This window comes from uncultured Bacteroides sp., assembly GCF_937912035.1.
GTDB lineage: Bacteria > Bacteroidota > Bacteroidia > Bacteroidales > Bacteroidaceae > Phocaeicola.
In genome coordinates this window covers 1-86,641 of sequence record NZ_CALDPF010000033.1, presented here as the reverse complement: position 1 = coordinate 86,641, position 86,641 = coordinate 1, and the positions used below count along the sequence as shown (strand labels likewise).

At 40.4% G+C, this 86,641-nt stretch carries 56 protein-coding genes, 1 tRNA gene and 1 pseudogene; 14 read left to right on the top strand and 44 right to left on the bottom strand.

Annotated features, from left to right (window positions below; all coding sequences use genetic code 11):
* The 4 genes from Q0486_RS08435 to Q0486_RS08420 form a co-directional block, all read right to left on the bottom strand.
* Positions 1-970, bottom strand: a 970-nt coding sequence (locus Q0486_RS08435) for a phosphoenolpyruvate carboxykinase (ATP) (protein ID WP_299232044.1), incomplete at its 3' end; no start/stop codon positions are given.
* Between the two features lie 220 nt (positions 971-1,190).
* Positions 1,191-3,896 carry a prolyl oligopeptidase family serine peptidase gene (locus Q0486_RS08430; protein WP_299232042.1) on the bottom strand — a complete coding sequence of 902 codons (2,706 nt, stop codon included), beginning with the start codon at positions 3,894-3,896 and terminating at the stop codon, positions 1,191-1,193.
* A gap of 178 nt (positions 3,897-4,074) precedes the next feature.
* Entirely contained in the window at positions 4,075-5,079 is a 1,005-nt protein-coding gene (locus Q0486_RS08425) for a 2-oxoacid:ferredoxin oxidoreductase subunit beta (RefSeq protein ID WP_299232040.1), read from the bottom strand.
* A 12-nt stretch (positions 5,080-5,091) separates the two neighbouring features.
* On the bottom strand, positions 5,092-6,936 hold the full coding sequence (locus Q0486_RS08420; protein WP_299232038.1) for a 2-oxoacid:acceptor oxidoreductase subunit alpha: 1,845 nt from the start codon (positions 6,934-6,936) through the stop codon (positions 5,092-5,094).
* A 126-nt stretch (positions 6,937-7,062) separates the two neighbouring features.
* On the opposite strand from Q0486_RS08420, the gene Q0486_RS08415 reads away from it, so the two are divergent.
* A tRNA-Arg gene (locus Q0486_RS08415) sits at positions 7,063-7,134 on the top strand.
* A 55-nt stretch (positions 7,135-7,189) separates the two neighbouring features.
* On the opposite strand, the gene kbl is transcribed toward Q0486_RS08415, so the two are convergent.
* The 7 genes from kbl to Q0486_RS08380 all read right to left on the bottom strand — a co-directional run bounded on the left by kbl (position 7,190) and on the right by Q0486_RS08380 (position 17,682).
* Positions 7,190-8,380 carry a glycine C-acetyltransferase gene (kbl, locus tag Q0486_RS08410; RefSeq protein ID WP_299232036.1) on the bottom strand — a complete coding sequence of 397 codons (1,191 nt, stop codon included), beginning with the start codon at positions 8,378-8,380 and terminating at the stop codon, positions 7,190-7,192.
* A 30-nt stretch (positions 8,381-8,410) separates the two neighbouring features.
* Positions 8,411-9,436, bottom strand: coding sequence for an L-threonine 3-dehydrogenase (gene tdh, locus Q0486_RS08405; RefSeq protein WP_299232034.1), 1,026 nt, complete (start codon positions 9,434-9,436; stop codon positions 8,411-8,413).
* A gap of 105 nt (positions 9,437-9,541) precedes the next feature.
* Complete coding sequence (gene secDF, locus Q0486_RS08400) at positions 9,542-12,508, bottom strand: protein translocase subunit SecDF (RefSeq protein WP_299232033.1); 2,967 nt, start codon at positions 12,506-12,508, stop codon at positions 9,542-9,544.
* Between the two features lie 450 nt (positions 12,509-12,958).
* Positions 12,959-15,052 (bottom strand): M3 family metallopeptidase, encoded by a 2,094-nt coding sequence (locus tag Q0486_RS08395; RefSeq protein WP_299232032.1) that lies wholly within the window; start codon positions 15,050-15,052, stop codon positions 12,959-12,961.
* Positions 15,053-15,069: 17 nt separating this feature from the next.
* Positions 15,070-16,140, bottom strand: coding sequence for an endonuclease/exonuclease/phosphatase family protein (locus Q0486_RS08390; RefSeq protein ID WP_299232031.1), 1,071 nt, complete (start codon positions 16,138-16,140; stop codon positions 15,070-15,072).
* Positions 16,137-17,030: a rhomboid family intramembrane serine protease gene (locus Q0486_RS08385; protein ID WP_299232029.1), complete on the bottom strand. Its 894-nt coding sequence runs from the start codon at positions 17,028-17,030 to the stop codon at positions 16,137-16,139. The genes Q0486_RS08390 and Q0486_RS08385 overlap by 4 nt, the downstream gene beginning before the upstream one ends.
* A complete protein-coding gene (locus Q0486_RS08380) occupies positions 17,005-17,682 on the bottom strand; it encodes a rhomboid family intramembrane serine protease (RefSeq protein ID WP_299232027.1) in 678 nt (225 codons plus the stop codon). The genes Q0486_RS08385 and Q0486_RS08380 overlap by 26 nt, the downstream gene beginning before the upstream one ends.
* Before the next feature lie 246 nt (positions 17,683-17,928).
* On the opposite strand from Q0486_RS08380, the gene Q0486_RS08375 reads away from it, so the two are divergent.
* Positions 17,929-18,828, top strand: coding sequence for a D-isomer specific 2-hydroxyacid dehydrogenase family protein (locus Q0486_RS08375; protein WP_299232025.1), 900 nt, complete (start codon positions 17,929-17,931; stop codon positions 18,826-18,828).
* Positions 18,829-18,936: 108 nt separating this feature from the next.
* Here Q0486_RS08375 and Q0486_RS08370 read toward each other — a convergent pair whose 3' ends face one another.
* The 18 genes from Q0486_RS08370 to Q0486_RS08285 form a co-directional block, all read right to left on the bottom strand.
* Positions 18,937-21,429 (bottom strand): GH116 family glycosyl-hydrolase, encoded by a 2,493-nt coding sequence (locus Q0486_RS08370; protein WP_299232046.1) that lies wholly within the window; start codon positions 21,427-21,429, stop codon positions 18,937-18,939.
* Between the two features lie 164 nt (positions 21,430-21,593).
* A complete protein-coding gene (locus Q0486_RS08365; protein WP_299232023.1) occupies positions 21,594-22,337 on the bottom strand; it encodes an SGNH/GDSL hydrolase family protein in 744 nt (247 codons plus the stop codon).
* Between the two features lie 76 nt (positions 22,338-22,413).
* The gene (locus Q0486_RS08360) at positions 22,414-24,765 is read right to left on the bottom strand and encodes a DUF5703 domain-containing protein (RefSeq protein WP_299232021.1); all 2,352 of its coding nucleotides are present in this window, start codon (positions 24,763-24,765) and stop codon (positions 22,414-22,416) included.
* Positions 24,766-24,792: 27 nt separating this feature from the next.
* A complete protein-coding gene (locus tag Q0486_RS08355; RefSeq protein ID WP_299232019.1) occupies positions 24,793-26,424 on the bottom strand; it encodes a glycoside hydrolase family 43 protein in 1,632 nt (543 codons plus the stop codon).
* Between the two features lie 48 nt (positions 26,425-26,472).
* Entirely contained in the window at positions 26,473-29,319 is a 2,847-nt protein-coding gene (locus Q0486_RS08350) for an alginate lyase family protein (protein WP_299232017.1), read from the bottom strand.
* Positions 29,320-29,330: 11 nt separating this feature from the next.
* A complete protein-coding gene (locus Q0486_RS08345) occupies positions 29,331-30,530 on the bottom strand; it encodes a glycoside hydrolase family 88 protein (RefSeq protein WP_299232014.1) in 1,200 nt (399 codons plus the stop codon).
* A 99-nt stretch (positions 30,531-30,629) separates the two neighbouring features.
* Positions 30,630-31,157 carry a hypothetical protein gene (locus Q0486_RS08340; protein ID WP_299232012.1) on the bottom strand — a complete coding sequence of 176 codons (528 nt, stop codon included), beginning with the start codon at positions 31,155-31,157 and terminating at the stop codon, positions 30,630-30,632.
* Positions 31,158-31,207: 50 nt separating this feature from the next.
* Positions 31,208-32,887: a RagB/SusD family nutrient uptake outer membrane protein gene (locus tag Q0486_RS08335; protein WP_299232011.1), complete on the bottom strand. Its 1,680-nt coding sequence runs from the start codon at positions 32,885-32,887 to the stop codon at positions 31,208-31,210.
* An 11-nt stretch (positions 32,888-32,898) separates the two neighbouring features.
* Positions 32,899-36,066, bottom strand: coding sequence for a TonB-dependent receptor (locus Q0486_RS08330; protein ID WP_299232010.1), 3,168 nt, complete (start codon positions 36,064-36,066; stop codon positions 32,899-32,901).
* 338 nt (positions 36,067-36,404) lie between these two features.
* Positions 36,405-39,911: a glycosyl hydrolase gene (locus Q0486_RS08325; RefSeq protein ID WP_299232009.1), complete on the bottom strand. Its 3,507-nt coding sequence runs from the start codon at positions 39,909-39,911 to the stop codon at positions 36,405-36,407.
* A gap of 146 nt (positions 39,912-40,057) precedes the next feature.
* Entirely contained in the window at positions 40,058-44,056 is a 3,999-nt protein-coding gene (locus Q0486_RS08320) for a hybrid sensor histidine kinase/response regulator transcription factor (protein WP_299232008.1), read from the bottom strand.
* Positions 44,057-44,245: 189 nt separating this feature from the next.
* Positions 44,246-46,642 carry a glycoside hydrolase family 95 protein gene (locus Q0486_RS08315; protein WP_299232006.1) on the bottom strand — a complete coding sequence of 799 codons (2,397 nt, stop codon included), beginning with the start codon at positions 46,640-46,642 and terminating at the stop codon, positions 44,246-44,248.
* An 18-nt stretch (positions 46,643-46,660) separates the two neighbouring features.
* Complete coding sequence (locus tag Q0486_RS08310) at positions 46,661-47,911, bottom strand: uroporphyrinogen decarboxylase family protein (protein WP_299232004.1); 1,251 nt, start codon at positions 47,909-47,911, stop codon at positions 46,661-46,663.
* 14 nt (positions 47,912-47,925) lie between these two features.
* On the bottom strand, positions 47,926-48,951 hold the full coding sequence (locus tag Q0486_RS08305; RefSeq protein ID WP_299232002.1) for an L-rhamnose/proton symporter RhaT: 1,026 nt from the start codon (positions 48,949-48,951) through the stop codon (positions 47,926-47,928).
* Positions 48,952-48,957: 6 nt separating this feature from the next.
* Positions 48,958-49,647, bottom strand: coding sequence for a vitamin B12 dependent-methionine synthase activation domain-containing protein (locus Q0486_RS08300; RefSeq protein ID WP_299232000.1), 690 nt, complete (start codon positions 49,645-49,647; stop codon positions 48,958-48,960).
* A complete protein-coding gene (locus tag Q0486_RS08295; protein WP_299231998.1) occupies positions 49,640-50,641 on the bottom strand; it encodes a uroporphyrinogen decarboxylase family protein in 1,002 nt (333 codons plus the stop codon). The genes Q0486_RS08300 and Q0486_RS08295 overlap by 8 nt, the downstream gene beginning before the upstream one ends.
* Before the next feature lie 2 nt (positions 50,642-50,643).
* Entirely contained in the window at positions 50,644-51,312 is a 669-nt protein-coding gene (locus Q0486_RS08290) for a corrinoid protein (protein ID WP_299231997.1), read from the bottom strand.
* Positions 51,313-51,350: 38 nt separating this feature from the next.
* Complete coding sequence (locus tag Q0486_RS08285; protein WP_299231995.1) at positions 51,351-51,674, bottom strand: L-rhamnose mutarotase; 324 nt, start codon at positions 51,672-51,674, stop codon at positions 51,351-51,353.
* A 315-nt stretch (positions 51,675-51,989) separates the two neighbouring features.
* Here Q0486_RS08285 and Q0486_RS08280 point away from each other — a divergent pair, with 315 nt between their 5' ends.
* Positions 51,990-52,730: an AraC family transcriptional regulator gene (locus tag Q0486_RS08280; RefSeq protein ID WP_299231993.1), complete on the top strand. Its 741-nt coding sequence runs from the start codon at positions 51,990-51,992 to the stop codon at positions 52,728-52,730.
* A gap of 89 nt (positions 52,731-52,819) precedes the next feature.
* Here the strand turns inward: Q0486_RS08280 and Q0486_RS08275 are convergent, their stop codons facing one another.
* The 4 genes from Q0486_RS08275 to dapB are packed head-to-tail and all read right to left on the bottom strand — an operon-like array spanning position 52,820 to position 56,574.
* Positions 52,820-53,455, bottom strand: coding sequence for a WbqC family protein (locus Q0486_RS08275; protein WP_299231991.1), 636 nt, complete (start codon positions 53,453-53,455; stop codon positions 52,820-52,822).
* A 9-nt stretch (positions 53,456-53,464) separates the two neighbouring features.
* Positions 53,465-54,373, bottom strand: a complete 909-nt coding sequence (gene lepB / locus Q0486_RS08270) for a signal peptidase I (protein WP_299231990.1) — start codon at positions 54,371-54,373, stop codon at positions 53,465-53,467.
* A gap of 4 nt (positions 54,374-54,377) precedes the next feature.
* Positions 54,378-55,802, bottom strand: coding sequence for a signal peptidase I (lepB, locus tag Q0486_RS08265; protein WP_299231988.1), 1,425 nt, complete (start codon positions 55,800-55,802; stop codon positions 54,378-54,380).
* Positions 55,803-55,818: 16 nt separating this feature from the next.
* On the bottom strand, positions 55,819-56,574 hold the full coding sequence (gene dapB / locus Q0486_RS08260) for a 4-hydroxy-tetrahydrodipicolinate reductase (protein ID WP_299231986.1): 756 nt from the start codon (positions 56,572-56,574) through the stop codon (positions 55,819-55,821).
* Between the two features lie 81 nt (positions 56,575-56,655).
* Between dapB and Q0486_RS08255 the strand changes: the two genes are divergently transcribed.
* Complete coding sequence (locus Q0486_RS08255; RefSeq protein ID WP_299231984.1) at positions 56,656-57,921, top strand: DUF2851 family protein; 1,266 nt, start codon at positions 56,656-56,658, stop codon at positions 57,919-57,921.
* Here the strand turns inward: Q0486_RS08255 and Q0486_RS08250 are convergent.
* Positions 57,914-58,855: a tRNA-dihydrouridine synthase family protein gene (locus Q0486_RS08250; RefSeq protein ID WP_299231982.1), complete on the bottom strand. Its 942-nt coding sequence runs from the start codon at positions 58,853-58,855 to the stop codon at positions 57,914-57,916. The two genes, Q0486_RS08255 and Q0486_RS08250, sit on opposite strands and share 8 nt — an antisense overlap.
* A 93-nt stretch (positions 58,856-58,948) precedes the next feature.
* On the opposite strand from Q0486_RS08250, the gene Q0486_RS08245 reads away from it, so the two are divergent.
* Together Q0486_RS08245 and dprA are read left to right on the top strand one after the other, a co-directional pair.
* Positions 58,949-59,353 (top strand): acyl-CoA thioesterase, encoded by a 405-nt coding sequence (locus Q0486_RS08245; protein WP_299231981.1) that lies wholly within the window; start codon positions 58,949-58,951, stop codon positions 59,351-59,353.
* 7 nt (positions 59,354-59,360) lie between these two features.
* A complete protein-coding gene (gene dprA / locus Q0486_RS08240; protein ID WP_299231980.1) occupies positions 59,361-60,476 on the top strand; it encodes a DNA-processing protein DprA in 1,116 nt (371 codons plus the stop codon).
* Between the two features lie 268 nt (positions 60,477-60,744).
* Here the strand turns inward: dprA and Q0486_RS08235 are convergent, their stop codons facing one another.
* The 7 genes from Q0486_RS08235 to Q0486_RS08205 form a co-directional block, all read right to left on the bottom strand.
* A complete protein-coding gene (locus Q0486_RS08235) occupies positions 60,745-61,500 on the bottom strand; it encodes a succinate dehydrogenase/fumarate reductase iron-sulfur subunit (protein ID WP_299231978.1) in 756 nt (251 codons plus the stop codon).
* 48 nt (positions 61,501-61,548) lie between these two features.
* Positions 61,549-63,531, bottom strand: coding sequence for a fumarate reductase/succinate dehydrogenase flavoprotein subunit (locus Q0486_RS08230; RefSeq protein ID WP_204392579.1), 1,983 nt, complete (start codon positions 63,529-63,531; stop codon positions 61,549-61,551).
* 33 nt (positions 63,532-63,564) lie between these two features.
* Complete coding sequence (locus tag Q0486_RS08225) at positions 63,565-64,254, bottom strand: succinate dehydrogenase/fumarate reductase cytochrome b subunit (protein WP_299231976.1); 690 nt, start codon at positions 64,252-64,254, stop codon at positions 63,565-63,567.
* Positions 64,255-64,388: 134 nt separating this feature from the next.
* Positions 64,389-65,951 (bottom strand): S41 family peptidase, encoded by a 1,563-nt coding sequence (locus Q0486_RS08220; RefSeq protein ID WP_299231975.1) that lies wholly within the window; start codon positions 65,949-65,951, stop codon positions 64,389-64,391.
* A gap of 14 nt (positions 65,952-65,965) precedes the next feature.
* Positions 65,966-66,418, bottom strand: a complete 453-nt coding sequence (gene coaD / locus Q0486_RS08215) for a pantetheine-phosphate adenylyltransferase (protein ID WP_299231974.1) — start codon at positions 66,416-66,418, stop codon at positions 65,966-65,968.
* A gap of 5 nt (positions 66,419-66,423) precedes the next feature.
* Positions 66,424-68,364: a DNA topoisomerase IV subunit B gene (locus Q0486_RS08210; RefSeq protein ID WP_154044723.1), complete on the bottom strand. Its 1,941-nt coding sequence runs from the start codon at positions 68,362-68,364 to the stop codon at positions 66,424-66,426.
* A 13-nt stretch (positions 68,365-68,377) separates the two neighbouring features.
* On the bottom strand, positions 68,378-69,511 hold the full coding sequence (locus tag Q0486_RS08205; protein WP_299231971.1) for an N-acetyltransferase: 1,134 nt from the start codon (positions 69,509-69,511) through the stop codon (positions 68,378-68,380).
* Between the two features lie 360 nt (positions 69,512-69,871).
* Between Q0486_RS08205 and Q0486_RS08200 the strand changes: the two genes are divergently transcribed.
* Positions 69,872-71,980 (top strand): HRDC domain-containing protein, encoded by a 2,109-nt coding sequence (locus Q0486_RS08200; RefSeq protein WP_299231969.1) that lies wholly within the window; start codon positions 69,872-69,874, stop codon positions 71,978-71,980.
* Between the two features lie 184 nt (positions 71,981-72,164).
* Positions 72,165-73,730, top strand: a complete 1,566-nt coding sequence (locus tag Q0486_RS08195; protein WP_299231967.1) for a glycoside hydrolase — start codon at positions 72,165-72,167, stop codon at positions 73,728-73,730.
* 78 nt (positions 73,731-73,808) lie between these two features.
* Here the strand turns inward: Q0486_RS08195 and Q0486_RS08190 are convergent, their stop codons facing one another.
* On the bottom strand, positions 73,809-74,342 hold the full coding sequence (locus tag Q0486_RS08190) for a hypothetical protein (protein WP_299231965.1): 534 nt from the start codon (positions 74,340-74,342) through the stop codon (positions 73,809-73,811).
* A gap of 241 nt (positions 74,343-74,583) precedes the next feature.
* Between Q0486_RS08190 and Q0486_RS08185 the strand changes: the two genes are divergently transcribed.
* Complete coding sequence (locus Q0486_RS08185; protein WP_299231963.1) at positions 74,584-77,031, top strand: DUF4982 domain-containing protein; 2,448 nt, start codon at positions 74,584-74,586, stop codon at positions 77,029-77,031.
* Positions 77,032-77,096: 65 nt separating this feature from the next.
* Here the strand turns inward: Q0486_RS08185 and Q0486_RS08180 are convergent, their stop codons facing one another.
* Complete coding sequence (locus Q0486_RS08180; RefSeq protein ID WP_299231961.1) at positions 77,097-78,011, bottom strand: helix-turn-helix domain-containing protein; 915 nt, start codon at positions 78,009-78,011, stop codon at positions 77,097-77,099.
* 171 nt (positions 78,012-78,182) lie between these two features.
* Between Q0486_RS08180 and Q0486_RS08175 the strand changes: the two genes are divergently transcribed.
* From Q0486_RS08175 to Q0486_RS08165, 3 genes are read left to right on the top strand one after another with little or no spacing between them, the layout of a single operon-like run.
* Positions 78,183-79,256, top strand: coding sequence for an efflux RND transporter periplasmic adaptor subunit (locus Q0486_RS08175; protein ID WP_299231959.1), 1,074 nt, complete (start codon positions 78,183-78,185; stop codon positions 79,254-79,256).
* Positions 79,257-79,276: 20 nt separating this feature from the next.
* Entirely contained in the window at positions 79,277-82,393 is a 3,117-nt protein-coding gene (locus Q0486_RS08170; RefSeq protein WP_299231957.1) for an efflux RND transporter permease subunit, read from the top strand.
* Positions 82,394-82,417: 24 nt separating this feature from the next.
* Positions 82,418-83,767 carry a TolC family protein gene (locus tag Q0486_RS08165; RefSeq protein WP_299231955.1) on the top strand — a complete coding sequence of 450 codons (1,350 nt, stop codon included), beginning with the start codon at positions 82,418-82,420 and terminating at the stop codon, positions 83,765-83,767.
* A 186-nt stretch (positions 83,768-83,953) separates the two neighbouring features.
* Here Q0486_RS08165 and Q0486_RS08160 read toward each other — a convergent pair whose 3' ends face one another.
* A complete protein-coding gene (locus Q0486_RS08160) occupies positions 83,954-85,015 on the bottom strand; it encodes a DUF3810 domain-containing protein (RefSeq protein WP_299231953.1) in 1,062 nt (353 codons plus the stop codon).
* Positions 85,016-85,131: 116 nt separating this feature from the next.
* Here Q0486_RS08160 and Q0486_RS08155 point away from each other — a divergent pair, with 116 nt between their 5' ends.
* Both Q0486_RS08155 and Q0486_RS08150 read left to right on the top strand, forming a co-directional pair.
* Entirely contained in the window at positions 85,132-86,364 is a 1,233-nt protein-coding gene (locus Q0486_RS08155; protein ID WP_299231951.1) for a spore maturation protein, read from the top strand.
* 111 nt (positions 86,365-86,475) lie between these two features.
* Positions 86,476-86,641 (top strand): annotated as a pseudogene (locus Q0486_RS08150) (rRNA maturation factor); the annotation flags it as partial.

Sequence of the window (86,641 nt, the reverse complement as noted above, 5' to 3'; positions counted from 1 at the left end):
TTACGCTCTTATCAGCGAAGTTAATCTTACCTTCTGCATCAACTGTAACGTTTTCCAACAAAGCGTTGCGACGGATAGCCTTGTAGATATCTGGTTCTGATTCCTTATCCAAGTTGATAACCTTAGCGTAGCAACCACCTTCGTAGTTGAATACACCTTCTTCGTCCCAACCGTGTTCGTCGTCACCGATCAACAAACGCTTAGGATCTGTAGACAAAGTAGTCTTACCTGTACCAGACAAACCGAAGAAGATAGCAGAGTCAGTACCTTCCATGTTTGTATTAGCAGAACAGTGCATAGAAGCGATACCCTTCAATGGGTTCAAGTAGTTCATGATAGAGAACATACCCTTCTTCATTTCACCACCGTACCAAGTATTCAAAATAACTTGTTCGTTAGTCTTCAAGTTGAACACAGTTGCAGTTTCTGAGTTCAAGCCCAATTCCTGATAGTTGTCAACCTTAGCCTTAGAAGCGTTGAAGCAAACGAAATCAGGTTCACCATAAGCTTCCAATTCTTCAGCTGTCGGACGGATGAACATGTTAGTCACGAAGTGTGCCTGCCATGCTACTTCCATGATGAAACGTACCTTCAAACGAGTTGCTTCGTTCGCACCACAGAAAGTATCAACTACGAACAACTTCTTGCCGCTCAACTGCTTAACAGCCTTAGCCTTCAAATCAGCCCAAGCTTCTTCAGAACATGGCTTGTTGTCGTTCTTATATTCTTCAGAAGTCCACCATACAGTGTCCTTGCTAGCTTCGTTGTACACGAAGAACTTATCTTTAGGAGAACGACCTGTATAGATACCAGTCATTACATTAACAGCACCAAGTTCAGTTTCCTGACCTACTTCAAAACCTTCCAAACCAGCCTTTGTTTCTTCAGCGAACAATACTTCGTAAGAAGGGTTGTGGAGTACTTCCACAGCACCGGTAATACCGTACTTGCTTAAATCTAAATTTGCCATTTTGATAAATGATTAATTGGGTTATAATTGTTTTTATTTTTCCTCTTTCAAACACCCTAAACAAGGCAAATAAGCCTTTACCTTGTTCAAGGCGTTACAAAAATAGTATTTTATTTTAAAACAAACGAAGTTATTGGTAAAATATTTCCTTGTTAACGAAATATTTAAATTTGTATAACAAATATGCTATTTACACTTTGCAAAAACCCCTTTATTTGTCTTAATAGCCTAATTCGTATGGCTGCTTCACCGCCGGCACCCCTTCTTTCATCCATTTCGGCATCGGTTCTCCCTTCAAGAAATGGTCGAAGAACTGCTTCATGCGAATTTGGAAGTCGAGCTTGTTCGGAGTCTTGGTCGGCCAATGTGGCTCACCTGTATAGTTCAGCATCCATGCCGGCTTGCCCAAACGCTTCAAGGCTACGAAATACTCGATACCTTGATACCATGGCACATGACCGTCCTGGTCGTTGTGCATAATCAGAATCGGAGTTTCCACCTTATCCATCAAGAACAATGGAGAATTTTCGTAGTAACGGCGTGGATCAGTCCACGGAGTAGCACCCAAACGGCTTTGTGTATGTTCATACTGGAAAGAACGTGCTAAACCAGAGCCCCAACGGATACCACCATAAGCACTGAACATGTTCACCACCGGAGCACCCGATTCGATAGCTGCAAACAAACGGGTACGAGTCGCCAAATAGGCTACTTGATAGCCGCCCCAACTATGTCCTTGTGCACCGATGCGCTTTTCATCTACATAACCACGGGAAAGCACTGCCTGAATACCTGGCATCACACAATTGTAGCAACTTTCGCCCGGATATCCATCGCGATAGCGATTGTCCGGATTGAAGACAATGTAACCATTGCTCAAATACATACGATAGTCAATGGTAGAACGATGAGGTTCCGGCATACGGTATTCATTCAAAGTTTCTGCATTGCGTTCGTAGAAGTTCACAATCATCGGATATTTCTTGTTCGGATCGAAGTTAGCCGGCTTGTAGATGACGCCTTCTATCTTCTTTCCGTCCAATGAAATCCAAGAAATCAATTCAGTAGTACCCCAAATGAATGCATCCTGCTGACGGATACCTTGTGTCAACTGAACACTTTTCTTGAAGTTGCCATCGGTTGACCATACATCTGGAAAGACTTCGAAGTTCTCACGGCTATAAATATACTTATCGTCATTCTTAGCCTTCATGACATTGCCATAATTGAAAGCACCTCCTGCCAACAAAGCCGGAGTTGAAGGAGCCACCAAACGGGCACGATAGATACCGGTACTCTTGTCCACTTCATTGAAACCGGTCAGCAACATCGGTTGTTTCAAATCAATATCTACTTGTTCTCTGTCGAGGACAATACGGCGGTAAGTCACTTGCTTTTGACGACCGTCTTTGGTGAGTTTCACCGGTGCCTTCTTACCTTCCGGATCGAACGACCAGATATCGTAACGGTCGTAGATCAACAAGGCTCCATCATCCTTGGTCCAACCAGCCATGCCGTGAGGCGACGGATAGTTAGGCACGTCATTGTCTTCATCCCAAGCCGGGAATGTCTGCGGAGTAGTCAACCGAATCTTACGATTGTCTGCCAAGTTGATGGTATACCAACAGCTGTCTGTCGCATTGTAGGTTCCGACATACTTACCAGCTGGTGATAAGCGATAGCCTGCATAATCGGCTTTTGCAATCAATGTACGCTCACCAGTGGACAAGGATACCTTATAATAATCGGAACGGGTACGGCCTTCCCACATAGAAGAGAGCGAGTATGGTTTCGAAGTAGAAACGATGGCCCAATCGCCCATGCCCTTCACTGGCAATTGTGCATCCGGCAATTCCACATCGGCAATCTGTACCAGTTTCTGATCGTTCAATTGATAAACGGCTGCATAACTCTTCTTCAAGTCACGCTTTACATTGAAGTGCTGAACGGTGTATTGTACCGGTTCGTCCCAATTCCATACTTGAACGTTCGGACGGTTAGCATCCAAGACGGTAGAATCCTTACGCAATGGAGCCGGAGCTGTACCCAGGAACAAACGGGTAGCATCGTCCGAGAAACTCAAACGTTGGTTCGGACTTACGACCCAACCTTCTGGCAAACCAGCAGTTGTAGGACTGACCAATTCACGAGCTTCACCAGCATTTTCTGACATCCACAAAGCCATGGTGTAGTCCTTTTGCTTCTTGTCATCGGTATAGAGGAAAGCCAACTTGCTACCTGTCTTATCAAAAGTAGGTTGCACAAACACCCCCTTACCTTCTTTGACCAATACGGGTTGAGTCGCTTCCGGAGTCCAAACATACATACCCGGCTTCTTGCCATCTTTGTCTTCCGTGGTCACGAAATAGAGAGCCGCCTTTTCCTTAGCAAATCCGTAAACCGAAGCCGAAGGAAGCAACACTTTCTGAGTGCCGTCTAAAGAAACAACCACCAACGAAGAATCCTTGCGGGTACGTTGGTAAGCCAACCACTCCCCTTCTTCTGCCAATTTATATCCTTTCAACGAGTCAATGGTCCATTCGGTACCGTTCTTCAAGTTACGGATGATAAGTTCATCCATCGGCATCTTATCCTTCTTGGTTTTCTTCAACTTCAATTCGTCCACCAAAGCATCGGCCGGTACTTTCTTTACCAACGCATAAGCAGCCGATGACGAGAACTTCACCTCCGAAGCCGGAGAATAGGTATATACCGCCTTACCATCTACCGACAAAAGTTGTACTTCCGAATCTCCCTTCCACGGAGTAAACATAGCTGCCGCCCATTGTCCATCATTGGAAATGGTACGAGTAGTAATGCGCTTCCAGTCCTGCAAATCTTGCGGAGTCATGGCTTTCTGCGCTTTCATTGTCAGGAATGGCATTGCTGCCAGCAATACTATTCCTACTAATCTTACACTTTTCATCTTATTTGTTATTCTAATTAGTCACAATTATCGACAAAAATAGGCAAAAGAAAATTACGGACAAATTAAATTTAGAAATATACGACGATGTTTTTTAAAAAGACCATTATGTTTTAAAAAAAGACCGCCGTCTTTTTAAAAAAGATGGCGGCCCATATTGAGATACTCTCTACGAGGCTTATTTCACTTCCCAAGTATCGTTGGTCAACAACAATTCATCAAAGTTGTGGTATTTCTTCTTTTCCGACACTTCTTCTATTTGTGCATATACTGCATCATCGTAAGTTGGAGCTTCCACATCACGAATCACACCGAGCGCAATCGGAAAATCAGGACCTTGCATTAAAGCCAACTTCAACTGAAGGGTATTGTCTTCGCAGTGTGCATCATGAACCAGGATATCCTTTTCAGTAATACCGTTTTCACCTAATTTTACCACCTTCAAACCGAAACCTTCCTGCATCAAGCCGAGCTCCTTGTTTTCACCGAAGAGCATTGGCTTGCCATGTTCCAAATAGATAGCGTTCTTGGCACGGCCTTCCTTGGTATATACCGATTCGTGAGTTCCATGATTGAAAATCACACAGTTCTGAAGGATTTCGCAAACCGAAGCACCCTTATGGTTATAAGCAGCTTTCAATATATCGACTGTACCGGCAGCATCAGTCGCTACGGAACGGGCAAAGAAATGGCCACGAGCACCGAAGCACAATTCAGCCGGACAGAACGGATCTTCCACTGTACCGTAAGGAGACGACTTGCTGACAAAACCACGTGGAGAAGTCGGTGAGTACTGTCCCTTGGTCAAACCATAGATACGGTTGTTCAACAGAATCATGTTCAAGTTGATGTTACGACGGTTGGCATGAATGAAGTGATTACCACCGATAGCGAGACCATCGCCATCGCCCGACACCTGCCATACGGTCAAATTCGGATTGGCCACTTTACATCCAGCAGCAATCGCAGCTGAACGACCATGGATGGTGTTCATGCCATACGTATTCATATAGTGAGGCAAACGGCTGGAGCATCCGATACCCGAAATAACGGCAATATCCCATGGAGCCACACCGATTTCTGCCATCGCCTTGTGCAGTGAAGCCAAGAAGAAGTGGTCACCGCAACCCGGACACCAACGAGGTTGTCCTTTCTTATAGTCTTTTGCTGTAAATTCGCACATAACTTTTCTTTTTTATTTGTTCAAGATTTCGGTGAATGCAGCCACAAGTTCATTAACCACGAATGGCTGACCCTTTACTTCATTATATTGAGATGGTACAAAACCATCAATCTTCATACGCAAGTAACCTGCAAACTGACCCATGTTCTGTTCGGCTACCACTACCTTCGGATACTTCTTCAATACTTCTTCCGTATTCTTTGGCAACGGATTGATGTACTTGAAGTGCGCCAAAGCCACCTTCTTGCCAGCCGCACGCATTTCGTCCATGGTTGCATGGAGATGTCCGTATGTACCACCGAAGCCCACGATGAGCAATTCAGCATCGTCCTTGTCACCTTCTACCACTACATCTGGTACCTTTATATTATCAATCTTCTGCTGACGGAGTTGAGTCATCAAGTGATGGTTTTCTGGATTAGTTGAGATAGCACCAGTTGCATTATCCTTTTCCAAACCGCCAAGAATGTGTGTAAAACCTTCTGTTCCCGGGATAGCCCAATAACGTACCCCCTCTTCGTTACGCTGATATGGAGTCCATGTTCCCTTCAACTCTGCTGGAACGAACGGAGGCTGGATAGCCGGATAATCTGCCAATTTTGGTAGTTTCCAAGCGGCTGAACCATTAGCAACGAATGCATCAGTTAAGAGAACAACTGGAGTCATGTGCTCGAGCGCCATCTTTGAAGCTTCGTAAGCAGCATCGAAACAATCAGTCGGTGAAGTCGCTGCCAATACTGGCATCGGGCTTTCTCCGTTACGACCAAACAACACTTGCAACAAGTCGGTCTGTTCACTCTTGGTAGGAAGACCGGTAGCTGGACCACCGCGCTGAACATCGAGCACCACTAACGGAAGCTCCATAATTACTGCCAAGTTCATGGCTTCCGACTTCAAACAGATACCTGGACCTGAAGTAGAAGTAACCGCCAAAGCACCTGCGTAAGAAGCACCGACAGCCGAAGCACATCCTGCGATTTCGTCTTCACACTGAACTGTCACCACGCCTAAAGACTTGTGCTTAGAGAGTTCGTGAAGCACATCGGTAGCCGGAGTAATCGGATAAGAACCCAAATAAAGCTTCAAACCAGCCTTTTCAGCAGCAGCAATGAAACCGTAGGCAGTAGCCTTGTTACCAGTAATATCCATGTACTTACCCGGATTCACAGTTTTACTTTCGATTCTGTATGTATGAGCCACACTAGAGTGGGTATTGTGACCATAGTCATAACCAGCATGAATCACCTTAATATTCGCTTCTGCAATGGCCGGCTTCTTTGCAAACTTTTCGCGGAGGAAGTTTTCGGCAATGGTCAAGTCGCGATTAAACAACCAGCACACCAAACCGAGTGCAAACATGTTACGACATTTCAGCATTGACTTGTTGTCCATGCCCGAATCAGCCAAACAGTCCTTCACCATCTGAGAAATAGGAGCCGCAATCACATCGTTCTTGATACCCATTTCTTCAATCGGATTGTCAGTCTTAAAAGCCGCCTTTTCCAAATCTGACTTTTGGAAACAGTCTGTATCAATAATAATACAAGCTGTAGATTTCGCAAACTTATATTGAGTCTTAAGTGCTGCCGCATTCATTGCAACCAACACATCACATGCATCACCTGGAGTGAACACCTTTTCTGCACCGATATGTACTTGAAAACCGGATACCCCAGTCAACGAACCTTGCGGAGCACGGATATCTGCCGGATAATCTGGGAATGTACTAATGTCATTCCCCACTGTAGCAGAGATAGTCGAAAAGAGATTTCCGGCCAACTGCATACCATCACCTGAGTCGCCTGAGAATCGTACCACTACCTGGTCTAATTCCTTGACAATCATTTCTTCTGCCATATGATTTCTATTTTAAAACATTTATTCTACAATTTGCAACAAATTAAGTAAAGTTCCATGAAACGACAAAATATTATTGGCAGAAACGATAAAAAAGATTACCTTTGCGTCCGCCTATTTTGGGATGCCCTTGTAGTTCAACGGATAGAATAGAAGTTTCCTAAACTTTAGATAGGGGTTCGATTCCCCTCGGGGGTACATAAAAAAGGGATGGTTTTCACCATCCCTTTCCTTATTATATAAGTAGGTTTTCTTACTTAATAACGCCCAATTCCTTACCCACCTTGATAAAGGCTGCAATTGCCTTATCCAAATGTTCCTGTTCGTGAGCAGCAGAAAGCTGTACACGAATACGAGCCTGTCCCTTCGGAACTACCGGATAATAGAAACCTGTTACATAGATACCTTCTTCCTGCATCTTGGCAGCAAAGTCCTGAGACAACTTCGCATCGTACAACATCACAGCGCAGATAGCACTCTGAGTCGGCTTGATATCAAAGCCTGCAGCCAACATCTTTTCACGGAAGTAAGTCACGTTATGCATCAACTTGTCATGCAAAGCATTGCTTTCCTTCAAGATCTTGAACATTTCGATACTTGCACCTACGATAGCCGGAGCTACTGAGTTAGAGAACAAGTAAGGACGTGAACGCTGACGGAGCATATCAATGATTTCCTTGCGACCTGTAGTGAAACCACCCATTGCACCACCGAATGCCTTACCCAATGTACCAGTGAAGATATCTACACGACCGTATACATCGTATTGTTCAGCTACACCGTGACCTGTTGCACCTACTACACCGGCAGAGTGAGATTCGTCAACCATTACCAAAGCATCGTACTTTTCAGCCAAGTCACAAATCTTGTCCATCGGAGCTACGTTACCGTCCATAGAGAATACACCGTCAGTAACGATAATACGATGACGTTGAGCCTGAGCTTCCTGCAAGCACTTTTCCAATTCAGCCATATCTGCATTGGCATAACGATAACGCTTAGCCTTACACAAACGTACACCATCAATGATTGAAGCGTGGTTCAATGCATCCGAGATGATAGCATCTTCTTCAGTGAACAATGGTTCGAATACACCACCATTCGCATCGAAACAAGCAGCATAAAGGATAGTATCTTCAGTCTTGAAGTAATCAGAGATAGCTGCTTCGAGCTGCTTATGCAAGTCCTGAGTACCGCAGATGAAACGTACAGAAGACATACCATAACCATGAGAATCCATAGCTGCCTTCGCTGCTTCAATCAAACGCTTGTTGTCTGCCAAACCCAAATAGTTGTTGGCACAGAAGTTCAATACACCCTGACCGGCATTTACCTTGATATCAGCACTCTGAGGAGTAGTGATAATACGTTCGTTCTTGTACAAACCAGCAGCCTTGATATTTTCGAGTTCCTGCGCAAGGAACTGTTGCATTTTACCGTACATATATTCTTTTATCTTTTTTTCTAATTAATATTATTCCCAATCCAAGATAACCTTACCGCACTGACCTGATTCCATTACATCGAAACCTTTCTGGAATTCAGCAATCGGGAAGTGGTGAGTGATAACCGGTGTCAAATCCAAACCAGAAATCAACATCTGCTGCATCTTGTACCAAGTTTCCCACATTTCACGACCATAGATACCCTTGATAGTCAACGCCTTGAAAATAATTTCACTCCAGTCTACAGTAGTTGTCGGAGGCAAGATACCTAACTGAGCAATCTTTGAACCATTGTACATGTTAGCAACCATGTCACGGAAAGCGATCGGAGAACCAGACATTTCCAAACCTACGTCGAAACCACGCATACCGAGTTGTTCCATAGCACCGGCAACTGTTTCACCCTTAGCCGCATTAACAGTTACAGTAGCACCCATCTTCTTAGCGATATCCAAACGATAGTCGCTCAAGTCGGTTACTACTACATTCTTTGCACCTGCAAAACGAGCGATAGCTGTAGCCATCGTACCAATCAAACCTGCACCAGTAATCAATACGTCTTCACCCAAGAGTGGGAAAGAAAGAGCAGTATGAGTTGCATTACCGAACGGGTCCATGATAGCAGCCATATCGTCAGAGATACGGTCGTCCAACTTCACCACGTTTGATTCTGGAATACAGAGGTATTCAGCGAAGGCACCATCACGATTTACACCGACACCAATACTGTTTTCACAGATGTGCTGCAAACCACGACGGCAGTTACGGCAATGACCACAAGCGATGTGACCTTCACCTGTTACACGGTCGCCTACCTGGATATTACGGACACCCGGACCTACTTCGGCAACAATACCTACATATTCATGACCAATTGTCATCGGAGTCTTGATTGTCTTCTGGCTCCACTCGTCCCACTTGTAGATGTGCAAGTCGGTACCACAAATAGCAGTCTTCTTAATCTTGATAAGAACGTCGTTCACACCCACTTTTGGAACAGGAACTTCTTCCATCCAAATACCCTTCTGGGCTTCTTTCTTTACTAAAGCTTTCATGTTCTGTTATTTAATACGTTGAAACTTTTCTTTCTTTCAATACAAGGAACAAATATACAAAAAAAAGAGGGCTTCCCAACTGGAAGCCCTCTTTTTTTATTTTAATTACTTATTTTCTTCAGGCAACTTGCTACCCAATGTCAAATAAGCTACTGGAGCAGCAAAGAACAATGAACCGAGTGTGCCGATTACAACACCGAGAATCATCGCAAATGCGAAGCTACGGATGCTGTCACCACCAAGAACAAAGATACACAACAATACAACCAATGTACTTACAGAAGTATTGATAGTACGAGCCAAAGTAGTATTCAACGATTCATTGAACAACTGGAAGCGGTCACGCTTCGGATACAAAGTGCGGAATTCACGGATACGGTCGAATACTACCACCTTATCGTTGATAGAGTAACCGATAGCTGTCAAGATAGCACCGATGAATGTTTGGTCGATTTCCAAAGAGAACGGAGCCCATGTGTGACACAATGAGTAAGCACCGATAATCAAAGTTACTTCCACAACCAATGATGCAGTTGCACCCAAGCTAAACGCAATGTTACGGAAACGCAACAAGATGTAAGCACCAATTGCAATCAAAGCGAACAATACAGACCAAATAGCTGATCTTGTAATATCGTCAGCGATACTTGGACCTACCTTCTGTGAACTGATGATAGAACCACCTGTACGGTTATCACGGTCGATGAATACTTCCAAAGTAGTACCTTCACCCAACAAGTTACCTTCCTTCAATGATTCATAGATAAATGCTTCTACTTCAGAGTCGATAGTAGCCGATTCTTCATTGATACGGTAGTTAGTAGTGATACGGATAGTCTTCTTATCTGTACCCAAAGCGATAGCCTGAACGTTATCTTCAGTAATCTTAGTCTTCAAGAGGTCACGAACTGTTTCCGGTTCCACTTGCTTTTCGAACTGAACCACGAAGTTACGACCACCTGTAAAGTCGATACTCTGAGCCAAACCACGAACAAAGAACGATACCACACAGATTGCGATGATTGCACCGAACACTGTGAATGACTTCTTGGCAGAACCCATGAAGTTATAAGCAGGGTTCTTCATCAAATTCTTCGAAAGGTTAGTAGTGAAAGTCAAGTTCAACCACTTATCCTTGTTCATGAAGTATTCATAAACTACGCGAGTCAAGAATACAGCTGTAAAGAACGAGCAGAGGATACCGATAATCAAAGTAGTAGCAAAACCACGGATAGGACCTGTACCGAAGTAGAACAAGATGATACCAGTGATAATAGATGTCAAGTTAGAGTCGAAGATAGCAGAGAATGCGTTAGAATAACCATCAGCCAAAGCAGCCTTAGTAGTCTTACCTGCTCTCAATTCTTCTTTAGTACGTTCGTAAATCAACACGTTAGCATCCACAGCCATACCAAGTGACAATACCATACCGGCAATACCTGACATAGTAAGCGCAGCGTGGAACGAAGTAAGAATACCAAGTGTGAAGAAGAAGTTTACGAACAATGCAAGGTTGGCAATCATACCTGGGATGAAGCCGTACATTGCACACATGTAAACCATAAGAACAATCAAGGCAACGATGAATGACATGATACCCTGGTTGATAGATTCCTGACCAAGAGAAGGACCTACGATATCTTCCTGTACGATACGGGCAGGAGCCGGCATCTTACCTGTTTTCAATACGTTAGCCAAGTCTTTTGTCTGCTCAGGAGTGAAGTTACCAGTGATTTCTGAATTACCACCTGCAATTTCACCATTAGAACGTGGAGCACTGTATACATATCCATCCAATACGATAGCAATCTCGCGTCCTGTATTCTGTTTAGTCAACACAGCCCAACGACGAGAGCCCTCTGTATTCATTGACATTGTTACACATGGTCTGTTATACTGGTCGTATGAATCACGTGCATCAGTAACAACATCACCTTCAAGTGGAGCGCGTCCGTTACGCTGAGTAGATTTGATAGCATAAAGCTCAAAGATACGGCCAGTCTTGTCCATATCAGTAGCCTTAACACCCCACATAAGCTTCAGATCACGAGGAAGGATGTTCTTCACTTCCTTCATGTTCAGTACCTTATTAATCTGGATAGTGTCATTATAGTCAGCATAACCTACGATACAGCCAACACCACTCTGGTTCAACTGAAGAACTGACAACAAAGGATGTTCTTTCTTCAACTGTTCCATATCGACCTTAGTTTCTGCTTTTTCGCCTTTCAAAGCAGCAGTAAGGCTATCTTTAGCAGATACAGCAGCTGTAGCTTCCTCTTTAACTTCTACAGAATCAGCAGATTCAGCTACATAAAGGATGTCACGTGCACGGCTGTCAGCAGATGCAAGGATAGGCACGATTTCAGAAGCCTCGTATGTTTCCCAGAACTCAAGATTTGCAGAACCCTGGAGAAGTTTTCTCACACGTTCAGGTTCCTTGATACCAGGAAGCTCAACCATGATACGTCCCATCTTGCCTTCAAGTGTCTGGATATTAGGCTGAACCACACCGAAACGGTCGATACGAGTACGCAATACGTTATATGAGTTCTCTACAGCAGCCTTAACTTCTTCACGAAGAGCAGCTTCAACCTCTGCGTCAGTGCTACGTGTATTTACCTTATCTTTCAACTGCTGAGTTGCGAAGATTTCAGCCAATTTGCCGTCAGGAGCCTGTTTTTTATACTCTCTTACGAACAATGTGATAAAATCTTCCTGACTGGTAATCTGCTGTTTTGCAGCTTCTGCTACAGCAGCGTTGAAAGCCTCGTCCGGCTTATTGTCAGCAAGTGTTCTTACTACGTCTGGAACAGATACTTCAAGAATGACGTTCATACCACCCTTAAGGTCAAGACCCAAACCAATCTCCATCTCACGGCAGTCTTTCAGCGAGTAAACTCCCAACCATACCTTTTCATTCTGCATAGAATCAAGGTAATGCGCCGCACCCTTCGGATCCTGTTCTGCAAGTTTCATGTGATGACGAGTCACGAACGAGAACGAAAGATAAAAGGCACATGCAAGAGTCAAAAGTACTGCAAAGACTTTTACAAATCCTTTGTTTTGCATGATAGTTTAATTTATTTTATTTTACTTTTTAATTAGATACGTTTTTTCAAGGTTGCAAATATAGCTTTTTTTTCTGTTTATAGCTGAAAGAATGCTGATATTTTGATAAATATGAACAAAAAAGGTCACAAAAACGTTATTTTACAGATTTATTGTAGCATACCATATAACTATTTTACCCACTAAATAACTTAATTTCACGGGTATACAAAGTTATAAACTTCATTTCATTATTTCTAAATACATATTGCATACATATATATACAACCTATATATATGTAAATACAGTCTTTGTTTTTATAAATATAAGTTGTATTTAGAGATTATGTAAGTAAAAATACATTTTTATATAAACAGGATTTCCAAAATACAAAAACGCCCGGCAGAGATTTTCATCCACCGGGCGTCGTATATTTATTTAATTGTTATATAAACTATCAAACTGAAGTCTTACTTCAGACCTCTGTTTTTCAGCATAGGCTCAATGCTTGGTTCCTGTCCGCGGAATGTCACATAAAGTTTCATAGGATCGTCTGAGCCTCCTTTTTCAAGGATATTCTTGCGGAAGGCCGTAGCAGTAGCCTGATCAAACAAACCTTTTTCCTCGAATGCGCTGAAAGCATCAGCGTCAAGTCTTTCTGCCCACAGATAAGCATAATATCCTGCAGCATAACCGCCGATGATATGGTTGAAGTAAGTTGCACGATAACGTGGAGCAATCTGAGAGATCAATCCAAGTTTATCCATAACCTGCTTCTCGTATGCCATCACGTCGAGTCCTTCTGTCGAAGTGAGGAGATGAAGTTCCATATCAAGTATAGCAGCGGCAAGAAGTTCGGTAGTCATAAATCCGCTGTTGAACAATGCCTGATTTTCAATCTTGGCGATTAATTCGTCAGAGATAGTTTCTCTTGTCTGATAATGTTTTGCATAAACCTTCATTACCTCAGGAGCAACAGTCCAGTGCTCCATAATCTGAGAAGGAAGTTCCACGAAATCGCGTGCAACAGATGTTCCTGATACTCCATAGTACTTACACTGCGAAAGCATTCCGTGAAGAGCGTGTCCGAACTCGTGGAACATAGTGCGAGCCTCATCTATCGACAACAGTGAAGGAACATCACCTACAGGTTTTGTAAAGCTTCCTACATTATAGATTATAGGACGTACACCTTCTTTCTGTTCGCGGAAATTGCTCATCCATGCACCACTTCTCTTGCTTGCACGTGGCATGAAGTCTGAATAGAACACTCCAAGGAATGAACCGTCGGCATCGTTCACGATGAAAGTTTCTACATCCTTATTATATACAGAGATAGAATCAACCTTGGTAAGAGTAATTCCGTACAGTTTGTTCACTACATAGAACAATCCGCTTCTTACGTCTTCAAGGCTGAAATATGGTTTAATCTCATCCTCATTCAGATTATATTTTTCCTGACGGAGCTTTTCAGCATAATACCACCAGTCCCATGCTTCAAGCTTCTCTCCTTTTCCTTCCTTATCCATAATCTTCTGCAGTTCGGCAGCCTCAACCTTGGCATTTTTAATAGAATATTTCCAAAGTTCATTCAAGAAGCTCATCACGTTTTCAGGAGTCTTTGCCATATTATCCTGAAGAACGTACTGTGCATAGTTGTCGAATCCCATCAGTTTAGCCTTTTCCAGACGGAGAGTAAGAATTTGCTTCAATACTTCCTTGTTGTCATTTGCATCACCGTTGTTACCCATGTTTGTGTATGCAAGATAGATCTTCTTTCTCAACTCACGGTTCTGGGCGTACTGCAGGAACGGAGTTCTGCTTGAAGCCTGAAGAGTGAAAAGCCACTTTCCTTCCATTCCGTTAGCCTTAGCCTCGGTAGCCGCACCTGCTATTACTGATTCAGGAAGACCTGCAAGATCAGCTTCATTGTCGATAACCAACTTGAAAGCATTATTCTCCGCCAATACATGATTGCCGAACTCTATTGACAGAGTTGATAACTTGCTGTTTATCTCACGCAGTTTCTCCTGACTTTCCGCATCAAGCGATGCACCTGACGATACGAATCTCTTATAGTATTTGTCAAGCAGATAGTGTTGTTCTGTAGTAAGCTGGATTTCACCGTTAGCTTCCTGCTCATGAACGGCAGCCACACGCTGATAAAGATCCATGTTCAGATAAATATTGTCATTATGAGAAGACAATACAGGAGCCATCTTTGCCTCCAAGGCCATAAGTCCGTCGTTGGTATCAGCCTCTGTAAGGGCATAGAACACTCCGGCAACTCTCGACAGGATTTCGCCACTGTTATCCAGTGCTACTATGGTATTTTCGAATGTAGGTTTTGCAGGATTTTCCACAATAGCCTTAATTTCGGCATTCTGTTGTTCGATACCTTTCAGGAAAGCCGGTTCATAATGTTCCAACTTAATGTTGTTGAAATCTGGAGTTCCGTACGGAGTCTGGAACTCTGTCATAAACGGATTTACCGTATCCGCCTGTTTCTGGCCGCATGCACACACCATGCCGCCCAAAGCCAAAGCCATCATTACTTGTTTCATATATCTAAGTTATTAAGTTATTCCTTTATCTCCAATCTGCACTTCAACGGATAATGATCCGAAGCGTCTATCGAATCGTCCACACGACAATCAAGCACTCTGTAAGCATCTCCCACCATGATATGGTCAATCCTGAAATACAGAAAATTTCTGTTATATGTTATTCCGGGACCATTACCAGCCTCTTTATAAGCATCCTGCAGTCTTTCACCGATTTTATTATGTACATACGAAACCGGAGTATCATTAAAATCACCACAAACTATCATATACGGAGAATACTCCTTTTCTATGTACCCCGAAATGACATCAGCCTGCGGTCCGCGTATAGACATAGCATCAGCCAGTTTCTTCAACAGATATTTACTTCCGCTCTTCACCTTATCTTCATCAGGAGACTTTAACATATCCGTATACACCTCCTTGTCGTGCGCATCCAGTTTATTTGATTCCAGATGATTGACAATCACAGGTATGTTATACTCCTTATATTTAACAGAGAATACTGCACTTCCATTACTCTTGCTAACAACATTTATTCCTTCAATCAGCTTTACAGGATATTTAGAATAACATGCCATGGAATTTCCGTTCACTGTGTGCGTTCTCATGTAAGGATAAACTTTCAATAGAGAATTCTTTATTGCCGAATCATGCAAAGGATATTCCTGAAGACAAACTATATCCGCTCCACTTTCCTTGATATAATCCAATATCGGATTTATCTTGCTCCCGTCGGCAGATTTCTGTGTCTGCATCTGCATCACATTGTAAGTCAACACATCCAGAGTTACTCCTCCTGAACTTTCAGAAGAAAAATTTATTGGACTATACGACATCAGAGAGTTCCACCCCAAAAGGAAGAAAACAATCGGGACAACAACCAGTCTCCATTTGGCAAATGCCCAAAACACGATAAAGCAAAGATTGAGGATTATAAAAATAGGAATGAAAAGACCTGCACATGCCAACACTGGATGCTGTACAGGAGAAATCATGGGACTATAGGCACATATCAGAAAACCTGCACCTACAATAATATTGATAATAAGAAAAAAGAACTTGAATGTATTCCTAATGAATCTCATCTTCTGCTTGCATCAAAAAGTTTCTTCTTCTCATCCTCCGACAAACTACCGTAACCGGATTTTCTCAGTTTCTCAAGTATACGGTTTATCTCGTCCTCATTGGCCTTCTTACGCTCATTATAATCATACTGCTGCTGATGTTTGCCATAATGTACCTTCATCTTTGGTTTACGTTTAGGCAACCTGAATCCACGGGCGAAAAAGTCAATAACAGCATTAATCCATTTTGTAGCATCAGTACCTCTTGCCAGTCCCATAGAAAACCAGAAACCTGCTGCCGCACCACCCAAATGAGCAATATGTCCGCCGGCATTGCTGGAAGTCATGAAAAGCAAATCTAAGATAACCATAAACAAAGCCACGTATTTAAGTCTTACTGTACCTATAAACATAAACTGTACCGGGAATTCAGGCTCTCTGACTGCAGTAGCAACAACTATAGCAAGCACCGATGCGGATGCCCCAACCATAACGGCACTAATCCTTGCCATTTCGAAATATGGAAATACATTATAAGATATGATATATAGCATTCCTCCACAAAGCCCACCGAGTATATAAAGCCCTCTGAGATGTTTCGATGAGAAATAATTCAGGAAGAGATTACCGAACCAATAAAGCCACAGCATATTGAACAGAATATGCAGCAGACCACCGTGCATAAACTGATATGTAATTATAGACCATGGCTGCATGATGAAAGTAGGCACCCATGCATGAAGGCTCAGAGCCTCAGCAATAGGATTATATGGTACATTGAACAGCATAAGGAATACGCTTATCAGTTCAACGAACACAAAGACAAGACAGTTTATAAGTATAAGCCGTCCTACAATGTTTCTTCCAAAGAAATTATTCTTCAAATCAGTAAATAGTCTGTCCGTTACCATTTTTCTTCCTCCAGTACAAAATTAGAATCAAACCGAAGAGCATACCTCCAAGATGTGCGAAGTGTGCCACATTATCATTTGCCGACACTCCCAGGAAAAGTTCTACTACAGCATAGAATATCACAAAGAACTTGGCCTTTATAGGAAAAGGAAGTGGGAATACAAACATCTGACTGTTCGGGAAGAGCATACCGAACGCAAGCAAAATACCATAAACGGCTCCAGAAGCACCAACAGTACGCATCATGTTCAGATATTCTCCCATAGGGATTATACCGTAAGGTGTCTGTACGTTATCATAATTAGAATATACAGTGAGATATTCGACCAACTGCACAAGTTCCTGAATTAATCCGGCACCTATACCGCATACCATATAATAAATGAGAAATCTTTTTGGTCCCCACACCTGCTCAAGCACACGTCCAAACATCCAGAGGGCAAACATATTGAAGAATATATGAGTGAAACCGCCGTGCATAAACATATATGTCACAAGCTGCCCCATATTGAAATCGGAAGCCATAAAGAAGTGCAGACTCAGAATTTTTTCGGCATCAATACCGTATCTTTCTGCCACAATCGCACCAAAAAAGCACAACACATTGATAATAAGCAGATTTTTCGTTATCGGTGGAATGTTATTATTCATACTCTAAACAATTAATTTATAAATATACAGAATCTCACCATCTGTGTGAAAATTACTTGCAAAAGTAACATTATATTCCTTTATAATGAAAAGTGTTATAGTTTTTTACATATTTGGATAGAAACTTTACTATGTTATATAATCATACTATCAATAATATTGAGTTAACGAATTAAAAAGACAAAATCAGCATCTGTTTTCTAAATAAAAGAACTAATTTCGCATAAACTACAACTTATGACAAATATGAAATTCAGAAAAATAGTGGCAGTCGACGAGACACTGCTGAACAATAATGCAATAGAACGTCTACAAACATTAGGAGAAAAAGTAGAAGTATATCATGATTTCCCTACAGAGGAGTCAGAAGTAATTAGTCGTATTGGAGATGCCGACTGTCTGCTGGTATCATTCCGTACCCAAATCAGAAGTACGGTCCTTGACGCCTGTCCCAACATCCGATATATAGGAATGTGCTGCACATTGTATAATCCGGAAAGCTGCAATGTAGATGTCATCGAAGCACGACGCAGAGGTATAACCGTTACCGGAGTGAAAGACTATGGCGACGAAGGTGTAGTGGAATATGTTATAAGCGAGCTGGTACGTCTTCTTCACGGATTTGGTCCACACCGTTGGGAAAAGGAAAGTACTGAACTTACCGGAAGGAAGGTCGGTATCATCGGTCTGGGTAAAACAGGCAGTATGATATCTGAAGCGTTGAAAATATTCGGAGCAGACATCCGCTATTACAGCAGAACACGCAAGCCTGATGCAGAGATGAAAGGCATCAAATACCAGCCATTAGACCTTCTGCTTTCTGAAGCAGAGATTATATGCACCTGTTTACCTCGCAACAACTATCTTTTGGGAGAACATGAATTCAAGATAATGGGCAACGGAAAGATATTGGTCAATACCTCTGTCGGACCTACTTTCGACAAAGAAGCACTAAAACAATGGCTTGATAAGTGTCCTTCCAGCTACTATCTGTGCGATGCCACAGGCATGGGAAATCTGGCTGAAGAACTTGCACATATTCCAAATGTACTTTATACGCCATATATCTCAGGAAAATCAATTCAAAGCATCGAGCGCCTTTCACAAAAGGCTTTGGCGAATATGGAGGATTTTATGAAGAATTGAATCACTCAATAAAATAATAAAGGAGAAATGGTTTATCACCATTCTCCTTATTTGACACGTATCAGCCATAAATAAAATCTGCAATGGATAATATTTCATTTCATGCGATTATTCAATATCAAATGTTCTGCCCTCTGAATCTTTTAAAGTTACATCTACATTATTGATTTTTTCATCACCTATAAAAATTCTATTGATATTTATACAACCTTTACACACATCAATTCTGATATTATCGGTACCAACGGAGCAAGTACCCCAGGCATATCCATTACTCCAGAAATACGTACCTGGAGTTGAAGTTATACGGAATGTTTTATCTACAGCAGAGTAATTAAAATCACTTAAAGCAATAATTGCAGCCCAACTGGCCATCGACCGTGCATAATGATGTCCACATTCCGGTTCACTGAAAGGATTGCGTTTGGCTCCGTCATGCCTGTCTCTTATAGAACGGATACACATCAAGGCCTCATCATTCATATCTTCGTATAACATACTCACTGCAGCACAATATTCAAACCCGGTCATTACTTCGGCAAAATAAGGGAAAGGAACCTGCAAACGTCCCTTAGGCCAGGAAGCCATCAACAATCCAGACTCATTCCCCATCACATAAGATCTCATATTGTTAAAATGTCGGCTGAAATCCTCCACATAATTATACTTCATAATACTTTTCAACGTAGTACGTATATGTTCCTTATCAGCCAAATATCCCAATCCGCAAATATGTGCCATATATTGCCCGACTAACTGATCTACCAAACAACCTTTTCCTAACTGGAATCTAGGTATCTTGGCATTCGGCTTGTCCATATCTATAAATTCGAATGATTTCGGATCTGTAATCCTGTGTTCATAATACTCTCCATTGAACAAATTCCTGTCAATCCACTTGGAGCCTTTTCTATATAATGACACACACTTCTTCTCGAAATCCTTATCCTTTACAGCAGCAGCCATTTTACTTGCCGCTTTCAACGCTCCCAAATACCAGAATCCCATTTGCGGATTAGGACCAAAATAGTTCACATCCATTGTATTATGCTGCGAACCTTCCATAACACCATCCTGATTAGCATCCCAACCTTTTTCAATCCAAGCGTAGCCCAATACTTTTTTTATTTGTTCCCAGTTATTTTCCAGAAAATCATCATCACCCGAAAGCTGCCAGTCTCTATAGAATTTCATTATACAGCCCATTTGGCCGTCAGCCGCAGCCGCATTACCTTTTGAAGCTTCAGTCAAAGGAAGTTCAGCCCTGAAATTCATCAAGCCGTTTTCTTTAGTAGAATAATTGAATTCAACATCCCTCATTGTTTTTGCCAGTTCTCCAAACAGGAAAGGAGTAGCCATTTCATAATTCCACACGTGTGTACACGAACCTTTACATGAACCGAACCTGTCCATTACACCTTCCCAACCCATCAAATGACCACTAGGAATACGAAAAACAGTTTGCGAACGCAGTGTTGCCAGGTTGAACAAAGCAGCTTCCTTTACAACATCAGGATACGAACTTTCAAGCAGACTATTGACAAAAAGCAATGTTTCTTTCTCCAAAGAAGAAAGCTGCGGAACAACTCTCACTGCAGTATTCCAGGCATCAGGATATTGTTTGCTATAATAATTACCGACAACAGTTTTTGACCAAGCCTTTCTATTTGGGAAATTCCATGTAATGAAAAAAGAGAATGTTCTGGTTTTATAAGGCTCAATAATCTTCTTTACAGCCATTGATGCCATAGGATCCTCATCATTACTCTCAGACAATTCCGTCAATTCCCCATCCGCACTGAAATCATCCCAAAAACTCAAAATGCTATTGCTCCAACTATCAGGTTTCGATGACGTTCTATAAGTGACATTCCCGGTATCCTGTGTAGTCAATGCCATGGTTCCATACGCAGGGTCATTCTTGTCAACACCTTCAGAATAGAAATATATACCCTTTAATCCATTTTCTGATTTATATATATTCTTATTGTCTTTACAGCCTACAGGAATATAATCTCCCTTCCAATCGGATGTGAATTTACTTCCGTCTTTTCCAATAAAATTACGGATAGATCCGCATATAGAAACCTCTAAAGGTTCTGAAGTCTTGTTTGTCACTTGATACGATAATATAGCAATAGGAATACCACTCGCATCCGCATCGCCAGGAATCAAAGGATTAAATCCCTTGATTTTAACATCAACAGGCAACGTATCATCCGACAAGTTAACCTGTCCGAAAGGATAAGCCGCATCAAATGTAGCATTTGAGAATCTAGGCAATCCATGATGATTTACAGGGCGACCTTCATAATGAAGATATTCATGGTCATAAAGAGGTCCCGCCAACAAAGTAGTTGCGGCATTCCCCGACTTTGTCTTTGTATATATTGCAAAAAACGGTGCATTATTACCGGTTGTGACCGTACTGTATTTTTTGGCAGGAACATTCATGATTTCCCAATCACGTAACTCTCCCCTACCACCCAAGGATACAGTTCCTGTACCTATACCTCCAAGCGGTAAGGCAATTTGATACAAATGTTGCAGATCGTACTTTTTTAAGACAGGCCATGCATTAGGAATCCATTCAGCCAACATTGAGTTACTACTGACATACAAAAATAAAAAAAATAGAAAATACTGCTTTATTCTCATAATATTAATTCTTAAGAGATATAAGTAATAAGGTCATTTCATAACTCAAATTTATAAAAAAAATTACTCCAGACTATAGTTACTTTTGAAATCTTATAATTAACGATTTATTTAAACAATTCATCCGTACATTTTAACCAAAGTTCAGCCATTTTACCTTGGCCTGCAGGTGTTGGATGTATTCCGTCCCAAATCCAATATGTGCTGTTTTCTCCTGACTTCATTTGTAGATTATTAAATAACTCATAATAAGAAACAAATACAGCATTATAATCATTAGCTATTTTTTCTATAATCTTTCCACATTCACATATAAGATTGAGGCGTTTATCATAGTCAGGGGCAGATGATAACTTACCTGTTTTTGCGACAAAAGGAGCACCTAAAACCAACTTCAAATTAGAATTAGATTCATAAGCTCTCTTAATTATAGACCTATACTTTTGTTCCCATTCTGCCGTATCAAACTCACCTCCAACTTTAATAATCTTATCTATGTCATTTGTACCTATGAGGATAGACAATACATCCGGTTGTAATGAAATCACATCATTTTCCCATCGTTTCTCAAGATCATCTAATGTATTACCACTAATTCCTCTATTAAAAAACTCATAATTCTTATCAGGATATTTACTTTGGTAATAGACCGCACATAGGTACATGTAGCCATTTCCATAGATATGATTCATATCCAACAGGTTACGTTCTGAAGAAGGAACCCCAGTTTTTCTTGGTCTTCCCCAATTACCATCAGTTATTGAATCACCAATAAATAATATACGTAATCCATTAGCATAAGAAAAAGAATAAAATAACAAAAGCAGTATTATAAATCGTAAACGTCTCATATCTAATAATTTTAAATCTGAATAAAGTAAATCTATTAATATAAAAATATCGAATTTTTACCAATATAAAACTTTATCACTCTAACATATTCTTCATATCCTTTAATCTTTCTTTAGGGGTTACCTTCAGATTCTTCACTTCACCATCTTTCAGTTCTCCCTCTACAATTGTATTATAAGGAGCATGCAATTTGAATACCACATTCCATTCCTTTGGCCATGCCGGAAACAAATAGATTTTCTCTCCATCTGTCTGCATAAGCATTTCCTGCAGTCCAATCATACCGGAACCACCCCAATTATGATCAGGAACCCAGTCATGTCCTGGTCCCCAGAATGTAGGAAAGCGCCTTGGTGAATCCTTAAGTTTCTTTATTGTACGCTTTTCAGCCTCATTAGTCAATCCCATTCGGGCACAGAAAATAGCATCCTGATGCCAGCTTAGATTAGGACAATCCTTCTGCATACCTGTCTCAGCACCATACTTCCAAGTATTTATCGCAATATCCAGTCCTGGTTTTCCTATTCCATATATACCCCAAGGATAGACTGGATACAGATGAGACATCTCATGATTCTGTCTTCTATGCCATACAACAGCCGGAGCAATGATTTTATGCCCGTCCTTTTCCATAAGTGGAATATCCGGAATTCTTTTCTGAAGTTCTTTCCAATAGTTTCTTCTTTCCGGAGTCAGATAATGTTCAGGCAATTCCAACAGGCGTCCTAAGACAGAATGTAAAGCTGCCACTGTAGAACTTGCATTGTATGCAACCTTATATGTTTCCGCTCCGGAACCCGGATATATCACTAACTTCCCATTACCATCAAAAGGCTGCAATGTTCTGTTCAATGCTTCTTGCTGATAATGCAGGAAAAAGAAATCCAGACAACTGTCAATCAACGGTATATATCTGGAAATATCATCACCGTTAAAACGCTGCTTATCCATTGCCATCATACAGAATTCAAGCGATGTATCCCATAGATATTCCAACCATTTATTATACTCCACTCCAACAGGATAGTTTGAAGGTCTGTCCCAACCATATTCTGAAGCAACCGGAAGTCCAAACATTTCCATCTGTTCAGTAAAACTTGCTCCTCCATGTCCCCAATAAACTTTTGTCCTCAGCTCTGCATTTTTCAGTGCATTAAGATAAAAGTCCAATTGAGAGGCCATCATATCAAAATCACCTGATTTTAGCATTGGCCAATAAAGCAGTCTTTGGTTTTGAGCTGTAAAAGTCACACCTCCCCAATCTCTGTGATCCGGAGTAGCCTCATATTTTTCACTTACATAACAAGGATCGAAAGTAAACAGACCGCCATTGAATTTTGTCGGGAAACGTCCGTAAGCATTACATCCCATCTGATATCTGAATACATTATAGTTCCTTCCTACCTGCCATGCTTCCGGACATTTGTCCTTATCATCTGTATTAATGGCAATGTAACTGCGTTTAAAGAAATCATTCCACCATTTACGGCTTTTCTTTTCGCAATCCTTATCAGCAGGAAGAGTCTGTTTTATATTCATCAAATCATTAACAAAGTTCTCAGCTGAATCAGTATTTTCAGCATGTAAGATCACTTTTACACTGTAATTCTTATTCTCCTTTTTGGATTGTAGCTTCCATCCCTTATAAGGAGTTATTGCATATTCACCCATAGTAGTTCCGTCAGAATACATATTATCAGCAAACATACATCCGCCAAACGTCAGTCCTTGCAAAGGATTCCACATCTCGTTTTTTACTCCATCAAGTCCTTGCTGCCTGACAGTCATATCAAAAATAGTCCAGTCTTTATTCCTGTGATAAAACAAAACCTGGTTATCCTCAAATCGGACACTATCTCTCAATATAACCGGAGTGTATGGAGAATTCACATAAGCACGACTGGAATTATACTCCAGATCCGTAGTCCATTTATGTTCCTTATATTTCCAGTTTTCATACACAGCCTCTGCCATAACAGGACGTGAACATTCCACGTCAATATGTACAACAGGGTTGAAAACATCGACCCATACTTTCAACTCAACTTCCAATGATGAGTTTTTGGCCCATATAGATACATATCCTTCATCCAAATGGAGTTCCTGTCTGAACTCTCCATTTTCAAAAGGTGACGGACTAAAGTTTAATCTTACTCTACCCAATTTAGGGAAGACTCCATTTTCCTCAAAAGCTCCACTCTTACTAAGGTAAAGCATTAATTCACCGTTCTCAACCCATACATTTGTACCGATATCACCTCCCCCGCAAGGCATTGATTCACTTGAGTTCTTACTCATACTGTTCCATACCACATTATATTGGGATATGTCGAAGTCATTTATAGAACTATTTGCTATCTTACTATACGAAATGTAAGGTGTACAAATGAACACAATAACAAATAATAACCTTAGAAAATATTTCATACAATTTATTTACTAAAAGCGTTACAGTCACTTACCATAATATTCAAAATAATCGAATGAAGCCACATTCTTGCTTTCCTGACCATTGCCACTGGCATACATTCCCAAATAAATCCCGGAAAATCCTCCTGCTGTATTTCTATTAAGAATTCTTCCATTAACTTTGTCAGCTAAAACAACCCAGTCTTTCTCATCACTCTCTTTATAACGGAATTTCAAATCCTGCCCTTCAGCAGATATCTCCAACAACAAGTCTGAGGAATTTATCGTTTGTTGGTTTAGAACTCTTTCCTTTCCCCCTTTGCACTCTGTCAGTTTTATAACTTTATCTCCATTGGAAGACTTGGAAAGTTCCATTCTATAATGAAATTTAGGAGCCTGATAAATAACCATACCCGCTGTTTCATTCTCTTCTTTGGGAGAAAATTTCATTAAAGTTCGGGATACAAAGTTCATGTGCTGTTGCCTTCTACCAACAAAAGCCGGATTCAGTTCTTCCGTAATACGCTCCTTCTTCAAACGAAGAGACAAAAAACCTTTAGGTTTATCCAAATCCCAAAAGTCACCTCTTGGAATTCGCAAGAAATTCCATTGTAGCCCTAACAGCTGGGTATCAAAATTATCTATAGTCGGAGTCGATGCAAATTTATATTCCGGCAAATTAGGAGCTTCGTGAGTTAGAGCTACATGACCAACTCCTGGTGCACATACCGGCCAGCCATCTTCCCATGTCATTGGTACCAAGAATGTCTCACGAGCTAAATTAAAATAGACTCCACCATAAGGACGGCATCCAAGAGTAACCATCCACCATTCTCCATTCTGAGTCTCAACCATATCTGCATGTCCTATACACTGTATAGGATAATCACGTCCTAAATGACGATTAGTCAGAATAGGATTCTTCTTATGATGTTCATATTCAGACTTTATATCTTTAGATTTAAAGACGGATACAGCGTGATTTATACCTGTACCTCCTTCAGCTATTAAAAGATAATAATAACCGTCTTTTTTGTATAAATGAGGAGCCTCTGCATTATGTGCAAAATTAAGAGCTCCACCAGAAGATAGAATAATGCTTTTGTCTCCTATAAGCTGCATTGTATTCAAATCCAATTCCTGAAGCCATATTTCACGATGGTTTTTATACTTTTCTCCTTTATCAGGTCGCTTATTCCCTACATAATAGACTTTACCGTCATCATCGAAAAACAAGCTCGGATCTATACCTGGAGCATCATTAAGGAAATAAGGTTCCGACCATGGTCCTGCAGGATTGGTAGCCTTTACTATAAAATTTCCCCTTTTACTCCTATCCTTTACGGCAACTGCCGTATTAATAACATAAAACGTTCCTTTATGGTAACGAATAGTTGGTGCATATACCCCCTCAGAATAGGCAATAGAATCTAAAGCTATTTGTGACGGTCTGTCCAATACATGGCCTATCTGTTCCCAATTTACAAGATCTTTACTATGAAAGATTGGAATCCCAGGAAAAGAATCAAAAGAGGAGGTAACCAAGTAATAATCTTCTCCAACTCTGCATATACTTGGGTCTGGATAATAACCTGGGATTATAGGATTATTATATAATGTTTGTGCCTTTAGTGCAAAAGAGAAAAAACACAAAACAATAAGACAAAAGCTTCTCATAAATATAAAATTATGGTTAAACATTAATTTAAAATAGACAATAGTTCATTACTTTACTGATATTAACAGTCTCATATCTAAATTCATTGAAGGCTTATTTTTTACAGCCTTAAGAATATATACCCCCTCATTTTTTTTCTGTGGTTTCCTCTGTTCGGCTGATTCAATTTCGAAGTAAGCCCCAGAAGGAGACTGAATAGTAACCTCTACATGTTTACCATTTTTCTCAAGTATTGCAGTTCTACGATTCTTTAACGTAACTTTTGCATCTGTTACTCCTCTCCACGAAATTTCTTTTACTTTTTTATTAAGCTTGTAAGAGTCATTGATTATAACTGTCTTATCAGTTTTATTCATAGTCAATGTTCTGGTCATATTATCACAATATGGACTATATACATCTGTCAAGTCAATTTCCGCAATCGAAACCGGCTTATTCATAACAGATTTGGAAAAATGTGATTTACCATAAATATTCTGTTCTGCATCGTCTATCATTGGAACATTATGACTCTGAGTCTGTGTTCTGAAATACTGCCACCTTTCTCCATTCATATCAAAGAAATCAGGAAGGTAGTAGTTGTCGCTTCCCAAATCGTAGAACCATTTTTCGCCTAAAGCAAAATACTCGAATGCACCAAGATCAAGATGTCCATGATTCACCTGATTATAACCAGCCTTAATTGACGCGAAAACAGCATTCTCTGACCAGTCTGTACGCATAGTGGCCACCTCTACCGGTCCTCTGAAATAACAGTCTGTGGATATAGGAGTTACTTTTTGAGGAGCTTGATAGAATAATACATCAAAAACAGAAGCCTTTTTTCCTGTCAAACTAAGCAAAGCATGTTCTCTACCTGCCAAAACAGCATCATTATTCTGTTGAGCCATCCATAAAATAAGTCCATTAGGATTGTTCTTCGAATCAGGATAACAATCTGCATAACTTATAAGATTGCCATTCGGAGCAGTCATATACCAGTTATAATAGAATGTTTTGTCAAATCCCTCAAAATCAGACAATCCATAGTCATGTCCTATCGCATTCTGTAATACTTCCAAGCCAAGTACAGCATGTGAAGTTGCAAATCCCCAATATCCGGGTCCCTCAGGATAAGCACCATCAGGAGCATATTCATTCATTGCCAGTGACATGGATTCAATCGCTTTTGGCACTATATACTTTGCATAAAAGTCAGAATCCTCATCATCTTTTGCAATAGCCAATGCCCCTGTCATCATTCCTGAATTACATACAATATTCCAGTTATGACGCACGTATGTAAACCATCCGTATGGTGCACCATCGTAAGCCCCCATTCCAGGCAAAAGCCCATTCTTGATTATAGAGTTCCTAATGTTCTTCCTTTCTTTGAATGTAAGTGCATCATAGAAAATATCATATCCAAAAGCTACAGCCATGGTAGCTTCAGCCGCACCTAAAAAATGCTGCCAGTCCCATAGTACCACATTATTACATAGATATTTTATTATATCGATAGCCTTATTTTTATATAAAAAATTACCTGTATAATGATAAGCAAAACCAAGGCATAATAATTCATCCTGACAACGTCTGGTATTTGACTGTACCGGATTATCTATATACTTGTCTGCATTTTCAATAACTTCACGTATATATTTTTGCAAAAGAGTATCTTTTCTAGAGCTTTCCCTGACATTCTGCATCTGTTCCTTAGTCACCAGAAGTCGTGGATGTTCTTCTGATATTGACTTAAAAAGTTCATCTGCATTAACATGAACTTCAGGTGTCTTCTTCCATGGATTCTCTGGCGTAAGCCATACATAAAGTTTTTCGTAACCTTCAGCATCCAATACAGGTGGCATCAATGTAGGGAAAGTCCACGCAAAATGATGACGTCTGTAAATTACCGGTTGTTTTCCTCTAGTATAAGCTGCATAATTATCATAACCATATACCTTACTCATAGCCTCAAACAAATTATAAGGCCAACCACCTTCAACGGGTTTATTGACTTTTTTACAATGAGGCCATTTATCCGGATTTATGGAATAATACAAGAGATAATCAAGTGCTTTCTTTATACTGGCACCGTCAAAATCCATTTCAAATAGATTCTCGCCAGTTTCATTATAAATAACCCATGCTGATGCTGTTATAGGGGCCAAAGAAAAATATGTATACCACAAACCATTCTCACCACGTACTATTTCTTCCGGCATAGAGCCATCCTTAGCTATCTTTTTACTTATATCAGATTTTATTAAATTACAATTATAAGTAATCTCATCTTTGTCATCCAAGAAAGAGGCTGAAAGAAGCGAGGCGTAACGTCCCCAGTCTGCCCAGTTGTTTTTTCTATGCCGAATGCTGTCTCCTGCTTTCTTATATACATTTTCTGTCCATTTCCTGAATAAATCTTTATCTTTCTCTTCCCATAGAGTTTCATTTTTCATCAGTAATGCAGCATTCATAAGTCCGGCTCCTGAATATGCCATAACCAATGAGCCATCAAATTCAGAGAAAAGTTTATTCTTTCTTGCCCATGCATTAAGCAATTCACTTGCCTTTAAAGCATACTTTTTTTCTCCATTCAAACGATACATCAATGCACATACATACGCATTGAAAGCATCTGTCTGCAAACTTTTAGAATTTTGTACATGAGCTAAGGAATCAATATACCTTCCTGGTATCATAAAATCTGCCAAAGCATGAGAAGAGGCTTTCAATGCCTTCTCAGCCTCCTCATGCAATTGATTATATCCCTTAACAATCAGACTGTCGTTCGACTTCAGCTGACGCATTACCCGGAATAACTGAATATCCGAATACATACCTTGCGCAATAATACTACTTGAAAACGTACAGCATAAAAACAATAACAGACAGAATATTTTACCTCTTTTCATAACATTCAATTTTAATTACCAGACTTCATTCTCTTATACCTCAACAATGCCTCTACAAAATAATAGTCAGCATAAGTTAACGGTACATCAACTTCAGACTTATGAGGAAGAGAACCAACACTATGTTTAAGTATAAACCCACCCAATTCACCTTTTTTTGCAAGATATTCAGAACTGCAAAGTGTCATAATCTGTTTCTCAACAACTTGCATATATTTTTCCGACAAATCCTGTGGTACATATTGCGACAATTCAAGCAATGCAGAACAAATAACAGCTGCAGCAGACGCATCACGAAGTGAATTTGGGATTTCAGGATCACAGAAATCCCAATAAGGGATATAATCTGCAGGCATCTTTGGATGATTTAGTAAATAAGATGCAACCTTTTCCGCCTGTCTTTTATACCTTTCAAAACCGGTCATTCTGTACATCATTGTATATCCATACAATGCCCAAGCCTGTCCTCTTGACCATTCACTCTCGTCAGAACATCCCTGCCATGTCTGTTTTACATGAGGTTTGCCTGTAATCGTATCGTATGACACCACATGATAACAACTCATATTATCTCTGAAATGGTTTTCCATTGTCTTGTCAGCATGGCTGATTGCAATCTTTATATAAGTACTGTCGTTCGTCATCTGCGTAGCAGCACAAAGCATCTCCAAGTTCATCATATTATCTATGATAACAGGATACTGCCACCTGTCCGCATTAAAATCCCATGAACGAATCAAACCTACTTTAGGATTATATCTCTTAGACAATGATTTTGAAGCTTCTATTATTATGTCCCTATATTTTTTCTGTGGCTCCATCCTGTATGCATTGCCAAACGGGCAGTATATCATGAAACCGACATCATGATTGTCTGTCGTAAATTTCTGATCTTCAACCCTCTGTGATAATTTTATTGCGTAATCTTTAATCATATTATTTTCCCCCGATTCATAAAGATACCACAACGTTCCAGGTACAAAGCCACTTGTCCACCACGCCGATGTTGCCATAACCACAGTATCATTCTCGTATGTTTTTGGCAAGCTATTATTGTATTGCAACGCTTTGGAAGCAAGTTTCTCATATTGTTCTTCTGCAATATCAATTGTACTATTTACGAGACTATGTATGTCACCATTTACATTACCAGTTGTACAAGAAGTTGATAATATTAGAAAAATAAGATTATAAACTAAAATTTTTCTCATAAATAAAGAATCAAAGCTCACCATATCAAATTAGAACCTTATCCTAATAAAAAGGTTCTAACTTGATATATGGTATTTTTACTCATTAAAACAAATCTGTTATTTTATTTCAACAGTTACATAATAGTTTTCAGTAAATGCCCTAACCTCATATTCTTCGGTTTTTATTATAGTTGTAGAGCTTACATCTGTAGCAACAATTGTCTTGTTCGGATCGAACGTCAATACACGTAAGAAGCCTTTCTGACCATTTAAAGCCTTAATATACACATTCTGAGAACCTCCAACAGCATTAGGCCAAATCATTTTATATGCACCGTCTGAGCCTGGAGTTAACGTATTGCCATTACTATCTACTACTACATAATCCTCGCCACATACCAATTGAGGATCCGAGTTAGGGACAGTAGATGTATAATAATAAACCTCAGGACTATATGGCCTATTAAAAACGCTGAAAAAGTATGTAGGTATTGCAATTATACTACCTTGTTGAACTGTATACTTTAATTCATTTCCACCTGGAAAACTTTCATTTCCTAAACCATAATAATAAATATGTTCCATTTCGGGATTATCATTTCCCCATTCATCATTACATGAAGTGAACATACCTAATAAAGCCAAAAAGCTAAATAATTTTATTACAATTGTTTTCATAAGTCCTATTCATTAAATTATTTCCAACCCGGATTCTGTTCTATACGTCCTTCAGAAGAAGAAATTTCGAAAGTAGGTATAGGATACAAATAATCCTTATTAACATCAAAGCTACGTGAAGAAGCTTCTTCTATCACATACATTTCACCTTGATCATATACTTTAACACCTTTATAAAATCCATTTTCGTCAGTCAAACGATCCTTTATATTATCACGAGGTATAGTACAACCTGTATCTTCATAATTGTAGATAAGCCCGACAACCGCCTGTGGTAAAACTTTCTCAGCAGTTTTCCAACGAATTATATCATCATAGTGTAACCCTTCATTAATAAATTCTATCATTCGTTCACGACGAATTTCCTCAAGCATATTAAGTTGGTTAGATGTAACAAAATCATTTGTCAGTCTAACATTAAACCCTACACGATTCCTTAAACGATTTATCGTATCATCTAATTTATCATCCGTTATACTTCCATTATATTCATATAGTGCTTCTGCATAAGAAACCAAAACTTCAGCAAAACGAATAATAATACAATCACAATCACGCAACAAATCAGCCTCTTTTCTGATATAACCTTTTTTTATCGCATACCCAAAACCTGAAACTTCATCTGTTTTAAAAGGTCTATATGGAGATAAAAAGTTATTACCAATCTCTTCACTACCCTGTTCACCAGGAAGACGTAATGTCAAGCACACTCTTGGGTCACGATTACCAAGAGCATCCATAATTTTCAATTCAGGATAAACTCTATATAAAGTTTTATTTTTGGGTAAACCATCAATATATAAAAAATTATCCAACATACTCCTTGTCACATAAGTATCAGTAACCTTTCTATTATTTTTAAAAGAAGGATATTGATAAATTTTAACAAAGACACTTTCCAGATTTCCTGAACCTTCTCCTGCATATTGGAATAAATTTGTAAAATCAGGATATAAATCATGTTTTGGATTATTATAAATCATAATCTCAGCAGCGTCAATAGCCTTCTTTAAATGTTCTTTATAATCACCCCCAACTGTCTGATGATACTTTTTATGTGTTCCTTCATACAAACCAATTCTAACAATCATCGCAAGAGCTGCAGATTTTGAGACTCTGCCCCAGTCTGATTCACTCTTCAATTCATCAATCTCAGGAAGCCAAGTATAAGCAAATTCCAAGTCTTTATAACATTGTTGAATAACTACTTCTCTTGAATCACGTCCTTTGGTGATTTCAGGGTCTGAAGTCGTGTTAAAAAATTTCAGAATCAAAGGCACATCACCATATTTTTTCACCAAATCAAAATAATGGTAAGCACGAAAGAAACAAGCCTCTGCTATCCAACGGTTTATTATATCCTCATCAACAGGAGTGTTAACAGCTTTAGTAATTATATTGTTACACACAGCAATTTTATTGTACGGACTAGACCAGTCAGAGGACTTTCCAGGAATTGTCCAGTTACCACTGGATGTTGCATTTTGACTTGTACCCACTAACTCATCAGAACGGAAATCAGCCTCAGTTCTATCAAAGCCAGGTAGGTCTGCATATAATTTATTACATGCATTTCGCAAATCAGTCTCAGATTTCCAATATCCGGCATCAGTCAAATCTGTTTCTGGAAATCTATCCAGATCACATGATCCTAATAAAGGAAGTAATACAAATAATAAAATAATATTTCTAATCATATTCTTAAATTTTAAAAGGTTATATTAAATCCTAAACTCCAGCTTCTAAAGAACGGATACTGGTTTCCCATACTTGATTTATTTTTGGATTCAGGATCAAAAATTGAAAGCATATTAGAATGTTCCCAAACATCTTCGCCTGTCACATAAATCCTTAACTGATTAAGGTATTTACTTACATGTGGAATGGTATATCCCAAAGTAATATTCTTTAACCTGCAATATGCTCCATTCTGAATCCAACGATCACTAGGTTTCCAGTTAAAGTCATTATTCTTATAAGCATATATACGAGGAAAATAAGCATCAGGATTATCAGGCGTCCAATAATCACGATGAATTGTAAATGGCAATCTACTATCAAAAGAAAATGGAATCAAGTATCCCAAATCTACCAAAACGGAACGTTGACCTACACCTTGGAACATCATTGAGAAATCAAATCCTTTCCACTGGGCAGACAAATTTACTCCATACAGATAATGTGGTGTATCACTACCCAAATTAACCAAATCACCAGGATTTTCAGGTGTAGCATCACCGACTCCAATCACATGATCCGGATTGCCTTGTACAACATATTTAATATCTCCACCGTCAATTTTTCCATCATTGAAAGATTCATAACCTGGATTAGCCTCTTTATATTGTAAATATTCATCACGACTACTCCAGAAGCCATCTGTCTTATATCCCCAAATAGTATTAATAGGATATCCTTCCAATAATTGTACCAGACCTTCACCAACGACATTCGCACCATCATATTCTAGAAGTTTATTATCGCTATCCGAAATATTGAAACTTACTTGATAACTGAAATCCTTAATCTTGTCTTTCCAACCAATATTAAAGTCCCAACCCCAAGTTTTCAGTCGACCGACATTTAATTTAGGGACACCAACACCTATCTGACTTGGTAACTGTAAATTAGACAACATATCATTATTATATTTCCAATAATAATCAAAACTTCCTGTCAGTCTATTATTAAAGAATCCCCAATCTAAACCTATGTTTGTGGTTTCTATGATTTCCCATGTTTTATCAATAGAGGCCAAAGTTGACTGATAATAAAACTTTTCAGATAAATAATTTCCACTATTCAGCATAGGAATATAATCATACAAACCAAGTACGGCACCATTTCCTAACTGTCCCCATGAGGCTCTAATTTTCAGGTTATCAACAAAATCCAGACCAAACCATGATTCCTCACTTAAACGCCATGCAGCAGAGACTGAAGGGAAAGCTCTCCAACGACGTTCAGGAGCCAAACGAGAACTACCATCGTAACGAACATTCATCTCCAACAAATATCTATCTTTGAAGCTATAATTTATACGACCAAAATAAGACATCATTGCCCAAGGAGATATATTATCAGATATTACTGTATTGGAAGCCAGTGAAGTGTCGTAAGCATTAAATGTAAAGAAATCATTTGAATTCATGTCAGTTGCTGTAGCAGACATTTGATTTTTCTTGTAATTCTCATAAGAAGTACCTCCTAACAATGAAAAGTCATGTTTTCCATCCAACTCAAACGTATAATTAATGGTTGCCTCAAACAAATCATGAAAATCATTATATCTTTCTCTCTGTAAAGAATTCGGATTATTCAATTGATTACGGATTCCATTTCCAAAACGATCATACCAAACAATAGTTCTTTTCAATATGTCTCTTGAATAATATCCCGCTCTTCTTGAAGCATTTAAATTTATACGTAAACCTTTTACGAGATCTTTGATGGTCAAACCAATCTTACCTCTGTATGAAGTTAATGTAGATTCATCGTATCCTCCATTTTGCATAACATCTACTGGATTCATAGGGGTTACCAAATCTCCATTAAAAATACTACCGCTTTCATCGCCTTCCGGCACATAAACCGGTTGTCTTGAACGGTTGGTAAAAGCTGCAGACAATACAGTCTCAGAACCAACTGATGGTTGTTCGGTAGTAGAAGATTGATATTGAAAATCAAGACCCAAATCAACATATTTATTCATCCTTGTATTCATATTAAGATGAATATTATACCTTTCATTACCATCTGGACCATATTTCAAAAGACCATCTTTCGTATAGAAATTACCGGAAAGGCTATAATTGGTTGATTTACTTCCACCGCGCACTGACACGGAATGACTTTGCTGCAATGTAACATCTTTTATAGACTCATCAACCCAATTTGTGGAGCCAAAATAATCCCATCGTCCATTACTTAACGGACGATAATTAAAATTAGGATTACCAGTCCATGATGACTTTTCTGCAGTCCACTCTGTATTTCCTTGAGCATTCAGACGACTCTGGTCAATAAAAAACTGATCCTCCCATGCTGGTAATCGCTCAGGTAAGTTTCCAGGAGTTAAAAATGAAACATACCCATTATAAGAAACTACTGGCTTCCCTTCTACACCTTTTTTGGTTGTTATCAAAATAACACCCGCTGCTGCTCTGGCACCATATATCGCACAAGAAGCTGCATCTTTCAATACAGATATAGATTCTATGTCATTAGGATTAAGCATATTCATATCACCCTCAACACCATCAATAAGAACTAGGGTTGATGTTGAATTTACAGAAGAATAACCACGAATCTGCAAACCAGATGTTTCACCACCAGGCTTTCCTCCGCCTCTAGTAATAGTAACTCCTGGTAATTCACCCTGCAATGCTGACATTATATTACTTGAAGCTTTTGTAGATATTTGTTCACCGTCTATTGCAGAGACCGAACCTGATAAGTTCACTTTCTTTTGTACACCATAACCAACAACTACGACTTCATCCAATGTTTCACTATCCTCTAACATTCTAACATTGATGACATTATTTGCACCAACTGTGATAATCTGTTCTTTATATCCTATATAAGTAAATTTCAATTTATCACCATTCGATGCTTCAATAAAATAATTACCATCAACATCCGAAATAGTTCCACCTGATTGATTTACAATAGAAATGTTTACACCTATTAAAGGGTTACCATTAGAGTCAGTCACTCGTCCTGTAATTTTCCGGTCTTGATTAATACTTAGATTATCACTCAAGCCTGTTACCGCGAAAACCTCAATACCGGGATTGAGACATGTCAGCAAACCTGCTGCAATAAGAGGAGTAATCCTCCTAAATTTCCCTTTTAAATAAAAGTCATGTTTCATAATATTATTAATTAATAAAAGAATAATAGATTATCAAAAATGTTAACATGAAAACCTAGGATTTAATTTCACTACAACAAAAATACAGCAAGACATATATAAAGTAACGTCGATTAATTTATATCATAGTAGAATATCATCTCGTATACAAATCGCACATATATCTTAGACAAAAACTACATATCCGGAATTTATTCCCCAAACAATTATTATATTACTACCTAATATTGATTTCAGACATCACTGAAATAAAAAAACTGTGTCAGTCCATTTATAACCGACACAGTTTAATAAACACATCTGAATAAAATATTAATCTTTAGAGCCTTAATTAAGAATCAGTCTTTATACTCGATATAAACATCACCTAATATTCCAGACTCAGTATATTTCACATACGGAGTAGGTATGGTTTCATAATGGTTTGCGGCTGTATTGTATACAACTAATTCAATCTTATTCTCACCACTGACCACATAGTCTGATATATCAAATTCCCATTCGGGAGAAACTCTTACGCCTACATCTTTACCATTAACGGACAGTTTTACGGAAGAGGATACATCTGACAGTTTAAGAATTATCCTTTCATTGCCATTATTATTCAGGTCAACCTTCTGAATATATTTTATTCCTCCGGAGTAATTTCGTAATCCGTCCGTTTTACCCCAATCTCCGGTTTCAATAAGACCAATACCGGTTATCTGTTTAAGCTCTGTAGTAATGGTTGCTCCCCCTTTAAATCCAAAATCATGTTTCACACGGATCAACACATTAGAAGGAGATGTTTTGTCTTCTTTTAATGAAACACAAATGTTTCCATCTTTTATTTTCGTCTTTACTGGTTCTCCATCAACCCATACCTTAGATTCACCATTAATTCCTACCGAAAATTCTTTTAGACCGGGAGCAGACTCAAAACGATACCAGCCATATTTATAATCTTCCGGATATGGATCGAATGGTAATATGGAAGAATCGTTATACCAGCACAGTGTCAACCTGTCTGATACTGATGCTCCGAATTTTTCATTATTACGGATAAAGAAATAAGTGACACACGGAGTATCATAATAAAGCACTACCCTGTTTATTCCTTTATTAAGGAATACATTATTTTCTGTTGTTACTTTGTTACCATTTACAAAACACTTGGAAGGTTTCACTTTACCTGTAAGAATAGTATATTCACCGGTATAAGGTGCTTTCACAGTAGTGTACAAATAATAATTATGTCCTGCCTTCTCTTCTGTTCTTCTGGTGTTCGTTGATTCGCGCTTGAGATTTCCCAATCTTATTACTTCCGGATTCATCTCCATCTTCAAGCCATGATAACCTTGATGGCCTGCATCACCATATACACCCCATTTGCGTGAATACTCATAAGGTTTCCATCCGGCAGGTGCGTATTGCATTTGCGACAGATATTCATCTGTCAATATCTCATCGGTAGCACCGCTGGACATAAATTCCATACCATAAGTATAGATCACTTCACTCCATTCACTGTCATTAACATTTTTCAGATCAAGACTCTTTTGGTCTGTCAACAGATATTGATAATGACGTATTTCGGGCAATATCTTCTCATTTGTTCCCGGATAATGGAAATCACCAAAACGATTATCCAGAACAGGCAATATCTCGCACTCCCACTCGTTCTTCAATTTTACGGTACGAATTATATTCCCGGATTCTTTATAAACAGGAGCGTCACTTTCAGGAGTAAATACAATTATCTGAAAAGATGATTTGCCATACGGCATTCTTACGATTGTTCCGTTTTCTGTTTGTTCCGTATCAGACAGCCGATACTTCTTTCCATCCAATACATCCCATAGTTCAACGTCACCTTTCTCACGGAAGAAACATTTTTCCCCTTTTTCGACATTATAGACTCCATATATTTCAAGGTTGTCTATCTTACGGTGATTGATATATGGCATAAGTTTATTCTTTGCGTCAATGACACGGAAGTCTCTTGCAAATTTTCCATCAAGAATGCACAATAGAGAGTCAGTAGAATCCGTTGAATAATAATTATCTCCTGAAGTCATCTGTGACACCAGACCGCCTACATAAGAAGAATCTTTGCCGTATGCATCAGTCGCTTCAGGTAATGAACCTATATTTATCAATATCCCGTCTTTTTGGGAGAATTCTATAAGCTTACACAAAGACGAATCCTTAATTGCCGACATTGAAGGTATGATTATGGCTTTATAGGACTCACCCGCAATTTTAAGTTCACCATTATCTATGACAGCATTCTGAAGTGAACTATAATCTATATAGTCAAAATCTATTCCATTACTGTAAAGTTTCTCGCCGGCTTTAAATGCTATATCCGATGATGTGTTCATATAGCCTGACACTTTAGGCTCGACAGGATATAATATTCCTACATCACACTGGTGATATCCCTGAGAAAACAGATAGCTTAATCTTTCCGTTATTTCGAGATTCTTATCCATAGTTTCCCAATAAGGCATCCGGAAGTGATTGCATGGAGGAGCCCATTCCCACATCGAGCCGGGAGTGGCATAATAAAGTCCGTGAAGGCTTAGCAGATTATATCCCATGGCATAATTGGCATATATTGCGTCCATAAGAGCGGCAGAAGTGGTTCCCCAACCGCTTGAATAGAAACCCTCAAGCCATACTCGCGGACGTTCGTAAAGATGGGCTATGGAAGCTGCAACCTTAGCCTTGATTATATTTTTACCAAGACGGGGTTGGTCAGAGCCAGGACCCTGGTTCCAGCGCTGGGTACGGAAATAGTCTCCAAACTCGTCTACCTGTCTTCCACGGCCTCCATGGTCGCAACCGTAAATCAGATTCCGCTCCGCATGCCAATTATATACAGGTATGAAGAAATTTTCTTCAGACAAAGATGTAAAAACATCATTATAATCCATACGTATCTTTGAAGTTATTTTTCCTATATCCATTTTTAGGGCTGCAAGATATGGACGTATATCATATCCCTTACGCTTGAGGAACTCCCTGGAGAACCTTTCATCCCATGCAATTCCCTTCAAATTAAAATTCAACTCATCTGAAAAAAAGAAATTCAGATTTCCCTTTGATGTCTCAGGAAACTTATCTTCAAAACGCTGGAAAAAACATCTTACATACTCCTTGCCGGAAAGTGGATGCATAGGATTGTATGACCGCTCTTGCGACACTGAATATGTTGCGACAACAGTCCATTCTTTGACATTACTATTCCACTTCAGAACTGACGAGGACACATGCCCTGTAAGATCTACAAACTCCTCAGGATTGTCTTTCCTGAAAGCAACTACGGAGACAAGATTATCTTTTATTGTCATTGACAGACTACCATTAGTGACATCATATTTTTCTATTACCAGTTGCGAAGCTGTTATATCGGGATGTAACGAACGAACCTCATCAAGGGCATAACCCTGACCAATGCCCAAAGTATAATCACTGACAGATACTGTCATATTGCGTTTGGCAGCCTCTTCCATGAACCATCCAAACAGACTCCACCACTCTTCCGAGAACTGTACCGGTTGCGATTTCAGACTGCTACCCCAAAAGTATCCTTTTCTGTCATCTGTATGGGAATAGTTTATCTGAAGACTGGAAATCTTCTTCTTTGACAACTCGTCAAGTTGCCATGAAAGGCGCTCTTTAGTAAGAGTATCAGCCTGCCACCAATAGAATGGTACTTCACCATAACCTTCAGGAGGAGTCTGGAATTTCTCATACAAGTCATTTACTCCGTTGCGTTCCGGATAACCTTTTTTCGCATTAACACTGAAAAATGGTAATGCGGATAATAGTAATAAATTTATTGCCTTAAAATTTCTCATAATTAAATTGATATATGCTTGTATAAACTATGCAATAATAATAAAATACCAACATAAACTAATATGCAATAATTTAAATGAAATCCAGAAGTTATATAATAGACAATTATAACATATATTTTATACAAAAAGCACATATAATCGAACTATGCTTTTGTAGTTTTCTTTTTTCTATAATTAACCGGCGTTTCCCCATACATATCCTTAAATGCCTGACTAAATATCCTTGAAGAATTAAATCCCAACTTATATGCAATATCAGAAATCAGCATATCTTCATTATTGACCAGATAATATTCAGCCTTCTTCAATTTTATATTAAGAATGAATTCTTTGGCTGTCATTCCGGTAACTTCCTTGATTTTTGAATACAGTTTAGCTCTGCTCATTGCCAATTCCTTGGACAGTTCATCTATTCCAAATTCAGGATTATCCAGATTATTGTCAATTATTGTCTCTGCTTTCTTTACAAACTGCATGTCACTCTCATTAGTAGCCACTATTCTGGAATCATAATTACCACTGGTCATATACTTATTTTGTAGTATTTTCCTATTATTAATAAGACTATTACACTTCATTATGAGAGAATTTACCTTGAAAGGTTTGGTGATATAATCATCCGCACCATTCTGGAAACCAGCAATATAATTCTCTTCCATATCCAATGCCGTAAGCAAGACAAACGGAATGTGACATGTTTCATAATTTCGTTTTACCATTGAACAGAACTCTATACCTGAGACATTGCCCAACATAACGTCAGACAATATGATATCCGGAACGCAAGATTTAAGCAAAGCCAAAGCCTCATCCACATCAGAGGAATAATGGACATTATAAATCGGTTTGAATGCTGAAATCAGAAGATTCAACATTTCTTCATTATCCTCTACTATCAGAATAGTATAGTCTTTTATATCTTCATCATCACCCGTATGCTTTAAATCTACCTGCTCTGAGACGACACTAAAAGAATCACTAATATCATCTTCTTTGTTCTCCAGCTGGTGTATATGTCCGTATCCTTCTTTAAATTCTAATGTAAATGTACAACCTCCTGATATATTGTTTTTCACAGAAACCATTCCGTCATGTTGTTCCATTACATCCTTTACATAAGACAGGCCTATACCAAATCCTTCATTAGTTCCACCTTCGTCAGCCTGATAGAAACGCTCAAAAATCTTATCTATCTTATCCGAAGGTATTCCCGTGCCTGTATCTGAAACATCAATGAATACTTTCTTCTGACGAGAACGACACGAAACACAAATACTACCTCCTGTCGGAGTATACTTGAAAGCGTTAGACAATAAGTTGGAAAGTACTTTCTTAAATTCTTCCTTATCAACGAACAATAAAATTTCCTGAGACTCTTTTATCAAATCAAAGGATATACCTGAAAGACGTGCTTTATCACGGAATGAATCCATTACATCTTCCAGTATGGGAATAATATTATATTGAGAAATCTTCAGATCTTTATTGGAGTATTCTTTTTTCCTGAAATTTAATATTTCTTTTATCAGCAGATGTAATGTATCGGCATTCTTATATATCCGGTTTATGCTTTGCTTCAGATTGCCATTCAAATCCTTGTAGTCTCTAACCAACATTTCTATCTGTGCCATAATCAAACTCACAGGAGTGAGAAGTTCATGCGATAAATTTATATAGAATTTTATACGTTCATTATTTATACTTTCAATTCTATTTTTTTCTATCTGTTCATATTTAAGCTCAAGTCTAAGCCTTCTTTTAGAGTCGTATATTCTAAAAGAAAAGAATATTATAGTAGCTATAATAACAATATAAATGATTATTGCCCATATTGTTGCATAAAAAGGTGGATGAACAATAATAGGTAAACTTATCATTTCCGACTGTTCAGAAGTATCATATTCAGCTTTTACTCTTAACACATATTTTCCAGGAGTAATATTCGTATAATGTATATTATTTTTGTCGCTTAAACTCCAAGTCTTATCAAAACCTTCAAGCATATATACTATACGTTCATTACCCGATTTCAAGAAATCAAGATTCGAAACCTCAACATCAAAACTGCGATAACCACTCTTCAAATTTACCTCAGATATATATGGCAATGCTTCGCTGATAATACCTTTTTCTGACGGTATAATTTCTTCAGAATCAACAAATAATCTTGAGAAAATCAGTCTGTCAGAGACTGAAACTTTAGCAATATCATGATAATTAAACATTATTCCACCATTTAGTGTACCTACCATGATATTATAGTTATCATCAACATAATAGCCGCATCCTTCGTTTATAACCCTATCCATAGCAAAACGTTCATTACTCAAATGAGTAAAAGTTCTACTTTCTATATTAAGGAAGGTAATCCCCTGGCTGGTTAAAATAGAAAGCTGGCCATCAGGCATTTCCTGAATATTCAATGCATGCTCTAATGTTATATCATCAGAAGAATCAACAAACTTTTCAAACTTTTTGGTCGTTTCATTATACAAATACAATCCCCTACCTGATGTTATAGCCCAAATACGTTCCTTACTATCTTCAATAATATTATAAACCCTCGTTGCCTGCTCTAATTCATTAATAGGAAGAAGTTCATCATGAGACAGAGTTTTACCGGAATTCAAATCAAATTCAAGAATCTTTGCACTTAGAAAACTTATCCACAACCGATGTCTACTGTCAATAGTCATTACTGAAGGAGTAGATGTGGACAGTTGTAAATCAGAAAGGAAAGGTTTGTAGGCATGTCTGATGATATCATAACATACAAAACCTTTATTTGTTGCAACATAAAGATTATTTTCAGAATAAGCCATGTCCAAGATAAGATTACCAAACGAGATTTCTCCTTCCAAAGCAATCTTCTCTTCTGTTACAATCCTTTTCTTAACATCATAAACATATATACCGGAATAATATGTCCTACAGTAAATCTTACCATTCACTGTATCATAGGCAAAAGAAGCTATACTTCCATTTCCTGGTATATCTATCTTTGACAACAGACCATTTGATTTATCATATTTATATAACCCTCTTGACGATGATATCAGTAATTCATTTTTGTTAACAGGACAAATCTTGTTTATTGTAAAATATTTATCGACATTGTCATTTATATTGATATTTGTAAATATCTGGTCCATTGGATTAAAATAGTCGACACCTCCAATAAAAGAACCTATCCATATTGTACCCTGGGCGTCACAGAAAATTGAAACAATAGAATTATGCGATAACGAAACAGAAGATTTATCCGGTGCATAATTAACGAAAGTTTCAGTATCTCTGGAAAACATGCTTAAACCTTTATTAGATCCAATCCACATATTGCCATATTTATCCTGAGTAACACAACGTATATTATTAGAAAATATAGTTTTAGGATTGTACTTATCTGTCATGAAATGTTTTACGACATTCGAATCATTCAGAACATATAATCCATTATTACCTGTTGAAATCCACAACAATGAATTATTGTCTTCAAAAATATGTTTTATTTCTAAATCAGATAAAACCACCTGTACATTCTTATCTTTATCAATTTTATACAGATTTCTCTCAGAACCGACATAAACATTTCCTTTTCTATCAGCATATACAGATGTTACCACAGTCTCATTCTGACCCTTTTTATCTATTTGTTTATATAATTCCAGTTTGTCCGTAGACTTATTATAAAACAGTACATCAAATCCACGGCAAGCCCACAAAGTATCATTACAGAAATTAATTGCCATGATATCCTTACCTAAGGATTTGAATGTTTCAAAACGTTGATTGAACGAAACAAGTTCTTCGTCGCTTAAGAAATATATATGTTCTTTATTATCAGTACATAATAACCTAGTACGTTCAAATCCTCTTTTCCCTTCATCCGTATTCATTAAAAGAGGCCTGATTTCATTACCATTATATACATTAAGTCCGTGGCGTGTAGCAAACCACATTTGCCCAAGATTGTCACTAATTATCGACATTACAGATACTTGTGAGAGTCCTTCTTTTACTCCCAGATGTCTAAAATTAATATTTTGAGCAAACAATACACATTGTAGAAATATACAGAATATAACGAATAATATTCCCCTTTTTTTATATTCCTGAAGGTCCATATTTTTACAGTTCTTCATATATTGAATTTTTCATTAATCAATTCAAAGTCATAACATTCCATGCAATTACGCATGAAACAATATGCAATATTAATAAAAATATCAATACACTGAAGCTTTTAAATATTAAACCGTTATTATCTAAAAAAATAATTCTTATTGCCGCAGAAAAACACGACAATAAGAATTAAAGGAACTATAAAGATTCTATTTATCATCAATAGATAAATGATAAACCTTTCCCTTTATAGTTTTAAACTCTATAATATCATTTCCTATTTTCTTGAAATCAATGTATTTTTCATCATTGTCTTTCAAGACAAAAGATCCGATATTATAATAATTGATTCTACAAACTTCTCCACTTCTGGAATTTATTTCTATATCTATTGCCTTATTGTTTTCCCATTCAACAGAAACTTCAAAATTTCCTCTGGCCACTAAACCTGAATATTTACCTTTACTCCATGCCGAAGGCAATGCCGGCAGAATTGATATATATCCCTCATGACTTTGAAGAAGCATTTCTGCCACACCAGCCGTACCACCAAAGTTACTGTCTATCTGGAACGGTGGACATAGTCCCCAAAGATTCTCCATAACTCCTTTCTTTAACAAAGTTTGATAACAATCATAAGAGGCATCTCCATCTTTCAGTCGTGCCCATGCATTCATTCTGTGGGCTACAGGCCAACCTACCCAAATGCTGGAAATATTACCTCGCCCCTTCAACGCTACACGGGCAGCCTCAAGCCATTCCGGAGTGGTTCCATTGATTAGAGTACCAGGATACAACAAACATAAGTGTGAGATGTGTCTGTGGTGTGGATCACCGATACTTCCGTATGTGGTTTCTTCACGATACTCTTTCAACTGTCCCGATTCTCCAATTAAAACAGGATCCAGTTTCTCCATCTGTCCTTTTACTGTTTTAAGGAAAGGAGAACGTTTCCTTAAGATGCTTGCAGCATTAAGAAAATCATTGAAATTTTCCCATATCATACCTTGATCGAACGTACAACCCTTTGTCTGATAATGTACTCCTTTATGTTGATTCTCTGGAGAAGAAGACGGATCAGCCAAAAGATGTCCTTCTCCATCCGGTTTTAAAGTCTTTGACAAGAACTTTGCCATTCCTTCCAAAGCTGGATATACATGTTCCTCAAGTATGGATCTATCGCGAGTAAAATCATAGTAATCCCAATACAACTTAGTGGTGAATCCACCGGTTCCTGGCCCGGAATGTCCACCCGGAGCACTTATGCTATATGCAGTAGCTCCAGTACCGATAGTCCAACCATTTCCTCCTTTTTCTCTACTCAATGCATCAGGATTATTCTTCTTGATATAATCAATAGCTTTCTGTTCGGCAGCTTTCCTATAAGTCTCATTATAGCAGACAAACGGAGTAAACAATTCAGCTAAATTTGTATTAAACACAGGCCAATAATTCATTTGTACATTTATGTTATGCCAATATCCTCCTGACCACGGACTATAATCATACTGTGTCCATCCTCCCTGAAGGTTAGGTGGCAAAGAACCGTAGCGTGAAGTGGAAATCAACATATAGCGTCCAAACTGGAAATAGAGCTCCTCAAGATATGCACTATGTTCCCCTTGCTTGTATTTTTCTAACAACATATCTGTTGGTATATCAGGGATATTATCTGTGAGTGACAAGTCAACCCTGTTGAAGAAATATTGATAATCCGATATATGTTCTTTTTTCAGATTGTCATAACCCTTCTCAGCTGCAGCAGAAATACGCTTTGTCACAGCATCATGCGGATGTGGATTACCCTTACACTTATCAACACCATTTGACAGGAATACTTTTTCTTCCAACTGATAGGATGTTCCGGCGGTCAAAAATATAACAGCACTATCTGCCTTACTTACACGGATACTTCCATTATCACCATTTTCATCATTAAATGTTTCCAGTTTTCCTCCGTAGTTTATTACTTTTAGCTGTGCCTCGTAATCCAGATCAAAAAACTCCATGTTACCTGAAAGAGTAATCAGATTCCCTTCTGCATTCACTTTTCCGGTACGATTATCTCCAACTCGTCCTGGATTAAGATAAGGAATCATCGGACGAACATTAAATGAAAGACCGCCTGATTTATCCGATTTTAACTTTATCGCAATAACATTCGAAGGATAATTGGCAAAATACTCTCGTGAATATTTCACTCCTCTATATTCATAGCTTACAGTAGAGACTGCATCATTAAGAGAAAGAGTACGTTTATAGTTTTTTGTCTGATTATGATAAAAATCCAGATATATTTCCGCAAAATTGGTAAATCCTCCCCCACCATAACATCCTCTGTTTGCTAGTGTCTTTTCAGACAACTGTATTCTCTCTGTGTCAGTCCTGCCAAATATATTTGCCCCCATATAACCGTTTCCTATTGGCAAAGACCAACGTTCCCAGTCTTCATCGAAAGGAAAACCACGAGACATAACTTTATTATAATCTGCTCCGCGATTGAATGCAGGCCTATTATACCATAATTCATACTCCTTACTTATATTTCCTGCATTTCCTGACAATACGGAATATACTATAATACCAAGTATAAATAACCTCCTCATGTTTATAACATTTTTATATTACTTTCTGTTATTAAATTCTTTCACAGCATCAAACATTGCAATGATATTCTGAGGTGGAACATCAGGCAGAATATTATGAACAGTATTAAATACGAAACCTCCTCCTGCTGACATTATCTCCAATCGTTCAAGAACCTGCCTGCGTACTTCTTCAGGGGAACCGTTATTTAGTGTTCCGACTGTTTCTACTCCACCACCCCAAAACGTACAATCCTTGCCGAATTCCTTTTTCAAAAATTCCGGCTCCATATTAAAGGCATTTGTCTGAACAGGATTAAATATCTCTATACCGGCATCAATCATATCAGGCATAAGGCTCGAAATTGAACCACAGGAATGAATAAATGTATGCATATTACTGTGCGATTTCACATAATCACACAATTGTTTATGCCTAGGCTTGAACAAGGTCTTATAGGTATCCACATCCATAAAAGGACCGGTAGTCATACCAAGGTCATCACCAAACCTTATTATATCCACAATATCACCTACTGAGGCACAAACCTTCTCCAAAGTGGCCAAATGACGTTCCAGAAGCTGGTCAAGCATTTTTGCCACTTCATCAGGTTCGCATAACAGATCCATAAGGAAATTATCCATTCTACGGAGGAATGTTCCCCATTCAAACAAATTACATCCACAGACTATCATCAACGCCTTGTCTGTTGTTTCACGCAGTTGCAAAGTCTTTTCACGAAGTGTCTTCCAAAAATCCGGATCCGAAGAATGATCCCACGGACTATGCACGTATCGTGACCAAAGAACCTTCCCCATTTCTTTGTCCAAAGAAGAATAATCAGAAGGAAATCCGTCTACATACGGGAAATATGTCTGGTCGAAAAAAGTTGCTCCTTTAGGCATCCTGGCCAAGATGCGTACTCCATCATCATCAAGACAGTTATAAGAACCGTCTTCTTGTCTTACAGGATTAAAGCTTACAGGATAAAAGGCTTTATCTCCATTTGCCAGTTCCGTCTCATGCCAGTCGGCAGGCATAGTATTAAAAGCACGGCCAACATCAATTACATCAATACCGAAATGATCTATTATTGACATATCAGGCTGTGCCAGCTGCTGCACTACATCATAAATCCAAACAGGCAAATCATCTCTGCCCATCGCCTTCAGCAAATTAGAATACGCTATCGCAGATATACCTGAACTTGGAGTTGCCCCCATATCCACCGGCACCTTGTCCGGCTCTTTATGCGCAATTGCCGCTAAAACTCTTTCTCTTGAATTCATATATTTCCCTTATTTTAATTACTACTTATTCCTATTATAAACGATGATATCACCAGAATCACAAGTCCGATATACATAATCCTCCTTACCTGAGGTGTCACATGTTTCCATTCACCTCTATATAGCCCCCATATTGTGGCAGAAACTATTGTCAGAGACATGAGTATACCCCATGCCGTAAAAGAATATTCCCCCATAAAACTCTTCCCCATTCCATAGGTTATCATATTTATAAACCATAAAAAGCCAGCCAATGCACAAAACAGATAATTTGGCACCACACTTCCATGTGGAGAAGATTTAAACAATCTGATATTTCCATTCTTCTTAGCCACTGATATACACCAGATTAATGTGACAGAAAAAGACCCTAAAAATAATATGGCAACGACAGGAAGTATTATAAACAGTTCGTTGACACCTTTATCCAGAAACATATCCGATATGGCATTACCCTGTTCAATACCTAAAGCCTGGGAAGCTCCTGTTACACCGACAAAAAGAGCAAGCAGAATACCTTTTCTGAAATCCAAAGCTGAATTCTGTTCCGGCGCAGACATACTATCCTTCTTGTATCCTGAATATGCGCTTACCGCAACTCCTATTATTCCTATTGCAAGTCCCATTACCATCATTTTACCTCCGGATCCGGCAAATATACCGGAAATTCTACCATCCAGCATTGGAGGTATGACAGTTCCAAGTACCATCATAAGACCAAGAGATATGATATATCCCAATGACACACCAAGATATTTCAGCGAAAGACCGAATGTGAGATTACATATTCCATATAATACACCTAGAAAGAAAATCCTACATATCACGCCTGAAGGACATGACAACAGTACTGACATAAAATCCGGACAAAAAAGCATACACGAAACTGCTGGAACAACAACATACGCGAACAGACTATATATCAGCCAATAGTTTTCCCATTCCCACCCTTTTACCTTTTCAAAAGGTATAGAGAAACTTCCTGAAGAGAAAGCTCCAATGGAAATAATTGCTATACCATACAACAAATCTAAATTCATAGGCTGTTATTTTTTGATTTTACGATATACACATGATTTACTGTTACATATACTGCAACCGTACGGATACTTTTTTATATCTTTACCAATACCTATTATTCCACTGACAGACTTGATAGGTTGCATCAGGCACGATTCAGTAAGAGTCACTCCTGTACTATTATCACCAATGAGAGAGAACAGTACCTGTTGCCCATTTACAGGCCATTCACAATAACCCGGACTATATCTGTTACTTATTTTCAAACCTGCTGAATTCATTTCTTTTTCCAGCAGGAATTGGATATGGTCCATTGCATTCTCTACTGTAACAGAACCTATAGAGTCAACAATAAACGCTTCAGGAAAATCTCCCTTTTCAAAATACTCATCAGACAATTCTGAAAACACCTCACCTGCCGTACAGACAAAAGCTGCGAGATGTGACGCATTTCTCATATAAGAGGTAACCCTTCGCCCTGATTCAAGGACTTTTCCACCACAGTTTATTATGCCGTTCTCTACATCAATTTCTCCGCAAGGAGATATTGAATATCCTCCTATTATGCCACAGTGGTCTTTCAATCGTTCCAACACACTATTAATCATCGGCAACAAATCATTGTAAGCCCCCTCATCATGAATTTGAAGGGCGGCCGCCAACGATTTGTCGTCCGGACAAACATCTGTGAATTTGAACCGAAACTCCCTAAACATATTTTCCCGTATTAAAATCATTCAAGGCTTTGAAGAATGACTTGATATTTTCTGCAGAAACCCCAGGTGGCATATCACATCCTGATGAGATTACAAAATTCCTGTAAGACGATGTTTTTTTAAGTAACGAAATGGTTTCATTATAAACATCTTCAGGCGAGGACTGTTTGAACAGTTCTACCGGATTCAGATTACCCATTACTAGAACTGTTTCCGGACATTCATCAAGTGCCTTCTTCATATCAATGGCATTACCGAAATGTAATGCACCTGCACCAGTTTCTACCATTGCTCCAGTACATTGTCCTGTATTACCACAATTATGCAGAATTACAACAAAATCATCGTCCTGAACAGCATCAACTATCTGTTTCACATAGGCAGAAGAAAATTCCATGCATTCCTCATTCGATAAAAGTCCGGCTGCCGGTTCAGCGATTATAACTCCTGTCGCTCCCAATGCCTTAAAAGCCTTACAATAGTCGATTATAAAGCGTGTACACTTGTCAAGCAGAATCTTGACAGCCTCAGTATCAATATAAATTCCTACCATTATTTCAGACATATCATAAAGTCGGCCGGCAAGTGAGAATGGACCAATACAACCTGAGAAAACAGGTTTATCAGTATTTTCCACTGCCAATCTGTTGGCTTTAAGATATTCCGGCACACGAGCTGTATTCAATGCAGGTATCTCAAGATTCCTTGCACCTTCCTCGTCACATACAAGACGACCTGTCACATTCGGAATCTCATGTTCTGTCATCAGAACCTCGGCTCCAAAAGCTTCGGCCTCAACAGTAAGATCCATTATTACCGTACTGGCAATAGTGTGATATGTATCCAGAATATTTTTAATAGCCTGATAATGTATTTCCCCGTTCGTAACAGCTTCGCGTGTAGTATGACCTATCGCCTCAATACCAGGATGAGTCATTATAAGTAAAGCCTGTCGGTTCTTCTCATTTAAAATCTTATCAACCCATTTATTCATGACTATGACACTATAGAGTTCAACCAATTGATATTTTCCTGAGGATCCTTGGCATAAGAATCAGCTCCTATTTCTGCAGCAAACTGTGCATTAAGCGGCGCTCCACCTACAACAATCTTTGTATCAGGATGCTTTTCGCGGATTGCAGAAATCATTGGCTTCATGTTACTCATTGTCGTAGTAAGCAATGCTGACATACCACAAACACCTCCAGGATGTTCATCCAATGCCGAGATATATTTTTCTGCAGACACATCCACTCCCAAATCAACAACTTCCCAACCTGCACCTTCAACCATCATTGCAACCAGGTTTTTCCCTATATCATGCAAGTCGCCGGCCACAGTTCCAACTATAAAAACTCCTTTTCTCTTGATATCCCCACACAAAAAATAAGATTTCAGGTGTTTCATAGCCTCATTCATTGCTTTAGCAGACAACAACATCTGTGGAACAAAAATTTTCCCTTCCGTAAACTTTTCACCAACCTTGGTCATTGCAGGAATCAAAGAATCATCCAATATAACCTGTGGTTCCACACCGGCATCCAATGCTTCTTTTGTGAGTTCAAAAGCTCCCGGCATCCCCTTCATTGTAGGAGGATATGGAGAAGCCTGGTTTATTTTCCCCATTTCTACACATTCTTGCAATCTTGTCAATAATTCATTCATGGTATTTTAGTCTTTTAAAATTAAACTTATATAAGAAATCAGTCACAATGGAATACTTCTTCCATTTCAGCCCACCACTCACCTGGTTTTCTATCTTTTAATGGAATCTGACACGGTCCGCACAGTTTCCACCATTCTTGTGTTACAGGATCTGCTGACATTTTTGCCATATCCGCTTCATAATCATCACCTATATACTCATAATAACTGTAAAGCATGCCGTTTCTATAATATATAGAGTAATTACGTATATTACACAATTTAATCATCTCAAGAACTTGAGGCCAGACTGCAGAATGAAGTTTTTTATACTCTTCCAGTTTTTCAATATCGACACCTATTAAGCTTCCTACTCGTTTCATTATTAAGATTTTACTTAGTGATTAACATTTGATTTTCACAAAAATATATTGTTTTCAACGCAGAAGGAAATAAAAAACATTCTAAAACTTTGCAAAATCCGACATTGATTACGAATTAATAATTAATATTGCAATATTGAATACTTACATATCATAAACATTATCACTATGAAATACGCTAACTATCAAAATACACTTTCCCTAAACATGATCTACACCGGACACTGCCAAGTCGGTAAAGAATGGTGTTACAAAAATATAATAAGCCCATTCACCAGAATATACCTGATTGATAAAGGCTCAGCTTTTATATATATGAACAAGAAAAAATATGAGCTTAACGAAGGAGATATGTTCATTATACCCAAGTTCACCTTTCATACATACGAATGTACAGATTATATGAGCCACTACTATATTTGTTTTATAGACCAATTGATAGGTGGAAAAAATATATTTGAGTATGCAGACATTATATATAAGACCAAGGCTACTGAGTTAGAAAAATGTCTGATGAAAAGATTTCTTGAACTTAATCCGGGATGTCATATAATAAACCCTGATCCAAAAACATACGACAATAAACCGGAGCTATTCACTATAAACAGGGAAAATGGAAATATGGAGTTCAAGAAAGATATGGAAAGCAATGGTATACTGCTGCAATTATTTTCAAAATTTATAAGCGGTAACAGCCAACTACTATCAAAACAAAATGATTCTTATAAAAGAATGGTAAAAGTATTCAATTATATAAATAATAACCTAAACAAGAACATACATGTATCCGACCTGTCTGAAATCATGTATATGAGTCCTGACCATTTCACACGAATATTCAAATCGATAAACGGACTTACTCCAAACCAGTATCTACAACTCAAACGAATAGAAAGAGCACAAACACTTATGATTTCATCTACCATGTCAATAAAAGAAATTGCTGAGGAGATAGGAATACCCAATATTTCACAGTTCTCAAAACTCTTTCATAAACTGACAGGAATGCCACCAAGCACGTATATAAGAAAAGATTATACTATAGAAAACCAATAATCGAAAAAACGTGTGCACGTTCGATTCAAAACGCATTCACATTGACTCTCAAATATGGGCAAATTTTACTTTAAACTTGCCCACGTTTTTCAGAGACTGTCTCTCAACACCAGGATACTCTCAGGTCCCATATTGAAGAGCAAATCCACTATACTTAAATCCGGCTGGAAACCGTGGCGGGAATCAAATACTTGATAGTATGACACCGGATGATAGAACAAAGTCATATCTTCTGCAGATTTTTTAGGATGTATAGCCTCACGCAAGTCAAGGACACCCTCGCCGGCATCCATATACTCACCGGTTGGAACAAGTTCCGGCTGGATATCTATCTGTTCGCAAAGCCACTGTGTGAGTTCCATATTGAAATCGTAAAGAAACTCATATTTCCTGTCGAAAAAGGCATTGAACTCATCTGCATAATAATCGAAGAAAGGGCTTTGCTTATATGCAGCCACAAACGCGTTGCGGTGCACATGACGCCAGTTGCCATGTTCCGACACCCTTATATCCTTCATGGCACACTTGCCTTCGGACGATTTCTCCACAGGTATGGTCAGCGCCAGAGGACCGTCGGCCGAAGCAATAACACATCTGTTGCGGTATGTCTGCTTCATGTAGTGGTCGTACCTCTCAATATAAGCTTTCCTGCATGAATACAATGCTGCGAAATATGAAACCGGAGCCAGATATGCCGACCCGAGGATAATATCTTTACTTTCCATCTTCTGTGTCTATTGAATTTTTTTCATGAACCGTCCCTCCTTCGAAGGATACCATATTCTTAATGCCTTGCCTATGATATGGCTTTCCGGCACAAAGCCGAACAGGCGCGAATCGTTAATGTTTACAGGATCATTGGACACCATCCAATAGTAATCCTGCGAGAATGTATATTCTTTCACCGGCTCTCCGTTCACAAATACCGTGTCGCCCTTCATATATGCATTGCGTTTCTCATGCAGAGTTATCATATTACCTATCAAGGCAGCATTCCACGGATATATCTTTACGGGAGTACCCTTCTGCGGAACCACGAAAGGATATGCCTTACGGCTGTTCTCCGGATAAAGTGGCACAAGCTTAACCTTTCTGTCAAGCCTTTGTGTAATGAGATAATGTTCGTAATAGCTGAAACTCCTGATATAATTACCTTCCGGAGTATATCCTGCAAGCTGGTTGTCCGTTATTCCAAGAGAATGAAGAACACTATCCATAACCTCTTCACTGTCTGCAGGATAGGAATAAAGCACCTTTGTATCAGGACTGAATACATCCGTTCCCTCAGCAATAAGCTGATTGTTCAGCATCAGCGTATCCCCCGGAGTTCCTATACATCTGCTGATATAGAGCTCTCTCCTGTCTATTGACAATGATGTATCCGCAGGCATCGGATTATTGAATACCACTATATCACCCTGTCTGACTTCCGAAGGAAGCAGTCTTTTATAGCCGAACACCGACTGCAGAGGCACACGCCAGCCGTAACTCCATTTGCCCACCAGGACTCCCTCTCCTCGGTAAAGTGTGTTCTCCATGCCTGAAGAAGGTATAAAACATGATGTGACAAACAGGGTTCTTACGATAATCACCGCCAGTACGGCTATGACTATGACTCTGATATATGTCAGCCAGGGTTTCAAGAAGTTATTTTATATTATCTACGAACTTAAACAATCTGTTCCAGCGTACTTTTCCGTCAAACCATCCTCTGTCCTTATCGAGCGACAGCCAGATGAAGATAGGCTTACCCACGATATGATCCTCAGGAACAAATCCCCAGAAACGTGAGTCAGCAGAATTATGACGGTTGTCACCCATCATCCAGTAATAGTCCATACGGAAGGTATATTTGTTTGTTTCCTCGCCGTTTATATAGATTTTGCCGTCCTTCACTTCCAGCTTGTTGCCTTCGTACACATGTATAGGGCGTTCATATATAGGAAGATTGTCTATTGTCAGTTCTATTGTCTCACCCTTCTTAGGTATCCATACAGGTCCATAGTTGTCGGTTGTCCATCCAGTAAGCTTATTTACAGGATACAAGCCTCCCGCATCATCACCCGGAACATCTGTTATTGATTTCACAAGATCCTTGCGAGCAAGCAAAGCAGCCTTGGCTTTCTCCGTAAGCGGAATGTTATAAACCGATTCTTGCGGATAGTAAGCCATAAGGTCTTCCTGACTTAGGCCAAGCTCTTTGCACAGTTCATCAGGAAGCTGACGTGTGGTCTGTACGAAATATCTGTACTGTACATTGTCCGGCTCCTTGTTTGCCTTACCGTCAAGATAAACTATCTTGTTTTTTATTTCAAGAGTCTGTCCAGGAAGTCCTACGCAGCGTTTCACATAGTTCTCGCGTCTGTCAACAGGACGGCTCACAACTTCGCCGAACATAGACTTGTTTTCATCAATATATCTGCGGCCCACAGCATAATAATAGTCATATACATCACGCTGCTGAAGCGGAGTAAGAGCCGACATATCAACAGGTTTGGAAAGTTCCTTACCAGCCTGATAGCTTATGCGGTAGATATCCTCTGCCGGCATTGCTGTAGCCACAGTATCACCTGCAGGGAAGTTGAACACCACGATATCGTTAAGCTGCACATGGCCGAGAGCTTCCACACGCTTATAATCCCATTTAGGCCATTCCAAATACGACTTGCAGTTGAACACCGGAAGAGTGTGCTGAGTAAGCGGCATGTGAAGTGGAGTCTGCGGAATTCTTGCTCCATAACTCATCTTGCTTACAAACAGATAATCGCCCACAAGCAACGACTTCTCCAGCGAAGACGAAGGAATGACGTAGTTCTGGAAGAAATACAGATTGACGAAATATACTGCCACCAAAGCGAATACAATGGCATCCACCCAACTCATCACAGTTACGACAAGCGGATTGGTAGATTTCTTCCACCATGTCCAAGGTATTTTCTTGGTTATATAAACATCGAAGATAAACGGTATGGCAACTATACCAAGCCAGCTTTTCAGCCAGATGATGAATGCCAGATAAAGAGCCATTGCTATGGCGAACTTTATCCATTGTTTGCGTGATGCCTGTATCATGCTTGAGAATTAATAATTAAAAGTTAAACAAGTCATTCATACCCAGGAATCCTGTATGCTCTGCAGTGTATTCTGCCGCAAGCACTGCACCAAGGGCAAATCCCTTACGGTTCTTTGCATCGTGAGTAATGATGATAGAATCAGCTTCAGATTCGTATGTTATTGTGTGGATACCCGGCACCTCGTCGCGACGTATTGCGCTCACCGGCATTTCGTTTGGAGCACACTCAGTGGTACCTGTCAAAGTTCCGTCCGGTGCGGTAAGTGTACCCATAACCCATTTATCCTTACGGTCAAGGTTCTCCAGAATACCTTCAGCCAGAGTAATGGCAGTACCGCTTGGAGCGTCAAGCTTATGAATATGATGAGTTTCCACCATTGACACATCATATCCCGGGAAATTATTCATTATGCGAGCCAGATATTTGTTTACGGCAGAGAAAATAGCCACGCCAAGACTGAAATTTGACGACCAGAACAGTGTTGCGCCTTCCTCGGCACACATGCGTCGCATCTCATCACCATGTTCGCCCATCCATCCTGTACTGCCTGAAACCACCTTTACACCATTCTTGAAAGCCGACAAGCAGTTGTTGTAAGCCACAGAAGGAGCTGTAAACTCTATAGCCACATCAGCCGAACGGAACGCTTCCGACTCGAAATCCTGTGTATTGTTTATATCTATGATGCTAACAATCTCATGTCCGCGTGAAAGGGCAATCTTTTCTATCTCTTTGCCCATTTTTCCATATCCAATTAATGCTATCTTCATATTTTTCGATTTATTTTAGCCACAAAGATAATGCTTTTCATTATAAATCATTACATTTAGGCAATATTTACACTCGTTAGCATGGAACAACTTTTACATTACGTATGGAAACACAAACTTTTCCCACTTAAGCCGTTACGTACTACAGACGGCATGGAAGTGGAAGTCATCGACCCGGGATTATGGAACACCAACGCCGGTCCCGACTTCTTCAATGCCAAAATCAAGATAGGCGGTGTATTGTGGGTGGGAAACATCGAAATACACCTCAAAGCTTCCGACTGGAAGATGCATCATCATGACACCAATTCCGATTACGACAACGTAATTCTCCACATAGCCTCCGACATCGACTATGAGCCATACCGACCAAACGGCGAAAAGATTCCACAAATGGAACTGCACTACCCCACATACCTTGTTGACAGCTACAACGAGCTGATACGCACGGCACACTATCCTGCCTGCTACAGGCTCATCCCGTCGCTGTCCAAGCTCCTTATGTACAGTTGGCTGAACACACTCCAGATAGAGCGTTTCGAAGAAAAAACGGAACGCATAATGAGACTAATGGAAAAATATAACAACAACTGGGAAGACGTGTTCTTCATCACCATGGCGCGCAATTTCGGCTTCGGGACCAACAGCGAAGCATTCGAACTGTGGGCACAAACCATTCCGCTAAGAGCAGTAGACAAGCATCGCGACAGTCTGTTCCAAATAGAAGCCATATTCTTCGGACAAGCAGGACTGCTTGATGCAGCATACGACGAATATACCGATAAATTGTTGAAAGAATATACATATCTGAAACACAAGTTCGGTTTCACTACCTCGGACAACTGCCGCTGGAAACTGCTACGCATGCGCCCCGGAAACTTTCCTCACGTAAGGATTGCACAGCTGGCGAAACTATATCACACATCGCATGGTCTGCTGTCAAGAATTCTCGAAGCTGAAACAATAGAACAACTGAGACCTATGCTCGAAACAGACACCTCGGAATACTGGATTACGCACTATACCTTTGGCGAAGTATCCACTCCCGTAAAGAAAAGCCTCAGCACATCATCAATTAACCTGCTTATTATAAACACTGTAATACCGTTCCTCTATGCCTACGGCAAGCACAGAGGAATAAACCGCCTTACGGCACGTGCCTCAGAGATGCTTGAAACTCTGAAACCGGAAAACAATTTCATCACACGAATGTGGAAAGAATGCGGAGTGGAGGCCACACATGCAGGCGACAGTCAGGCCCTGATACAACTTAAAAAGAATTATTGCGATCCGAAGAAATGCCTGTACTGCCGCATCGGGTTTGAGTATTTGAAAAAAACTATCTAACCCCTTCAACCTCGTTCAAATAAACAGACAGCTTATTTGCCTTGTGGATGGCTTTCCTTTTCTTCTTGTCAAGTTCGGGAAGCCAGTACTCCCACATGGATTTCATCTTAAGCAGAAGCTGTGCATCGCCGCCCTCGATAGTTTCCGAATATCTTTGATACATCAGAGCGTGCATACGGCGTACCTTGGCATACAGTTCGTCCTGTTTAAGTTCCAAAGCTGATTTATATACTGCAGCCAAAGCACCGTCGGCAAGCAGTCCGCGACCAATCATCACGCCATACAAGTCGGGGAACTTATCGACAATCCTGTTTATATCTGCCACACTACACAAATCACCATTATACACCAATGGTTTGCGACATTCAATATAGAACTTCGCAAAAGCATCCATATCCACCTCACCCTTATACTGCTGCTTGCCGATACGAGGATGAAGAGTTACCATTTTCACCTCGGATGCATTTATTGCAGGAAGTATCTCTTTCCATTCATCTGCAGAAACCTGCCCCAGCCTCATCTTCACACTGAAGCTTATACCGTCAGCCGCATAAGCATTAATGCACTCCATAAGCGCAGCCACCTTTTCAGGATATTGCAATATGCCGCTACCCTTCCCCCTGTTAGCTATCAGCGGAAAAGGACAACCCATATTGAGATCAATCTCTTTATATCCTAAAGAAACAATGAAATCTGCCAAAGCCTTCATTTCTTCAGGCTCGGAAGCCATAATCTGAGGAATCAGCCTTATGCCACTATTATTCTCAGGCAACAACTCGCGCCTGTCCTTATTGCGCAGTCCGCCTTTTTCATATCTGATGAAGGGAGTGAAATAAGCATCCACCCCGCCAAACACTTCATTATGTGCCACACGCCATGCAGCCTCCGTAAAACCCTGCAACGGAGCCGCAAAAATCTTAAGTTCCTTATCCATAGATGCAAAAATATGAAGAATATTCCTTGCAACGATAGATATAAGAGGATTTTTCCGTATGTTTGTAACTAATCAATACTAAAAAGACTAAGAATGAAATACATCTTCGAACTGCAAATGAAGGTGCGCGACTACGAATGCGACCTTCAGGGCATAGTGAACAATGCCAATTACCAGCACTACATCGAACACACCCGCCACGAGTTCCTCTCATCTCTGGGAGTAAGTTTCGCACACCTTCACGACGAAGGCATAGACCCTGTAGTGGCAAGACTGAACATGGCTTTCAAGACACCGCTGAAGAGTGGCGACGAATTCATCTCCAAACTATACATCAAGAAAGAAGGAATAAAATACGTGTTCTATCAGGACATATTCCGTCTGTCCGACATGAAGCCTGTAATAAAAGCCACAGTGGAAACCGTATGCGTGATAAACGGCCGCTTGGGCGACAGCGAGGTATTCAACACTATCTTCTCACCATATTTCAGCGAATAACACCACCATGAACGAAGAACTGCTTTACACAATGGCACTCACCCGTCTGCCCGGACTCGGCATGATAGGCGCACACCGTCTGATGGAGGCGGCAGGCTCGGCCACAACAATATTCAGCAATGCCAAGAATCTTAAAGACATCGTGCCCGATGTATCACAGAAAGTGATTGACGCGATAGTCAACTGCGATGTGCTGCGCCTGTGTGAAGCAGAGATACGTTTTGCCGAGAAGAACGGCATCAGATGTCTTACACTTAATGACGAGGACTATCCGTCGCGCCTACGTGAATGTGATGACGCGCCATTGCTGTTATTCTATAAAGGTACAGCCAACCTGAACAGCCTGCATATAATCAACCTGGTAGGCACACGCCATGCCACCGAATACGGCAGAGACATCTGCCAACGCTTCATCAGCGAACTACATGAAATAATGCCCGACGTGCTTATAGTAAGCGGCTTGGCATACGGCATCGACATAAACGCCCATAGAGCAGCGCTCCAATACGGTATGGATACTGTAGGCGTACTGGCACACGGCCTCGACAGAATCTATCCGGCTGTCCACCGACGTACGGCAGCCGAAATGCTCAATCACGGCGGACTGCTAACCGAATACCCGAGCGGAACAAATCCCGACAGACAAAACTTCATAAAACGCAACAGGATAGTAGCAGGAATGAGCGACGCCACCATAGTAGTGGAATCGGCAGCCAAAGGCGGCGCACTGATCACTGCCGATATAGCAGAAAGCTATAACCGCGACTGTTTCGCTTTCCCAGGACGTATATGTGACGAATTCTCAATAGGCTGCAATGCCCTTATCCGCAGCAACAAAGCAACCCTACTGCAAAGCGCAGAAGAACTGGTAAAAGCCATGAACTGGGATTATACCCCTACACCCAATCCGCGCGAAGGCATACAGCGCCAGCTGTTCCCCGACCTCACTCCGGAGGAAGAACTCGTAACTTCGCAATTGGAAAAGAATCCTGACGGACTGCAGATAAACACTATTGTCGTCAATACCAATATCCCTATAAACAAGATAACCGGCATACTGTTCGAAATGGAGATGAAAGGGATAGTGCGAGCTCTGGCTGGAGGGGTTTATAAACTGGTATAAAAAAAGGGGACAACGCCTTGTCCCCGTACCTTGTTAACCTTAAATCTAATACTATGAAAAAAATCACTTTGCAAATGTAGAAAATACACGCATTAATTGCAAGTATTACTCCAATAAAACTTATTCATTTAAAAATATTTCACATTAAAAGCTATAATATTAATACAATTACAATCTGAAAGTCGGAAAAAAGCGACATGAAAACAATAAAAAAATCCGGCTTCAAACCAATGAAACCGGATTCTGATATTTATATATATGACTGATATTAGTCTTTCAGTTTTGCCTTGATGAAGTCGCGGTTCAAGCGGGCAATGTTGCTGATAGAAACGCATTTCGGACATTCTGCTTCACAAGCACGAGTGTTTGTACAGTTACCGAAACCAAGTTCGTCCATCTTAGACAACATAGCTTTTGCACGACGCAAAGCTTCCGGCTTACCCTGAGGGAGAAGGTTCAACTGGCTAACTTTTGCAGAAACGAAAAGCATAGCAGAACCGTTCTTACATGCAGCTACACAAGCACCACAACCGATACATGTAGCAGCATCCATAGCTTCGTCAGCGATTGTCTTAGGGATAAGGATAGCGTTAGCATCCTGAGGAGCACCTGTACGTACGCTTACGAAACCACCAGCCTGCATAATCTTGTCGTATGCAGAACGGTCAACCATCAAGTCCTTAATTACAGGGAAACCTGCAGAACGCCATGGTTCAACTGTGATAGTGTCACCGTCTTTGAAACGACGCATGTAGATCTGGCAAGTAGTAGCACCTGTTGCAGGTCCGTGTGGATGTCCGTTGATGTACAATGAGCACATACCGCAGATACCTTCACGGCAGTCGTGGTCGAATACTATAGGTTCTTTACCTTCTTCAATCAACATTTCATTCAAGATATCGAGCATTTCGAGGAATGAAGTATCACCCGGAATGTCTTTCATCTGGAATGTATCGAAATGACCTTTATCCTTAGGTCCGTTCTGACGCCATACTTTCAGCGTAAATGATATATTTTTATCCATTTTACTTCTTTTCTTTAAATTGTTTTACTTCGTCTCAGATTAGCTCAATTAGCTCTTGTAGTTACGAGTCTGTACTTTGATTGCTTCGTAAACCAATGGTTCCTTATAAAGTACAGGAGCCTTGTCGTCGCTTCCCTGGTATTCCCAGCAAGCTACATAGAAGAAGTTTTCGTCATCACGCTTAGCTTCACCTTCTTCTGTCTGGTGTTCTTCACGGAAGTGACCACCGCAAGATTCTTCACGGTTCAAAGCATCGTAAGCGATAAGCTGACCCATTGTGATGAAGTCGTCAAGACGGAATGCCTTGTCAAGCTCGATGTTCATACCTTCTTTTGAGCCAGGGATAAACAGTTCTGTTTCGAATTCCTTGCGGATTTCTTTCAGACGAGCCAGACCTGTCTTCAAGCCTTCTGCAGTACGTCCCATACCTACATATTCCCACATTACGCGGCCCAATTCCTTGTGGATTGAGTCAACTGACTTCTTACCCTTGATGTTCATCAGGTGGTCAATCTTAGCCTGAACAGCCTTTTCAGCTTCAGCGAATTCAGGAAGATCTGTAGAGAAGCGAGGAACAGTGATCTGGTCTGACAAGTAGTTCTGGATTGTGTATGGCAATACGAAGTAACCGTCAGCAAGACCCTGCATCAATGCAGATGCACCAAGACGGTTTGCACCGTGGTCAGAGAAGTTACATTCACCGATTGCGAACAGACCCTTGATAGTTGTCTGAAGTTCGTAGTCAACCCAAATACCACCCATTGTATAGTGGATAGCAGGATAAATCATCATTGGGTTGTAGTATTTGCGTCCGTTGATTTCTTTTGCAAGTTCACCCGGATTAACGTCTGTGATTTCTTCGTACATATCGAAGAGGTTACCGTAACGCTGACGAACTACATCAAGACCGAGACGTTCGATACTTTCAGAGAAGTCAAGGAATACGGCAAGACCTGTGTTGTTAACACCGAATCCGTGGTCGCAACGTTCCTTGGCAGCACGTGAAGCAACGTCACGTGGAACAAGGTTACCGAATGCAGGATAACGGCGTTCCAAATAGTAGTCACGGTCTTCTTCAGGGATATCGCTACCCTTCTTGGTTCCGGCCTGAAGTGCTTTAGCGTCTTCAAGTTTCTTAGGAACCCAGATACGACCGTCGTTACGAAGTGATTCTGACATCAATGTAAGCTTAGACTGCTTGTCACCGTGTACAGGAATACATGTCGGGTGGATCTGAACGTAAGCAGGGTTAGCAAACATAGCTCCCTTACGGTAGCAAGACATAGCAGCTGTTACGTTACATGCCATAGCGTTAGTAGAAAGGAAATAAGTGTTACCGTATCCACCAGTAGCAATAACTACTGCGTGAGCAGCGAAACGTTCAAGTTTACCAGTTACGAGGTTCTTTGCAATGATACCGCGAGCACGGCCGTCAACCAAAACCACGTCAAGCATTTCGTAACGAGTATATAATTTAACTGTACCGGCACCTACCTGGCGGCTCAATGCAGAGTATGCACCAAGAAGCAACTGCTGGCCAGTCTGACCTTTAGCATAGAAAGTACGTGATACCTGAGCACCACCGAAAGAACGGTTGGCAAGTGTACCGCCGTATTCACGAGCGAAAGGAACACCCTGTGCCACGCACTGGTCGATAATATTGTTTGAAACTTCGGCAAGACGGTAAACGTTAGCTTCACGAGCACGATAGTCACCACCTTTCACTGTATCGTAGAAAAGACGATATACAGAGTCACCGTCGTTCTGATAGTTCTTAGCAGCGTTGATACCACCCTGTGCAGCGATAGAGTGTGCACGACGTGGAGAGTCCTGGATACAGAAGTTGAATACACGAAATCCCATTTCACCAAGTGAAGCGGCAGCAGAAGCACCTGCCAAACCTGTACCTACAACGATGATATCCAAGCGGCGTTTGTTAGCCGGGTTCACCAATTTCTGGTGAGCTTTATAGTTAGTCCATTTCTCAGCTATTGGGCCTTCAGGAATCTTAGAATCTAAAACTTTAGTCATAATGTTTTTAATTTAATCAGTTACACTTTTCAATTAGCAAGCACCGCAACCCATCATGTTTTTCAGGAAGAATACTACTGCTACAAGAGCAAATCCCAACACGATGATTGTTGAATAGATGTTAGAGATGCATTTCCAACGGTTGATCCAAGTCTTGTTGTTCCAACCCAATGACTGCATAGAGCTCCAGAATCCGTGAGTAAGGTGGAACCAGAGAGCTGCCAACCAAACGAGGTACAATACGAAGAATACAGGGTTAGAGAATGTCTGCATGATGTAACCGTAACCGTCTGTTGCGTGAAGACCGCCCAACATCGGGTCGCCGATGATTTCAGCAAACTGCATCTTGTACCAGAAATTGACAAAGTGAAGTGCCAATCCCAAAATTACGATGATACCAAGAACAAGCATGTTCTGTGAAGCCCATTCTACGTTCTTTGGCTTAGCTGTTACTGCATAGCGTTCGCTACCGCGTGCAGCACGATTCTGGATAGTCAACCAGAAAGCGTAAATGATGTGAATTACAAACAAGGCAGCCAAACCTACTGTTGCAACCAATGCGTACCAGTTAGCACCCAGGAATTCGCAAATCATGTTGTATGCCTCACCTGAGAACAATGCAACAAGGTTCATCGCCATGTGAAATGTCAGAAACAGGACAAGGGCGATACCGGTAACGCTCATCACCACTTTCCTACCAATAGATGAATTACTTAACCACATAAATGATTGATTTTAAATTATTTAATAATTAAAACTAAAATAGTCTTTATTAATGGTTCTTAGACTTGGCAAAGTTAGGCTATTTCCATCATTATTACAAACAATTAAGGAAATAATTCTTTAATGAGCTCTAACTACTCCTCTATCAACTCAAGTCCTTTCTGCACCGTTTCGTTCATCGAGTTTATAACCTGGAAATACTCGTTCATATCCCATAGGTCGCGGGCAATAAGAGCTTTAAGCTGAGTCTTTATAAGAGGAAGTGCGGTCTTGTATTCGTCCTCCTTATATTCCACACCCAGAGTCTTACCAAGGGCTATCAGATCGGCGAGCATCTTGTCAGTAACTTCAAAACGCTTGTTGAAACGGTCGAATGTCTTGTATTTTTCTTTCCATTCGCTGCGGTTTGCGTCTATCAGTTTCAGGTTTTGCTGGACAATAGCTCCCTTGTCACGCAATGCAAGATAATAATCTGTATAATAAGTAGTGTCTATAGGCACAAAGTAGTCAGGCATTATACCTCCACCGCCATACACAATGCGTCCTTTCTTCAATGTCTTGGTTTTCAGAGAGTCAGGAAAGTGAATACTGTCGGCACTCTGCATCTCGCCACGGTTATATCTCTCTATAAGGTCTCTGTTATACTGTTCTATGCTTTCGTATGGTTTCTGTATGCATCTGCCCGAAGGAGTGTAATATCGTGCCACAGTGAGACGTATCATAGAACCGTCCGGAAGGTCTATAGGTCTCTGTACAAGTCCTTTACCGAATGTGCGTCGGCCTACTACAGTACCTCTGTCCCAGTCCTGAATGGCTCCTGTCACAATTTCACTTGCCGAAGCGGAGAACTCATCTACCAGAACTACAAGTTTGCCATTGCGGAAGTCGCCGTTTCCACGGGCCTTGAATTCTGTGCGCGGATTACGTTTTCCTTCAGTATAGACTATCAGCTCGCCTTTCTCCAGAATATGGTTGGCTATTTCGATGGCAGCGTTAAGATAGCCTCCTCCATTTCCCTGCAGGTCGAGAATAAGGTTGCGCATGCCTTTTTCCTGAAGCTTATGCAATGCATCTTCAAACTCATCGGCAGTAGTGGCTGCAAAACGGCTTATACGTATGTAGCCTGTAGTCTTGGTCATCATATACGAAGCATCAAGACTGTAAACAGGTATCTTATCGCGCTTCACAGTGAAAGTCAACAGTTCCTTCACTCCGCGACGCATAATTTTCAGATTGACTTTAGTTCCTTTAGGGCCACGAAGACGACGCATTATTTCCTCTGTACTCATCTTCACTCCGGCAATTACAGTATCATTGACTTCTATGATACGGTCGCCTGCCAGGATACCGACCTTTTCAGAGGGACCTCCAGACACCGGCTGGATAACGAAAAGTGTATCTGTAGCCATATTGAACTGAACTCCGATACCGTCGAAATTACCTACCAGCGGTTCGTTCAGTTTCTTGACTTCTTCAGGATCGGAATAAGTGGAATGCGGATCCAGTTCCTCGAGCATCTTGATTATGGCGTCTTCCACCAACTTGTCTTCGTCCACATCGTCAACATATAGATTGGCAATGGCGAACTCTGCCAGCTGAAGTTTTCTGGCAGGAGAATTCAATAATTTATTCTGAGCCTCAACTATTAATGAAATGCCCAACAATAAACATACAGTAAAAAATAGCTTCAATTTCATATATCTTGGTAAAATTAAAGTTTCATACCTTCAGGCAAGAAAGGACTTACATCCTTGCCGAACTGAAGAAGTTCGCGCACGATAGTGGAGCTTACCGAAGTCAGTTCAGGCTCGGTAAACAGCAGAATGGTTTCTATGCCTGCCATCTTGCGGTTAATGTCGGCAATGGTTTCTTCGTATTCAAAATCGCGAACGGTACGTATGCCGCGCACAATAAACTGCGCGCCACACTCGCGGGCGAAATCTATTGTCAGGCCGGAATATGCGGCAACCTTTATTCTAGGCTCGTCTGCATAGAGCTTGCTTATCATCTCCACACGTTTCTCTGTAGGAAACCATGTGCGCTTGCTGTCATTTATACCGATACCTATCACCACCTCGTCCATAAAGGTAAGGGCACGTTTCACTACCGAATAGTGTCCGATAGTAAACGGATCGAAGGTACCGGGGAATATTGCTTTTTTCATCTGATTTATAAATTTACGTCTTCCTCTACCACCAGATTTTCAATGATGAAGTTCTGTCTCTCCATGGTGTTCTTTCCCATATAGAATTCCAGAAGTTCCTTCACGGCATCAGTCTTTCTCAGAGTCACCTGCTCCAGACGCATATCTTCGCCGATAAAGTTACGGAACTCATCAGGAGATATTTCTCCCAGACCTTTGAATCGGGTTATTTCCGGATTAGGTCCTAGTTCATCAATAGCGGCAAGTCTTTCCTCGTCGGTGTAACAGTAGCGTGTAACGTATGTACCTTTCTTCCTGTTTCTCACACGGAACAGAGGAGTCTGAAGTATATACACGTGACCTTTCTTTATCAGATCGGGGAAGAACTGCAGGAAGAATGTTATCATCAACAGGCGTATGTGCATACCATCGACATCGGCATCGGTAGCCACAATCACCTTATTATATCTAAGTCCGTCCAGACCATCCTCGATGTTGAGTGCAGCCTGAAGGAGATTGAATTCCTCATTTTCGTAAACCACCTTCTTGGTAAGACCGAAAGAGTTGAGCGGTTTACCCCGCAAACTGAATACAGCCTGTGTATTCACATCGCGGCTCTTTGTTATTGAACCGCTGGCAGAGTCACCCTCGGTGATGAATATGGCACTATCCAGACGCGGGTCTTTTTCTTCGTCCTTCTTGCCGGACTTCACATCATTCAGATGTATGCGGCAGTCACGCAGCTTACGGTTATGCAGATTTGCCTTCTTTGCCCTTTCGCGTGCTATCTTTGTCACTCCGGCAATTGCTTTTCTTTCTTTCTCCGATTCCTGTATCTTCTGCAGCAATATTTCTGCCACATCAGGATGCTTGTGGAGATAGTTATCGACATTCTCCTTTATGAAATCGCCCACAAACTTATTCACACTTACTCCAGAAAGCGGATAAGGATTGCCGTCGGAATCTTTCTCAGGAGCCATTGTAAGCGAACCGAGCTTGATTTTTGTCTGGCTTTCGAATGTAGGTTCTATCACGTTTATCGCTATAGCAGCCACCAGACCGTTACGTATGTCCTGGAATTCAAGGTTTTTTCCATAGAATTCCTTTATGGTGCGTGCTATATGTTCCTTGAAGGCACTCTGATGCGTACCTCCCTGAGTGGTGTGCTGTCCGTTGACGAACGAATAATACTCCTCGCCATATTGAGGACTGTGAGTGAATGCTATTTCGATGTCCTCGCCTGTGATATGCACTATAGGATATATACCCTGTGCAGTCATATTGTCGTTCAGCAAATCCTCAAGTCCGTTACGGCTGACGATACGTCGTCCGTTGTAATATATAGACAAACCGGTGTTGAGGTAAGTATAGTTACGGAGCATCGTTTCGATAAACTCCGGACGGAAATGATAGTTAAGGAATAGGGTATTGTCCGGTTCGAAAAAGATAAACGTACCATTCTCCTCGTCAGTAGTCGAAGTGGTATCACTCACCAGCTCTCCCCTTTCGAAAATTGCCTCGCGCATCTGTCCGTCGCGTACACTTCGCGCAATGAATTTCACACTCAGTGCATTCACTGCCTTAGCACCCACACCATTAAGTCCGACACTCTTCTTGAAAGCCTTGGTATCGTATTTACCTCCGGTATTCAACATGGACACTGCATCCACAAGGCTTCCCAAAGGGATACCACGGCCATAGTCGCGCACTGACACTCTGAGATTATCTTCCAGAGTGATGTCGATACGCTTTCCTACCCCCATCTTGAATTCGTCAATACTGTTGTCCACCACTTCCTTGAGCAACACATATATACCGTCTTCCGCCTGCGAGCCGTCGCCCAGACGTCCGATGTACATACCCGGACGGGTACGCACGTGTTCCATGTCGCTCAAGTGACGAATGTTCTCTTCCGTATATGACACTTGAGGTTCCGAAGCATTAATATTCTGATTCAGTTCATCCATTGTATATAAAAACTCAATTAATCTTTCTCTTATAAGCACGACGACGCTTGTGCTGTACAGATTCGAATGCACTCCACTGCGACTGTACTTTCTTATTTTCTTCCAGTTCAGGGTTGCTTTCTCCGTATTCGAATCCCATTTCCTTATATACCGGTACAAGGTCGTAGAACAACAGTGCGTTCACACCCTTACTCTGATATTCCTGCTTCACTCCTACGAGCAGCAAATCTAGTATCTTAGGTTTCTTGATAAACAAGGCTTTGAGCAAGTGCCACCATCCGAAAGGGAACATCTTTCCCTTAGCTTTCTGAAGCGCCACAGACAATGAAGGCATTGATATACCTACTGCCACCAGCTCACCTTGGGCATCTTCCACAAGCGACACCATACGCAGGTCTATCACAGGCAGATACATCTTTATGTACTGGTCTATCTGTCCCTGAGTCATCTTTGAGAAGCCGTAAAGCGGAGCATAAGCCTCGTTGATAAGATCAAATATCCTCTGACCGTAATTTTTCTCATTCAGTTCCTTACGGGTGAGTTTCTTGATCTTGAGATTATATTTCTGAAGAATTATTTCTGATATACGTACAAACTTTTCAGGGAGTTTTTCAGGCACTTTGAGTTTGAATTCCACCCAGTCTGCTTCCTTTTCGAAACCAAGTTTCTCAATATGGGCAGGATAATATGGGTAATTATATATAGTTGCCATAGTACTCAGCTGGTCAAATCCCTCTACAAGCATTCCTTCAGGGTCCATATCGGTAAATCCAAGCGGACCTACCATATATTCCATACCTCTTTCCTTTCCCCACTTTTCCACTTCATCGATAAGAGCTTTCGACACCTCCGCGTCGTCGATAAAGTCAATCCAACCGAAACGTACCTCTTTCTTGTTCCATGTCTCGTTGGCACGGTTATTGATAATGGCTGCCACACGACCTACCGGTTTATCATCCTTAAATGCAAGGAAATATTCAGCCTCACAGAACTCGAATGCAGCATTCTTGTCCTTGCTTAGAGTGTTCACCATGTCGTCGTACAAATCAGGTACGGAATAAGGATTGTTTTTGTATAATTCATAATTGAGACGAATGAAAGTGCGAAAATCTTTCTTCGTCCTGACTTTCTTAATGATAATGGCCATTTTTGTTAAATTGAAATTTCGGCGTAAAGTTAATATTTTTTGTGCTTATTTCATGACTGTTACGGTAAAAATAAGGACTTTACTCTAAATAAGAAATTAATATTGGGAGCTAAAAAGAAAAATCTTTAGTATAAAAAACATATTGTATGCTTAATTATTCTATAAACTAAAGTTATGTTTTTATAAACCACACTGTTGTTTATAGAAATTACAGTGTGGTTTGTATAAATACAAGTTATATTTACAGATAATAAAAGGAATAAAATATCATTTCTACAGCACAAAATAAATTTTCCAGGTTGATGAAAGAAACAAATAAACTATATTTGCCATATATACTTGAATTAAAGCGAATCGCACATGAATACAAATCCGGAACTCGAGCTCGCCAATGCACTGATAGCACAGACAGGTACAAACATATTCCTGACCGGGAAGGCCGGTACAGGTAAAACTACATTCCTGAGAACACTGGTTAAAGAATCTCCCAAGAGAATGATTATCCTTGCACCTACCGGTATAGCCGCAATCAATGCAGGAGGAATGACAATACACTCGTTCTTCCAACTTCCTTTTGCACCGTACATTCCGGGAACTGCATTCGGAGGTGATGCCAAATACCGTTTCCGCTTCGGAAAGGAGAAACTGAACATCATGCGAAGTATTGACCTGCTTGTGATAGACGAGATAAGTATGGTTCGTGCCGACCTTCTGGATGCCATTGACGATGTGCTCCGCCGGTTCAGACGAAACAGCAAACCGTTCGGTGGGGTGCAACTTCTGCTCATTGGCGACATACAGCAGCTTCCACCAGTAGCCAAGAACGAGGAATGGCAGATGCTTTCGGAATACTACGACTCGCCGTATTTCTTTTCAAGCCATGCGCTAAGAGAGACTTCATTCTGCACCATAGAACTAAAGAAAGTCTATCGCCAGAGCGACATTCACTTCCTCTCGCTGCTGAATGCCATAAGGGAAAACCGCTGTACGGCCAATGACATAAAAGAGCTGAACAACAGATATATACCCGGCTTCAATCCTAATAATGATGACGGATATATCCGCCTCACTACTCATAACGTGCAGGCACAACAGATAAACCAGAGAAAACTGGACGAACTACCTACACGCAGCTATAAGTTCAAAGCTACCATAGATGGAAACTTTCCGGACTATTCATACCCTACCGACCTTGAACTGGAGTTGAAGAAAGGTGCACAGGTGATGTTCGTGAAAAACGACATATCGGGTATGCACCGTTATGCCAACGGAACTATAGGCCTCATTACAAATATTTCGAATGAAGGAATAGAAGTGACTGTAAACGAAACCGGAACCAAGGTAAATCTTGAAGAAGCCGAATGGGCAAATGCCAAATACACACTGGATGAAGAGACAAAAGAGATAGTGGAAGAAGTGGAAGGCACATTCAGGCAGTACCCTCTGAAACTGGCATGGGCGATAACAGTCCACAAGAGTCAGGGACTTACATTCGACAAGGCCATAATAGACGTGTCATCATCCTTTGCACACGGTCAGGCATATGTTGCACTGAGCCGATGCCGTACTCTTGAGGGCCTGGTACTCAGCTCGCCAATCTCTGCCGGAGCTGTGATAAGCGACAGAGTGATAGACTCGTTTACCGACGAACAACGCAAAACCACTCCTACCATGGAGCAATGCTCTGCCATGCAAAGAGCGTATTTCACTGACCTGCTGAAACAGCTATTCGGATTCAGGCAGTTGGAAATATCACTAAACCATTATATCAGGCTTATAGACGAACATCTGTACAAGACATACCCCAAACAGCTTGAAATGTATAAGAATGAAGCCGAACGTTTCAAACAGTCTATAACGGAAGTTAGTTCCAAATTCGAAAACCAATACATGCGTATGACTGCACTGGCCTCCGACTGCGAGACGGACAAAGCGCTTCAGGACCGCATATACAGCGCGTCACAATATTTTACCGAAATGCTCAGACCACTTCAGGACTTACTGGACAGTACGGACATAACATCGGACAACAAGGAAATAAGGAAAAGAATAGAAACGGCATTCGAAGAACTGACGGATGCAGTAAGAATAAAGTGTGCCCTCATGGAGCATGTACACGACAAAGGTTTCCACGTACAGGATTTTCTTCGCAAACGTGCCATATTAAGTATGGAAGAGGCAAAAGCCACAGCAAGCAAAAAACGTGAAAAAACAGAAAAGAAGATTCCTTTTGAAAGCAGCGACATCGAAAATATGGAACTGTATCGTGCACTGGTGGAATGGCGCAGAAAAGAGGCTGCTGACCAAGGATTACCGGCATATACAGTGCTCCAGCAGAAAGCAATTATCGGCCTGTCCAACCTAATGCCAAAGAATGAGCGTGAACTTCTCCGCGTCAAATGTATCGGCAAGAAGACTGTGGAGAAATACGGCAAGGCTATTATGGAGATAGTGGAGAGATACAGATAAACTTGACCTCAAATGGTTTTCTCAAATTAGATTATAGCTCACATTTTACATGTTTGCGATTTTTTTAGACATGGTAATATATAAACACTAATTTTTAGTCCATATTCAACTGAAATATATACGTATTTTCTGTTCTGCAATATATAACTTTGTGACATAGAACAATTTTTTTAATCTAAATATAATGAAAAAAGAACTGTTTTTATTAACTATCATGTCAGTATCTTCACTTTGTGCAAATGCAAAAGAGAAGACTTCCTACATAATCCAGACATCCAATCCAAAGCAACAGATAGAATATTTCAGTGCATCGGATGCATGGAGCATGTTCAGAATAGGATTATGGTCTAAGGAAAAACAAGAACAGGTTGCCGACTGGCTCTTCAGTACTGAGAACGACGCAAACGGACAACCTAAAGGAATTGGTCTGAGTCTATGGAGATTTAATGTTGGAGCAGGAAGTGCAGAACAGGGAGACAAAAGTCAGATCAACCCTGGAACAAGAACGGAATGTTTCCGTAATGAAGACGGCACCTACAATTGGAACAAACAAGAAGGACAGAGAAACTTTCTGAAACTGGCCAAAGAAAGAGGTGTAAACAGATTTCTTGCCTTTCTTAATTCTCCACCTGTATATTTTACAAAAAACGGACTAGCCACAAATACAGGACGAGGCGGCACTTTTAATCTCAAAGATGATTGTTACGATGATTTTGCAGTCTTCCTTGCCGATGTCGTAGAAGGAGTGGAAAAGCATGATGGAATAAAATTCAATTATCTATGCCCGGTAAACGAGCCAGACGGACACTGGAACTGGACAGGTCCAAAACAGGAAGGCAGTCCTGCAACAAACAGAGAAATAGCACGCGCGGTAAGACTTATAAGCAAGGAATTCGTCAAGAGAGGTATTGATACACAGATCCTGGTAAACGAATCGTCCGACTACAGATGTATGTTTGGCACACACATGGCAGACTGGCAAAGAGGTTACCACATCCAGTCGTTCTTCAATCCTGACAGTACAGCTACATATCTCGGCGACACTCCTAATGTTCCGAGAATGATTGTCGGCCATAGTTACTGGACTAACACTCCAATCAATAATCTGAGAAACTTCAGGGTACAACTAAAGGATACACTGGACAAATACAACGTCAAGTTCTGGCAGACAGAGACATGTATAATGAGTAACGATAAAGAGATTGGTGGCGGTGGCGGTTACGACTTCACAATGAAAACAGCATTGTACGTAGCCAGAATAATCCACCACGATATAGTTTATGCAGGAGCAAAAAGCTGGCAATGGTGGAGAGCCGTAGGCGGTGACTATAAAGACGGACTTATCAGAGAATATCCCAATGAGAATAATTCTGACGGAGAAGTAAAAGACTCAAGACTAATGTGGGCACTAGGTAATTACAGCCGATTCATAAGACCGAATGCACTCAGAATGGGAGTCATAGCCAAAAACAAAAAGGGAGAAATAATTCCTGAAGGAGATACCGACCCTGAAGGATTAATGCTTTCTGCCTATAAAAACAAAAACGGCAAATGGAGTATCGTCGTTATCAATTATTCGAATGAAGACAAGGATATATCATTCGACATTGAGAACCAGAAAGTAAGGAAATGGAAGATGTACAGAACTTCGGATGCTGAAAATGAAAAACTTAAACCAATCGGTAACTGTAAAGAGAATGAGACGATAAATATAACAGCCAGATCTATTGTAACATTCGTTTCTGAATAAGTTTTCTCAAAGAAATGCCCCGTCATTCAAATTTGAATGACGGGGCATTTTAACTTAAATGAGTTGGAATTTTAAATTTCACTTATTCTGCAATGGGCATTTCCCTTTATTAGCACGCTTCATAAATTTCTGATTATCAACAGGCTTCATCATCTTATGATGCATCATGCCCGGTCTCATCTCGCCACCAATACATGGTTGCTGGAATACCTTTTGTAATTGCTTTGCATTAAGTACTTCCTTGAACTTCTTGAAGTACTTTTTCTGTACATCCAACGCCTTCTGTCTTGCATCAAATCTGTCCTGTATAGCTTTCTCTATTTCGGCATCTGTCATCTCAGCTTTTTTCGTATCCTTATTTACGGCCGGACGACAGTCTTTCATAGCCTGAAGATACTCCTTATATAATGGAGTGAATTTTGCAGCTGTAGCATCGTCCATTACAAGTTTCTTCTCCATCATCTTCACATGTCGGTCCATCATCTGTTCTGGTGTAGGTCTCTGTTTTGCACGTTTCTGTACAGGTGCATCCTGATTATTCTGAGCCATTAAACCAAAACTGCTCATAGAAACAGCCAACATTACTACCAATGTCATTAATCTTGTTCTCATAATCGTATAAATTTAGATGTTTAACTTTCAATTGTCTGATACAAAATTAATGATTATATATTGATGAAAAACAGGTACTATTACGAATGGTGGTAAACGGTAGGAAAATAATGGTAAACTGCAAAAAATAGAAAGAAATACAAAAAGAATATGATAGAATTATGCCAATGATATAAATGTAAGTATTTTTGTAAACAGTTGACCAAGTTAATAATATACAAAATATAAAATCTTATATCACATGAAACTAACAAAACCAATAACCGTTTTTCTTTTTCTGGCTTCTGCCTTTACAGCAAGTCTATATGCACAAAGAAATATTACAACACTGGAGAAAGGATGGAAATTTCTTAAAGGTGATGCGCCGCAAGCCGAGAGTACTGAGTTTAACGACAGCAAATGGGAGAATGTGACTGTTCCACACGACTGGGCCATATTCGGACCTTTCGACAGAAATAATGACTTGCAGAATGTAGCTGTGACACAGAATCTGGAGACAAAGGCTTCTGTCAAGACAGGACGTACAGGAGGACTGCCATACGTCGGCACGGGATGGTACAGAACAGTATTCGATGTGGAGACAGGCAAGCAGACAACTCTTGTGTTCGACGGTGCAATGAGCGAGGCTCGCGTATACGTAAACGGACAAGAGGCATGCTTCTGGCCTTTGGGATATAACTCTTTCCACTGCGATGTTACCGACCTTATAAATAAGAACGGAAAGAATAATGTGCTCGCCGTAAGACTGGAAAACAGACCGCAATCGTCAAGATGGTATCCGGGTGCAGGGCTTTACAGAAACGTACATATAGTGACAACAGAAAAGATACACGTCCCTGTATGGGGTACACAGATTACAACTCCATACGTTGGACAGGATTATGCTTCGGTCTCACTCCGTACAGAGATAATAAATGCTGAGAAGAAGAAACTGACAGTAATCACAAAGATATACTCACCGGACGGAAAAATTGTGGCCGAAAAGAACAATCAGGGATTTATCAACCACGGGCAACCGTTCACTCAGAATTTTATAGTGAACAATCCTTTGCTGTGGTCACCTGAAAGTCCTAACCTTTATAAGGCTGTTTCGGAGATTTATGCCGATGACACTCTTCAGGACAAATACACCACAACTTTCGGAATCAGAACCATAGAATATATTGCCGACAAGGGTTTCTTCCTTAACGGAAAGCACCGCAAGTTCCAGGGTGTATGCAATCATCATGACCTTGGACCGCTCGGAGCAGCTGTAAACGTATCGGCTCTGCACCACCAATTGAAACTGCTGAAGGATATGGGATGCGACGCGATACGTACGGCCCACAATATGCCTGCGCCGGAACTGGTGCGACTTTGCGATGAAATGGGATTCATGATGATGATCGAGCCTTTTGATGAATGGGACATAGCCAAGTGCGACAACGGCTATCAGCGTTTCTTCAACGAATGGGCAGAAAAGGATATGGTGAACATGCTCAGACAGTATCGTAATAATGCATGCGTGGTGATGTGGAGTATCGGTAATGAAGTTCCTACCCAGTGCAGTCCGGAGGGTTATAAAGTTGCCAAATTCCTTCAGGATATCTGCCATAGGGAAGACCCTACACGACCTGTCACTTGCGGAATGGACCAGGTGAGCTGTGTACTGAACAACGGATTTGCAGCCATGCTTGATATTCCGGGATTCAACTATCGTGCACACCGATATGAAGAGGCATACGAAAGACTTCCACAAAACATTGTATTGGGCTCGGAAACTTCTTCTACAGTAAGCTCACGTGGCGTTTACAAGTTCCCGGCTGTCAAGAAGGCTCAGGCTATATACGACGACCACCAGTCGTCTTCATACGACCTTGAATACTGTTCATGGTCGAATATTCCTGACATTGATTTCGCATTGGCAGAAGACCATGAATGGACTATAGGACAATTCGTTTGGACCGGATTCGACTATCTGGGCGAACCAAGCCCGTATGACACAGACGCATGGCCTAACCACAGTTCGATGTTCGGTATCATTGACCTTGCATCCATTCCTAAAGACAGATATTATCTTTACAGAAGTGTATGGAATAAGAATGCCGAGACACTTCACATATTGCCGCACTGGAACTGGGAAGGATATGAAGGTAAGGATATACCTGTATTCGTCTATACCAACTATCCTTCGGCAGAATTGTTTGTTAACGGTGTAAGCCAGGGAAAAAGAACGAAGAATGACTCTACAGTAGTGAACCGTTACCGCCTGATGTGGCATAATGTCAAGTACCAGCCGGGAGAAGTAAAGGTGGTGGCATACGACAGCAACGGAAACAAAGTCGCTGAAAAATCGTTACATACAGCAGGGAAACCTTACCGCATCAGACTGCTTTCTGAATATACATCGCTTAAGGCTGACGGAAAAGATTTGGCATACGTCACTCTCCGTATTGAAGACAAAGACGGCAATCTATGTCCTACAGACGGACGTATGGTGAACTTCCGTGTAGACGGAGAAGGAAAATATAAAGCTTCGGCTAATGGCGACCCTACATGTCTTGACCTGTTCCACAAACCGCAGATGCATGCTTTCAACGGTATGCTCACTGTGATAGTTCAGGCAGGAGAGAAGCCGGGCAAGATTCGCCTGCGTGCATCTGCGAATGGCTTGAAAACGGGTGAGTTTGTGATACCAGTGACAGAATAAAATTAATTATAATACTGATATAACGGATAGAATTGCTATAGCGGGCAATCTCTATCCGTTTTTCATTAACTTTTCATATAAGCTTTAGGAGACATTCCAGTTCTCTTTTTAAAATACTTTCCGAAGAAAGACTGATTGGCAAAATTCAGCATATCACATACTTGCTGTACCGTATATTTATTGCTTTTCAGCAACGCTTTAGCCTCAAGTATCACATAGTCTCTTATCCACTCACCGGCAAGCCTTCCGGTAACATTCTTTATTACCTGTGAAAGGTACTTCGGAGAGATACATAATAAATCGGCATAATATGTTATACTGCGCTCCTGCATATAATTCTTCTGCACTGCTTGCATAAAACGTTTGTAAATCTCCTGATTTCTATTGTACTCTGAAGTATCTTCCACGTTATTTTTCATTTTGGTGAAATAATTATAGGAGTTATACATCAATACCTGGGTGTAGCCGTGCAAAGCACCTTCGCGAAATAAATTATCGGTCTCAGCCAGTTTCGATTTCATCCTTTTGTATATATCCAAAGCCTCATCAATGAATCCTCTGTCAAGATGCAATACCGGATTGGTATAAATATGCTGCTGTATGGAAAGTGCCGTGTCAATATTTTTCACCACATTGAAAAAATCATCGGAAAAAGCTATTACAGCCATGCGTGTATCCGGTAGCATACTGCAGAATTCGCCTATATTTCCTTTAAAGACCGTAATGGCATCACCTTCACGCGCTTCAAAATCCTCCAAATTGATTTTGACATTGATACCTCCCGACACTATAAGAATAGCTATTGTAAAAGATAATTTCATAGGATAGTTTACAAAAGACAATCCTCTGACATGTTTCTCATTTTCCGAATAATCAAAATTATCTATCAGTATCAGTTTGTTATCAATATGCTGAGCTCCGGGCTGTTTCGACAGATCACTCAAATTCAGGTTCAAAATAACGTTCTCTTCTTTCATCATAAATCATATTATACCTTTGGAAGAACAAATATATATAAAATAAACAGTTACACATATTATATCAATCCTTTAGACCAATTTGCTATTCTTTTTGATAATACAATAATATAAATAAATACTCAATTTTGCATCATAAAAAAGCATATTATAAACATAAAAAGCATATTGAGAATGAAAAGGAAAAAATTACTATGTCTGCCGGCATTACTGCTATGCCTGCTTTGCTCATGCGGTGAACAGAAAAAAACATCTTTACCTGTTCATAGCGTGGAGGTGACAAGTCCTACACCATCGTGTAAAACCATTACAAAAAGTTATTCAGGAATAGTACGCGAAGCACACGAAATCAGCCTTGGGTTCAAGACTGCCGGACAGATAAAACGCATTCACGTAGAAGAAGGTAAGTACGTGAGAAAAGGAGAGTTGCTTGCCGAACTTGATGACGAGGATTATAAACTCGGGGTAGAGGCACTGCAGATTCAATATGATCAGCTGAAAGACGAAGTGGCAAGGACAAGAAAGCTGTTCGAACAGAAAAGTGTATCGGCAAATGATTATGAAAAGGCATCTGCCGGACTCAGACAGCTTGGAGTGCAGCTGCAGGTCAACAAAAACAAGTTGGAATATACAAGACTGTATGCACCGGCAGACGGATATATACAGTCGGTAAATTTCTCACCTGCAGAAATGGTTGATGCCGGTACAGCAATGTTTACTTTCCTCGACGTATCGCATCTGGAAGTAAAAACGGATTTGCCGTCAAGTATATATAAGGTTATCAATAATGTGACAAGTTATGACTGTGTGGTTGCATCGGAAAAAGGATCACGGACATATCATATGGATTTTTTAAGTCTGTCGCCAAAAGCCGACGGAAACCAGTTATATCAGTTAAATCTGAAATTCAGAGAGAAGCCAGAAAAAAAGATTACCCCGGGAATGAATATTGAAGTACGTCTGACTATAGACGAGATGGATAAAGGCAAGGGTGGATTCAAGATACCGTTATGTTCGGTATTCATGAGCAGTGGCAACTCATGCGTATGGATACTGAAAGAGGATTCTACAATAGAAAAAAGAGTGATAACCTTTGACAACAATTTTTCAGGAGACCAGATTACAGTAATAAAAGGACTGAGCGGTACGGAAAAAATAATACGTGCAGGTGTAAACTCACTACAGGAAGGAGAGAAAGTTACAGTCATAGAACAACCTGAAAAAAGCAATGTCGGAGGACTTATATGATAAGAATTACAGAATACTTTATGAAACGGCCAATACAATTCTGGTCGTTCGTAACAGCTATAATAATTGCCGGAATACTTTCTTTCATCCAGATGCCTAAACTTGAAGACCCGGCAGTATCAGCAAAACAGGCTATGGTTATAGTACCATATCCGGGAGCAAGCGCACACGAAACAGAGCTTAAAGTGGCTCTGATGATGGAAGAGGAATTGCGCGCACTGCCTAACGTAAACAAGATAAAGACCGAATGCAGAAACGGAATGGCAATGTTTACGGTGGAATTCCAGATGACAGTCCTTACCAAAGATTTGGAACAGCATTTTGACCTGCTGCGCCGCAAGGTGAACGATGCATCGTCCAGACTTCCACAGGGATGTTATGACCCTATAGTGATAGACGACATGATGGACGTTTACGGTATCTTCTACGCATTTACCGCCGACGGATATGATTATCCGGAAATGTACAAATATGCCCAAATGATTAAGCGTGAGCTGTCCGGCGTAAAGGGTGTGAAAAGAATAAATATTGTAGGGAACCGTGATGAGGTTATTAATATCACTCTGTCAAAAGAACAGATTTCAAGAAATGGGGTAATACCTACACAAATAATGTCCACTTTGCAGGGAGCTTTTAAGACAGTAAATGCCGGAAAATATCAGAGCGGAAACGAACTTATTCCTATTTATGTGGATTCAGAAAGCAAGGATGAAAACGACATCAGGAATCTTCTGATACAGACCACAGACGGCAAAACACTTAGACTGGGAGATATAGCCAAAATTGAAAGAACATACTCCAAACCTCAAAGGAACGGTTTCTTCGTCAACGGCAAGCCGGCACTTGCAATCTGTATCGCAATGGAATCGTCGGCCATAGTGCCCGATGTAGGAAAGGCTGTCGACAAGCGTCTTGAAGAAGTAATGAAGAATATCCCTGCGGGAATGAATACCGAGAAGATATTTTTCCAGCCTGATAAAGTAGAAGATGCCATTTCTTCTTTCATGTGGAATCTGGTGGAATCAGTGGCCATAGTAATACTGGTACTGATATTCACTATGGGATTCCGGAGCGGTCTGATTATCGGTTTCGGCCTGATACTTACGGTTGCAGTATCTTTCCCTATACTGCTGGTATGCGGAACTACACTGCAACGAATATCATTGGGTGCATTCATAGTGGCTATGGGTATGCTTGTGGATAATGCCGTAGTAATAATGGACGGTATCCTTATTGATAAGAAACGCGGACTTGCGCCAAAGAATTACCTTTACAGAATAGGACAGAACACTGCCATGCCATTGCTCGGTGCCACTATCATTGCGGCGTCAACATTCCTGTGTGTATATCTGTCGCCCGACTCGGCAGGAGAGTATTCCGGTGACTTGTTCCTGGTATTATGTGTTAGTCTTCTGGCAAGCTGGATACTGGCTCTTGTGCAGGTGCCGGTATGCGCAAAGACATGGTTGCCGGCAAGGGAACATACTGCCGAAAATGGTAATAAGACAATAATGAATTCACCTGTACACAAGTTCGTACGTAACACTATATCACGGCTTATAGACTATAAAAAAACGGCCATAGGAGTCGCATTCGCGATACTGATACTGTGTTTTGCCGGAATGGGCAAAGTCAAGAATCTGTTTTTCCCTGATTTCGACTATAAACAGTATGTAGTGGAATGCTTTTTCCCTTCTGCCACCAGTCCGGATGTAGTACGTGACAAACTTCTGGAGATGAGCAGTCTGTTGTCCGAACGTAAGGATATAGAAAGAATCGCTGTCAGTCAGGGAAGCGCCCCTGCACACTATTGCCTTGTAAGACCTATGACTTCAGGAGGTGACTGCTACGGCGAGCTGATTATCGACTGCAAAGACTATAATACGGTAGTGAAACAGATACCCGAAATAAGGCGTGAATTGAGAGAAAAGTATCCGGACGCATACATACGCTGCAGGAAGTATAATTTCTCAATCTCTACATCACACACTGTCGAGGTGGAATTTGCAGGTCCGGACCCTGCCATACTGAAAGAATTGAGCAGCAAAGCAGAGGATATAATGAAAAGATGCGAATATGTTGACCCGTATTCCGTACAAAACAACTGGAAGCCATACGGCAAATCGTACGTCACAAAATATTTACAACAGGATGCGCTACGCTCAGGAGTAGGAAGAAGTGATATTGCCAATGCCCTTATGGCTGCCACAGACGGAATGCCTGTAGGAGCAATCAATGATCAGGACAAGACTATCGTAGTAAACATGCTTGTAAGGAACGAAGACGGAAGCCGTATAGACGATTTGAACAATATTCCTGTATGGAGCATGATGAACCTTCATCTGTCTAACGACGAGCTTAACTCTACCATTGCTGGAGGAAAAGGAATGAGTGAGTTGCAGGACAAGATTTTCCGTGCCACACCTCTAAGCCGTGTAGCTGAAGGAATAACTATGGAGTGGGATGAAGACATAGTTATGCGCTTAAACGGACAAAGGGTCATAGAAGCAGAATGTGACCCAAACTCAGAAATTGACGAAGCCACACCGGCTAAAGTGGTAGAATCAATAAAAGAGGAGATTGAAGCCATTGACCTACCGGCAGGATACAGCATGAGATGGGTAGGCGAAGGAGAAGTACAGGGAGAAGCCATCAACAACTTGATGAAATATGTACCTATTACTATCTTCATAATCCTTGCCATTCTTCTGTTGCTGTTCAACAGCTGGAAAAAGGTTATACTCATTCTGATATGTTTCCCGTTTGTATTTTGCGGCATTGTCCCTTCATTATTGATAACAAACCAGCCTATGACATTTATGGCAATCATAGGTATGATGGGGCTGATAGGTATGATGGTCAAGAACGCGATTGTACTTGTGGATGAAATAAACAGACTACAGACTGAAGAAAAGAAAACGCCATATACTGCAGTTATAGAAGCTACCGTATCTAGGGTACGCCCGGTATTGATGGCATCACTCACTACAATAGTAGGCATGATACCTCTGATTACAGACCCGATGTACAGCTCTATGGCTATAACCATAATGGGAGGACTGGCAATAGGTACACTTATCACATTGATACTGTTACCAATCTTCTATACAGTACTTTTCAATATAAAGAAAGCTTAATTACATACATCAATCTTTATAAAAATGATAAACAGACTTTTTCAAATATTATTTACAACAACGGCTTTTATATTTATCCAGGATATAAGCATAAAAGCACAGGAGACTATAAAGCTAAGCCTGGCTTCTTGTCGGGAAATGGCTTTATCGCAAAGCGAATCTCTGCAACAGGCTGAACATAAATACCAGCAGTCACAACTGGACAATAAAATAGCGACTTCGGCTTTTCTGCCGAAAGTCGAGGCTTCAGCCACCGGAACATACATATTTCCAGATATGGACATGATGGGTATGGACCTCAGAATGCGAGGAATGTATATGGCAGGAATAACCCTTACTCAACCACTATACGCAGGAGGGAAGATAATGACAGGAAAGAAGCTTTCAAAACTGGGAGAGTCTATAGCATCCGAACAGAAAAGAATGACAATGATGGACGTGCTGGTAGAAGCCGACAATGCTTATTGGACACTGATTGCCGTCAGACAAAAGGTAAAAATGCTGGACAGTTATAAAGAACAGATGGACTCGCTTTTCTCTCAAGTAAAAACCGCTGTCGGGGCAGGACTGAGCACCGAGAACGAACTCCTTAGGATAGAGGCAAGCAGAAGCGACATTTTATACCAAATACAGAAAGCCAGGAACGGAGAGGACTTATGCCGCATGTCGCTATGCAGAATTACCGGCATAGACTCAAATGCTGAAATTGAACTTACCGACACAACGATACACGTTAATGAGCCGAAACTTCTGACAGCGGATATTAACGAACGCCCTGAACTCAATCTGCTCAAGCATCAGATGGACGCCACCCAAAAGCAAATACAGATGTCGCGTGCAAACATGCTGCCAACAATAGGACTTGTAGCAGGATATACCTATTACGGCAATATCAAGCTTAACAGTATGGTTGACGCAGGCAACGGAACCATGGTGCCATACTCGCAGGAATTCCGCGATGGGTTAGGGGCGGTAATGCTGTCTGTAAAAATTCCGATATTCGAGTGGGGAGCAAATCTGAAGAAAGTGAAAAAGGCAAAGCTTGATTTCAAGAATGCGGAACTGGAATTAAGCAAGAACTCACGGCTTATGACTTTGGAAGCTCAAAGCGCTCTGAAAAATGTTTACGACGGTTACCAGCTTATCAGGACAGCAGAAGTTGGACTTAAACAGGCAGAGGAGAATTTGAGAGTAACCAATAACAAATATAATGTTTCGATGGCACTGCTTACTGACTTGCTCGATGCACAGTCTCAGTGGAAGCAGGCAAAAAGTAATCTTATTGAAGCACAAACGCAGTATAAAATTTATGAAACAGAGTATTTAAGGGCAACAGGAAGGCTAAATCAGGAATTTTCTCCAGATTATCAATAATAACCCCAACTTAAATAGTATCAAAAAGACAGCCACACACAAATATTCTTAATACTTATGTTACATTAAGTGCTGTATTACGAGCATTTCATCTACAGAATGCTACAAAACAGTATATAATACAGCTATTGGCAGGCTTGCGAGAATTAAAAAATCAGAGTCATCACGTACAGATACCCGATTTTTTCAATTCTCAGCAAGCATTTTTATACCTTCGTCAGGCAAAGACAACAAAAGCCCGACAACCTCGGCATAATTTTTCTGTCCTGACGAAATTCTATTTCCTTTCAGATAAAGTTCATACATTGCCGACTGTATCTCGCCAAGCAACGGACTATAAAGAGACGACCAATGCTCGCGTTTTTCCTGATACTGTTTTATCACTTCCGGTCGGACACCAGAAATCCAGTTTTTATAATCTTCTTCATTTAACAAACCCCGCGCATTCATCAGCACATATGAAAAGAGTCCGAAATAGCCACTGTACTTAATCTCTGCGTCGGAAGAAAGAAGACAGGTCTGATATGCCCAAAGATTTGCTTCCGCCTCACTGCTTATTCCCAAGAGATGGGAAAGTTCGTGAGCGTATGTGAAAGGATATTCCAACGGAGTAATCTGCATATTGATATGCGACTCAGCAAAGAACGGTCCCATAAACCCGAGAACGCCAGAACCGGAATAAAGAGAATTGAAAAGCAGTGTCTTTGGATGTTGAAACGAACGGGGAGTGGCAAGCCCGTAAACATCAGACACTTTTTTGTAAGATAATTTTATTTCTTCATGAACATGCTCTGCAGATACGGTATCAATATTGCAACAGTATCTGTTCAGACTGTCGGTATATGAATACAGAAAATCTTTAAAACGCTGTTCATCGTATTTAGCAGGAGAGACACCGGCCCTTGTGAAAAAACTCTCACGATAATAGTTTATTCCCCAACCGATATAAAACCATACGTATATCCATAAAAGCATTTCTGCCTCACGCAATAGAACCGTTCTCCATTTCAGTTTTCTGCGTATCCGCCATACAAACGGAAATACTACGATCGACAATATCATCAGTAAAATACCTATCTCATCGAGAGAAAACGGCACAACGGATGATATTGCAGAAAGCACATATGATAATGACGGATAAATGCTTCGTGAATAAAACTCTGCGACACCGACATTCAGCGACGAGAGAATTACAAACAGAAAGAGCAGCAGGAGCAGGGGCCACCGTAAATATTTAAACTTGAACATAAGCGGATGAGTTTTTAAGTTTAAGTAACGGCAAAATTATCTTTTTCTGATTAAAATACTTATTTTTGTAAAAGATTTTTCTAACTGATTTATAACCAAAAAACGATAAACGATTTATGGTATTGAACTACATCTGGATAGCATTTTTCCTTATAGCATTCGTAGTGGCAACAGTAAGACTGGTCTTTATGGGAGACACAGGTGTTTTCCCGGCTATCATCAATTCTACATTCGACTCAGCTAAGACAGCGTTCGACATCTCACTGGGACTGACAGGGGTGTTGTCTTTATGGCTCGGTATTATGAAAATTGGGGAACTTGGGGGAGTGATAAATATGTTCTCAAGGGTACTGAGTCCGCTATTCACAAAGCTGTTTCCCGATATACCGAAAGGACATCCGGTTACAGGAAGTATCTTCATGAATCTTGCAGCTAATATGCTGGGACTGGACAATGCCGCCACTCCGTTAGGACTGAAAGCGATGGAAGGACTACAGGAGCTGAACACAAAAAAGGACACAGCCAGCAATCCGATGATAATGTTCCTTGTGCTGAATACCTCCGGACTTACCATTATTCCGATAAGCATAATGGTGTATAGGGCACAACTTGGAGCTGCACAGCCTACTGATGTATTTGTACCGATACTGCTTGCTACGTTCTTTTCAACATTGGCAGGAATTATCGCCGTAAGCGTTTATCAGAAAATCAATCTTCTGAACAGAACTATACTGCTGTTTCTGGGTGGAGCCAGCCTGTTCATCGCAGGAATAATATATTTCTTCACTACGCTTTCAAGGGAGATGATTGATATATATTCCACTACAACCGCAAATGTATTCCTGTTCCTGATTATTATCGGCTTTATACTTACGGGAATACGCAAGAAAGTCAATGTTTACGATGCGTTTGTAGAGGGTGCGAAAGAAGGATTTACCACAGCTGTAAGAATCATACCATATCTGGTAGCTATACTTGTAGCAATAGGGGTGTTCCGCGCTTCTGGAAGTATGGATTATATCATCAACGGAGTAGCCACATTGGTTGGCTGGTGTGGAATAGACAGCGAATTTGTAGCGGCACTGCCTACAGCCATTATGAAACCTTTGAGCGGAAGCGGTGCACGCGGACTTATGGTTGATGCAATGACAACATACGGTGCAGATTCATTCGTAGGACGTATGGCTTGTATCTTCCAGGGCTCAACTGATACTACATTCTATATCCTCGCAGTTTATTTCGGAAGTGTAGGAATAAGCAAGACAAGACATGCTGTTCCTTGCGGACTATTGGCTGACTTGGCAGGAATAATTTCAGCCATATTTATATGCTATTTGTTCTTCGGATAAAACGCTTCGTCGTTTTAAATAAAACGTACTGTCGTTTTGACTAAAACGCCTTGACGTTTTTATTGGAACTCTTTTACATCAGAAAAGAAACTAAAAACAAAACACATATTTATGATAACTTATCAGACAGACGGGGTTGAAATGCCCGACATCAAAAAGAGAGAAACTACAGAATGGATAAAAGCCGTAGCCGCCTCGTACGGTTTGCGCGTGGGAGAGATTGCCTACATCTTCTGTTCGGACGAAAAAATTCTGGAAGTGAACAGACAGTATCTGC

Bases quoted from the DNA above. Each gene is read 5' to 3' on its own strand.
- Q0486_RS08170 (WP_299231957.1), top strand. From the start codon at position 79,277: ATGAAACGGCCAATACAATTCTGGTCGTTCGTAACAGCTATAATAATT.
- Q0486_RS08390 (WP_299232031.1), bottom strand. From the start codon at position 16,140: ATGAGATTCATTAGGAATACATTCAAGTTCTTTTTTCTTATTATCAAT.
- secDF (WP_299232033.1), bottom strand. From the start codon at position 12,508: ATGCAAAACAAAGGATTTGTAAAAGTCTTTGCAGTACTTTTGACTCTT.
- Q0486_RS08205 (WP_299231971.1), bottom strand. From the start codon at position 69,511: ATGGCCATTATCATTAAGAAAGTCAGGACGAAGAAAGATTTTCGCACT.
- Q0486_RS08325 (WP_299232009.1), bottom strand. From the start codon at position 39,911: ATGAGAAATTTTAAGGCAATAAATTTATTACTATTATCCGCATTACCA.
- Q0486_RS08280 (WP_299231993.1), top strand. From the start codon at position 51,990: ATGAACAAGAAAAAATATGAGCTTAACGAAGGAGATATGTTCATTATA.
- Q0486_RS08220 (WP_299231975.1), bottom strand. From the start codon at position 65,951: ATGAAATTGAAGCTATTTTTTACTGTATGTTTATTGTTGGGCATTTCA.
- Q0486_RS08195 (WP_299231967.1), top strand. From the start codon at position 72,165: ATGAAAAAAGAACTGTTTTTATTAACTATCATGTCAGTATCTTCACTT.
- Q0486_RS08190 (WP_299231965.1), bottom strand. From the start codon at position 74,342: ATGAGAACAAGATTAATGACATTGGTAGTAATGTTGGCTGTTTCTATG.
- Q0486_RS08315 (WP_299232006.1), bottom strand. From the start codon at position 46,642: ATGAGGAGGTTATTTATACTTGGTATTATAGTATATTCCGTATTGTCA.
- kbl (WP_299232036.1), bottom strand. From the start codon at position 8,380: ATGTACGGTAAAATGCAACAGTTCCTTGCGCAGGAACTCGAAAATATC.
- Q0486_RS08360 (WP_299232021.1), bottom strand. From the start codon at position 24,765: ATGAAATATTTTCTAAGGTTATTATTTGTTATTGTGTTCATTTGTACA.
- Q0486_RS08185 (WP_299231963.1), top strand. From the start codon at position 74,584: ATGAAACTAACAAAACCAATAACCGTTTTTCTTTTTCTGGCTTCTGCC.
- Q0486_RS08180 (WP_299231961.1), bottom strand. From the start codon at position 78,011: ATGATGAAAGAAGAGAACGTTATTTTGAACCTGAATTTGAGTGATCTG.
- Q0486_RS08365 (WP_299232023.1), bottom strand. From the start codon at position 22,337: ATGAGACGTTTACGATTTATAATACTGCTTTTGTTATTTTATTCTTTT.
- Q0486_RS08210 (WP_154044723.1), bottom strand. From the start codon at position 68,364: ATGGATGAACTGAATCAGAATATTAATGCTTCGGAACCTCAAGTGTCA.
- Q0486_RS08295 (WP_299231998.1), bottom strand. From the start codon at position 50,641: ATGAATAAATGGGTTGATAAGATTTTAAATGAGAAGAACCGACAGGCT.
- dprA (WP_299231980.1), top strand. From the start codon at position 59,361: ATGAACGAAGAACTGCTTTACACAATGGCACTCACCCGTCTGCCCGGA.
- lepB (WP_299231988.1), bottom strand. From the start codon at position 55,802: ATGATACAGGCATCACGCAAACAATGGATAAAGTTCGCCATAGCAATG.
- Q0486_RS08200 (WP_299231969.1), top strand. From the start codon at position 69,872: ATGAATACAAATCCGGAACTCGAGCTCGCCAATGCACTGATAGCACAG.
- Q0486_RS08320 (WP_299232008.1), bottom strand. From the start codon at position 44,056: ATGAAGAACTGTAAAAATATGGACCTTCAGGAATATAAAAAAAGGGGA.
- Q0486_RS08425 (WP_299232040.1), bottom strand. From the start codon at position 5,079: ATGTGCGAATTTACAGCAAAAGACTATAAGAAAGGACAACCTCGTTGG.
- Q0486_RS08310 (WP_299232004.1), bottom strand. From the start codon at position 47,911: ATGAATTCAAGAGAAAGAGTTTTAGCGGCAATTGCGCATAAAGAGCCG.
- Q0486_RS08285 (WP_299231995.1), bottom strand. From the start codon at position 51,674: ATGAAACGAGTAGGAAGCTTAATAGGTGTCGATATTGAAAAACTGGAA.
- Q0486_RS08305 (WP_299232002.1), bottom strand. From the start codon at position 48,951: ATGAATTTAGATTTGTTGTATGGTATAGCAATTATTTCCATTGGAGCT.
- Q0486_RS08245 (WP_299231981.1), top strand. From the start codon at position 58,949: ATGAAATACATCTTCGAACTGCAAATGAAGGTGCGCGACTACGAATGC.
- Q0486_RS08300 (WP_299232000.1), bottom strand. From the start codon at position 49,647: ATGTTTAGGGAGTTTCGGTTCAAATTCACAGATGTTTGTCCGGACGAC.
- Q0486_RS08230 (WP_204392579.1), bottom strand. From the start codon at position 63,531: ATGACTAAAGTTTTAGATTCTAAGATTCCTGAAGGCCCAATAGCTGAG.
- Q0486_RS08420 (WP_299232038.1), bottom strand. From the start codon at position 6,936: ATGGCAGAAGAAATGATTGTCAAGGAATTAGACCAGGTAGTGGTACGA.
- Q0486_RS08350 (WP_299232017.1), bottom strand. From the start codon at position 29,319: ATGAAAAGAGGTAAAATATTCTGTCTGTTATTGTTTTTATGCTGTACG.
- tdh (WP_299232034.1), bottom strand. From the start codon at position 9,436: ATGAAAGCTTTAGTAAAGAAAGAAGCCCAGAAGGGTATTTGGATGGAA.
- Q0486_RS08290 (WP_299231997.1), bottom strand. From the start codon at position 51,312: ATGAATGAATTATTGACAAGATTGCAAGAATGTGTAGAAATGGGGAAA.
- Q0486_RS08275 (WP_299231991.1), bottom strand. From the start codon at position 53,455: ATGGAAAGTAAAGATATTATCCTCGGGTCGGCATATCTGGCTCCGGTT.
- Q0486_RS08370 (WP_299232046.1), bottom strand. From the start codon at position 21,429: ATGTTGGCTGAATGGATTCCTAATGCATGGCCTGTCTTAAAAAAGTAC.
- Q0486_RS08355 (WP_299232019.1), bottom strand. From the start codon at position 26,424: ATGAGAAGCTTTTGTCTTATTGTTTTGTGTTTTTTCTCTTTTGCACTA.
- Q0486_RS08330 (WP_299232010.1), bottom strand. From the start codon at position 36,066: ATGAAACATGACTTTTATTTAAAAGGGAAATTTAGGAGGATTACTCCT.
- Q0486_RS08255 (WP_299231984.1), top strand. From the start codon at position 56,656: ATGGAACAACTTTTACATTACGTATGGAAACACAAACTTTTCCCACTT.
- Q0486_RS08375 (WP_299232025.1), top strand. From the start codon at position 17,929: ATGAAATTCAGAAAAATAGTGGCAGTCGACGAGACACTGCTGAACAAT.
- Q0486_RS08335 (WP_299232011.1), bottom strand. From the start codon at position 32,887: ATGATTAGAAATATTATTTTATTATTTGTATTACTTCCTTTATTAGGA.
- Q0486_RS08225 (WP_299231976.1), bottom strand. From the start codon at position 64,254: ATGTGGTTAAGTAATTCATCTATTGGTAGGAAAGTGGTGATGAGCGTT.
- Q0486_RS08160 (WP_299231953.1), bottom strand. From the start codon at position 85,015: ATGTTCAAGTTTAAATATTTACGGTGGCCCCTGCTCCTGCTGCTCTTT.
- Q0486_RS08235 (WP_299231978.1), bottom strand. From the start codon at position 61,500: ATGGATAAAAATATATCATTTACGCTGAAAGTATGGCGTCAGAACGGA.
- Q0486_RS08165 (WP_299231955.1), top strand. From the start codon at position 82,418: ATGATAAACAGACTTTTTCAAATATTATTTACAACAACGGCTTTTATA.
- dapB (WP_299231986.1), bottom strand. From the start codon at position 56,574: ATGAAGATAGCATTAATTGGATATGGAAAAATGGGCAAAGAGATAGAA.
- coaD (WP_299231974.1), bottom strand. From the start codon at position 66,418: ATGAAAAAAGCAATATTCCCCGGTACCTTCGATCCGTTTACTATCGGA.
- Q0486_RS08430 (WP_299232042.1), bottom strand. From the start codon at position 3,896: ATGAAAAGTGTAAGATTAGTAGGAATAGTATTGCTGGCAGCAATGCCA.
- Q0486_RS08250 (WP_299231982.1), bottom strand. From the start codon at position 58,855: ATGGATAAGGAACTTAAGATTTTTGCGGCTCCGTTGCAGGGTTTTACG.
- Q0486_RS08175 (WP_299231959.1), top strand. From the start codon at position 78,183: ATGAAAAGGAAAAAATTACTATGTCTGCCGGCATTACTGCTATGCCTG.
- Q0486_RS08345 (WP_299232014.1), bottom strand. From the start codon at position 30,530: ATGAGAAAAATTTTAGTTTATAATCTTATTTTTCTAATATTATCAACT.
- Q0486_RS08385 (WP_299232029.1), bottom strand. From the start codon at position 17,030: ATGGTAACGGACAGACTATTTACTGATTTGAAGAATAATTTCTTTGGA.
- Q0486_RS08380 (WP_299232027.1), bottom strand. From the start codon at position 17,682: ATGAATAATAACATTCCACCGATAACGAAAAATCTGCTTATTATCAAT.
- Q0486_RS08155 (WP_299231951.1), top strand. From the start codon at position 85,132: ATGGTATTGAACTACATCTGGATAGCATTTTTCCTTATAGCATTCGTA.
- Q0486_RS08395 (WP_299232032.1), bottom strand. From the start codon at position 15,052: ATGAAACAAGTAATGATGGCTTTGGCTTTGGGCGGCATGGTGTGTGCA.